Here is a 112,710-nt window from a genome sequence, read left to right on the forward strand (position 1 = left end):
CCAGGCGCCACCCACGGCGCGAAGGACGGCGAACTGGTCGAGGCCGAGCAGGCAGGCCACCGCGCCCGCCTCGGCCTGCCGCAGGCGCGCATCGTCACGCGTCTCGGCGATCCGTCCGAGCCGCGCGCGGTCTCGCTGATCGCGATCCACCAGCACGGGATCCCGGACGACTTTCCCGACGACGCCATAGCCGAGGCCGACCGGCAGAAGCCCGCGGGCCTCCAGGGCCGCGAGGACCTCCGCGACCTGCCGCTCGTCACCATCGACCCCTCCGACGCGCGCGACCACGACGACGCGGTCTGGGCGCATCCCGATGACGATCCGGCGAACGAGGGTGGCTACGTCCTCTGGGTCGCCATCGCCGACGTGGCCCACTACGTTCGCCCGGACAGCGCGCTCGACCGCGAGGCGCGGCGGCGCGGCAACTCGACCTACTTCCCCGATCGGGTGGTGCCGATGCTGCCCGACCGCCTCTCGGGAGACCTCTGCTCGCTGCACGAGGGCGTGCCGCGCCCGGTGATCGCCGTGCGCATGCAGATAGATGCCGGGGGCGACAAGATCGACCACAAGTTCGTGCGTGGCATGATGTGCTCCGCCGCCTCGCTCGCCTACGAGGAAGTGCAGGCGGCGATGGATGGCCAGCCGTCCGACCGCACCGGCCCTTTGATGGACGACGTGATCCGCCCGCTCTACGCCGCTTACCATGCTCTGCGCGCGGCGCGGGAACGGCGGGAGCCACTGGACCTCGACCTGCCCGAACGGCGCATTGAACTTTCGCCCGACGGCCGCGTCACTTCGGTCAACTTCAAGGACCGGCTCGACGCGCACCGGCTAATCGAGGAGTTCATGATCCTCGCCAACGTCGCCGCAGCGGAGGCGCTGGAAAAGCGACGGAGCCCGCTCCTCTACCGCGTCCACGAGGAGCCGTCTCCCGAGAAGCTCGACGCGCTCCGCGAGACGGCGCAGGCCAGCGGCCTGACGCTGGCCAAGGGCCAGGTGCTCCGCACGAGCCACCTCAACCGCCTGCTCGACCAGGCGGCAGGGACGGATCACGCCGAACTCATCAACCTCTCGACCCTGCGCTCGATGACGCAGGCCTACTACCACCCGGACAATTACGGCCATTTCGGCCTCGCCCTGCGCAGCTACGCGCACTTCACCTCGCCAATCCGCCGCTATGCGGACCTCATCGTGCACCGCGCCCTGATCTCGGGGCGCAAATGGGGTGACGACGGGCTCGATCCCGAGGAGATCGAGCGGCTGGAGCAGACTGCGCAGCACATCTCCGAAACCGAGCGCCGCTCGATGGTGGCGGAGCGAGACACGACGGACCGCTACCTCGCCGCATACCTCTCCGAGCGCGTCGGCACCGAGATGACCGGGCGGATCTCCGGCATCGCCCGCTTCGGCGCCTTCGTGAAGCTCGACGAGACCGGCGCCGATGGGCTGGTCCCGATCCGCTCGCTCGGCAACGAGTACTTCCACTTCGACCGCGAGGCGCAGACGCTGATGGGCGCCGACACGGGCATGACCATCGGCCTTGGCCAGCGCGTCGAGGTGCGCCTGACCGAGGCGGTGCCGGTGACCGGCGGCCTGATGCTGGAGCTGCTTTCGGTCGAGGGCGCGGATGTCGGCGGCGGAGGCCGCCCGCGCGGGCGCCCTGTGAGGCGCCAGGTGGGCAAGGAGCGCGCGCGCGCGGCCAAGGGCAAGCGCAAGGTCGTCCGCAAGCGGCGCTAGCGCAGCGGCGGCAACTGACGCGCGAGCATTCATGAAGGCTTTGAGTTGAGCCGGACCTCGGCTACCCTGCCCGCGAGCAGTCGAGAACAACAGGTGATCCCATGCGCGCGATCGGGACAACGCTTGCCTTCACCCTTACCCTTGGCACCGGCCTCGCCCATGCCGGCGCTCCGACACAGTCGCTCCGCCCAGAGGCGCGGACGACGCAGCTCCGCGCCGCTGCGGTGACCACATCCGGCGAGGATGCGCGGCTGCAGACGTGGCTGGCGGAATTCCGTGGTCGAGCGCTGGCCGAGGGTATTCGCCCGGACGTCTACGACGCGGCGCTCGCGGGCGTTCGCTACGATGCCGACATCATCCGGCGCGACTCGAATCAGGCAGAGTTCGTCAAGCCGATCTGGGAATATCTCGACAGCGCCGTCTCCGACGCACGCATCGCCAACGGGCGCATGGCGCTCGACCGCCACGCCGACGTTCTGGCGCGGATCGAGGCCCATTACGGCGTCGACAGGGAAGTGGTCGCGGCGATCTGGGGTCTGGAGAGCGCCTATGGCGCCTACCGCGGCTCGACGCCGATCCTCCAGGCGCTCGCGACGCTGGCCTATGACGGCCGCCGCGGCGCGTTCTTCGAGGAGCAGCTCATTGCTGCGCTCCGCATCATCCAGTCAGGCGACGTCAGGCCCAGCGGCATGACCGGCTCGTGGGCAGGGGCGATGGGGCACACGCAGTTCATGCCGACGAGCTACCTCGCCTATGCCGCCGATTTTCACGGCGACGGGCGGCGGGACATCTGGTCGGACGATCCAACCGACGCACTCGCCTCCACGGCCGCCTACCTCGCCCGCTTCGGCTGGGTGCAGGGGATGCCGTGGGGCGTGGAGGTGCGGCTGCCCAACGGCTTCGACTATGCGCTGGCGGGCCGCGATACCAAGGCGATGCCGTCGGACTGGGCACGACGCGGCGTCGTCGGATTGGACGGGCGGCCGGTGCGCGACTTCGGCTCGGCCTCGCTCCTGCTTCCCGCAGGGGCTCGGGGGCCCGCTTTCCTGATCTTCAAGAACTTCGAGGTCATCGAGCGCTACAACACTGCCGACGCCTACGTGATCGGCGTGGGGCATCTGGCCGACCGGCTGCGCGGCGGCGACCCGATCCAGGGTGACTGGCCCCGCGGCGACCGCGCCCTCGCTTACGCGGAGCGGCAGGAGTTGCAGCAGCGCCTGACCGCCCTCGGCTTCCCGACGCAGGGGGTCGACGGACGGATCGGGCCGAACACCATCGCGGCGATCCGCAGCTTTCAGCGGGCCGCCGGACTGGTGCCCGACGGCTATGCTTCGCTCGACCTCCTGACGCGACTGCGCTGACCGGCGGCGCCTTCGTACCAGTCGCCCATCAGCACCTCCGTCGCGCCGCCTTGGCGGGGACGAGGCTCGCGAAGCGCTACATGTTTAAGCCGCGGTAGTGGTACGGCTAGACGTACTGCGGCCGGAACTCATGTACTGCGTCCGCCGCCTGAGTGATCCCATGGTACAGGGCAGGTTCATAGGGCGATGGCTATGGAGACGGCCTCGAGATCCCGCATCTCCGGGAGGCCCTCGGTGTCGCCGGCGATGTAGACGCGGCGCCCGTCGATGGTCAGGACAGAGCCGTTGTCGCGCCCTGACGGTGTGGATGGTGATCTGGCAGGACAATGGCGGTGCCGGCCGCGGCGAAGCTGCGGCGTGTGGTCGGGTCTTTCCCTGAAACGACGGTCTTGCGGGTGAATGGAGCGCGTTCGCGGATCGTCATCCGTCACGAGCGGCGGGAGACGCACTTTGCGCCGCCGGCGGAGTCCCACCAGTCGTCGCGGGTGATGCCGTGGGCGTCGCCGAAGCTGCGGCCGCGGAACGGGTCGGCGTCGCGCGGATGGCGCGCCTGTGGGTTCATGACGGCGCCGGGGCCGCGCACTTCGCGCGGGACAGGTGTCCAGTCCGGGGCGTCGGAAGGATCGCCGTCGCCCGGCGGCTCGAGCGGCGGCGTGCCGGGGGTCAGCAGGTGGCGCAGCAGCGCCATCGGGTGGGCGCGCAGCGTCAGGCGGGTGGCGACGTAATCCTCCACCACCTCCTCGCCCAGGGTCATCCGTGGCAGGCGGGCGGGGTCCTCGAGGATGCCCTCGCCGTCCATGTCGCCGCCGAAGAGCGGCAGCGGCTTCTCGCTCGTGACGGCGCGGGCGTCCCAGAGCGCCTCGCGGCGCGTGAGGCCGATGTCGGCGAAGGCGTCGGCCTCGGAGAGCACGCGCAGCATCCGCGGGCTGGTGCCGGCGCGGCGCCAGACATCCTCGACGCTGCGGTAGCCGTTGCCGCGGGCGGCGGCGATCCAGTTCGCCTCCTCCTGGCGCATCGCGCGGATCTGGCGGAAGCCGAGGCGCAGCGCGAGGCCGCCGCGTCCGTCGGGCTCCATCGTGCAGTCCCAGTAGGAGCGGTTGATGCAGACCGGGCGCACCTCGACCCCGTGCTCGCGCGCGTCGCGGACGATCTGCGCCGGGGCGTAGAAGCCCATCGGCTGCGAGTTCAGCAGCGCGCAGGCGAAGATGCCGGGGTGATGGCGCTTGAGCCAGGACGAAGCGTAGACGAGGAGCGCGAAGGAGGCCGCGTGACTTTCGGGGAAGCCGTAGGAGCCGAAGCCCTCGATCTGAGCGAAGCAGCGCTCGGCAAAGTCCATGTCGTAGCCGCGCTCGCGCATGCCGCTCAGGAACCGGCCCTTCAGCGGCGTGACCTTGTCGACCTTCTTGAAGGTGGCGAGCGCGCGGCGCAGGCGATCGGCCTCCTCCGGGCTGAACCCCGCGCCGATGATGGCGATCTGCATCGCCTGCTCCTGGAAGAGCGGCACGCCGAGGGTCTTGCCGAGAACCGCCCCGAGTTCGTCCGACGGGAAATCCACCGCCTCCTCGCCGCAACGGCGGCGGAGATAGGGGTGGAGCATGTCGCCCTGGATCGGCCCCGGGCGGATGATCGCAACCTCGATCACGAGGTCGTAGAAGCAGCGCGGCTTCATCCGGGGCAGGAAGCTCATCTGCGCTCGGCTCTCGACCTGAAAGACGCCGACAGTATCGGCGCGGCAGAGCATGTCGTAGACGCGCCCGTCCTCGGGCGGGATCGTGGCGAGGTCGTAGTCGGTCTGGTGGTGGCGGGCGATGAGGTCGAACGCCTTGCGGATGCAGGTGAGCATCCCGAGGGCGAGGACGTCGACCTTGAGGATGCCGAGCGCGTCGATGTCGTCCTTGTCCCAACAGATGACCGTGCGATCCTCCATCGTGGCGTTCTCGACCGGCACCAGTTCGTCGAGCCGCCCCTCGGTGATGACGAAGCCGCCGACATGCTGGGAGAGGTGGCGGGGGAAGCCCTGGATCTCGTGCACGAGCTCCAGCGTCTGGCGCAGGCGGCGGTCGGAGGAGTCGAGGCCGATCTCGCGCAGGCGTTGTTCCTCCAGGCCCTCGGCGGAGAAGAAGCCCCAGAGCTGGGACGAGAGCGCGGCGATCGTGTCGTCGGTGAGGCCCATCGCCTTGCCGACCTCGCGGATGGCGCGCTTGCCGCGATAGTGGATCACGGTAGCGCAGATGCCGGCGCGGTGGCGGCCGTAGCGCTCGTAGATCCACTGGATCACCTCCTCGCGGCGTTCGTGCTCGAAGTCGACGTCGATGTCGGGCGGCTCGTTCCGGGCCTCGGAGACGAAGCGCTCGAACACCATGGTGCCGATCTCGGGCGAGACCGAGGTGACGCCGAGGCAGTAGCAGACGACGGAATTGGCGGCGGACCCCCGGCCCTGGCAGAGGATGTCGCGGGAGCGGGCGAAGGCGACGACGTCGTTGACCGTCAGGAAGTAGGGCTCGTAGCCCAGCCGGGCGATCAGCGCGAGCTCGTGATCAAGCGTGGCACGAACCTTCTCCGGCGCGCCCGAGGGATAGCGCCAGACGAGCCCCTCGTGCGCGAGGCGGCGGAGGCGGTCGGCGGGGGTCTCGCCGGCGCTGATCTCGGAGGGGTACTCGTAGCGCAGCTCGTCGAGCGAGAAGGTGCAGCGCCTGGCCACCTCCCACGCGCGGTCGACGGCGGCCTCGTGGCCGGCGAAGAGCCGGCGCATCTCGGCCTCGGAGCGCAGCCGCTGCTCGGCGTTGGCGAGCGCGGCGCGGCCGAGGTCGTCGACCCGCCCTCCGGTGCGGATGGCGGTGAGCACGTCGGCAAGCTTGCGGCGCGCGCCGTGGTGCATCAGCGGCGAGGCGGAGGCGACGGTGGGCACACCGAGGCGGCGGGCCAGCCGCGCGAGGGCGTCGAAGCGCGTCCGGTCCTGGCCATCGTAGCGGGGGGCGAGGAGTAGGGCGACCCGGCCGGGGAAGCGGCGCGTCAGCCGGCGCGCCAGTGGCCACCACGCGCCCGCGCCGCGCGGCACCGTGGCCGCCTGTGGCAGCGGGGCATCCGGAAGCGGGACTGCACCCGTCCCGGCGGGATCGCCTCCGAGCGGGTGGAGCAACAGCTCCATGCCCTCTGCCCAGTCGAGCAGGTCGGGGGTGGAGATCTCGCAGGCGCCCTTCTCGGCGCGTCGGCGGCCGATGGTGATCAGGCGGCAGAGCCGGCCCCAGGCGGCGCGGTCGCGCGGCAGGGCGGTGACGCGGAGCCCGTCGGTAGTGACGAGTCGCACGGCGGGGATGAGCCGCGGCACGCAGCGCACGTCGAGCGACGGGGCCGGCGCGGCGGGACGGAGGCGCGTCTCGAATGCCGCAACGGCAGGACGCCCGGCGTCACCCAGATAGCGCTCATCCGGGATCGCGGGGGGCACCCAGGGCGGCGGAGGGCCGATTGGTCCGGCGGCCTCGGCCGCTTCGCGCTCGCGTACGGTCCGCGCGATCTCCTCGATCTGGGCGTGGGCGCGGACAATGCCGGCGACGGAGTTCTCGTCGGCGATGGCGATCGCGCCGATGCCCAGCAGCGCCGCGCGCTCGACATGCTCCTCGGGGTGGGAAGCGCCCGTGAGGAAGGTGAAGTTGGAGGTGACATCGAGCTCGGCGAACATGGTCGAGCACGATATTCCCGTTTTGTTCCGGAGACGAGTCCGATGCCGGTGCGGCGTCAGGACGGCAGAAGACGGTTGGCGAAGGCGTCGAATACCGCGCGGTACACGTCGCGTTTGAACGGCACGATGTGCTCCATGAGGTCGGCGGGCGCCATCCAGCGCCAGCGGCCGAACTCGACCTCGTGCGCCGCCAGATCGACGGCCGAATCGGGACCGCCGTAGCGCATCAGGAACCACTTCTGGCGCTGGCCGCGGTAGCGCCCGCCCCAGACCCGGCCGATCAGGTCATCGGGCAGGTCATAGCTGATCCAGTCCGGCGTCTCGGCCTCGAGCGCGACGGCCTCAGGCGACAGACCCGTCTCTTCCCGCAGCTCGCGCAGGGCCGCATCGGATGGGGCCTCCCCGGCGTCGATGCCGCCCTGCGGCATCTGCCACGCGCCCGGCGTGTCCAGCCGCTCGCCGGCGAAGACGAGACCGGCGGGATTCGCCAGCACGACGCCGACGCAGGGACGGTAGGGGAGCGAAGCCATGCGGCGACCCTAGCGGCGCGGCCCGGCGAACGGAACGGCCGTCGGCGCGCTCAGGGGCCGAGAGCCTCGGCGGCGGCCTGAAAGGCCGGCAGCGCACGCTCGACCATCTCGTCGGTTGCGGTCAGGCAGAGACGGAAGTCGCTCGGACAGTCGAAGACCGTGCCAGGCATCACTCTGACTCCGTGCGGCTTGAGGAAGGCGGCGAAGCGCTCAGCGTCGCCGCCCGGCGCGCGACCCCAGAGGTAGAAGGTGCCCTCGGGCCGGACCATGCGGTACCCCCAATGCTCCATGGCGCCGAGCAGACGGTCGCGCCGGGACGCCAGCGCGTCGATGTCGATCGAGAGCGTCTCGAGCCGCGGGAGCGCGTGCTGCATCAGCGCGTCGGCGAAGCCCCAGCCGAGCGCCATCTGGCTGGTGACGAGAGCGCCGCGGAACTCCCCGCGATCGGCGGCGGGCATCGTGGGCGAAAGGGCGAGGTAGCCGAGACGCTGGCCGGGCGCGAGCAGGATCTTCCCGTAGCTGTAGTCGACGAGGGTCCAGGGGTAGACGGCGGCCGGGCTGACAAAGCCGGCACCATCGTAGCGGATGCGGCGGTATGGCTCGTCCGAGAGGATGAAGATGCGGCGCCCGAAGCGGTCGGATGCCGCGCTGACCGCGGCCGCGAGGTCGCCCAGGGCAGTGTGGCCGTAGATCCGTCCGGTCGGATTGGCGGGAGAGTTGACCACCACGATCCGCGTGCGCGGCGTCATGGCTTGCGCGATGGCGTCTACGTCGAGGTCGTAGGAGCCGGGCGCGAGCGGCGCGGCCGTGGCCCGGCAGCCGCGCCCCACGAGCAGCGGAGCGTAGCAGAACCAGCCGGGTTGCGGGATCACCACCTCGTCGCCGGGCTCGAGAAGGAGCGAGAATGCGAGGGCTATGGCGCCGAAGGCGCCTTGCGTCAGCGCGATGTCCTCGGGCTCGAACGGCAAGTCGAGCTCCGCCTCAAGCGAGCGGGCGAGCACTTCCCGCGGCTCGTCCTCGTTCGTCTTGTAGGCGAACCAGCTGGGGTCACGAGGGACCGCCGCGTCGCGCAGGGCATCGACCAGCCCGGCAAGCGGCATCTCGTTCGGGTTGCCGAAGGTGAAGTCGGCGGTCGCGCCACCAGCGGCCCGTTCGCGCGCATTGGCCTCAAAGAAGTCAAGGACGGGGCGGAAGCTGTCCGCCGCCGCGGCGGCGCTTCTCGATATGAAAGCCACGGGACCTTCCCTCGCGGGTCAACTTCGGTCCATCATCGCACGTTTGCCGACGTCGCAGAAGCCGGCGGCGGCGACGCCCGCCCCTGCGTGGGAGCGGGCGTCCTCGCCCTCATTGCTGACGCGAAGCTTCCTGCACGTAGAGATCGGTGTTGAGCGCCGAGAGGCCCTTCAGCAGGTCGATCGCATAGGACAGCTGGAAGTCCTCCTCGCGAAGGCGCGCGGCTGCGGCGGCCGCTTCCTGCTCCTCGATCGCCTGGTCGCGCTCTTCCTCGGTCATGGAATCGTTCTCGAGGCTGCCGCGCAGATCAGCTTCGGAGCGCAGCGGGCGCGCGATGCTGTCCTCTTCGTCCTCGGCCGTCTCGTCGGCGGGGCGGCTCGGCGGCTGTTCCACCACGATGTCGGGCGAGATGCCCAGTGCCTGGATCGAGCGGCCGGACGGCGTGTAGTACCGAGCGGTGGTGAGACGCATCGCCCCCTCGCCGCGCAGCGGCATGACTGTCTGGACCGATCCCTTGCCGAACGACTTGGTGCCAACGACGATCGCCCGCCGGTGGTCCTGCAGCGCGCCCGCGACGATCTCGGACGCCGAAGCCGATCCGCCGTTGATCAGCACGACGATCGGCTTGCCCTCGGTGAGGTCGCCCTCGGTTGCGTTGAAGCGCTCGCCGTCCTGCGGATTGCGGCCGCGGGTCGAGACGACCTCGCCTGCGTCGAGAAAGGCGTCCGAGACTTCGATGGCCTCGGTCAACAGCCCGCCGGGGTTGTTGCGAAGATCGAGAACAAAGCCGCTCACGTTGTCCATGCCGCCCAGCGCCTCGACCTGCTCCTTGAGCCCTTCCTCGAGGTTGGGAGAGGTCTGGTCGTTGAATGTGGTCACCCGCAGGATAACCGCATCGCCCTCGGTGCGGGTACGGACCGCCGCGATCTGGATCGTGTCGCGAACGATGGTGACGTCGAACGGCTCCTCCGGCCCCTCCTCGCCCTCGCGGACGATGGTGATGATGATTTCGGACCCGACCGGCCCGCGCATCAGGTCCACCGCCTCGTCCAGCGTCAGGCCGAGTACGCTTTCGCCGTCTACATGCGTGATGAAGTCGCCGGCCTCGATGCCGGCCTCGTCCGCCGGGGTTCCGTCGATCGGCGAGACGACCTTGACGAAGCCTTCCTCCTGCGTGACCTCGATCCCGAGTCCGCCGAACTCGCCGCGGGTCTGGACGCGCATGTCGGCGGCATCCTCGGCAGAGAGATAGCCGGAATGCGGGTCGAGCGAGGTGAGCATGCCGTTGATGGCGGCCTCGATCAGCTCCTTCTCGTCGACCGACTCGACGTACTGGATGCGAACCCGCTCAAAGATGTCGCCGAAGAGGTCGAGCTGCTCGTAGATCGAGCTGCGATCGTTCGATTCCTGCGCGATCAGCGGGCCGGCCACCTGCGTGGCGAGGAGCGCGCCGGCCATGGTTCCGCCCACGGCAGCCATCACGAATTGTCTCATCGTTGTCGTCGTCTCCTTGTCGAGCGTGGCGCGGGCGGCAGCGGGCGCCGCGTGCAGCTTACGCCTCTTCAGCGCCTGCAATAAAGCGCAGAGCCTTCGGCAGGAAGGCGCGGTGCATCACAATCCCGTCGTCCCGCCGCGCCGGATCAGGCTCCGCCCAGTCATCTCCGGCGGCTGCTCGAGCCCCATCAGTTCCAGCAGCGTCGGCGCGAGGTCTGCGAGCCTGCCGTTTACCAGCCGCGCCCCTTCCGGACCGCCGAACAGGATCACCGGCACCGGGTTCAGCGTGTGCGCGGTGTGCGGGCCGCCGGTCTGGGGGTCGACCATCAACTCGCAGTTGCCATGGTCGGCCGTCAGCACCATCGCCCCGCCCGCCTTTCCGAGCGCGGCCACCACTCGGGCGAGCCCCGCGTCGACCGCCTCGCAGGCGCGGACAGCGGCATCGATATCGCCGGTGTGGCCAACCATGTCGGGGTTCGCATAGTTGGTCACGATCAGGTCATAGCCGGCCTCGATCGCCGCCACGAACCTGTCGGTGACGGCGGGCGCGGACATCTCCGGCTGCAGGTCATAGGTCGCGACATCGGGCGAAGGCGGCATGAAGCGATCCTCCCCCTCCTCGGGCTCCTCCTTGCCGCCATTGAGGAAGAAGGTGACGTGGGGGTACTTCTCGGTCTCCGCCAGCCGGAACTGCCGCAGACCGTGCCGCGCCACCCAGGCGCCCAGCGTGTTGACGATCTCCCGCTTCGGGAAGACCGTGGTCATGTAGCGCTCGTGCCTGTCCGAATATTCGACCATCCCCAGGAGGCCAGCCAGACGCGGCCTTTCGCCGGCGTCGAAACGGTCGAAGCCGGGCTCGCCGATCGCGGCGAGAATCTCCCGCGCGCGGTCGGCGCGGAAGTTGAGGCAGAAGAATCCGTCGCCATCGCGGATGCCCTCGTGCCCGGGCAGGACGGTCGGCTGGATGAACTCATCAGTCTCGCCACGCCCATAGGCGGCGGCGACGGCCTCCGCGGCGTCCGGCGCCAGCTCGCCCTCGCCTCGCACCATAGCCCGCCAGGCGCGCTCCACGCGGCTCCAGCGGTTGTCGCGGTCCATCGCGAAGTAGCGGCCGATGACCGTGCCGATCCGCGCGTCTCGGGGCAGCCGCGCCTCGAGGTCCGGCACGAACGCCTCGGCAGACTTTGGCGCCACATCACGCCCGTCGGTAATCGCATGGACCACCACCGGCACGCCGGCCTCGGCGATCGTGCGGGCGGCGACGATCAAGTGGTCGACATGTCCGTGAACGCCACCATCCGAGGCCATCCCCATCAGGTGCGCGCTTCCGCCCGACCGCTTCAGCGCCGCGATGAAGTCCCTCAGGACAGCGTTCTCGAAGAACGAGCCATCCTCGATCGCCAGGTCGATCTGGCCGAGGTCCATGGCTACCACCCGGCCGGCGCCGATGTTGGTGTGGCCGACTTCCGAATTGCCCATCTGACCCTTCGGCAGACCCGAGTCCGGTCCGTGCGTGATCAGCGTCGCTTTCGGGCAGGTCGCCATGAGGCGGTCGAACGTCGGCGTCTCGGCCAACGCGACCGCGTTGGCCTCGCGCTCCTCGCGCAGGCCCCAGCCATCGAGAATGCAGAGAACGACGGGCTTTGGTATGCTCATGCGTCGCACATAACGCGCCCGTTGGCGAAGGTCACGCGCCCTTCGCCCGCGCCGACCGCAGGCGCGGCAGCGCCTGCGCGGCCCAACGGGAGGAGATCGTCGCCGCAGGCGGCGTCCGACGACGGGCGGGAGCCACTAGTCGCGGTGATAGGGAGTGCCCGCCAAGATCGACGCCGCACGATAGAGCTGCTCGCTGAGCATCGCCCGGACCAGCATGTGCGGCCAGACCATCGGGCCGAGCGAGAGCACCGCGTCCGCCGCCCGCCGCAGCGCCGGGTCGATCCCGTCCGCGCCGCCGATCAGAAGGGCCGCCTCCGGGCGGCCAGCGTCGCGCCAGCCGGCGAGCAGGTCGGCGAGCTGAGGGGAAGTGAGGCTGCGTCCCCGTTCGTCCAACACGCAGACGGCAGCCCCGTCCGGGACAACGCGGCGGAGCAGGTCCGCCTCTGCCGTCATTCCGCCGCCCTTGCGGGCCTCGACCTCGTGAACGGTCAGCGGTCCCAGACCCAGCTGCCGCCCCGTCCGGTCAAACCGCGCGACATAATCCTCGATCAGGTTCCGCTCGGGCCCGACGCGCAGCCGGCCGACGGCGCAGATGCGCAGGCGCACTCAGCCGCGGGCGGCAGCCTGCGCCGGGCTCAGCCACATCTTCTCGAGCTGGTAGAACTCACGGACCTCGGGCCGGAAGACATGGATGATCACGTCGCCTGCGTCGATCAGCACCCAGTCGCCGGCATCTTTGCCCTCAACCTTGGCGCCGCGGCCGGTGGCGTCCTTCAGCCGCTCGACGAGGTGGTCCGAGATCGCACCGACCTGTCGCGACGAGCGGCCCGACGCGATGACCATCCAGTCGGCCATCTCGGATTTGCCGCGCAGGTCGATCTCGACCACATCCTCGGCCTTGTCGTCGTCGAGTGATTTGAGGATAAGGGCCAGCAGTTCGTCGCTGGCGGGCTCGGTGGGAAGCCCGGTCATTACCGGCTTCGCGGCGGTCTGCTCACGGACCGCATCGTGGACTTGGGACAGGACATCGTCCTCCTACGCTGCGCGCCGAACTTCGCCCCGGCGCCGGGCGTGCCTTGAAGGTAACATCTCGCCACCGAATTCTCAATGCGCGCGCCCGATTCTTCGTGCCTCCAAGCGCCTGCTGCCGTCGCGCGAGCCGCAGCCGTTGCCTTGACTGCGAGGAGCAGCAAGTATCCGTGTGACGCCGCGGTCGCCGGGAGGTCTGGGACAGTTGGCAGACACGATCGAAGGCGAAAGCCCGCGGTGGCGCGACTTGTGGGTTGCGTTCGAGCGGGCGTTGATCGAGCTCAACCAGCGCAACATCGGGCTGATCGCGGCGGGCGTGGCCTTCTGGTCGATGCTCGCCATCTTCCCGGGGATGGCCGCACTCATCGCGCTCTGGGGCTTCTTCGCCGACCCGCTCGTAATCGACGACATGCTGGAACTTGGCGCCGACTTCCTGCCGCCCGAGGCGTTCCGGCTGATCGACCGCCAGGCGCTTCAGCTAGCAAATGCCAATGACAGCACGCTTGGCTGGACCACGCTCCTCTCCATCGTGCTCGCGCTCTGGTGGTCACGCACGGGTGTGGAGGCGCTGATCCGGGGTTTGAACGCGGTACACCGCCGCTCGAACCGCATGGGGATGCGCCAGATGGTGACGCCGATCGTCCTGACGCTGACGCTCGTCGCCGTCTCGCTGGTCGCGCTGGCAAGCGTCGTCATCACCCCGATCATCCTCGCCTTCCTGCCGGTCGACACGATGCAGGGTATTTTGCTTTCCTACTCGCGATGGGCCATCGCGGCGGTGGTCATCGTCTTCGGGCTGAGCCTGCTCTACCGCTACGGGCCCAACCGCGACGGTGAGCATCGACGCGGCCCGTGGCTGACCCCCGGCATCTTCGTCGCTCTGGCCGTGTGGGCGGCGGCGTCATGGCTGTTTTCGCTCTATATCCAGAACTTTGCGCGCTACAACGAGATCTACGGCACGCTCGGCGCCGCCGTGATCCTGCTTCTGTGGTTCTACATCGGCGCTTACGCGGTGCTGCTCGGCGCTTCGCTTAACGCCAAGCTTGACCGCAACCAGAAGCGACGGCGCGAGCGGGAGAGCCGCCCGGCGCCGCCGATCCCGGACGACATGTGAGCCGTCCGGGCGTGCCTCCTCAACCAGCCTGACGTAGCGTCTCGGTCGATGAGAAGAACATCGCCTGACCGACCGCGGTGCGAACCTCTTCCTCGGTGTAGGGCTTCGAGATCAGGAACGCCGGCTCCGGCCGGTCGCCGGTCAGCAGCCGCTCGGGGAACGCCGTGATGAAGATCACCGGGATCTCGCCGAAGTGCTTCAACAGGTCGTTGACAGCGTCAATCCCGGACGACTTGTCCGCGAGCTGGATGTCGGCGAGGATCAGGTCCGGCTGGTCCTTCAGCCCCATTTCCACCGCCGCGTCGCGCGTGCGTGCGATGCCGGTAATCTCATGACCCATCTCGGAGACAATCGAGTGGATGTCCATTGCGATGATCGCCTCGTCCTCGATGATCATCACCTTGCCGCGGACGCTCTGCTCCATCTCCCGCATCGCGATCTCCACCAGTTCCTCGGCTTCCGTGGGCTCGATCTGCATGATCGCCCCGACTTCCTCGGCGCTGAATGCTTCGATCGTGTTCAGCAGGAGCGCCTCGCGCGCGTTCGGCGTCAGCGCCGACATGTGATCCTGCGCCGCCGCCTCGAGGCGCGGCAGATCCTCGCCCAGGGTCTTTGTCGGCTGGCCGGCACTGGCCCAGATGACGTGGAACGCCTTGAAAAGCGCCACCCGCGGCGCCAGCGAGCCGTCAAATATGCTGCGATCCTGCAACACTGCTTCGAGCGTTGCCGCGGCAAAGCTGTCTCCGCTGGCCTGATTGCCCGTCAGTGCGCGAGCGTAGCGCCTCAGGTATGGCAAATGCGTGGCGATCGACCCTGACAGGTCGTCACGCCTCACTGCTCTTTCGGTCATTGATGTCCCCAAGAATTCGTACATTCCTCGGAACCAAAGCACGAAGGCGTCGTTTGTTCCACTGTGACCTACACATGCGCCGTCTTGGCGTCTCCGGCGGCTGCATAGAAATACCCGTATGAACAAAGACAAGAAAAGCGCCGTCTACATGCGCCAGATCGACGAGAACCTGCGCCGTGTCTATCAGGAGGCGGCGAACGAGGATGTTCCCGACAGGTTCCAACAGCTGCTCCAGCGCCTGAAGGAACAGGACCAGAAGGGATGAGCCAAGACGTCGCCGACCCGCGCGACGAGCTGGTCGAACACCTCCCTGCTCTCCGCGCCTTCGCGCTCTCGCTGACCCGCAACTCGGCGTCGGCGGACGATCTCGTGCAAGACACGATCGAAAAGGCATGGTCGAACTTGTCGAAGTTCCAGCCCGGGACCAACATGCGAGCGTGGCTCTTCACCATCCAGCGGAACACCTTCTACTCCGATCGACGCAAGGCCAAATTCGAGGTTCCCGACGTTGACGGCCACTTTGCGGCCGCGCTGTCGGAAAAGCCGGCGCATGACGGCCGTCTGGCCTTCAAGGACTTCCGCGCGGCATTCGACAAGCTTCCCGACGAACAACGTGAAGCGCTCATCCTGGTGGGCGCGTCCGGATTCTCCTACGAGGAGGCGGCCGAGACCTGCGGCTGTGCCGTCGGGACCATCAAGAGCCGCGCGAACCGCGGGCGCAAGCGCCTGGCCGAGCTGCTCGGCCTCGGAGAGGACGAAGACCTGTCCATGACCGACAACGCCACGGTGGCGGTCATTGCGACGGGCCGACAGTCGCATACCTGATGCCCGCTGCGGGCCTGAGGTGGGGGCGGATGGACTCGCTCGGAACGCGGCTTGCGTCGCTCCTGACATTGGCTCTCCTTCCGCTGGGCTTGATCGCGGTAGTGCAGACCTATCGCGTGATGGGTGAGACCTCGGCACGTGTCGAAAGCGCCCTCCTGGGCGAGACGCTGCTCGTCACCCGACCCGAAAGAAGCTCGATCCAGGCGGGAATCGGCCGTGCGGAGACCGCGGCAGCGGCAGTGGACACGCTGCTCGACGATGCCGCGGCATGCAGCGCCTACCTGCGCGACCTCGTCGAGGAGTCCGAGGCGATGTTCGCGGGTGTGATTCCGCAATCCGGGCTGGTGGAGTGCGCGTCCGAAGGCGCTCCCCTCAACATGGCGGATACCGTTCACTACAGGGAAGTCTTCGCAAGTCCCGGCGTCTCGGTCCGGGTGACGGATCGCGGCAGGGTGACCGGTCGGCCGGCGACCCTGATCAGCGCGCCGATCGAGGAGGAGGGCGAGCTGCTCGCCTACGTCACGCTCTCGTTCCCGCACAAGCGCTTCTATACTGACGTCCGCACCAATTCCGGCTTTCAGCCACTGGAGATCGTCACCTTCAACAGCGCTGGCGACCTACTGACGACCGCCTCGTCGCGCGAGGAGGCGCTGGAGCTGCTGCCGCAGAACCGGTCCCTGAAGGCGCTGACCGGCACGTCTTCGACCGTCTTCCGCGATACCGACAGCCGCGGCGAGGGGCAGATCTACGCCGTGGCGCCACTGGTGGAAGGGACCGTCTCGGCTATGGCGATCTGGCCTGAGGCGCAGGTGCCGTCGAACCACTGGCTGCGCTGGACCATCCCGACCGTGATCCTGCCCGCCCTGATGTGGATCACCAGCCTCTCGGTCGCCTACTTCGCCGTGCACCGCCTCGTCATCCGGCACATCCGGCGCCTGCGTCAGCGGATGCGGCTCTTCTCGCGCTTCCGCCGCGTCGAGGAACATCGCGAGGACGAGACCCTGCCGCTCGAGCTGCGCGAAGTGAGCGAGTCGTTCGTGACGATGGCGCACACGATTCAGCGCGAGGAGGCCGAGCTGGAAAACTCGCTCCGCGAAAAGGACGCTCTCCTGCGCGAGGTCTACCACCGGGTCCGCAACAACCTGCAGCTCATTGCCTCGATGAACAACATGCAGATGCGCGCCTCTCGCTCACCCGAGGCGCAGTACGCGCTGAAGCGGCTGCAGGACCGCATCATGGCGCTCTCGACCATCCACGCGACGCTTTACGAGGCCCCCGCGCTGGCCAAGGTGCGCGCGGACGAAATGGTCCTCAGCCTGGCGCGCCAGGTGGCCTCCAAGGCGGACACGAAGGCGCGCATCGAGCTGCGTGCTACGGCCGAGCCTCTTCTTCTCTACCCGGATCAGGCGGTGCCACTGTCGCTGCTGGTGGTGGAGGCCGTGACAAACGCGGTCAAGCACCTTGGCAGCCCCGAAGAGACGCAGCCGCCCTACATAGATGTCGCGCTGGAGGAGGCGGAGGGCGAGGTGCATCTGCGCGTGGACAATTCCGTTACGCAACGCGGCGATTTGATCGATGGCCAGATTCCCGAAGGCAAGCTGGGGATGCAGCTGATGAACGCCTTCGTCGTCCAGCTCGGGGCGACGATGGAGATCACCGAGCGTCCGGACCGCTATCGCCTCGACGTGCGCTTCTCGGTCAGCGACTACGGCGAGGAGACGAGCATCTTCTGAAGCACGCCTGGACGCCGCTTCGCGGATCCGGCCCGCAATGCCTCAGTAGTCGCGCTCGAAGAAGATGCCGAGGCTGGAGCCGCCCGCATTGTCGACGCCACCCTTGACCGTCACCGAGTCCGTGAGGTCGAGGTTGAGGTTGATCGACGTGTCACCCTCGCTGTCCACGGTCAGGTCGGTGTAGATGTTCTCGCTCAGATAGCGGCCGGCGCGAATGCCCGCAGCGCCATCCTCGGTCGTGGTCAGGTCTAGGTCGTCTAGCCCGAAATTCTGCCTCAGCCGTTCGATGACACCTGGTCCGCGACCTGCGAGCGTCGCGACCGCGGACGCGAGCTGTGCCGCCTGCAACGGCGAGATCTCCTCGATCCCGCGGCCGAAGAGCAGGCGCGCCAGCACCTCGTCCTCGGGCAGCTCCGGCTCGGACAGGAATGTGATCTCAGGCTCGTTGATCGGCCCCTCGATCACAACGAGCACGACGAACTCCCCCGTGTCGGTGCGCGCGACCAGCCGGATGTTGGGCAGGAAGTCGCCCTGCAGGCGGATCGCACCCTCGTCGAGCACGAGCCGCTCGCCCAGAATGTCGAGCCGCCCGCGGACCAGCTCGAACTGGCCCGATGGTATGAGATTCGCTGTCGTTCCGCCAATGCGGAGCGACCCGCCGAGTTCGGCGTCGAGACCCCGCCCGCGGACGAAGATCCGGTTCTCGGCCCGGATCAGGAGGTCGAGCGCGAGCGCGTTGCGCTGCCGCTCCTGCAGCGTCTCGGTCCCGTCCATGCTGCGGCGGAGGAGGCCGGCCCGCTGTCGCGTCGCGCGGACATCCGCCGGCTCGTTCACGTGTGTGACCTCCGGGATCGGCCCGCCGCCGCCGAGACCGGTCGAGGGAATGCGGATTTCGGTCTCGCCCAGAGCAAGCTCACCGCTGATCTGGCCGCCACCGCGCAGCGGCCCGTCGACGTCGATCCGACCGCTGACGGACGTCTGGTAGAGCTCGGGATCGCGCAGCACGGCGTCGTTCAACGTCACCGTCAGGTCGGTCGGCAGGTTTCCGGCCAGGCCCACGCTGCCTGAGGCGGCGACGCTTCCGCCCGCCTGCACCTGGCCCGTCGCGTCTATCTGGATCCGGCTGCCGGCAAGCCGGGCGTCGAGGTCGATGCCCTCGAGCACGATGCCGAATGTCGGCGCCACGATCCGCGCATCCGAGCTGCTGATCGTGCCGGAAAGCGCCTCGAGCCCCGGGGTGCCCTGAAGGGCGAGGTCGAAGCTGACCGTGCCGGCCAAGGTGCGCGGCTGCACGAAGCGGTTCGCGGCGGCAAGCGGGGCGCTGCCCTCGATCGAGAGGTCGACGGTGGGGCCGGCCGTGTCGATCGTCCCGGCGACGGTCGCGGAGATGTCGCCGGGCCCGCCCGCCGCGAGGTCGACGGTGAGAGTGCCGTTCGTCTGCGCCACCGTGCCATCGACCGTGGCGGGACCGGAAAACCCCGGCGCATAGGGTCCGATGTCGGCGAGGCGCAGGCTGACGTCGAGGTCCGCGCCCGCCTCGCCGAGGCGGCCCGAGGCCTCTGCGTCGAGCCCCGGCGCGTCAAGGCGCGCGATGTCGATGACGGTCACGCCATCCGCCCGCTCGGCCTCGACCTGGAGTGTCGTGGTGCCGGCAAGCAGCCGGTCCACATCCGCCTGCCCGACACGCAGCGACTGAGCCTGCGCCTCGAGCGTCACGTCGAAGCGCGAAAGATCGGCGGCTACGAGCCCCTCGGCCGTCGCCTCGACCGCGCCGCCCAGGGAGCGGTTCGCGAACGCGCCGAACGCCGCGATGCTGTCGGCCGAAATAGATGCGCGGCCCTCGAAGACCGGCGTCGTCTCCAGGTCCGTCAGCGTGCCCGCCGCCTCCGCCGTCAGGTTGCCGCTCTCCAGCGTCGCCCGTGACAGCGTCACGGTCTCGCCCTCGCGCACCGCCGTCACGACGAGGCTCGACTGCCCGGCCAGAAGCGACTCTCCGCCTGGCAGGCCCAGATCCACGTCCGTGCCCTCGGCCTCCAGCGCCAAGTCGAGCACGCTCAGGTTCAGCGCCGCCGCGCCGTCGAGCGAGACGTTCGCCGCACCGGACAGGGAACGGCCGGCGAGACCGGAGAAGGCCGCGAGGTTCGGAAGCGCGACCTCTGCTGCGCCGTCGAAGGCCGGCGCCTCCATCAGGCCGCTCACAGTGCCGGCTCCACTTGCAGTGACCTGCGGGTTCGCGAGGCGGATGGCCTCGACCGACACGGTGTCGCCCTCGCGCCGCGCCGTCGCCGCCAGTTCCGTCCGGCCCTCGAGCGCCGCCGCCGCCCCCGGCAACCCCGGATCGAGATCGGTCGCCACCGCATCAAGCGTCAGGTCGAAACTGCTCCCGTCAAACGCGAGGCGGCCCTCTGCCTCCGCCTCGAACGCGCCCGCGAGTTCGCGCCCGGCCAGCTCCGAAAGCGGCGCGAGGTCGTTCACCCGCACCTCGGCCCGGCCGTCGAATGAGGGAACCGCATCAAGGTCCGTCAGCTCACCTGCAAGCTCCGCGAAGATCCGCTCGCCGCTCACTCGCGCCAGGTCGATCGTGACACCCTCTGGCCCGCGCGCCGCGTCCAGCGTGACCGTCGTCGCGCCGGGGATCAGCTCCGCCACGCCCGGGAGGCCCGGGTCGAGGTCCGTCGCCACCGCCTCGACCGTCAGGTCGAAGGTCGCGAGATCGGCGGCGGCCTGCCCCGCCAGGCTCGCCGTCACCCCACCCGCCAGGTCCCGTCCGGCAAGCCGCGAGAAAGGCGCGATGTCCGCGGCGGCGAGGTCCACCGTCCCGTCGAAGACGGGCGTGCCGTCTAGGTCGACCACCTCTCCCTGCACCGAAGCCTGAAACTCCGGCGCCTCGATCCGGAACTGTCGGATCGTGGCGCCGTCCCCGGTGCGCGCGGCGTCCAGCGCCAGTTCGACCTGCCCGGCGAGCAGCGGGTCCACCTGCTGAAGTCCGAGCCGCAGGTCCCTGGCCGTCGCCTCCATACGCGCGTCCGCCACGCGCAGATCGAAACTTGCACGCCCCTCCGCCGTCACGTCCGCGCTGCCGCCGAGGTTCCGCCCGGCGAGCTCGGAGAACGGCGCGAGGTCGTCGATCGACGCGCTCAGCTCGGCGATCACCACCGGCGTCTCCGCCAGGTCCTCGACACGGCCGTCCGCCAGCAATTCTGCGCCGGCGCCGTCGGCGGCCAGGTCGAAGGTCCAGCCGGCCGCATCCTCCTGCGCCGTCAGCCGCAGCTCCGCCGGGCCGCTAAGGCTGTCGACAACAACCGACGTGTCCGCGATGGAGGCGGTGAGCGCGAGCTCGCTCGCGCCCGTCGCGAGAGTGCCGTCCGCCTGCGCCGTTACTTCCGGCGTCTGGATCCGGAACTCCTCGATCTCGGTGCCGGTAGCCGTCCGCTCGGTGCGCAGCGACAGGACCGTCTCGCCGTCCAGCAGCGGGTCGATCCGCGGATCTCCGATAGACAGATCCTGCGCCACCGCATCGAGCGCCAGGTCGAATGCGCCTTCCAGCACGGCACCTTCGCCCGCAAGCGTCATTTCGGCCGACCCGCCCAGCGGGCGGCCGGCGAGGCCGGAGAAGACGGAGAGGTCCTGCGCCGACGCCGTCGCCTCGCCCGCCACCGTCAGCCCGTCCGGCTGCACGCTGCCCTCGGCCGTCAGGCCGTAGCTCTCGCCCTCCAGTCGGAGAAGCTCCACCTCCACCGGCTCGCCCTCTGTCCAGGCGATCTCGGCGCGGCCTGTGACACGCTCGCCCAGCGCCTCGGCCGCGGCCGGATCGCCAAAATCGAGCGCGTCGGCCGCGAAGTCGAAGGCTGCCGTCACCACCCTCTGTGCCGTGCCCTCCGGCCCCGCCTCCGTCGCGATCCGCCCCGAGCCCTCCAAGGCGACCCGGTCGGCGGCGAAGCCCTCGCGGGCGAGGTCGTCGATGATGATGTCCGCGCGCCAGTCCTGGCCCTCGGACGCATTGAAGGCGATGTCGAGAGTGACCCCGCCAACCCGCGTCTCCGGCCCCGCGAGCGGCAGCAACACCGGCCCGTCGCCCGCGATACGGCCCTGCAGATCGACGAGCTCCGGCAGCCTGTCGGCACCGATCACGACCTCGCCGGCGAGCGACAGGGCCTGCGCCTGCAGCTGCAGCTCGCTCAGCACGGTGCGGCCGTCGGGCCCGATCTCGCCCGCGACGTCGAGCCGGATGTCCGGTCCGAAGAAGTCCTGGTACTGCGGCAGGAAGACCGGCGCGATGTCGCCGCCGATGTCGGCGCTGAATTGCCGCGCGGTCCCACCCTCCACCGGCTGCTGCGAGAAGGTCACCTCGCCCGCCAGCCGCTCCTCCCCCGCCGTTTCCAGCGCGATTTCGGCGGCGAAGTCCGACAGCGGGGCGTCGCCCGTGACTGTCAGGCGCAGCGACGGGCGGTCGGGCAGGTCGATCAGGTTTGCGACGATTCCGTCCGGTCCCTCGACGAGGTCAAGGTCGATGGCGACAACCTCCGTGGAGTTGTCGTAGGCCGCCTCCAGCGTCAGCGCGCCCTCCTCCTCGTCGATCCGCTCGATCGCGACGTCGGCCTCGCCCGCGCCATCGGCGAGCTGCACAGCGCCCTCCACGCTGACCTCGGCCTGCACGCCGAGAAGCGGCTCACCCAGCAGCATCCGCTCGACGTCGAGCGCGTCGATCCTGATAGAAACCGGCAGCTCGGGCAGCGAGAAGCCCTGCGCCTCGGGTGAAGGCACCTCGACCGCCGGCGCGTCGGATCGCGGCAGGCGCGGCAGCAGGATCTCGCTCGCCGCCAGCTCGTCGATCTCGATACGGCCGCCGAGCAGCGCGGAGCGGTTCCAGTCCAGTACGGCATTGCGGATCGTGAGCCACACACCCTGGTCGTCGGCGATCGTCAGCTCCTCGATCGTCGCGCGCGAGCTGAGCGCACCCTCGAAGCCCCTCACCTGCACGACACGGCCGGCGCCGGAGAGGCTGTCCTCGATCAAGCCCTCGAGAAACCCTGGCCCGTCGCCGCCGCCGAGCAGCCGTCCGAAGAAGCCGCGCTCCTCCTCCTGCGCGAGTGCCGCAGTGGGGAGGAGGAGCGTCAGGAACGCAAGCAGACGGATCAAAACGCTTGTCCTATGCCGACATAGACCTGGATGGAGCCGCCGGCGTCGTCGCCGGTGACGGGAGTCGCGACGTCGAGGCGGATTGGGCCGATCGGGGTGATGTAGCGCAGGCCGAGGCCCGCCCCGACATGGTCGTCGCCCTCGCCTCCGAGAAACGACTCGTCGCTGACAAAGCCATAGTCGGCGAACGTAACGAGCTGCAGGTTCTCGCGCACCCCGATCCGGGCCTCGGCCGAGAGGCCGAGGAAGCTCGCGCCACCGGTCTCGGTTCCGTCGTCGAGCGTCACGCCGAGCGACTGGTAATCAAGGCCGCGCACCGTCCCGCCGCCGCCGGAGTAGAAGCGAAAGGCGTTGGGCACGTCCGTCAGCTCGGCTCCGACGATCGAGCCGAACTGGAAACGCCCCGCGAGGATCAGCCGATCTTCTTCGCCGAAGCCGCGATAGACCCGCCCGTCGAAGGTCAGCCGCGCGCCGCTGCCCGCGGCGTCGTTGAGGCCCAGGAACGGCGTCACCTCGGCCTCGGCGTACCAGCCCGTCGTGGGGTTCAGCTGCACGTCGCGCCGATCGGCCATCGCCTCGATCGGAAAGGTCAGCAGGCTGTACTCGGTGGTCTCGCCGCTCTCGTCCTCATCATGGTCGAAGCGGTAGCCGACGCCGGCGCTGAGGGTGAAGGTGTCGCCGATCCGCCTGTTGATGCCGGCGCCGAAGGTCACGTTGTTCGAGATGAAGGATGGCTCCTCCAGCCGCTCGACCTGCGCGCGGACGTAGAGGTCGTTATTGACGTTGAACGTGGCTGGCCGGTTGAAGTTTGCCGAGAAGGTGTAGTCGACGCCGCCGGTGCCGCCACCGAGGCCGCTGACCTCGCCGTCGACCCTGAACCGCTCGGCGCCGCCGAAGAGGTTGCGGTGCAGCCAGAAGGCCGTCAGCGTCACGCCCTCGGTGGTGCTCACCTCGGCGCCGAAGCCGAAGCGCCGCGGCCGCTCCTCGACCAGTCGGACGGTGATGTCGAGCGTGTCGTCGGGGTCGAGCGTATCGGCCTCGACCAGCGCGACCGAACGAAATGCACCAGACCGGCGCAGCCGCTCCGCCGAGCGCTCCAGCCGCTCGGGCGAGAAGGTGTCGCCGTCAGGAAAGCCGGCGATGCGGCGGATCGCTCGCTCGCGCACGTTCTCGTTGCCCGCGATGATGAAGTCTCCGAACCGCGCCTGAGGTCCGGGACGTATGCCGATCCGCGCCTCGACCCGCTCCTGCGCATGGCGCGCAACGATGTCCTGATCGCCCGCCTCGGCCTTTGGATGGCCCTCCTCGCGCCAGCCCTCCACAGCAGCGTCCACCGCGTCGCGGATCACGGGCGTCCGCGCCGGCTCGCCCACGGCAAACTCGGAAGGCAGCTCGGTGCCCGGCGCCAGCGGCACGACCCGCGCGTCCGAGAAGAGATAGGTCGGCCCCGGCTGGACGCGGACCTCGATCTGGCCGATCTCTCTCGGCGGGCTCAGCGGCGAGATCGCGGCCGCCTCTTGGCCGTCCACCAGCACGTTGATGACGCCGCCGAAATGTCCCTGCGAGTAGAGCACCCCGAGGAGGCGGCCATATTCGGCCCGCGCCGCCGCGAGGACTTCCTGCGGATCGTCGACCTCGTCCTCGATCTCGAGCAGGAGCGACGCGCTCTCCAGCCGCCGCTCAAGCTCCTCGGATGCGCCGGGCGTCCGGAAACGCACGTCCCTCAGCGCGTCGACCGGCGCTGCCGCCAGCACCGCGCCGGCTGCCAGGATCACCCCGGCGCCTCGCACCCTCAAACCGCTCAACCGGCTGCCCTCTGCTCTGCCTTCGGTATTATGCTTAACGGGTCAATCTGAGGCGCGCCAGCGGCGTGTAAAGGGTTGCCTGCTTATCCGCGCCGACCGTTGACTTCGTTCATCACCTGCGCCCACGCCATCATGGTGAAGACCATGGTGCCGCCCACGATGTTGCCCAGCAGGACCGGCAGGAAGAAGCCGACGAAGCCGCGCATCACGCCGATGTCACCGCCGAGCATCAGGTAGGCCATCTCCACCGAGCCGGCGATGATGTGGGCGAAGTCGCCGGCCGCGATCAGCCAGGTGAAGATGACAACGACTAAGGTGATGTTCGGGGTAGTTGGCAGGATCCAGACGAGCGCCGCGATCAGCACGCCGGCCGGCATCGCGTGGAAGAAGCCCTCCACGATGCTCATATCGAGCGCATGGAGCGAGATATCGCGCATCGCGACCTGAAGTTGGTCCGGGAATGCGCCGGTCCAGAGCATGAAACCCGCCGCGACAAAGGCACCGACGACGTTGGCCGCGAGCACCGTCGTCCAGAGCCTGATCGTCGCGCGGATCCGCTCCCGGCAGAACCGCGCCATGAGCGGCAGCACGGTGGTGATCGTGTTCTCGGTGAAGAGCTGCATCCGGCCGTGGATCACCAGAAGGAAACCCAGCGTGTACCCGAGATTGTCAACCAGCGGTCGCCAGTTCGTGGGTGGCAGATGGGCACGGAACACCGCCTCGCCGATCAGGGAGAAGCTGATGAGCACGCCGGCGGTGAAGCCGGACCAGACGAGCGACGAGATGGGCCGCGACAGCTCTTCCTTGCCGTCGCGGCGGATCACCTCGTAGATCAGCCGCGCCGAGAGCCGGGCGGCCTTCTCCACGGACTGCTCCTCGGCCTCCTGCTCGACCCCGGACCCCTCGTCGCGCCTCGGGTCGTCGGTTGCCAGATCCTCGGCGAATGGTGCATCGGCCTTCGTCACGCTGAAGTGGTCCTCGGGGTGGCGTGGGTAGGCATTCGGAACGTGCCCTGCACGACCAACGTTCCGATCGAGGCGAAACACCCGAGGAAGGAGCGCTGCCATGGCCAAGAACCACGGCAACCAGATCAAGGACGACGAGACCTACGAGGCGCTGCGCGACCAGGGCGCGAGCAAGGAGAAGGCGGCGCGCATTGCGAACGCCAAGGCGAACCCGGACCAACACCCGTCGAAGAAGGGCGGCAAGTCGCCTGCCTACGAGGACTGGAGCAAGGACGACCTCTACGGAAGGGCGCAGGAGCTCGAGATCGAGGGCCGGTCGGAGATGACGAAGGACGAGCTGATCGACGCGCTCAGGAACCATTGAGCCGCCGCTGACGCCGGGCATGGTCGCCAGGACCGTGCGCGCCCACGTCACTCTGCCGCTTCGCCGCGCAGGCTGTCGGCCCGCAGGGTCTCGAGGCGGCTGCCGTCCAGCACCCTCACCTCGCGCTGCGGGAACGGGATTTGGATGCCGTTTTCCTTGAACGCGTCCCACAGCGCCAGAAAGACGTTGCCGCGAATGTTGGTGAGCCCGCCGGTCGGGTCGTCGATCCAGAATCGCAGGATGTAGTTCACCGAGGAGTCCCCGAACTCGACGATGTGGCAGACCGGCGCCCGGTGCGTCAGCACGCGGTCTACGCCCTTGGCCGCCTCGACCGCGACGCGCCGGACGAGGTGCGGGTCGTCGCCGTAGGAGGTGCCGAAGTAGATGTCGAGCCGCACGAAGCGGTTCGAGTGCGACCAGTTCACCACCTGTCCGGTGATCAGGTCCTCGTTCGGGATCAGGTATTCCTTGCCGTCGCGCGTGACGACGCCGACGTAGCGGGCGCGGAGCTCGGTGATCCAGCCGAAGGTGTCGCCGAGCGAGATCACGTCCCCCGGCTTGATCGACTTGTCGAAGAGCAGGATCAGGCCCGAGACGAGGTTCGAGACCACCTTCTGCAGACCAAATCCGAGGCCGAGGCCGATGGCGCCCGACATGAAGGCGAAGGCCGTGAGGTCCACGCCCACGACCCGCAGCCCCACGAGGATGGCGATCGAGTAGAAGGCGAGCTGCAGCAGCTGCACCGACAGCACCTGCATCGTGGGCGAGATGCCCTCGTTGCGGTGGATCCGGTCGGCGGCGACCTGGATGACGAAGCGCGCCAGGGCGAACAGCAGGCCCACGACCACCAGCGCCTCGATCAGCGTCAGCGCCGAGAGCCGGAACTCCCCGAATTCCAGCGCCGCACGGTCGAGCAGGCGCGAGACCTCGCCCGTCAGGCCGAGGAAGTAGAGCGTCATCCAGATGCCTAGGCTCCAGACCACCACGCGGCGGAGCGCCCGATTGCGGATGATGCGCGCGGCGAAGGTGATCGCCAGCCAGACCGACGCGATCGTCGCGACCAGTTCCAGGATGTAGCTGCGCGAGGTCCAGATCGTGGTCTGCTGCATCGCCAGCGTCGCCGCCCAGCTCAAGAGGACGAAGAGCATGAGCTGCAGCCGGCGCTCGAAGATCACCAGCAGCCGCAGCCGCCAGCGCGGCCATCCCTCCCGCGTATGCGCCCAGTTGCGAAGCCTGCGGCGACCGATGACGGCGAGCAAGACCGAAACCGCGAAGCAGCCGACAAGAATGCCGATCTGCCAGAGCCGCGACGGAAGGGTCAGCAGCCAGAACTGCGTCTCGAGATAGGACCAGAGGCCGACGAGCCCCTGCCAGATGCCTTCCAGCGCGGTCTCCATGTCGTTTTGTGGCAGGGCGGGTCAGGCGCCGCAAGTTCCGGCGCCGGAGGCGCGGCTCCGGCACTTGTCGTGCCGCTTGTCCGGACGCTGCGTTCGCGTTAGGAACTTGCGCGATGCAACGCGTCTTCGACATAGCCGACCGCAGCCGCCTGCCGTGGCGCTTCTTCGGCGCGCGCCGCACCGTGCTCGCCCGACTCTGAGGCGACCGTGACTGCCGCCGGCGCTGCGCGCCGGACCCGCCTTTGTTCGCACATCACATTCGGGAGAGGACCATGACCGCCCCCCGCACGCTCTACGACAAGATCTGGGACGCCCACCTCGTGCACGAGGCCGAGGACGGCACCAGCCTGCTCTACATCGACCGCCACCTGGTCCACGAAGTCACCAGCCCGCAGGCCTTCGAGGGCCTGCGCATGGCCGGCCGGAAGGTCCGCGCGCCAGAGAAGACGATCGCGGTGCCTGACCACAACGTGCCCACGACCGACGACCGCGAGACCGGCATCAGCAACGAGGAGAGCCGAATCCAGGTCGAGGCGCTCGACCGCAACGCGCGCGAGACCGGGATCCACTACTACCCGGTCAACGACGTCCGCCAAGGCATCGTCCACATCATCGGCCCCGAGCAGGGCTGGACGCTGCCCGGCATGACCATCGTCTGCGGCGACAGCCACACCGCCACCCACGGCGCCTTCGGCGCGCTGGCGCACGGCATCGGCACCTCCGAGGTCGAGCACGTGCTGGCGACGCAGACGCTGATCCAGAAGAAGTCCAGGAACATGAAGGTCGAGATCACCGGGCAGCTCCGCCCCGGCGTCACGGCCAAGGACATCACGCTCTCCGTCATCGGCAAGACCGGCACCGCCGGCGGCACCGGCCACGTCATCGAATATTGCGGCGAGGCGATCCGCGCGCTCTCGATGGAGGGCCGGATGACGGTCTGCAACATGGCCATCGAGGGCGGCGCCCGCGCCGGCCTGATCGCGCCGGACGAGACGACCTTCGAGTATGTCAGGGGCCGGCCCCACGCGCCGAAGGGCGCCCAGTGGGAGGCCGCGATGGAATGGTGGAAGACCCTCTACTCCGACGACGACGCGCACTGGGACAAGGTTGTGACGATTGCGGGCGAGGACATCGCGCCCGTCGTCACCTGGGGCACCTCGCCCGAGGACGTGCTGCCGATCGACGGCGTCGTCCCCGACCCGGCGAGCTTCTCCGGCGGCAAGGTCGCCGCGGCCAAACGGTCGCTCGAATACATGGGCCTCACCCCGGGCACCCGGCTTCAGGACATCGCCATCGACACCGTCTTCATCGGCTCCTGCACCAACGGCCGGATCGAGGATCTGCGCGCCGCCGCCGCCGTGATGCGCGGCCGCAAGGTCAAGGAGGGGCTGCGCGCGATGGTGGTCCCCGGCTCGGGCCTCGTACGCGAGCAGGCCGAGGCCGAGGGGCTGGCCGATGTCTTCCGCAGCGCGGGCTTCGAATGGCGCCGCGCGGGCTGCTCCATGTGCCTCGCCATGAACCCCGACCAGCTCTCGCCGGGCGAGCGCTGCGCCGCCACCTCGAACCGCAACTTCGAGGGCCGCCAGGGTCGCGGCGGCCGCACCCACCTGATGAGTCCCGCGATGGCCGCCGCCGCCGCAATCACCGGCCGCCTGACGGACGTGCGCGAGTTCCTCGACCCGACCGGCGCGCGGACCGAGGCCGCCTGATCCCGCCGCGCGCCGCGCCAGCGGCGCGCCCGGCCCAACGGGAAGAGCCGCCGGCAGGCGGCGATGACGGGCGGGAGACCCCCGTCGACGAAAGGACCACAGATGGAAAAGTTCACCCAGCTCACCGGCATCGCGGCCCCCCTGCCGATGATGAACGTCGACACCGACATGATCATCCCCAAGCAGTTTCTGAAGACGATCAGGCGCGAGGGGCTCGGACGCAACCTCTTCGACGAGATGCGCTACGAAGACGACGGGAAGGAGAACCCCGACTTCGTGCTCAACAGGCCGGCGTACCGCGAGGCGAAGATCCTCGTCTCGGGCGAGAACTTCGGCTGCGGCTCGAGCCGCGAGCACGCGCCCTGGGCGCTCCTCGATTTCGGCATCCGCTGCGTCATCGCGCCGAGCTACGCCGACATCTTCTACAACAACTGCTTCAAGAACGGCATCCTGCCCATCGTCCTGCCGCAGGAGGACGTGGACAAGCTGATGGAGGACGCCGAGCGGGGCGCCAACGCCACCGTCACCGTCGACCTCGAGAAGCAGGAGATCACCGGCCCCGACGGCGGCAGCATCCACTTTGACATCGACCCGTTCCGCAAGCACTGCCTGCTGAATGGCCTCGACGACATCGGCCTGACCCTCGAGCGTGCCGCCACCATCGACACGTTCGAGGCCGAGGCGGCGCAGGCGCGGCCTTGGGTCTGACGTTAACCGCGCCTTAACCACGCGCGCCGAGGAGTGCGGCGCATGTTCCGCGCCGCGCTCCTCTCTCTCGCCCTTCTCTCACCCCTCCCGGCTGCGGCCGACAGCCTCCGCGTCGCGACGTGGAACGTGGAGCTTGCCCGGCGCGGCCCCGGCCTCCTCCTCCGCGACATCCTGGGCGGCGATCCACAGGTCGAGGCGGTCGCGCAGGTCGTGGCCAAGGTCGCGCCCGACATCCTGCTGCTGACCGGCGTCGACTGGGATTTTCACGGCGCTGCCCTCGCCGCGCTCGCCCAACGTTTCGCCGAGGCCGGCATCGATTACCCACACCGCTACGCGCCGAGGCCTAACACCGGCCTCGCGACCGGCCTCGACATGGACGGCGACGGCTACCTCGGCGACGGCAGCGATGCGCAGGGCTTCGGCCGCTTCGCGGGCGACGGCGGCATGGCCCTCCTCTCGCGCTTCCCGATCGGCGCGGACCCCCGCGACTTCTCCGACCTGCTCTGGCGCGACCTGCCCGGCGCCACCCTGCCGCACCAGGACGGCGCCCCCTTCCCTTCGGAGGAGGCACAGGCGGTCCAGCGCCTCTCCTCCAGCGGCCACTGGGACGTGCCCGTCATCCTGCCCTCCGGGCGGGAGATCCGGACCTGGGCCTTCCATGCCACGCCGCCGGTCTTCGACGGCCCGGAGGATCGCAACGGCCTGCGCAACCGCGACGAGGCGGCCTTCTGGCTCCGCTACCTCGACGGAGCGCTCGGCGACCGCCCCGAGGCGCCCTTCGTCCTCATGGGCGACGCGAACCTCGACCCGCTCGACGGCGACGGCCTGCCGGACGCAATGGAGGCGCTGCTCTCCCATCCCCGACTGCAGGACCCGCGCCCGGCAAGCGAAGGCGGCGCGGTGGCCGCCGAGGCGCAGGGCGGCGTCAATGCCGGCCATCGCGGCGATCCCGCACTCGACACTGCCGACTGGGACGATGACGGGCCAGGCAACCTGCGGGTCGACTACATCCTGCCGTCGTCCGAGTGGCAGGTCCTCGACGCCGGCGTGTTCTGGCCGGCGCCCGGCGCCCGGGACGCCGACCTGCTCTCGTCCGAGGGGACGGCGGCCTCGCGCCACCGCCTCGTCTGGGCGGACCTGGCCCTGCCGGACTGAACTCAGGCGCCGTGCCGCTGCGCCATCACCACCGAGTTGCCGTCAGGGTCGTCCAGCCGCACGATCGCGGTGTTGTCCGCCTCCTCGACCGCACCGGGCGCAAGACCGGCGCGCTCCAGCCGTTCATGCTCGTGACGGATATTGCCGACGATCAGGGTCAGCGCACAACGGCCGGCGCGTGCCGGATCCTCTAAGAGCTGCAGCCCCACCGCCCGACCATGATGCCATTCGACCAGCCCGGCCATTGGCGCGGCATCCGGAGCGGGCCCCAGCAGCCGCCCGAACCAGGCCGCACTCAGTTGGAGCTTCGAGCACCCCACGTTCGCGTAGATCTCGATCAGGTCCATGCCGGCGCCACCTATTCGCCCCTCTTTGCCAGCGCCTGCCGACCTCGCCAGTTCCCGTCGCTGGCGCGCTTCTTGACCGCATCCGGAGTGCGGGCTACGCCCCCGGCGGATCCAAGGAGGTTTTTCGACATGGCGCACTCGCTTCTCATTCTGCCGGGCGACGGCATCGGGCCCGAGGTGATGGCCGAGGTGCGCAAGGTCATCGCCTGGTTCAATCGGAACGGCATGAGCTTCGAGGTCAGCGAGGACCTGATCGGCGGCGCCGCCTACGACGTCCATGGCACGCCGCTGACGGACGAGACAATGGCCAGCGCGCAGGCGGTCGACGCGGTCCTGCTCGGCGCGGTGGGCGGCCCCGCCTACGACTCCCTCGACTTCAGCGTGAAGCCCGAGCGCGGGCTGCTCCGGATCCGCAAGGAGATGGACCTCTACGCCAACCTGCGCCCCGCCCAGTGCTTCGAGGCGCTGGCGGACTTCTCGTCGCTGAAGCGCGAGGTGGTCTCCGGCCTCGACATCATGATCATCCGCGAGCTGACCTCGGGCGTCTATTTCGGCGAGCCGCGCGGCATCTTCCCCGACAACGAGGGCGGCCGCGTCGGGATCAACACGCAGCGCTACACCACCGATGAGATCCGCCGCGTCGCCCGCTCGGCCTTCGAGCTGGCGCGGCGTCGGTCGAACAGGGTCTGCTCGATGGAGAAGGCCAACGTCATGGAATCCGGCGTCCTCTGGCGTGAGGAGGTCCAGACGGTCCACGACGAGGAGTACCCCGACGTCGAGCTCAGCCACATGTACGCCGACGCGGGCGCGATGCAGCTCGTCCGCTGGCCGCGCCAGTTCGATGTCATTGTTACCGACAACCTCTTCGGCGACATCCTCTCCGACGCGGCGGCGATGCTGACCGGCAGCCTCGGGATGCTGCCCTCGGCCAGCCTCGGCGCGCCGGGGCCGAACGGCCGGCCGAAGGCGCTCTACGAGCCGGTGCACGGCAGCGCACCCGACATCGCCGGCCAGGGTAAGGCCAATCCGATCGCCTGCATCCTGAGCTTCGCAATGGCGCTGCGCTATTCCTTCGACGCCGGTGATCAGGCCGACCGTCTCGAGCGCGCGGTGAGCGACGTGCTGGCGAGCGGGTTGCGCACCGCCGACCTGATGGGGCCGGAGGGCGGCACGCCGGTGTCGACCGCCGAAATGGGCGACGCCATCGTGGCTCGGCTGGAGTCCTGACCACCGCCGCAGGCTCGCGCGAAGGGGGGAGTTGACCGCGCCGCCGGATCGGCTTGAGTTGCGCACGAAGCAGTCCCGAGGTTCCGAAAGATGGCGGCCGGCCACAGCTCCAACGCCCGCGGCGCGGTCCTCGCGCTCGCCGCCTACGGCGTCTTCGCCACACACGACGTCTTCGTGAAGGCGCTTGGCGCGCACTACGCCCCGTTCCAGATCATCTTCTTCAGCGTGCTCTTCAGCTTCCCCCTGGTGACCTTCATGCTGATGCGCGACCCGACCTCAGGCAACCTCAGGCCACGGCACCCGTGGTGGACGGCGCTCCGGACGCTCGCGGGCGTCGTGACCGGCGTCACCGCCTTCTACGCGTTTTCGGTCCTGCCGCTGGCGCAGGTCTACGCGATCCTGTTCGCCGCGCCCCTCCTCATCACCGTGCTCGCCATCCCGATCTTGGGCGAGCGGGTGGGCGCGTGGCGCAGCGGCGCCGTGATCGTGGGCCTCTTCGGCGTGCTCGTGGTGCTGCGGCCGGGCGCCACCGATCTCTCCCTCGGGCATCTCGCGGCCCTGGCCGCGGCCGTCTGCGGCGCGCTCGGCTCGGTCGTCGTGCGCAAGATCGGCCGGGACGAACGCGACGCTGTGCTCCTGCTCTACCCGATGGTGGCGAACTTCGTGCTGATGTCGTTCCTGCTTCCCTTCGTCTACGAACCGATGCCCTTCGCTCATGTCGGAATGCTGGGTATCATTGCGGCTCTGGGCTTCGCCGGCGGTCTCCTGGTGATCGGCGCCTACCGCGCGGGCGACGCGGCAATCGTCGCACCGATGCAGTACTCCCAGATCATCTGGGCCGCCGCCTACGGCATGCTCCTGTTCAGCGAGCAGCCGGACGCGATGACCGTGCTCGGCGCGCTGATCATCATCGGCAGCGGCGTCTTCATCGTCATGCGCGAGAGCCGCGGCGCCTCATCGACCTCGCCTGTTCTGCAGAGCCGCCTGCGCCCCGAGACCGCCACCGGCCCGCGGTTCACGCAGTTGCGCGGCCTGCCTGGACGAGCTCACGCGCCTCTTGCAAAGGACGGGGCTTCCCGATAGATCGCGCGTCACGGTCGGAGTGTAGCTCAGCCTGGTAGAGCACTGTCTTCGGGAGGCAGGGGTCGTAGGTTCGAATCCTGCCACTCCGACCAATAAAGCAAGGGCCCTGCGGGGCCCTTCTTCATGTCCCGGCGGAGGCGCGGGCATCCGGCGGGCGCTCGCTCACGTAGCGGGGGCGGACCGCCGCAGCGGTCACCGCAGACAAGGCAGCCGCGCCCAGAAACATCGGCCCGCCTCCGGCCGCGCCCGAGACGATTCCGGCCCCGAGCGGCCCGAGCACGCTGCCCGCGGCGACGGCCAAGAGCGTGATCGTGAAGCTGAGCGACGGAAGCTCGGGGAACAGGCGCTCGGACCAGAAGGCGAGGACCGCGCTCGTCATCATCACATAGACGCCCTGCAGGCCGGCCGAAAGCACGAAACCCGGCCACGATCGCGGCGCCAGCGCGACGAGGAGCAGCGAGAGCGTCGAGGCGATCAGCAGCAGCCGGATCAGCGAAGGCAGCCCCGCTGCCGCCTTGGCGCGCCCTGTCGCAAGACCCGCGAGCCCGAGCGTCCCGAAGCTGAGGAACATCACCGCCGGCGACAGGCCCTCGGGCAACCCCGGCAGGCCGCCTGCCTGCTGGACCCGGTCCGCGGCGAACGAGATGTAGACGGCCGTGGTCACCCCGAACGACAGCGCGATGCCGTAGAGCGGGATCGCTCGCGCCCTGAGGAGCACCCGCCACGGCTCGTCCGATGCCGGGCCGCCGCTGCCCGCCACGTCACGAAGAGCCATCCAGTTCGCCAGCAGCGCGAGGGCGCTGGCAACCGCGAAGGCGGCCCATCCCACGCGCCACGACATGCCGCCGAGACCCAAGACGAGCGCGATCGCCCCGGCCGCCGCGATGCCGAGGCTCGTGCCGGTGCTGACGATCGAGAGGGCACTCGGCCTCCGTTCGTCCGCCACCACGCGATGGACGGCATTGTTGAACGGCGCCCACGCGAATCCTGCGCTCGACATTGCAAGGAAGACGCCGGCACTGAGCAACGCGAGGCTCGGCGCCAGCGCCACGAGAGCGGTGCCAAGCGTTGCGGCGCAGAGGCCGATCACCACCGGCAGCCTCGGCCCCCGCCGCGCGATCATCGCGTAGGCCGCCAGCAGGCCGAGGAAGCCCAGGGCCGAGACGAGCCCCGCCTGCCCCGAAGACATCGAAAAGGCCGACCGAAACTCGGGCAAGAACAGCCCGAATTCCATCCGGGCGGGCCCGTAGGTGATTGCGGTCGCGGCAAAGCCGGCGGCGGAGAACTTTACGAACGGCGTCATGTCGATGCCCGACGGAAACCGCGCCGAGGCGTCAGCGATCCGTCGCTCGAACGAAAAATGATGCTTGGGCCGCGACCGGCTCGGGCGCATCCTGCCGCCCGATCGCTGGGGGGCGCGGTTCCACGTTGCCCGCCGGCCTGCAACGGGTGGAGGAACTCGCATGGCCATCGCCAAGAACACGGTTTGCATCTGGTACGACAAGGACGCCGAGGATGCGGCTCGCTTCTACGCCAAGACGTTCCCCGACAGCTCGGTCGATGCCGTCCATCGCGCGCCGAGCGACTATCCGGCCGGTAAGGCGGGCGTTGTCCTGCTCGTCCAATTCACAGTCGCCGGCGTCCCCTGCATCGGCCTGAACGGCGGGCCGGACGTCACGCACGGCATCGCCTTCTCGTTCCAGATCGCCACCGACGACCAGGAGGAGACCGACCGCTACTGGAACGCCATCGTCGGCAACGGCGGACGGGAAAGCGAGTGCGGCTGGTGTCAGGACAGGTGGGGCATCTCGTGGCAGATCACGCCGCGCGTCCTGACCGAGGCGCTTGCGGCCGGCGGCGCCGAGGCGAAGCGCGCCTTCGAGGCGATGATGACGATGAAGAAGATCGACGTGGCCGCGATCGAGGCGGCCCGGCGCGGCGGAGGCCCCGCCTAGGGTTCAGTAGTCCGAGACCAGCAGATGCGTCGGCGCCGCGTCCTCATCGATCTGGGAGAACCGGCCGACCGGGTCGGCGAAGATGTTGTCGGTCTTGTCGTCGTTGACCGTCGAAACCTCGCCGATCAAGCAGTCGCCCCCTTCGGCCCAGAACGAGTGCCAGACCCCCGGCATCAGCGTCACGCTCTCGCCCGGCGCGATGCGGAGATGGGCGCCCGGCGTGAGCGTACGCTCGACGCCGTCGCAGGGCACGGTCACGTCGGCCTGTCGATCAATGCCCCCTTGCGCGTCCGACGCGAAGAGTTCGATGACGAGATCGCCGCCGCCCCGATTTATGATGTCCTCCGCCTTCAGGTCGTGGCGGTGCATGGGCGTCATCTGCCGCTCGCGCGAGATCATGATCTTTTCGGCATAGAGCATCCCCCGCCCTGACGAGAGGTCGGCAAGGCTGCCATTGCGCGTGGTGAAGAGGATGAGGCCTAGCTCGTCGAAGCGCCCCTTCCCGAAGTCAGTGATGTCCCAGCCCATGCCGCGCTCGCGGATCGTCGCGGCCTCAGCCCCCCCGATTCGCTCGGGCGACCAGTAGGCGAAGGGCGGCAGGGCGTAGCCGAAGCTGCGCATGAAGGCCTCGCTGGCGGCGATGATGTCGTTGACGTCCGAGCGTTTCACGTCTGGCACCCTCCGGTCTGCGGGCCCGTGCACGGGATCCCGGTACGGGTCTATGCCTTAGGCGGAAGGTCCTGCAAGGCCGTGCATCCCGGTCACGGCGCACGGCAGGCGGCGCGGGGGGCTGCAATCGCGACATCGGCTGGCTGCGGCGACAGCTCACGCGGTGAGCTTGCACTTCGCGTGAGCGCGGGTGGCGTCGCCTTCGGCGAGGCGGTGCGGTTCAGGGCGTGGGTGGCGCACCTGTCGTTCGGCGGACCGGCGGGGCAGATCGCGGTGACGCACCGCATCCTCCTCGACAATAGGCGCTTCCTGCGCGCCCTCAACTTCTGCATCCTGCTGCCTTGGGCTCGAGCCGCAGCAGCTCGCCGTTTATCTCGGCTGCCTGATGCACCGGACTTGGGGCGGCTTCCTGCCGTTCCCAGCCGTCATCCTCGGCGCGGCGGTTGTCACCTGCGTCGCGTCACGTTCGGGTTCGACCGACTTCGCGACGACGCGTCATGACTCCGGCGCCACAGAGGCGGAAGCGTCAGAACCGCCCACCCGCGGCGAACGCCGTCCGCTCGCCTTTCTCGTCCTCTGGCTCGGGCCGGTGGCGGCGCTCCTGCTGGTTCTCCGGCCGGACGAGGTCGTTGCGCAACTTACCGTCCTCTCCAGCAGATGGCGGTTGTCACGTTCGGCGGCGCCTACCTCGCGCAGGCCGCGATCGAGATCCGTCGCTGGCTCGCGCCCGAGGAGATGCTGGACGGCCTCGGCTTGGCCGAGACGACGCCCTTCCGCTGATCCATGTGGTGCAGTTCGCCGCCTACCGCACCCCCGGACCGCTCGAGCCCTAACCAGCGGCGCTCCTCGCCGCGTTACCGATGAGGTGCGCGACTTTCTGCCCCTCGTTCCTCTGGATTTCCCTCGGCTCCCCTTGATCCAGGGGCTGCGCGGCGGCCGGTGCCGAGCCTCGGCCTAGAGGTGCCGATATGGTCGAGCATCAAGCCCGCCGCCGCCCTTTCGGTGGCGCTGGCGATTGCGCGTGTCCGGCTTAAGTCAGAGGGCACCGGTCCGGAAAAGCTGCACCCGTAGCCCGCCGTGCGCGATGGGCGCCGCTGGCGGAGCGAACGGCAGCCGCGTCGCGGCGGCGAGGCCCGCCTCGCTGGTGACGAGCCCCACGCGCCAGCCGCCGAAGCGCGCGCGCAGGACATCGCCCAGCGCGGCGTAGAGCCCGTAGAGTGGCTTCTTGTTGCCGACCCGCCCGCCATAGGGCGGGTTGACAATGACGAGGCCCGGCGGCCCCTCCGGCGGCATCGCGTCGCTCACCGCATGGCAGGCGAAGTCGCAGAGCTGCGCCACCCCCGCTCGCTCGGCGTTCGCGCTGCTCATCCGCACCGCCCCCGCGTCCCGGTCGGAGCCGACGAATCGATGCGCGACCTCGGCCGGCTCCGCCTCCCGCCGCATCCCGGCCCAGGCGGCCGGATCGAACGTCGCCAGCCGCTCGAAGGCGAAGCTCCGCGCGCGGCCCGGCGCCAGGCCCGCCGCGATCTCCGCCGCCTCGATCACGAAGGTGCCCGAGCCGCACATCGGATCGACCACCGGCTCGTCCCCGCGATAGCCGCAGCGCCAGAGCATCAGCGCCGCCAGCGTCTCGCGCATCGGCGCCTTGCCCACCGCCTCCTTGAAGCCGCGCCGGTGCAGCGGCGCGCCGGAGGTGTCGACGCTCAGCGTCACCTCGTTCGCCTCGATCCGCACCCGGACCACCAGCTCCGCCTCCGCCAAGACCGGCGCGCCCAGCTTCTCGCGGATCGCCGTCTCGACCCGCTGCGCCGCCGCCCCGGCATGGTAGATCTTCGAGCGCTTGCAGGTCGCCTCGACCCGGACCGGCACGTCCGGCCGCAGCACCTCCGCCCACGGGAACCGCCGCGCGCGCTTGTCGAGCTGCGCCAGGTGAAAGGCCATGAACGAGCCCAGCCGCGCCAGCACCCGCCCCGCCCCGCGCAGCTCCAGGTTCGCGCGCCAGACCTCGGGCCAGCCGCCCTGCACCGTCACGCCGCCCGGCACGGCCACGGGGGCGTCGAACCCCCGCGCGCCCGCCTCCTCGGTCAGAACCGCCTCCAGCCCCGGCGGCGCGACCAGAAATATCTCGAACCTCTCCACCGCGCCTGCCTAGCGGCACTCGCCCGCGGCGACGAGCGCTTTCGCCTCAGCCGGGCAACTGCACGTCCTCAAACGTCGGTGCATGGTGGCAGCGCACCCCTGCCGCCTCGATCTCGGCGATGGCGGCGCGGCTCGACGGCGGCGACCCAACCGCCGGCTCCCGCAGCGCGACGAGTCGAATACGCCCCGGATCCCGCAGGACCGCGTCACGGTAGACGAAGGCGTCCTTCTGGCCCGTGTCGCCCAGCAGCACGAAGTCCAGTTCCGGGTTCGCTTCCAGTATGGCCGCGATCGCCTCGGTCTTGTGGTCCTGGTGCCCCGCCGTCCCGCCGAGACCGAAGTCGCGCAGGAACATCGGCCCTGAACCCAGGCCCGCCTGCGCGAAGAGGTGGTCGAGAAAGTGGTGCAGGTTCCACGGCGACGAGCTGACGTAGTAGGCAGGGTTGCGCCCGCCCTCTGTGAGCGCCGCCATCAACCGCACGCTGTCGTCGAAGACCCGGCGCGTCAGCGCGCTGCCGGTGAAGGTGGTCCAGAGGTTCCGCGCCAGCGAATAGGAGCCGGTCTCAATCATCGTGTCGTCGATGTCGCTGATGATGCCGAGCCGCGCGTCGAGCCGCGGGATCAGCACCGGGAATGCCGTCCGCGTCTCCGGCTGCCCCGCGATTTCCACTGCGACCTGGTGCCAGCCGGGCGCTTGATCGCCGCGCGGCATTTCGAGGCGGACGTAGCCCTCGGGATCGCTGCGGCCCCTCACGCCGCTCTTGGGCGCCACCACCTCCACGCCCGCCACTTCGGCGGTGAAGAAGAGCGACATCATCTGCTTGAGGTTCGTCCACCTGCTCTGCTCGGGTTCCGGCTCGCTCCGCCTGAGCGCGCTCAGGACCCGGCCACGCACCACCAGCCGGTCCGGCGTCGCAAAGCCGCGGTAGGGCTCGAGCAGCGGGTCGTCGCCATGCCCCGGCATCCGCCGCTCCAGCCGCCGCTCGACCAGTCGCCCCACCCGTCTTAGCGGACTCACACCAGACGTTCCGCCGCCCAGCGTGCTGCGTCGGCGACGGTAGTGTCGGCGTCGTCGCAAAGTCGCTGCGCCACGGGGCGCAGCGCCGGGTCGTCCGAGTTGCCGATCGCGTAGGCCACGTTCCGCACGAACCGGTCGCGGCCGATCCGCTTGACCGGGCTGCCCGAGAACGTCTCGCGAAATCCGGCATTGTCGAGTGCCGCGAGATCCGCGAGCCGCGGCGCCAACAGGTCGGGCCGCGCCGCGTACTTCGCCTCGCGCGCCGCCACCGCGAACTTGTTCCACGGACAGACCGCGAGGCAGTCGTCGCAGCCATAGATCCGGTTGCCAAGCCCCGGCCTCAGCTCCGGGTCGACCGGCCCGTGATGCTCGATCGTCAGATAGCTGATGCAGCGCCGGGCATCGAGCTGGAACGGCGCCGGAAACGCGTCGGTCGGGCAGATGTCGAGGCACCGCGTGCAGGTGCCGCAGTGCTCCTCCCCCGGCGGATCGGGCGGCAGCTCCGCCGTTGTGAAGATCGCCCCGAGAAAGAACCAGTTGCCAAGATCCCGCGCCAGCAGGTTGGTGTGCTTGCCCTGCCATCCCAGCCCCGCCGCCTCGGCCAGCGGCTTCTCCATCACCGGCGCGGTGTCGACGAAGACCTTGATCGCCTCTCCCGCCTCCTGCTCCAGCAGCCAGCGTCCGACCCGCTTCAGCCGCTTCTTCAGCACATCATGGTAGTCGCGGTTCTGCGCATAGACGCTGATCGCCCCCCGGTCCCGCCGCGCCAGCACGTCCGTCGGATCGTGCGCGGGCGTGTAGGGCTCGACCAGCATCACCACCGAGCGCGCCTCGGGCCAGAGCGCGCCCGGCTCGCTCCGCCAGCCGCTCCGCCGCTCCATCCAGCCCATCTGGCCGTGGCGTCCCTTCGACAAGAACGCCGCCAGCCGTTCCGCCGCCTGCGGGATCGCGTCGGGTCGGCAGACACCCATCTTGGCGAAGCCCTCATCGAGCGCCGCCTGCCGCAGAGCCTCCTTCAGCTCCCGCCCGCCCATTCTCTTCTCCTCGAACATCTGGCCTTTTTCGCGCGCGCACCTAGGCGACGATGGCGTTGTCTGACCTGTACCTAACTGGTGCCGCCCCGCCGCCTAGCGTTCTGCAGGCGGGAGTTCCAGATTCGCGTTCCTGAAAAGGCGCGCTACTCATGGGACAGGTCAACCTGCACGGGGCACATTCTCATCGGACAATGTCTTGTCGCCTCAAGGGTGCCGCTGCGTCGCCATCCGCTACGACAGGAGCCGACACTGTCCTGTCGTCTATGCCCATCGGGGTGACCGTCGCCAGATGGCTAAATAGAGGCCCGGCCCTAATCGCCGCCGAGCCTGCGACAAAGCTCGTCGAGCTGTTCCAGGGTGCGGTAGCGCAGGGTCAGGCGACCCCCATCATGCCCATCGTGTTCGATCGTGACCTTTAGACGGAGCGCGGCCGAAAGGTCCGCCTCGAGCGCCTTCGTGTCGGCGTCCTTGTCGGTCGCCTTCGCTTGCGGCGCCGACTTCCGCTCCATCGCGCCCTTCGCCAGCCGCTCCGTCTCGCGGACCGAGAGCCCCTTCGCAACCACCACTCGCGCCAGCGCGTCGGCGTCCGGTGAGGTGATCAGTGCGCGCGCGTGCCCGGCACTCAGTTCGCCATCACGAAGCAGCACTTGCACGCCTTCCGGCAACTGCAACAGCCGCAGGAGGTTGGCAATATGGCTGCGGCTCTTGCCGAGAGCCTCGGCCAGCCGCTCCTGGGTGTGGCCGAAGCTGTCCATCAGCTGACGGTAACCTGCCGCCTCCTCCACCGGGTTGAGGTCGGCGCGCTGGACGTTCTCGATGATCGCCACCTCCAGCACCTCGGTGTCGTCTAAGTCCCGGATGATTGCGGGCACGTCGTGCTGGCGCGCGAGCTGCGCAGCCCGCCACCGGCGCTCGCCCGCGACGATCTGGAAGCTGCCGCGCCGCTCCGGGTGGGGCCGCAGGATCAGCGGCTGGACGACTCCCTTCTGGCGGATCGACGCCGCGAGATCGGCAAGCGCCTCCTCGGCGAAGTGGCGACGGGGCTGCCGCGGGTTCGGTTCGATCTGCTCGACCGGCACCCGGCGCACATCACGAGCATCCGTCGCATCGCTCTCGGGAGCGAGCGCGACGTCGGCCATCAGGGCGGACAAGCCGCGCCCGAGGCCACGCTGTTTCGGCTGTTCTGTCATGCTCTTCTCATGAGGTTACGGGAACTTCTCGATGGACCAGTTCGCGCGCCAGCTCCCGATAGGCCGCGCTGCCTTTCGAGGCCGAGTCGTAGGTCAGGATAGGCATGGCAAAGGACGGCGCTTCGCTGAGGCGGACGGTGCGGGGCACGACGGTGCGGAACACGAGCTCACCCAGATTCTCCCGCGCATCGCGTTCGACCTGCTGCGAAAGATTGTTGCGGCCGTCGAACATCGTCAGCAGCACCCCCTCGATCCGAAGGTCTGGATTGGCCCCTTGCCGCACCTCGCGCACCGTCAACATGAGCTGCGACAGCCCCTCAAGTGCGAAGAACTCGCTCTGGAGCGGGACGAGCACGGAATGTGCGGCTACGAGGGCGTTGATGGTGAGAAGGCTCAGCGATGGCGGGCAGTCGATCAGGATGTAGTCGAGCCGGTAGCGCTCCATCGAGGACTGGCGCAGGGCGCGCTGGAGCAGAAACGATCGTTTCGCGTCCGCTGCCATATCGATGTCGGCGGAGCTGAGGTCGGTTGTGGACGGCGCGATAAGCAGGCCCTCCACCGATGATTCGACCACTATATTTTGTAGCGCTACTTGCCCAAACAACAATTCGTAGGTCGTCTGCGCCCGCTGGCCCAGCTCAATCCCAAGTCCGGTGGAAGCGTTACCTTGGGGATCGAGGTCCACGAGAAGGACGCGTCGACCGCTCTCGGCAAGCGCGGCACCGAGATTTATTGCAGTCGTCGTCTTCCCGACGCCGCCCTTTTGATTGGCGATCGCGATGATCCTCGGCCCGGGGCGCAAGCCCTCAGCGTCGGCGTAGCTCTCCGATCTCGAGAATGACGGCATCTGTGTTTGTTCTGCTCGGTACTGCCTCGATTAAAAGGTGCCACTCTTTGCGGGCGACCTCAACCTCTTCCCGCCATCCCGCTCCCTTCATCAGCAACGCTGTGCCGTTTTGCGCCAAGTGTCGCGATACGAGACCCAGAAGCCGCGGCAGGGGCGCCAGTGCGCGTGCCGATACGATGTCCGCCCCCTGGGGCGGCGCGGCCTCGATGCGATTGCAGATGATTTGGATCGGCAGATCTATTGCGCGCTGGACCGAACGCAGAAATTCTGCCTTCCGTCCGTCGCTCTCGATGCAGGTGACCTCGCGTGGCAATCCGTGTTCCTTCGCTAGGATTGCAACGACGATGCCAGGAAGGCCGCCGCCCGAGCCTAGATCAGTCCATCGACTCGCCTGCGGCAACCACGGTGCGAGCTGCACGCAGTCGGCCACGTGCCTCGTCCAGACCTGGCTAGACGTGATCGGCCGACCAACGAGGTTTATCGCTGCATTCCACTTCAGGAGGTGGCGGACGTACAGGTCAAGGCGCTCAGATGTTTCACGTGAAACACCAAGCTCGTCAGGCCGCATCGCGCCTCGACCGACGCAGGTGTCCCAAGATCAGCGTGAGCGCCGCGGGAGTGACACCTTCGATCCGCGCGGCTTGGGCGATGCTTGCTGGCCGGTGCGCGAGGAGCTTGTTGCGGATCTCGTTCGACAAGCCACCAAGCGCGGCGAAATCGAAGCCTTTCGGGATCAACATGGCTTCGTCGCGGCGAAGTATCTCCGCGTCCCGCGCCTGACGCTCGACATAGTTGCTGTAGATCGCTTCTCGCTTGAGCTGCTGTCGCGTTTCGGGATCGACCTCATTGAGCGACTGCTCCGCCTCTACGAGTACTTCCCACTGGCATCCTGGTAGTGACAGGACCTGCAAGCCATTGCGCCGACTCCCGTCACTCGACATCATCAGTCCGGCTTCGGAGAGTTGGTTTGAGGTCAGACTCATCGCCTCTAGGCGTTCGCGCGCCCTCACCAACCGCTCCGACTTCGTGTCGAACGCGCGACGGCGGCTGTCAGACACGCAACCCAGTTCCACGGCAAGCGGTGTGAGGCGCTGATCGGCGTTGTCCGCTCGCAGCGAGAGACGGAATTCGGCGCGGGAAGTAAACATGCGATACGGCTCGGTCACGCCTCGCGCCGTCAGGTCGTCAATCATGACGCCGATGTAGCTGGTTGTCCTGCTGAAGCGCTGCTCCTCTCGACCCTGAGCGAAGAGCGCCGCATTCAGCCCGGCAACCAGACCTTGCGCGGCGGCCTCCTCATATCCCGTGGTCCCGTTGATCTGCCCCGCCAGATAAAGGCCGTTGACGCCTTTCAGCGACAACGTCAGGTCGAGACACCGAGGATCGACGTAATCGTACTCGATAGCGTAGCCGGGCCGCAGCACCTCCACCGTCTCAAGTCCGCAGATGGTCCTTAGGAACTCCAGCTGCACATCCTGCGGCAGTGAAGTGGAAATGCCGTTCGGATACACCGTATCATCATCAAGACCTTCTGGCTCCAAGAATATCTGGTGGGAGTCCTTGTCCGCGAAGCGGACGACCTTGTCCTCGATCGACGGACAGTATCGGGGTCCGGTGCCGCTGATGCGGCCGGCGTACATCGCCGATCTCGCCAGATTTTCTTGGATGATCTGGTGCGTTAGAGCGTTGGTACTCGTGATCCCGCAGGACACCTGCCGGCACGATGTCGCCCGTGTCGCAAATGAGAGGAACTCCGGCTCCGCATCGCCTTCCTGCTCCACCACAGCCATCCAATCAATTGTCCGTCCGTCGAGGCGCGGAGGGGTCCCCGTCTTCAGTCGCCCGATTGCGCCGGCGACTTCACGGACCTGCTGCGAAAGGCGGTTGGAAGCGGCCTCGCCCATGCGACCTCCGGCGATCGTCCTGTCGCCAATATGGATGACGCCTCCGAGGAAGGTGCCGGTCGTCAAGACGCAGCTCCGCCCGAACAGCTCGCGGCCGTCGGCGAGGCGAACCCCTCTGATTGCCGCATCGGTCAGCAGGAACTCCGTAACTTCGCCCTCGATGACATCAATGTTTTGTCGGTTCGCGATCGCCTCCTGAATGGCCCTGGCATAGCGCTTGCGGTCCGACTGCGCTCGCGGACCCTGCACGGCGGGACCCTTGGAACGGTTCAACAGGCGAAAGTGGATCCCGGCATGGTCGGCGGCTCGCGCCATCACTCCATCCAGTGCGTCGATCTCTCGGACCAAGTGGCCCTTGCCCAGCCCGCCGATGGCAGGATTGCAGGACATCGCACCAAGCGCGCCGCGCTTCATCGTTACGAGAGCAACGGAGGCCCCAAGGCGCGCAGCCGCGTCCGCCGCCTCAACGCCCGCATGGCCGCCACCCACCACAATCGTGTCGTACGAGTGTTTCACGTGAAACATCACTTCCCGATGCAGAAACTTGCGAAAATATGGCCGAGGATGTCCTCCACGTCCACCCTCCCCACCAAAACGTCCAAGCGATGGACCGCCGCGCGAAGATCAGCGGCAGCGATATCCAGCGCGTCTGCAGCGAGGTTGTTCTCCGCGGACCGAAGATCCGCCGCTGCTCCGCGTAGCGCGTCGGCGTGACGCGCACGGGTTGCCGTCGCACTCGCGGGCATGCGGCGCGCCAACTCCATCTCGATCGCCCCCAGCATCTCCGGCACACCGGCACCCGTCAGTCCCGAAACCCCGGCTTGAGGCTGGCCGCGAAGATCTGCTTTTCCTTCCAGCCGGAGATCGCCCTCGACATATAGCGCCTCCAGTTCCTCTTCCGTCGCCGAAAGGAAAACCCGCAGGTCCGCCGCCGCTGCCCGCTTTCGACTACGCTCGACCCCGATGACCTCGATGGCATCGCGGCCTTGGCGAAGACCTGCCGTGTCGAGGAGCGTGACCGGCAGGCCACCCAGATCCATGCGCACCTCGAGAATGTCTCGCGTCGTACCGGCCAACTCGGACGTTATTGCCACATCCCTGCCGGCGATCCGGTTGAGCAACGTCGACTTCCCGGCATTCGGCGGGCCTATGATCGCGACTTCGAAACCGTCACGAATCATCTCGGCGGCGCCAACGCCGGCGATCTCGCGCTCCCAGTCGTCTCGCAGCACACTAATGCCGCGAAGTACCGCAGATGACAGGTCGTCCGGGATCTCCTCATCCGAGAAGTCTATGCTCGCCTCTAGCAACGCCGACGCTTCGAGAAGCCGCTGACGCCATTCCTCCACACGCCGCGCGAGCGCCCCTGACATCATACGCTGTGCCAGGCGCCTCTGAGCCTCGGTCTCGGCATCTATTAGGTCGGCCAAGCCTTCCACGCGGGTCAAGTCGAGACGCCCGTTCAGCAGAGCGCGCCGCGTGAACTCACCTGCGTCCGCCTGTCGCAAGCCTTCCATGCCCGCAATTTCGGCCAGGACCACGCGAACAACCGCGACACTGCCATGCAAATGCAATTCCGAGACCTGCTCGCCGGTGAAACTCGCGCCCTCGGCGAATGTCAGGACCAAGGCCTCGTCAAGGATGTCGCCTGACGCGCCTCGCAGCACGCGAAGGCCAGCTTGCCTCGGCTGCGGAAGCGAACCGCACAGGCGAGACGCGGCTTCGTGTGCGAGCGGTCCCGATAGGCGCACGACGGAAACGCCCGCCTTGCCGCGCGCGGTAGCGAGGGCGAAGATCGTATCGTTCAAACCAGCACGCCAGCCCGTCAGGCGTTCATCGACTCAAAGAAATCCGCGTTCGTCTTCGTCTGCTTGAGCTTCGAGATCAGGAATTCGATCGCGTCCGTCGTGCCCATCGGGTTCAGGATACGCCGTAGGACGTAGGTCTTCTGAAGATCGGCCTTGTCAACGAGCAGTTCTTCCTTCCTGGTGCCGGACTTCAGGATGTCCATAGCCGGAAAGACACGCTTGTCGGCCACCTTCCGGTCGAGAACGAGCTCGGAGTTGCCAGTCCCCTTGAACTCCTCGAAGATTACCTCGTCCATCCGGCTACCAGTGTCGATCAGCGCCGTCGCAATGATCGTAAGGCTGCCGCCCTCCTCGATGTTGCGAGCCGCACCGAAAAAGCGCTTCGGCCGCTGCAGCGCATTCGCATCGACGCCGCCGGTAAGCACCTTGCCCGACGACGGCACGACCGTGTTAAACGCTCTACCAAGTCTAGTAATGGAATCAAGAAGTATCACAACATCTCGCTTGTGCTCAACGAGGCGCTTCGCCTTCTCGATTACCATCTCACTCACCGCAACGTGCCGCGTCGCCGGCTCATCAAAGGTCGAGGAAATGACCTCGCCCTTCACCGATCGCTGCATGTCCGTGACTTCCTCCGGCCGCTCGTCTATGAGCAGCACGATCAGATAAGCGTCGGGGTGGTTCACCTCGATCGAATGGGCGATGTTCTGCAGCAGAACCGTCTTTCCGGTGCGTGGCGGCGCCACAATCAGGCTCCGCTGACCCTTCCCGATCGGCGCCACCAGGTCGATGATGCGCGCCGAGCGATCCCGGATTGTCGGATCCTCGATCTCCATTTTCAGCCGCTCGTCCGGGTAGAGCGGCGTGAGGTTGTCGAACGCCACCTTGTGACGCGCCCTCTCCGGCTCCTCGAAGTTGATCCGCTCGACCTTCGTCAATGCGAAGTACCGTTCGTTCTCCCCCGGCTCCCGGATTACGCCCTCGACGGTATCGCCTGTCCTGAGCGAGTGCTGCCGGATCATGTCCGGTGAGACGTAGATGTCATCAGGCCCCGGCAGGTAGTTCGCTTCGGGGCTTCGTAGAAAGCCGAAACCGTCCTGCAGGACCTCCAGCACGCCATCGCCGCCGATGTCCCACCCTTCATCGGCCCGCTCCTTGAGGATGGAGAACATCATGTCGCCCTTGCGCATGGTCGAGGCGTTCTCGATCTCGAGCTCCTCGGCCAGGGCAAGCAGGTCCTTGGGGCTCTGGGCCTTCAGCTCGGCCAGGTTCAGTCGGTCAGCGTTCATGAAAATGTCCCGAGGCGGAAACCGCCGGCTGGATTTGATATAGCAGGAGAACTTCGATCGGACGATCGACCTCAAAGCGCATAATCGATCGGCCGCCGTGGGTCAACGCCTCAGAACTTCACGATAACCGACACCACGATGACCACGAGGAAGACCGTGGGGACCTCGTTCATGATACGATACCCCCGACCGCTCACCTTGTTCGCGCCCTGGGCCAAGTCACGGCGCCGCCAACCAAGCCAATGGTGAAACCAGGTCAGCGACAGCACGCCAGTCGCCTTCGTCCACGGCCAGAGCGAGCCCCAGTCGACGACTCCCGGCGTCAGGACCAGCATCAGCCCGAAGAACCAGGTCGCGATCATGGCGGGGTTCATGATCAGGCGGAGCAGTTTCCGCTCCATCGTCTCGAATAGATCCGCAGTCGGACCGGACTGCCCGGCCGCCTCTACGTGATAAACGAAGAGCCGTGGCAGATAGAACAGCCCCGCCATCCAGGTCACCATCGAGATCACGTGCAGGGCCTTGGTCCACGGATAGAGCCAAGAGAGAAGATCGTACACGCGGCTGCCTCCAGACGGGTTCTCTGTTACAAGACAATGAGAGAGAAGGAGATGATGATGTTTAAGAACGGTGGACGATGTGGATCATTGTCTTGTCCCGCGTCTCGTCCACAAGAGGCGCGGCGTTGAGAAGTTGGGCGTTCCGTCCCGCGGAAAATAGGATTATCAAGTATCCTCAGAGCGTTGCAAGGCAAAGTGCTGTGGATAATCATGTGGACAGTAACGGCCTCAGCCGAGAGTGCCGCACTGTCCACATGATCCGGTGCGACATTGCACACGGTGGAGATCACCAGTGCGCGACACGGTCGGCTGCTCGGTTTTTCCCGCTGGTCCCGGCGGGGCTCGCGTTTCGGCAAGTGCTGCAGCGCCTGTTCGACTGGTTGTCCACAGAACCATGCAGATGAGCCCCGTGATCCTTGCCTCGGGTTCCGTCGCACGCGCTCGCCTGCTGCGGGATGCAGGGGTACAATTCGAGGTTGAGCGGCCGCGCGTGGATGAGGAGGCAATCCGTCGCTCGCTCTCGGCCGGCGGCACCTCGCCGCGCGACATCGCCGATGCCCTTGCCGAGGCGAAGGCCCTGAAGGTCACGTCGCGGCGGCCCGACGCCTTGGTCGTCGGATCGGATCAGCTCCTTGAGTTCAATGGCGCGCTTCTCTCGAAGCCGCGCCATCCGAAAGACGCGCTGGCGCAGCTGCACGCGCTGGCGGGCGGGCGACACACGCTCTACACCGCCGCTGTCGTCTGCGAGGCGGGGACGCCGGTCTGGCGATACGTCTCGGAAGTCCGCCTGCAGATGCGACCGGCGTCGGAGGCGTATCTCGCCTCTTACGTCGAGCGCCTGTGGGACGAAATCCGCGACTGCGTCGGCTGCTACCGCATCGAGGGCGAGGGAGTGCGGCTTTTCGACCGCATCGACGGAGATCTTTTTGCGGTTCAGGGGCTTCCGCTGATCCAGCTGTTGTCGTGGCTGTCGCTTCGCGGCAGCCTTCCGGCATGACATCCGATCGAATACCACTGGCCGGCGTCATCGGGTCGCCGGTCGCCCACTCCCGCTCGCCCGCGCTGCACAATCATTGGCTGCGAAGGCTCGGTCTTCCGGGCCACTACGTTCCGCTCGATGTCAACCAGGCCAACCTCCGGCAGGTCCTAGCAGCGATGCCCAAGATGGGGTTCGTCGGTTGCAATGTCACGATTCCGCACAAGGAGACGGTGCTGGGCCTCGCGGATCTCGTGACGGATCGCGCGGCGCTCATAGGAGCGGCGAACACCCTGATCTTCCGGACGGACGGCCGGATTCACGCGGACAACACAGACGGTTACGGCTTCGTTGAGAACCTGCGGCACGGCGCGCCGGACTGGGATCCTTCGGCAGGCCCGGCGGCAGTCATCGGCGCCGGCGGCGCGGCCCGCGCCGTGATCGCATCGCTGATCAACCTGAGGGTGCCCGAGCTCAGGATTGCGAACCGTACCCGTGCCCGCGCGGACGCGCTGAGGTCGGAATTCGGCTCGCGCCTCACCATCTACGACTGGAACGAGGCAGGCGCCATGCTATCCGGCGCTTCGACGGTGGTGAACGCCTCGTCGCTCGGGATGGCGGGCAAAACCGAGATGCGCATCCCGCTCGATCAGCTACGCTCCGGCATGGTGGTTACCGACCTCGTCTACACCCCCCTGAGAACCCGCTTCCTCGAGATTGCGCGCGCCGCAGGCTGCACCACGGTCGACGGTCTCGGCATGCTGATCTGGCAGGCGGCTCCCGGCTTCGAGCGCTGGTTTGGGATGCGACCGCCCATCGACGAACAGGCGCGGCTGGTCGTCGGCGGATGACCTTCAAGCTGGGCCTGACCGGCTCGATCGGGATGGGCAAGACGACCACTGCGCGCATCTTCGCGGACCAGGGGGTGCCGGTGTGGGATGCCGACGCTGCCGTCCACCGGCTCTACGAACGCGGGGGCGCTGCGGTCCTCCCGATCCGGGAGATCCGGGCCGATGCCGTTGTCGATGGCGCCGTGGATCGGGGTGCGCTCAGGCAATGGATCGCCGAGGATCCTGACGCGCTTGCTCGGATCGAGGCGGTGGTGCATCCATTGGTCGGCGCCGACCGCGCCGCCTTCCTCGCCACCAGCGAAAGCGATGTTGTGGTGCTCGACATCCCGCTCCTCTATGAAACGGGCGCCGAGGTGGGTCTCGACGGCGTCGCTGTGGTGTCGGCGCCCGCCGATATCCAACGCGAACGCGTGCTGCAGCGACCCGGAATGACCGCAGAGGCTCTGGAGGCGCTGCTGTCCAAGCAGATGCCTGATGACGATAAGCGCAAGCGGGCGGACTGGATCATCGACACCACTACCCTTGATGCCGCGCAAGAAGCCGTGCACAAGATATTGACGGAGGTGCGGAACCAAGACCATGCGTGAGATCGTCATGGATACCGAGACGACAGGCTTCGACCCAGACTCCGGCGATCGCATCGTCGAGATCGGGGCGGTTGAGCTCCTCAACCACGTGCCAACCGGTCAGACCTACCACCAGTATATAAACCCCGAGCGCGCGATGCCGCAGGAGGCGTTCGAGGTTCATGGGCTCGGCGATGACTTCCTTCGCGACAAGCCCTGTTTCCGCGACTGCTGCCACGCATTTGTCGAGTTCGTGGGCGATGCGCGGCTGGTCATCCACAATGCCGCCTTTGACATGCGCTTCCTCAACGCCGAGTTCGGGTGGGTCAAGCTTCCGCTCCTGCCGCTCGACCGTGCCATCGATACGGTGGCGATTGCGCGCAAGAAATATCCCGGAGCGCCCGCGTCGCTCGATGCGTTATGTCGGCGGTTCGGCATCGACAACTCGGCGCGGACGCTGCACGGCGCCCTGCTCGACGCGGAGATCCTGGCGGAAGTCTATCTGGAGCTGATCGGCGGCCGTCAGCCGGATTTCCAGCTCGGCGTCGAGACCAGCGGGACACAGGCAGACAGTGCGTGGCGACCATTTCCGCGGCCCCGACGTCTTGCGCCGCGACTGACGGAAGAAGAGGCGGCCGCCCATTCCGCCTTCGTGGGCGAGCTGGGCGACGGCGCTCTCTGGGCGCGATTCAGCTGACGCGCGTCTCGTCGGGCTTCTCCGCGGCAGCCGCCTGGCGCTGCGCCAGCGTCTGCCGGTAGAGCTGGATGAAGTCGATATTGTCGAGATTCAGCGGCGGGAAGCCCCCGTCGCGGGTCATGTCGCTAACGATCCGCCGTACGAAGGGGAACAGCATCCGCGGACACTCGATCAGCAGGAAAGGATGCAGCTGCTCGGCAGGAACGCCTTCAATCGAGAAGACCCCGCCATAGTCGAGCTCCATCAGGAAGAGCGTCTCGCCGCCTTCCTTGTTCTTCGACGTGATCTTGAACTTCGTCACCACCTCGTACTGAGGCTCGGTGCGCTTCTTCGCGTCGATGCTTACCTGGACTTGGATATCCGGCTGGACCTGGCCCTGCACCGGCTTCTGCGACAGGATGTTCTCGAAGGACATGTCCCTGATGAACTGCCCGAGGATCTGCATCTTGACCTGAGGCGTCGGATTTGGCGTGCCGGTATCGGCGCCGTTTTCTGTGTCGGCCATCTGGCTCTCCCTTGTCTGAATTCGCCGCGTGTCTAGCAGAGCGCTGAGCAGCTTCTCAATGCCGCGTCCAGCCTGAAGGACGGTGCGTCGGCCGCTTTTCGTCCGTCACGTCGATATAGTCGCCGTCGATCACGTCCGGCCGGTGCGGGCGCCGAGGCTCGCCGTAGCGGAAGGTCTCGACCTTAACACGGGACCGCACCCAGCGCAGCGCGGCGTCGCGGAAAGCTGGCACCAGCAGCGCGAAACCTACCGCATCGGTGAAGAATCCCGGCGTGAGGAGGAGCGCTCCCGCGATCAGGATCATCGCGCCGTGCGCCAGAGGCTCAGTCGGATCCCGCAGCTCGTTGATCGTCCCGCGCAGCCTTCTTATCGCTTGCGCGCCTTGTTGCCGCACCAGCCAAGTTCCCAGGAGCGCCGTAAGGACCACGATCCCCAGCGTCGGCCACAGACCGATCAGGCCGCCTACCTGAATGAAAAGCGCGATCTCGACCAGCGGGACCAGGACGAACGGCACGAACAGCCACATGAGGCAACCTCCCGACGTGCCCGTGGTGCGGTGGACTTGGCCCCGGGCCGGCCTTACATAGGGGTCCGACAAGTGCTCCATCAACCGGAGTCACTCGACACCAGAGGATTTCATGAGTTCAGCCGTCATCCAACTCCTCGTTCTGGCTGGAATCGCCGTATTCCTCATCCTGCGCCTGCGCAGTGTTCTTGGGACGCGCGAGGGGTTCGAGAAGCCGCCGGTATCCGTGCAGAGCGACCGCCGGCGTAACGATCGGCCGGAGTTCGAAGTCATCGAGGGTGGCCCCGATCGCGATATCGTCGATCACGTGCCAGACGGCAGCGAAAGCGCGCGGGATCTCGCCGCGATGAAGCTGGCGGAGCCCGGCTTTGGTGTGGGCGAGTTCCTGGAAGGCGCGCGCGGGGCCTACGAGATGATCCTGATGGCGTTCGAGAACGGCGATCTGAGCGACGTTCGCCAGTTCCTCGCGCCGGACGTCGCCGAGGCCTTTCAGGAGGTCATCGATGCGAGGCGCGAGCAGGGTCTGACGGTCCATGCGAGCTTCGTCGGCCTGCGGGAGCTGGACCTAGCCGAGGCGCGGTACGACCGCGAGAGCAGCCGGGGCGAAATGACGGTCCGCTACGTCAGCGAGCTCACCTCGGTGGTCAAGGACAGCGAGGGCCGGATCGTCGAAGGCGATCCCAACGAGATCAGGCGCCAGAAGGATGTCTGGACCTTCAGCCGGATCATGGGCTCGGATGACCCCAACTGGCAGCTGGCCGCCACCGGCGGCTAGCCGTCGGTGGCCCGTCGCCTGAGACCCGACGAGGAAGCCCTCTGGCGCCTCGTTGCGCAGCGCACGAAGCCGCTGCATCCGCCCTCGCAGCCGGGCAAGCGTTCAGTCACGTCCCGCACCTCTGCACCTCCCGTGACCGAGCCGCCTATCGCGCCATTCAGCGTCGGCGCGTCGGCCGCCTCGACCGCGACGCGCCTTCCGGCATCACAGGACCTTGCCGAGGAACTGCGGCGCTCTCCGCTCCGGATGGACCGCAAGACCCACACGCGGATGACCCGCGGCCGGATCGAGCCGCAGTCGCGGATCGACCTGCACGGGATGACTCTTGCGCGCGCTCACCCGGTCCTCGTGCGATTCATCCTCTCTGCGCAAGCGAAGGGACACCGCCTGGTTCTGGTCATCACGGGCAAGGGTCGCGACTCCCGCGACAACGGCCCGATTCCGGAGCGGCGGGGCCTCCTCAGGCATCAGGTGCCGGAGTGGCTCTGGGCACCGCCACTCGACTCTGCGGTTCAGCAGATAGCGCCGGCGCATCGCCGTCACGGCGGGTCGGGTGCGTACTACGTCTGGCTCCGTCGGCGCTGACCGACGTGGCACGTCGGCGCGGGATTATGCTCGCAGCGTCTGGCCAACCAGCGGCGAGGCTGATCTTACTGGCGCGGGGCGCCGGTCGAGAGAGGGAAGATGGCGGACAGGACGGCACTGGTGATCAGCGCGCATTCGGCGGACTTCGTGTGGCGCTGCGGCGGGGCGATCGCACTGCATCAGGAAAAGGGCTACGACGTGACGGTCGTCTGCCTCAGCTACGGCGAGCGCGGCGAGAGCGCCAAGCTCTGGAAGCAGGAGGGTATGACGCTCGACAAGGTGAAGTCGGCCCGCCGGCAGGAGGCCGAGAACGCCGCCGCGGCCCTCGGGGTTCACGATATTCAGTTCTTCGACTTCGGCGACTACCCGCTCGAGCTTGACCGCGAGGCAAAGTACCGGCTGGTCGACGTGATCCGCAAGGTGCGGCCGGCGTTCATGCTGAGCCACTCCAAGTACGACCCTTACAATACCGATCACATGTACGCGACGCAGGTGGCGCTGGAGTGCCGGATGATCGCCCAGGCGTGGGGTCACAATCCGGGCGAAAAGATACTGGGCGCGCCACAACTCTACCTCTTCGAGCCGCACCAGACCGAACAGATGGGTTGGAAGCCCGACGTCTTCCTCGACATCTCATCGGTCTGGGAGAAGAAGCGCGCCGCAATCGAGTGCATGGAGGGGCAGGAGCATCTCTGGCACTACTACGAGAACGTGGCAGAGAATCGCGGCAACCACTTCCGTCGCAATTCCGGCGGCCAGGCGGGCGGACGCGCCGCGACCCACGCCGAGGGTTTCCAGTCAGTCTTTCCGCGGACGGTGGACGAGCTTTGATCGGTGCCGTGGTGCACGTATCCGTCTCGCGAGCCGAAGGAAGAGCGCAGAGTCATGAGTGACGGTGTACCCTGCATGTGGATGCGCGGCGGCACGTCCAAGGGCGGCTACTTCCTCGCCGAGGACCTGCCGCCGGACCGCGATGCATTCCTGCTGAGGATGATGGGGTCGCCCGACCCGCGACAGATCGACGGAATGGGCGGTGCCGACCCCCTGACCTCAAAGGTCGCGGTGGTGCGCCGCTCGCAAAGGCCGAAGGCGGACGTCGACTACCTGTTCCTGCAGGTCTTCGTCGACCAGCCGGTGGTGACCGACGCGCAAAACTGCGGCAACATCCTTGCCGGCGTGGGGCCCTTCGCGATCGAGCGGGGGCTGGTCGCGCCGACGGGGGACAGGACCGACGTTCGCATCTTCATGGAAAACACCGGGCAACTCGCCGTCGCTTCCGTCGAGACGCCTAACGGGCGGGTGAATTACAAGGGCGAGGCGCGGATCGACGGCGTGCCGGGAGGCTCGGCCCCGATTCCGATCGCCTTCAGCGATACCGCTGGCTCGTCGTGCGGTGCCCTTCTGCCGACCGGCAATGGGGCTGATCGGATCGACGGCATAGCCTGCACGTTGATCGACAATGGAATGCCCTCTGTAGTGCTCCGGGCTTCTGACCTGGGGATAGGCGGCGACGAGAGTCCCGCGGACTTGGAGCGGAACCAGGAGCTTCGCGCGCGGCTCGAGGCAATCCGCCTCCAGGCCGGCCCGTTGATGAACCTCGGCGACGTCGAACGGAAGTCCGTGCCCAAGATGGCGATGGTTTCGCTCCCACGCGCGGGCGGCGCGATCTCGACCCGGACCTTCATCCCGCATCGCTGCCATTCGTCGATCGGCGTGCTGGGCGCCGTCACCGTCGCGACAGCCTGTCTGCTGAAGGAAGGAGCCGCCGCCGGCCTCGCCCAAGTGCCGGCTGGTGAGGAGAAGCGCCTCTCGATCGAACATCCGACCGGCGAAGTCACGGTGATCGCCAGCGTCGAGTTCGAGGAGGTGAAGCGCACCGCCGTTCTGCGAACCGCCCGCAAGCTCTTCGACGGTCTGGTCTACGCCTGACCAGATCCGGCGCGGTCCAGCACGTCGAGGATGTAGCCTTCGTTCCTCTCCCGCCGGAGCCGCCAGTGCGGCAGGCCACAGCAAAGAAGGTCCGCCGCCTCGACACCGGAGATCGCGTGTCCCGTGGGGCCGGTCCAGTTCACTGAGACGACGCGGCAAGCGGGGAGCGCGGCGTTCTCGACCCAACGCGCCACCGCCTCTACCTCGTCCGCAGTGAGGAAGTAGAGCACCTCCGAAAGGACGATCAGGTCGAAGCATCCGTCTGGCAGACCTTGCGGCGCGGCCGCCTCCACGAATCGCACGGTCTCGCCCGGAACCCGCGCGCGCGCCCGGTCGATTGCGGCCGGAACGCAATCGAGCGCAACTACCCGCTCGCAGACATCTACAAGCCCGGCGGTCAGCGGCCCGGTGCCGCACCCGATCTCGGCGGCGGACCGATAGGGACCACGTCCAATCGCGGCGAGCGTGCGGCGGTGCTTCGCGCGCTCGTAAAGGCTGCTGTCGTGCCGCCAAGGGTCACGTTCGGCTGCGTAAAGGGCGGTGAGATGCGCCAGTGTCTCCTCATTCGGCAATGAAGATCTCCGGGTGATCGAGGAAGTGCGCCTGATGCTCGGCCTGCATCACGAATCCGCCGGGATCGTCGGAGATGAGGTCGGCCATCTGTGTGCGGTGACAGGCGAGCGCCCGCCGCTTCGCCTGCCGCGCCGCCTCGCTCGCCGCCAGCCTTACCGCGGGACCGGGCGTCGCCTCGGAGAAGCGCCCCCAGATCGGATACCAGAGGAGAGCCAGGTCAGCACGCCTAGCCAACGCGCGCCGGACCAGCGCGGCACAACGTTGATGGTCCACATGCGGATCGCGTTCCCATGCCGCCAGGACGAGCGCACCGGGCGGCAGCGTCGCGCGCAGCCGTGCCACCGCCTCATCCGCCTCCGGTGGGCGCGTTGGCGTCTCGCAGTCGCGGTAGCCGAGGTGCCTCACGCTGGCATCAGGCGCGAGGATTTCCACCGCCGCCTCAATCTCGCGCCGCCGGGTATCGGCCAGCCGCTCTTGGCTCCAGGTCGGCGAGTTCGGGTGCGAACGCGAGCCGTCAGTGACGCAGACGACCGTGCAGTCGATTCCGGCTACCCAGGCGTCGTGCAGCAGCGAACCGCACCCAAGGGTCTCGTCGTCCGGGTGCGGCGCCACGACGGCAAGGGCCAAGCGGTCGGCGAGGAGCGTCCGTGCGTCCACGAAAGGCGCTTGCGCGGCGGCTTGCAATAGCGGTGTCAGGCGAGCCTCCAGCGCCGTGCAAGGCAGTCATCCCCCAGCAGCGTCGCCATCGCGGCGCTCTCCAACGCGTCCGGATTGGCTTGGCGCAGATAGACGAGGAGGTCGCGCCGCACCCGCTCGACCGGATGCGACGTCGAGAACGAGGCCGCGCCCAGAGCCGCGTCGGCCGCGGCAAGCAGCGCCGTCGCCTCGTCCGCCACGACGAGACGCGCCAGGATCGACGCCGCGGCGGCTGACGGCGGCGCGCCGGGCTGCTCCACCTCCCGCGCGGCCGAAGTCAGCCAGAGCCGGGCCGTCTCGCACGCCACTGTCATCCGCCGCAGCCGTGCCACTTGGAGCGGCGCTGCCTCGTGTCCGCGACGGCGAAGCTGGTCCACGGCCGCGCCGAGGATTGTCCGCATAGCGCCCAGCTGCACCGCTGCATAGCGCCACACGCCGCCTTGGAAATGAGGCTCCCGCAGGTAGTCGCCCGGCGCCCCGAGCCGGTCGCACGCATTCACTTCGACCCCCTCGAGATCGCAGCGGCCTGATGCGGTGGCCTGCATTCCGGTCATTGACCATTCGCCCGGATGCAGCCGTCCCTGCAGTCGCTCTGCCGGCAGGACAATCAGCACCACCTCGCCCGCCGGGTCACGCGCCGTAACGACGGCGCGGTCGAGCAGGTCTGCGCCCGAGGCGTAGAGCTTCTGGCCCCGAAGCCGCTCCCCTTCCAGCGTGACCGGAACGGGACCGTCGGCACCCCAGACCCCGAAGAGCCGTCCGTTCGCCGCGTCCGTCAACCAGCGCCGACGCGCCGGACCGGTGGCGAGAAGCGCAACGAGCTTCACGGCGTTGACGTGACCTTCGAAGAGCCGACCCACTGAAAGATTAGCGCCCCCCACGGCCGCCAGTGCCTCGAGCAGCACGTGCGGTTCGTCCGGGTGATGAGCGAGTCCCTGCCCACCCGCGTCGGATGGTGCACAGGACTGCAGCAGCCCCTCGCCCCGCAGAACCGCAATGAGCGGCGCCATCGGCGGCTCGTCCTCGCCTGGCGGAGAGAGTTCGGCAACGCGAGCGGCCGCGCTCTCTATCACGCGCTGCACGACACGCTCCCGCGTTCGATAACCGCGAGGTCGGGCCGGACCACCTCTTCGACGAACCTGCGGAGCGACGGCAGATCCCGCTCGAGGTCGCTGGCCCGAAGTTGAGGTTCGGCCTCGCGGACCACGGGCCTCCGGTCGTTGCCGAGCGCCGCGATCGCGTCCGCCCAGTCGCGCTGGATATCTTCGCAGCTTAGCAGTGCCTCGTCCGCAAGCGGGTCTGGGTCCCGCAGACGGCTCCGAATCGCGTCGGCCATCCCGCCGACCGCGCGTCCGACGAGACGAGGCGAAACCAGTGCGCCGGCGCGGTCGGCATAGACGACCCGGCCGTTGAACATCTCGGCGCGGCGCAGCAGTGCCCGATCCTCGCCGTGCGGCACGTCCGGAATGCCCCCAATGCGCCGCAGGAAGTCGGTCCGCACCGCGACGCAGGCGCCGGCCTCGACGTAGTGCGGGCAAGGGCCGGGCGGTTGCAGTCCGAAGATGCGGTCGATGGCGTGGCGCACCTCGAACGCGCTGCGCCTGTAGTCGGACGTGATTCCGTCGATGCGGCGGATGGAGGGAGCGAAGCTGATATCCGGCGGAAGCTCGGTGTCGATCGTGCCGCAGACTAGATCGGCACCCTGCGCCATGGCGCACTCGACTTCGCCCAGCGTGCCCTCATTAAGCGTGGCGTCGGCATCCGTGCTCAGGATCAGCCCCCCGGCCCGGGTCAAGGCCGCCGCCGCTTCCATCGCCAAAAGTCGCGCCCTTCCCGCGTCAGACCGCTCGGCTGGAAGATCGCACTCGATCAGACCGACATGGGTAGGCGCGCGTCGTGCGAAGCGGCCGACGAAGTCGGCGGTACCGTCGGTGCAGCAGTTCGCAAGGACGACGATGCCGATTGACCCTTGCGTTTCACCCGCTCCGGCGACGATGGCGGTCAGCGCCGCCTCGATCGTCTCCGCCTCGTCTTGCGCCGGAATGGCGACCGTAATGTCGAACACCTGCCAATCACCGCTCGTACCGTTGAACCGCCTTTTAACGCACGCCGAGCGGCATCAGGTCCGCCGGTCCAGCCGAAAGCGGGCGCATGGTATTGGGATCAGGGAAAGCTGACCGCCGGCAGGATCCGCCCGGAACAGGCGCCGAACCCGACGCGAAAGCCGTCGCCCTGCGCATGGCCCCTCAGCGTCAGCACGTCGCCATCCTCTATGAAGGTGCGCTTGACGCCGTTGGTGAACTGCAGCGGCCGCTCGCCGCCCCAGGTGAGTTCCATCAGGGAGCCGAAATTCTCCGGCTCCGGCCCAGAGATCGTGCCGGAGCCCAGCAGGTCGCCCGTCCGCATCGCGCAGCCTGAGCTGGCATGGTGCGCAAGTTGCTGCGCTGCCGAGTAGTAGAGCTCGCGGTGGTTCGTGCGGCTGATGATCCGCGCCGCCGCGCCCTCGGGATGCATCTCGACGCTGAGGTCTATGTCGTAGAGGCCCGGCGCCTCCTCCTGCAGGTAGGGCAGTAGCGGCACCTCAGGCGGCGGCGCATCGACCGCGAACTCCGCCAGCGCGGCGGCGGTGACGATCCACGAGCCGATGGTTGTGGCGAACGCCTTTGACTGGAACGGGCCGAGCGGCTGGTACTCCCACGCCTGAATGTCACGCGCCGACCAGTCATTGAGGAGTACATAGCCGAAGATCATCCGCTGCGCCTCGGCCACGCTCAGTGGCCGGCCCATCTCGGAGGGCGTGCCAACGACGGCACCCACCTCGAGCTCGATGTCGAGCCGCCGACTAGGTCCGAATACCGGCTTGTCGGCGTCCTTCGCCCTGGTCTGGCCGAGCGGGCGGCGGATCTCGGTGCCGGAGACCACCACGGTCGAGGCCCGCCCGTTGTAGCCGATGGGGATGTGCAGCCAGTTCGGCGGCAGCGCGTTCTCCGGCCCGCGAAGCATGGTGCCGACGTTGAAGGCGTGCTGTCGCCCGGCGTAGAAATCAGTGTACTCGGCAACCTGCAACGGCAAGTGGAGACGCGCCTCCGCCATGGGGATGAGCAGCGGTTCGACGTGATCCCGCTCGGCCGCACCCTCGGCGAGAAGCGCCGTAAGCCGCGCGCGAAGCGCGGACCAGACCTCCGGACCAGCCGCCATCAACCTGTTCCACGACAGCTCTGCAAATAGCGGCCCCGCTGGCAGGAAAAGCAGCCCCGCCTCCTCGGCGCGCCGGCAGTCGAGGATCATCTCGCCGATGGCGACGCCGCAGCGTGCGTCCTGCCGGTGGGTCGAGAAGACGCCGCATGGCAGGTTGTTCAGGGGAAAGTCGGTCTCGGCCGAGTTGGCCGAGGCGACCCAGCTCCGCTTCAGGGGCATGAGACTCCTGCGGATCGTTACGCTGCGATCATGCGACGTGCCCTACTTGAGGCCGGGCGTGCCGTCGAACTTCTTCTCGATGCCGTCCCAGCAATGGACGTAATCGTCCTGCAGCGGGGCCTCGCGCGCGGCGAATTCGGTCAGGTGCTGTGGAAAGCGAGTCTCGAACATGAACGACATCGTGTCCTCCAGCTTGTGCGGCGCAAGTTTCGCGTTCGACGCGCCCTCGAACGCCTCACGGTCGGGGCCGTGCGGCAGCATCATGTTGTGCAGGCTCATTCCGCCCGGAACGAAGCCCTGCGGCTTGGCGTCGTACTGGCCCATGATGTTGCCCATCAGCTCTGACATGACGTTCTTGTGGTACCATGGCGGGCGGAAGGTGTCCTCCGCCACCATCCAGCGGTCGCGAAAGAGCACGAAGTCGATGTTCGCTGTCCCCTCCACACCCGACGGCGCGGTCAGCACCGTGAAGATCGATGGGTCCGGATGGTCGAAGAGGATCGCGCCGACGGGGCAGTAGGTGTTGAGGTCGTACTTCACCGGCGCGTAGTTGCCGTGCCAGGCCACCACGTCGAGCGGGCTGTGTCCGATCTCGGTCACATGGAACTGGCCGCACCACTTGATGGTCAGTGTCGAGAGCACCTCGCGGTCCTCGTAGGCCGCAACCGGCGTCTTGAAGTCGCGGCGGTTGGCCATGCAGTTCGCCCCGATCGGACCCCGGCCCGGCAGCATGAACTTCTGCCCGTAATTCTCGCAGACGAAGCCGCGCGCCGGCCCTTCCAGAACCTCGACGCGGTAGACCATGCCGCGCGGAATGATCGCGATCTCCTGCGGGGCGAGGTCGATGATGCCGAGCTCGGTCGCGAAGCGCAGCCGCCCCTCCTGCGGTACGACGAGGATCTCGCTGTCGGCGGAATAGAAGTAGGCGTCCCGCATGGACTCGGTGACGAGGTAGATGTGGCTTGCCATGCCCACCTGCGTGTTCACGTCGCCCGCCGTGGTCATCGTGCGCATTCCGGTCAGCCAGGTCAGCCGCTCGTCGGTGTGCGGCACCGGGTCCCAGCGGTACTGGCCGAGGCTGGTGACGTTCTCCACGACGTGTGGCGCGGTCTTCCAGTAAGGCAGCTCGATCCGATCATAGCGGCCCGAGTGCTTCACTGACGGGCGGATCCGGTAGCACCAGGTCCGCTCGTTCTGGTGGCTGGGCGCGGTGAACGCGGTGCCGGAGAGCTGCTCGCCGTAGAGGCCGTAGTTCACCTTCTGCGGGCTGTTCATCCCCTGCGGCAGCGCGCCCGGCAGCGCCTCGGTCTCGAAGTCGTTGCCGAAGCCCGGCATGTAGCCCTCGACCGTGCCGACCGGCGTCGCCGCGCTCCGCAGTCCCGAAGAGGAAGCCTGTTCATTCATCGCGATATCCTCCTTGAGCTGGCGCAGGCATATTGGTTGTATTTGTAACCAACAAGGAGAAAGCGGCGTGACTGAGGCGGATTTCGAGCTGAGGGACTTCCTGCCGTTCCTGCTGAACCAGGCGGCCGAGGAGGTAAGCCTCGGCTTTGCGCAGGTCTACAAGGCGCGGTACGGGATGCTCCGGACGGAATGGCGGGTGCTCGCCCACCTTGGCAGTCGTGGCCCAATGACCGCCAGCGATATCGCCGCCTCGGCAAAGGTGCACAAGACCAAGATCTCCCGCGCTGTGAGCGCCCTCGAGACACGGCGGTTCCTCAGCCGCACCACGGTCGAGACCGATCGGCGCCGCGAGCTGCTGCGGCTGACCGACATGGGAAAGGCGGCATTCGACGATCTGGTGGCGACGGCGCGGGCCTACGACCGAGATGTGGCGAGGCAATTCACCACGGAAGAGCAGGCGGTCCTGCGCCGCTGCCTCGCCCGCTTGGCGGGACTCTGACGAGCGCCGATTGTCGCGGGTGCAGAAACAACTGCTGCGTTGGCGCGTTGCCATCTCCGCGACCTCAACAACAGGCACCCGATGAACGCCGTGATCCAGCATCCGAACACCGACGCCGGCGCCGCGAGGCCGCACCCGGACATCTGCGTCATTCTCAACCGGTCCTCGGGCAAGAAGAAGGACAAGACGCTGGAGAACCGCCTGAAAGATGCCTTCGCACGGCATCCCGGGCGCTTCGAGCTGCGCACGGTGCAGAAGGGCGGCGATCTCGCGGAGGCGGCGCGGCGGGCGGTTGGCGAGGGTTTTCCCGTGATCGTCGCGGCCGGCGGCGACGGCACGATCTGCGCTGTCGCGGCGCATCTGGTGAACAGCGACAGTGCGCTCGCCGTGCTGCCGCTCGGCACCTTCAATTTCTTCGCCCGCGGCCTCGGCCTGCCGGAGGACGTCGAGGAGGCAGTCGAACTCGCTGCCACCGGCCGTCCGCAAGCGGTCTCGGTCGGCGAAGTCAACGGACAGATCTTCCTCAACAACGCGAGCCTCGGAATTTATCCCGCGATCCTGCAGCAGCGCGAGGGCACCTATCGCCGCTGGGGCCGCTCGCGCCTCGCGGCACACTGGTCGGTGCTCGTAACGTTCTTTCGATTCCACCAGTCGCTCTGGCTTCGGGTCAGCATCGACGGCGTGCCGCAGCGCAAGAAGACGCCGCTCGCCTTTCTCGCGCGCAGCGCCTACCAGCTGGAGCAGTACGGGCTGGACGGTGGCGACTGCATCCGCGATGGCAGGTTTGCGCTGTTCCTGGCCAAGGACAGCAACCGCTGGCACCTCCTTCTCTACGCGATCCGACTGCTCTGGGGCCGTATGGTGCCGGGGCGCGACTTCGACATGTTTTGCGGCGAGGACATCGTGATCGAGACGCGCCGTCATCGCAGGCTCGTCGCGCGCGATGGCGAGCGGGAGCGGATGCGGTCGCCATTCCACTTCCGCATCCTGAGGGAATCGCTGCGGGTGATCGCTCCGGAGCCAAGGGATCCGGGTTGATGCGGCGTATCCTGCACGTCTCCGACCTCCATTTCGGCCGCGACCGGGCCGAGCTCCTGCGGCCGCTGATCGACACGATCAACCGCCTCTCGCCGGATCTCGTCGCGATCTCCGGCGACTTCACCCAACGCGCCCGGCTCGGCCAGTACCGGGCGGCGCGCACGTTCCTGAGCCATCTCGAGCCGCCGACGATCTCTGTGCCGGGCAACCACGACACGCCGCTCGACAACCTCTTCGAGCGGCTCGTCCGGCCCTGGCACCGCTACCGCCGGTACATCGACCGCAACCTCGAGCCGAGCTTCGAGGACGAGGAGATCTCGCTGGCAGGCGTCAACACCGTGAACCAGTATTCATGGCAGCGCGGCTTGTTCCGCAGCCGGGCCATACGGCGGGTCTGCGCCGCCTTCGGCCGCAAGCATGAGCGGCGACGGATGCACATCGTGATGGTGCACCACCCGCTGGAGCACACACCGGGGGTGGACAAGCGCCTGATGCGCGGCGCGCGCGATGCACTCGACGAGCTGCACGAGTGCGGCGCGGACATCGTGCTTTCGGGCCACCTGCACACCTGGCGCGCCGAGCCCTTCGCCGACCGCAGTGGCCTGCTCCTCGTACAGGCCGGGACCAGCCTCTCCACCCGTGTCCGGGGAGAGCCGAACGACTTCAACCTGCTCAGCATCGAGGGCCGCCGGGTCACGGTGGAGCGATACTGCGCCGCATCGGACGCGACGCATTTCGACCTCGGCCATGCGGCGACCTTCGAGAAGGTCGGCGACGGCTGGGCTCAGAGCACGTAGCGGCTGGTGTCGGCGCTTCGGGTGAGTTCGCCGAGGTTCGCCTCCACGAAATCCGCGTCGACCGTGACGTTCTCGCCTCCGCGATCAGGCGCGTTGAAGCTTAGTTCCTCGAATACGCGCTCCATCACCGTATATAGCCGCCGTGCGCCGATGTTCTCGACCGACTGGTTCACGTCGGCCGCGATCTTTGCAAGTGCCGCGATGCCCTCGTCGGTGAAGGTGACGGAGACGCCCTCGGTCTGCATCAGCGCCGCGTACTGACGGGTCAGCGCATTGTCCGTCTCGGTCAGGATGCGCACGAAGTCCCCCTCGGTCAGTGCGCGCAGCGTCACCCGGATCGGAAGCCGGCCCTGCAGCTCGGGCAGGAGGTCCGAGGGCTTGGCAACGTGGAACGCGCCCGAAGCGATGAAGAGGATATGGTCGGTCCGCACCGGCCCGTACTTGGTCGAGACCGTCGTCCCCTCGATCAGCGGGAGCAGGTCGCGCTGCACCCCCTCGCGGCTGACGTCGGCGCCCTTGGCGTCGGATCGGGCGGTAACCTTGTCGATCTCGTCGAGGAACACGATCCCGTTCTGCTCGACCGCGTCCACGGCCGCCTTCTGCACCGTCTCGTCGTCGAGCAGTTTGTCCGCCTCCTCGCCGAGCAGCACGTCGTAGCTTTCGGCCACGGTCATCCGCTTGCGCACGGTCCGGCCCGAGAACGCCTTGCCGAAGAGGTCTCCGAGGTTCATGCCCTGCATCGCGCCGCCGCCCGGAAGCTCGATCTGCGGGAAAGGCGACGACGTGTCGGCGACATCGAGCTCGATCACCTTGTCGTCGAGTTCGCCGCGCTTGAGCTTGTCGCGGAACATGTCGAGCGTCTGGCCACGCGCGTTCTCGCCCGCGATGGCATGCAGCACGCGGTCCTCGGCGTTCTTTTGAGCACGGGTCTTCACGTCCTCGCGCATGTGCTCGCGGGTCATCGTGATCGATTGCTCGACGAGGTCGCGGACGATGCTCTCCACGTCGCGGCCGACATAGCCCACCTCGGTAAACTTCGTCGCCTCCACCTTGAGAAACGGCGCCCGCGCGAGGCGCGCCAGCCGCCGGCTGATCTCGGTCTTGCCGACGCCGGTGGGGCCGATCATCAGGATGTTCTTGGGGAACACCTCCTCGCGCATCTCCGGGTCGAGCTGCTTGCGGCGCCAGCGGTTGCGCAGCGCCACGGCCACGGCGCGCTTGGCGTCCTTCTGGCCGATGATGAAGCGGTCGAGCTCGCTGACGATCTCGCGCGGTGTCAGGTCGGTCATCGCGGTTTCCTCTCCGGGCGCCGAAGCCCGCCTTCTTTGCTCTTCAAGTATCCCCGCCGGAGGCACCGCGCGTCAGCGCGGCCCGATCCGCTCGACGGTGAGCGAGCCGTTCGTGTAGACGCATATGTCAGCGGCGATGGCCATGGCGCGGCGGGCGATGTCCTCGGCCGACAGATCCTGGTCGATGAGGGCGCGCGCGGCCGCGAGCGCATAGTTGCCGCCCGAGCCGATGGCCGTGACGTCGTGCTCGGGCTCCAGAACGTCGCCTGCGCCGGTCACGACGTAGAGCTCCGCGCCATCGGTCACGATCAGCATCGCCTCGAGTTTCTGCAGGTACTTGTCGGTGCGCCAGTCCTTGGCCAACTCGACGCAGGCGCGTTGGAGCTGTCCCGGCGTCGCCTCCAGCTTCGCCTCCAGCCGCTCAAGCAGGGTGAACGCATCAGCGGTAGAACCGGCGAACCCCGCGACAATCTCGGCGCCGCCGGGCTGGAGCCTGCGCACCTTGCGCGCAGTGCCCTTGATGACGGTCTGGCCGAGACTGACCTGTCCGTCGCCCGCCACGACGACCTCGCCGCCCTTTCGGACCGCAACGATGGTGGTGCCGTGCCAGCCGGGAAACTCGCTCATCCTACGCCTCCTCGCTTCCGGGGCGATATGCACCCGCGAACGCGCGGCGACAACCGCTGCTGACCAAGCGTCACCTCGATACGTCTCCCGGTTTCGGACCCGACATGCTATCGTGCATAGGTATCCGTTGGAGCGCGGGAGTCACGCCATGCCCGATCCCACCGCGTCGCTGAAGAACATCGTCGATGCCGCCGATGTCGCGCTACGTATCGTGGATGAGCTTGTCGGGCGGGCATCTCGCCTGAAGCTGCTCTTTGCCGGCGTCGTCTCGATGCCCGCCGAAGCGGAAAGCGCCATCGAGGAGATCCTTGAGGAGGTCGAGAAGTCGCTGAAAGCGGTCGATGCCGCGACGCGGGAGTTTCTGGCGGCGGTGCAGAGCCCCGGCACGCTCCTCGACAACGAGGACAGGCTTCACGAACTTTCCGGCTCGTTCCTGCCCAAGCTGGTCGAGGACAAGCGCGGCCATTGCGACCGTATCAGGGAGCTCGACTGGCGCTATCTGAACGGCGCGCTCAACCGTTTCTTCTCGGGCAGCAAGCGCGGCGAGGACGAGGCGCGTCAGATCCTCAATGAACTGTCGGAAGCGGACAACGACATGTTTCGGGGTCTGGCAGAAGCGGCCGTGACCATGCGGAACGTCGCGCGCGAAGGATATCGCCTCAAGCTGTCCGACCAGCGGAAGGACGCGGAGACGTTGCTGCGCGAGGCGGGTCTGCGGTTGCTGAACCTGCGCGACGGATTCAATGACGCTTTGGTCCGGATGGCGGAACTGAAGCGCGAGTTCGTGAAGGAGAGGATGTCGCGGAGGAAGTGAGGCCGCCAGTGCCGGGCCGCCTCACCCGCTGCGACCGGCGACACAAAAGGGCCGCCGCGTGCGCGACGGCCCTCGAGAAACGCTCATCGCCAGAGGGTCAGAGCGCTTCCTTGATCCAGTTCTCGAGTGCGGCTTTGGGCGCGGCGCCAACCTTGTTCGAGACGACCTCGCCGTCCTTGAACATGAAGAGCGCCGGGATGCCGCGGACGCCGAGTTGCGCCGGAGCATTCGGGCTCTCGTCCACGTTGACCTTCACGATCTTGACTTGGCCGTCATACTGCTCGCTCAGTTCCTCGAGCGCCGGGCCGATCTGGCGGCAGGGCCCGCACCACTCGGCCCAGAAGTCGACGATGACCGGGATGTCGGCCTGCTTCACTTCCTGATCGAAGGTGGTGTCCGTGACGGCGACGGTAGCCATGATGGTCTCCTGACTGTGCTGAGGCGCAACACCTATGGAGCGGCACTGAGGGCGTCAAGCAGCGCCGCCGTCGTCAGCTCCGGCGGCAGGGGCATCAGGGTGGCAGTGCGCGTCCAGAGGATCGCGGTATCGATCCGGCGGTCCGGGTAGATCTGCGTCAGCGCCGCGGCATAGGCGCCCATCTGCCGCAGAAGCCCGTTCGGTGTGTTCTCGGCCCGGTTCGGCACCGTTCGATTTGTCTTGAAGTCGATGCAGAGCACGGCGTCGGGGCCAACGATCAGCCGGTCGATCACACCGCGCAACGTTCGCGCGCCGAAGTTGGGCGGTGCCGCCGCGAACGGCACCTCGGCCAGAGCGTCTGGCGCGAAGACGAACGCCAGCGCCGGCGACTCCAGTACCGCCGCCGCCTCGGCCAGCAGATCCGGGTCCGGTCCGTCGAGGAGCGTGGCGGCGGTCTCTGGCCACGCCGCGCGCGGAGCGTTCGGCAGATGCTCGAGCAGGAGATGAAGCCGCGTGCCGCGCAGCAGGGCCGCCGCCTCGTCCAGCCCCTCGCCCGGCAGCGCCTTCGCGCCGCCGAGGTTCGAGGCGACGAGCGGCTGTGGTCGCGCCGGCGGGGGCGGCGCCGCGACGTCGGGCACTTGCGGCGGCGGCGGTCGCGCGGCTTCCGGTTCGCGTGCCTGCGGCGCGGCGCTCCAGTCGCCGTGCTCGTCGCGCAGCCCCTGCCCCGTCGGATGGTCGCACGCAACCGCGCCGCAGCGGGCGAGGCCGGCCGCGACCAGGTCGTACCAGGTGTCTCCGCCCGGCTTGTGCTGCCCAGCGCCGCAGACGATGAGCCAGGTGCGGGCCCGCGTCGCGGCGACGTAGAGGAGGCGCCGGCGCTCCGCCGCCTCGGCGGCCTCGCTCGCCGCACGGGCGGCGGCGAGCAGTGGCGGCTCCTCACCGCTGCGCATCTTCCACAGCGGCAGGCCATCCTCGCCCGGCAGGATCTCGTTGCGGTGCTGTGCCTTGCCCCGCAGCGTGTCTGGCAGGATCACCAGCGGCGACTCGAGCCCCTTGGCGCCGTGCACCGTCATCACGCGGATGCGGTTGCCGGCGCTGCCGGCGTCGCGCCGCACCTCGATGTCCTCGGCCTCGATCCACGACAGGAAGCCGGTGAGGCTCGGCGTGTCCGTCCGCTCGTAGGCGATCGCCTGATTCAAGAGCTCGTCGATGCCGTCCTCCGCCTCCTCGCCGAGCCGCGCGAGCAGACGTCCGCGGCCGTCGTGCCGGATCAGGATGCGCTCGATCAGCTCGTAGGGACGCAGGAAGTCGGCCGCGTCGAGCAGGTCGCGCAGCACGGCGAGCGTCTCCGCCTCGCCGCTGCCGCGAAGCGCCTGCCAGATATGCCCGGATCGGCCGTGCGCCAGGTCGTAGAAACGGCCTTCGCTCCAGCCGAAGAGCGGCGAGCGCAGCGCCTCGGCCAGCGACAGGTCGTCCTCCGGCAGCGCCAGGAACTTGCAGAGCGACAGGATGTCCCGCACCGCCAGTTCCGAGGTGAGGCGCATCCGGTCGGCGCCCGCCACCTCCAGCCGCTGCTCCTTGAGCGCGCGGATCAGACCGTGAAAGAGCTCGTTGCGCCGCTGCATCAGGATCAGCACATCGCCTGGACGGATCGGGCGCAGGACGCCCTGCTCGTCCGGGATCGCGACGCCTGCGTCGATCATGCGCCGCAACTCGGCCGCGATCTGCCGCGCAAGGGTGGTGTGGGCGGCATTCGGTGTCGGCTTGTCGACCGGATCGTACCACGCACCCTCCTCCTCCTCGTCCGGCGGCGGCACCACCGGCCAGAGGTCTACGCGGCCCGGCAGATGTTCGTGGAAGGCGTTGTGGCGCACATCGGGCTCGAGGCCAGTGCCGTCCTCGAAGCAGGCATCGACCGTTTGCAGGATCGCGCGCGACGAACGGAACGAGTGCAGCAGTTCCAGCCGCTGGATGCCCGCCGCAAGGCGGCTGCGGAAATGTCCGTACATCCTGTCGAAGCCCGCCGGATCGGCACCTTGAAACGAATAGATCGACTGCTTCTTGTCCCCCACGACGAAGAGCGTTCGCTCGACCTCGCGCGCGCCGCGGCCGGAAGCGAACTCCCGCGCCAGTCGCTCGATCACCTCCCACTGGAGCGGGCTCGTGTCCTGCGCCTCGTCGATCAGGATGTGATCGATGCCGCCGTCGAGGCGGAAGAGCACCCAGTCCGCGACCGACGGGTCGTCGAGCAGGCGCCGTGCCTTGAGGATCAGGTCGTCGTAGTCGAGCCGCCCCGTCCGCGCCTTGCGCCCCTCGTAGAGCGGCAGGAAGGCGGCCGCGAAGCCATGCAATGCCGCCGTCCGCTCGGCCGCCTCGATGGCGCAGCGGGTGCGCCGCGCGTCCGCCACCCGCTCCATCAGGTCGTCGAGTGCGGCGGCGTCTATGATCGCCCGCGTCGGCTTGGTCGGGAACCGGCTGCTTGGCGAGAACGGAGTTGCGCCTGATTTCGTCAGGAGGACGTCCTCCAGGATCAGGAGGTCCGCCAGCGCCGGCGCGTCGAGGTCGAGGCGGCGCAGCTTCTGACACGCGTCGACGTCAAGCGTGGAGCCACGGCTGCAGGCCTCCGTGACCTCGCGGAGAAGCGGCGCGGCACCGTCGAAGACGTCGGCGACGAGGCGCTCCATGCTGAGGCCGGGCGGCAGGCCGAGCAGGCCCCGCGCGCCCGCCAAGTCGAGCGGTGTGCCGAAGCCGTCGCGGTGCCGCGCGATCTCCGCCGTCAGCGCGTCGAAGTCGGCGCCGGTGAAGTGCCGCGCCAGCGCGTCCACTACCCCCGCCTGCGAACCGTCCGCCATCTCGTCCACGATGGCGGTCCGCAGCGCGGCGGCCGCGTTATCGTCCATTTCGGCGAAATGCGGCGTGACGCCCGCCTCCAGCGGGAAACGCCGCAGGATCGCGGCGCAAAAGGCGTGGATCGTCTGGATCCTGAGCCCGCCCGGCGTCTCGATCGCGCGCGCGAAGAGCGTGCGCGCCCGCGCCAGCGCCTCGGGCGGCAGCGCCTCGGTGACGCCCAGGCTGCGCAGCCGCTCGGTCAGGTCCGCGTCGTCCCGCATCGCCCAATCTCCGAGCGTCCGGAAGAGGCGGTTCTGCATCTCGCTCGCCGCCGCGCGCGTGTAGGTCAGGCAGAGCACATGCGCCGGCGGCACCCGCTCCAGCAGGAGCCGCGCCACCCGGTCGGTCAGCACCCGCGTCTTGCCGGACCCCGCGTTGGCGGAGAGCCAGGTCGAGATGCGCGGCTCGGCGGCCTGGTGCTGGCGCAGGGTCGCCTCGTCGAAGCTCATCGTGGCGTCTCCGGCGCGTCGCTGTCCTCCCACTCGCCGAAGCGGGCGAGGTGGTCGTAGTCGCCAGCGTAGTCGCGGCGCTCGACCGCGCGGCGCGAGGTATAGCCGCGGCCGGGTTCGTCCCACGATCCGATCAGTCGCCGGAACTCGGCCGCGATACCGGCGCTCTCGCCGGGTTCGAGCGGGATCGGCTTGTAGCTCCCGCTGCCGCCGACGGCGATGTAGCCGACCTCTGCCACCCTCGCGGCCGGTACACCGGGAAAGGCTCCGGCCTCGGCCATGACCGCCTCCAGCAGGAGCTGCTTGTCGTACTTGCGCACCTGCTTCGGCGTCGGTGGCGCTCCGGTCTTGTAGTCGTAGATGGCCAGCGTGCCGTCCGACAGGCGGTCGATCCGATCGGCGACGCCGGTCAGCGTGAAGTCAGGAGCGGTCATGGACCACTCGCCCCGCTCCTCGGTGATGAGCGGCGTCCCGCGGGCGCGCCGGTCCCGCTCAGTCGCGGCGAACCAAGGCGCGACACGGTCGAGGCGGGCGCGCCAGAGGCGCCGGGCGAGCGGCCAGGGCACCTCGGCCGCCAGCACCTCGTCGGCGATGCGGCCCAGCCGCGCCACCGCCGCCGCCACGTCCGCGTCCGGCCCCTCCCGCACGAAGCGGTCGAAGACGAGGTGCAGGACCGAACCCCTCAGCGGGGCGTCGGCCTCGTGCCGGAGCGGGTCGAGCGGGCGGAGCCGCAGGACGTGGCGCGCGTAGATTTCGTAGGGGTCGCGGATCAGCCGCGAGATCTGCGTGACCGACAGCCGGCGCGGACGCGCCGCGACCGGCGGTCGCGGAGACGGACGCGCGACGCGGGGCACCTTCGGCATCCGCCCGTGCGCCTCGGCCGCGGCGACCCAGGCGTCGCCGCGGGCGCGCATCGCCGCCAGCGCCTCCGGCCCGCCCTGCCCCGGAAGCCCGTCGAGCAGGTTCGTCAGCCGGTTCAGCCAGCGCGACGGCACCGTCTCGGCTTCGGTGTCGCGCAGGGTGCGGGCCAGCACGACCTCGGGCGCAGCGGCGGCCTGCTGGAAGTCGTGCGCCGCAAGGCCGATCTGCCGCTCGGGTGAGGTCAGGCCTGTAGCGGCCCGCATCGCGCGGTTGAGCCACGGGTCGGGTGCCGGAATCGCGGGCCAGACGCCCTCGTCGAGCCCGGCGAGGATCGTCAGGCCGGCGCCGCCCGATCGGGCCTCGAGCGTACCCCAGAACATGACGTCGGGATGCGGACCGGTGGCCTCGCGCACCTCGCCGGTCAGGTGCATAGCGATGAGCTGCTCGTAGTCTGCGGCGTCCATTTCGCCGCCATGCGTGGCCTCGCTGGCCAACTCGGCCATTGCCTCTGCCGCCTTCCTGCCCGGCTCCTCGTCCCAAAGACCGCCGGATCCGGCGTCGTTCGGCCCCGCGGCCAATGCCTCGGCCATCGCAAGGTGGCGCTCCACGTGGCGGCTGAGCAGCGCAGTTCCACCCGCATGCGGCGCAAAAACCGTCTTGGCGATCCACCGGGTCCAGTCGTCGTCGCGCCAGCCGGCGAGATCCGCAGCCGTCGGGAAAGCTGGCCCGTGGCGTCGCAGGTGCAGCTCGAGCTCGCGGGTGGCGAGAAGGTGCGCGCCTCGGTCCCCGCCGCTGGCCACGAGCGGGTGCTTGAGGAGGACGAGCAGCGCCTCGACCGTCAGCCTCCGGCCCATGAACGCCGCGACGTGGCGCAGCAGGCGACCCGGCGCCGACTGCGCCAGCGGGCGCCCGGCACTGTCGTCGGGCTCGATTCCCCAGCGGTCGAGCGCGGCGGCGACCCGCCGGGACAGCGTTCGATCGGGCGTGATCAGGGCCGCAGTCGCCCCGTCCTCGACTGCACGCCTTAGCCGCAGCGCGAGGGAGAGCGCGAGCAGGCGCGGCGACGGCGCCTCGATCAGCGTCACCGCTTGCGTGGCCTCGGCGATGTCGTGGAGCGCCGACCCCTCGCTGCGCCACTGGTCCGTCACCGGCGCTGGACGCAAGGCAAGCGAGATCAGGCGGTTGCGGGAGGGCACCGGCGCATCGCCCCACCGCTGCACCTGGCTCGGCGCAAGGTGCAGCCGCTCGAGAAGTGCCGCGATGCGGAACTGCGGGTGGTCTTCGGCGGTCGCGGTCTCCTTGAGGCGCTCCCAGACACCCTTGGGCATGTCGAAGTCGAAGCCCGGCAGCACAATCGCACCCTGCGGCAGTCGGGCGATGGCGGCGAGAAGCTCTGCCGAAGCGCCACGCGAGCCGGTCGAGCCGACGGCGAGCACGGGCGCGGCCGGGGGCGCGGCCTGCCACGCCGCGATCAGCCGCTCGATCCCATGCCGCCGCAGCCGTGCCGCGTCGGGCTCGGCGGCGTCCGCGACATAGTCGAGGGCGATGCGCAGGAAGCGGGCGCTCCGCGACCAGTGCGCGGCGTGATCGCCGAGCTCCAGCGTCTCCAGTGCCTCGGGCAGAACGCCCTCCGTCGTGATCTCGTCCATCAACTGCGCAAGGCTGTCGGCGAGGTCGAACGCTGCCGAGCGCGGCGCCAGCTCCGGCTGCCGGTCGAGCAACGCCGCAATCAGCCGCGCGAGTTCCAGCCGCCGGCGGAGCGGCGGCGATGCCACCCCCGCCTCGAGCCCGATCCCGTCGATCAGGCGGAGGCGCGGCATCAGGCGCGGGCCGGCGGCCTCGAGCGCCTCCTGAAGGCGGCGGCGCATCCGGCCCGAATTCGCGTAGAGGGTCGTCCGCGCCAGCGCCTCGGGCGTTGTGCCGAACGTCCGGTCCAGCCCGCGCGCGACGACGGCCGCGAAATCCGCGCCGGGCGGCACGCCGATTACGCGGGGCAGGTCCGAAGGCTCAAACATCGTGGCGGGCCAGCACGGCCTCGGCGGCGGCGATGCCCGCCGGGTGCCCGACGTCGCACCAGCCGCCGCGGTGGATCAGGCCGTAGAGCCGCCCTTCGTCCGCAAGCCGGTCCCAGACGCGGTTAAGCGAGAAGACGCGGTCCTCGATCCCGTCGAGGGCGTCAGCGCGGATGATCTGCGCCCCGGTGTAGGTGAGCGGCCCGCCGCGCTGCAGCCGCCTGTCCTCCAGCCGGAAGTCGCCCCGCCCCGGCACCTCGGTGCAGAGCAGGAGCGCGCCCATCTGCTCACCGTCCCAGTCCGCCGCCAGCGATTCGAAGGGGTTCGCGCCGGTCCAGATGGCGTCAGAGTTCGCGGTGAAGACGGTGCCGGCGCCGAGCATCGGCAGCGCCTGCCTGAGGCCGCCGCCGGTGTCGAGGATCTCCGGCGCCTCGTGGGAGACGGCGACGTCGAGCGGCGCGAGATGCCGCGCAAGCATTTCCGCCCGGTAGTGAGCGTTGGCGGCGATCCGGCCGATCCCCGCGTCGCCGGCGAGCCGCAGGACGTGGTCGATCAGCGGCCGGCCGGCCACCTCAATCAAGGGTTTCGGCCGGTCGGCGGTGAGCGCGCCCATGCGCGTCCCGAACCCCGCGGCGAAGATCATCAGCGCGTCGGGGCGGTCAGACATGCACTCCTCAGGCGGTCCAGGACGGGCGAGTCGGGCGGCGGCAGGTCCCGCCGCACGCGGCGCGCGAGCGACGTCAGCGCGGGGTGGTCGAGGTCCGCCTGCAAAAGGTTCCAGACCCGTGGCAGCAGGTCCAGATACCGCGGCTTACCGTCGCGCAGGCAGAGCCGGGCGAAGGTCCCGAGGATGCGCAGGTTGCGCTGAACGCCGAGCAGGGCCGCGGCGAGGTCGACATGCGCGCGCTCCATTCCGCATGACTCGGAATAGCGCGCCAGCATCGCCCTATGGACGGACAGCGACACGTCGCGCCGCACGTCGGCCACGAGCGACACGAGGTCGTAGATCGGGTGCCCCGCGGCGGCGTCCTGAAAGTCGAGCAGGCCGACCCGCGCCACGCCCACCCGCTGCGGCAGCCAGATCAGGTTCTCGGCGTGGAAGTCCCGCAGGACGAGGACCGACGTATCCGGTACGTGCAGGCGCAGGAGCGCCCGGATCTCTTGGTGAAACGCGTCCTCGCCTTCTGCATCGCCGATTGCGCCGTTGCGGTACCAGGTCCAGGCGAGCCGTGCGGCCGCTGCCATCTCCTCCGGCCCATAGCGCGGATCTTCGGGCGGCGGGTGGGCGTGGAGATGAGCCAGAACGTCTACTGCGGCCGAGTAGAGCTGCTTCTCCGCCCCCCGATCCCGCGCGATGACGCGGGCGAAGAGATCGTCGCCCAGATCCTCGAGCAGCAGGAAGCCGTTCTCCGGGTCCGCAGCGATGATCTCCGGCGCCGAGAGGCCGATGCTGGTGAGGTGGCGCGCGACACGGATGAAGGGTGCCACGCTCTCGCCCCGCTCGGGCGGTGCATCCATCAGCACCGCCTGATGCGGTCCCGAGAGGCGCAGGTAATGGCGGTTTGACGCGTCTCCAGCCAGCGCCGTCCGCACCGCCGCGCCCCACCCGGCGCGGTCGAGGAAGGCGGTCATCCGCTCGGTCCGGTCAGTCATGCGCGGCTGTCGCCAGCGGAACGCGCTTTGCCCAGCGGCCATCCTCGGCGTGCACCCTCAGCCGGCGGCCCGGCCGGTCGAGCATGGCGAAGTCGAGGCGGAGCGCGTCCGCCGGGACGTGTGTCCCGAGACGGTCCGGCCACTCGACGAGGCAGATCGCCGTGGCGAAGGCTTCGTCGAGGCCGAGCTCGAACGCTTCGTCGGGACCGCTCAGGCGGTAGAGGTCTGCATGCCAGATCTCGGCCCGCCCGTCGTCGTAGGTCTGCACCAGCGTGTAGGTTGGCGACGGCACGTCCTCGTCGCGGCCGAGGCGGGCGCGGATCAGCGCGCGGGCGAAATGCGTCTTTCCCGCGCCGATTTCGCCGCCGAGCAGCAGCACGTCGCCCGGCCGGAGCTCAGGCGCCAGCCGTCTAGCGAGCGCGGCGCTGGCGTCGGCGTCGGAAAGGTGAAGCGTCGCGTCCATGGCCGCCGATCTTGGCCGCGGCGCCGCCCGGCCGCAAGCGGCTGCAGGCAGGTCTGCCGGAGGGTCAGGCTCCTGCGAGGGCCGTGCGCCCGGCCGGCGCGAAGCGCTCTTGCGTCCGGCGGAAGCCGATCAGGGTCGCGCCTGCCGCGAGCGGTACGACGCGGCAGGCGAGCGCGCCGCCATCCTGCAGCCTGACCTGCGCCTGCCAGGTCGTGCGGTCCCTCACCCTGTCGGCGAAGTCGCGGATGTCGCCCCAGACTGGCGAGGGCACCGAGCGGTCGAGCCAGGTGCGCATCGCCTCGGTGATGCCGATGTCCTTGAGCGACGTACCCGGGTCGACACCCCAGAGCGCGATGTAGGCCTTGTTGGTCATTGTTAGCACGCCGTCGGCGGAGAAGACGGCGATCGCCTCGTCCAGGCTGTCGAGCACCGCCTGCCCCATCTCGAGCTCCGAGCGGAACTGCCGTGTGAGCGAGATTTCGGCGGAGATGTTCTCGAAGAGGAACGCCACCGCGCCGTCCGGGTGCGGGCGCCCCATGACCCGGTAGGTCTGGCCCGAGGGCAGCGACCAGGTCTCGGCGTAGGTGCCGTGCTCGGCCGCGGCCTCGAGCTCCAGAAGCTTCTTGCGCCAGCCGGAATAGTCGCGTGGTTCCGGGATCATCTTCTTCTCGCGCAGGCGGTCGAGAAAGCCGAAGAGCGTGGGCCGGCTCGCCAGGAACTCGAACGGCAGCTGCGTGAGGTCGGTGAGCGCGGGGTTGAAGAGCGCGAGGTGCCGCGACCGGTCGAAGATCGCGAGCCCGATCGTCAGCTGCGCGAATGTCTGCGTCAGGGTCTGCATGAACTCGCGCAGCTGGCCCTCGGCGTGGACGGTCGCGTCGACGCTGACGGCGACGAAGATCGCCTCGTCGCCCGCCGGCGTGCTGGTGCAGTCGAACCAGCGCTTGCGCCCCTTGCCGCCGGAGTCGAGCGCGAGCCTGCGGACGCCGGCCTCTCCGACCGGTGCCATCAGCTCGGCCGCCTCGAAGAGCGGCGGTGGCGGCCAGAGAGCGGTGTCAGCATCGCCCCTTATCCGCGCCACCATGTCGAGATAGGCGCGATTCGCCCAGGTGATCTGGCCCCGCGCCGTCTGCCGCCAGATCAGCGCCGGCGTCACCTCGTTCACCTGGCGCAGCGTCTCGAGCTCCCGCTCCATCGCGGTCAGGCTGTAGCGGTCGATCTCCCGGCCGGCATCCGCCGTTTCCACGTCGAGCAGCGTCAGGCGCGTCAGGGCGCCGCGCCATTCGGCGAGGAGGCGGCTGGTCTGATCGCGCGACCTGTATTCCTGCTCCCTGTCGTCGCCGAGTGCGCCGATCCTGCTCTCGAGATCGGGAAAGCGCGGCAGCAGGAGCATCATCAGGCGGGCCCAGTCGGTGCCGGCGGCGTCGGGCGCCGCGGCGACGAGCTGTCGCGCGCCGGCCGTTGCGTCGACCAGCGCCTCACCGTCGAAGAGGAAGACCAGATCCGTCGCGGCGCCATCCAGCAGCGCCCGCCGCTGCCGGCGCGCCTCGGGCGCGATTGCGGCAAGAACCCACACGGAGCAAAAGGCCGCTGCCAGCGCCGTCGTCCCCAGGCCGAGCACGAGCCAGATGTCGACCGCGTTGAGCAGCGTGTTCCAGACGGCCATCGTCGATCCCTCCACGGTCATGGAGGGAATCGTTCATCTTCGTTAATTCGAGGTTAAGATCCGGTCAAACCTCGATCGGGACATTGTGCCCGAGGGCGGCGCGCGGGCCGGAAACCTGCGCGTCGATGACGTTGCGACGCCAGCTGACGACGACGATGGCGCCGGTCTGCGGGGCCAGGGCGCCGCTGCCGTTGGCGAAGCTCAGTTCCGCGCCGGAGCGTTCGAGCAAGGTCTTGGCGATGAAGAGGCCGAGACCCATCCCCTCATACTCGGGGCGGGCGCGGCGGTCGTCCTCGACCCGCCGGCGGCGCACGAAGGGGTCGCCGATCCGGCCGAGGACGGAGGTCGGAAAGCCGGGACCGTCATCCGCAATGCGGACGAAGATGCGGTCCTCGGTCCAGCCGCCCTCGATCCAGACCGTGCTGCGGGCGAAGTCCACTGCGTTCTGCACCAGGTTTCGCAGTCCGTGAATGATTTCCGGCCGCCGCTGAATGGTCAGCGCCGAGCCTTCGCCCACGATGGCGTGGCGCACCTCCTTGCCGCGCCCGGCATGGGGCTCGGCCGCCTCGCGCAGCACGGCCTCGAGCGGCGCAAAGCGCAGGTGCAGGTCATCCTTGCCGATCCGGCCCATCGACTGGAGGATGTCGCGGCAGCGGTCGGCCTGCTCGCGGATCAGGCGCGCATCCTCACGCTGGTCGCCCTCGAGGTCCTCCATCAGCTCGGCGCTGACCAGCTTGATCGTGGCGAGCGGCGTTCCGAGTTCATGCGCCGCGGCCGCCACGACTCCGCCGAGGTCCGTCAGCTTCTGCTCGCGTGCCAGCGCCATCTGCGTCGCCACGAGCGCGTCGGACATCGTGGCGATCTCGCTCGTGATGCGCTGGGCGAAGGCGCCGAGAAAGCCCGCGCCGATGACGATGGCAAGCCAGAACCCGATGACGAACATCTCGGGCATCCGCATGATGGCGCCTTCGGGCGTGTGCAGCGGGACGTGCCAGAAGGTCACGGCCGTCACCAGCGTCACCGCGGTCCCGCCGAGGAGCGCCGTCGTTTGCCACCTGAGCGCGGTGGCCGAGATTGTGACAGGCACGAGGATGAGGAGCGCGAAGGGATTGTTGAGACCGCCGGTCAGGAACAGCAGGAAGGAGAGCTGCAGGATGTCGAAGAGCAGCATTCCCGTGACCTCGCCCTCTGTCAGGCGCTTGTTCTCGGGATAGATCGCCAGCGCCACGAGGTTCATCACCACCGAGATGCCGACCGCCAGGAAGCACAGGCCCAGCGCCAGCTCGAGCTCGAAGAGGCGCCGCGCCACCACGATCGCGGTGAGCTGGCCGCCGATGGCGATCCAGCGCAGGACCACCAGCGTCCTGAGCCGGATCCAGTTCGCGCGGCGGTGCTGCGTGAATAGGGAGGAATAGCTTGGATCGGTCACGGGATGCGCCTACCTCTGGCCGCATGAGGACGAGGAAGTTCTATGCCGGGGCGGCCGTGATGGCCATCGTCGCGCTGGTCGCAGGGCCGGTGGTCTGGACGATGATGCGCGACACGCCCGATTGCGGCGGCGGCGTGACCGGCGGCGACGTTGGCGGGCCGTTCGACCTCGTCTCCGAGACCGGCGCCACGGTCACGGACGCCGAGGTGATCGACCGGCCAGCGCTGGTCTATTTCGGCTACACCTTCTGCCCCGACATCTGCCCGTTCGACGCCGCCAGGAACGCGGAGGCGGTCGACCTGCTGGCGGAGGCGGGACACGACGTGAAGCCGGTCTTCATAACCGTGGACCCTGAGCGCGACACGCCCGAGGTGCTTGCGGAGTTCACCGACTACATGCACCCGGAGATGGTCGGCCTCACCGGGAGCGCCGAGCAGATCGCCGAGGCGGCGCGGGCTTACCGCGTCTACCACGCCATCCCGGAGCAGGAGGACGAGTACTACCTCGTCGACCACACCACCTTCACGTACCTGATGATGCCGGGCAAAGGCTTCGTCGACTTCTTCAGCCGCGAGGACACGGCCGAGGAGATGGCGGCGCGGACCGCCTGCTACCTCGACTCCGCGTGAATTGACGTGAAGGAGCCCTCGCCTACCTGCTCGGAACCCGCAACCGAAGAGGCTCGTATGGTGGAGGGGGACATGGCAGACACCGCCGACGACATGAGCCTGCTCATCGTCGACGATGATGAGCCGTTCCTGCGCCGCCTCGCCAAGGCGATGGAGCGCCGGGGTTTCACCGTCGAGACGGCAGACTGCGTCGCCGCGGGCCGGCAAGTCGCCGCGTCGCGACCGCCTGCCTTCGCCGTCGTTGACCTCAGGCTCGAGGACGGCAACGGGCTCGATGTCGTCGAGGCGCTGCGCGAACGCCGACCCGACAGCCGGATCGTGGTGCTGACGGGATACGGCGCGATCGCAACCGCGGTCGCGGCGGTGAAGATCGGTGCGACGGATTACCTTTCCAAGCCCGCCGACGCCGACGAGGTGGTCGCCGCGCTTCTCGCGCCCGCGGACGAGCTGCCGCCTCCGCCAGAGAACCCGATGTCTGCGGATCGGGTGCGGTGGGAGCATATCCAGCGGGTCTACGAGCTCTGCGACCGGAATGTCTCGGAGACGGCGCGGCGGCTCAACATGCACCGGCGCACCCTGCAGCGCATCCTCGCCAAGCGCTCGCCGCGCTGACGGCTCAGGGCTCGGGGGCCTCGGTCGCACTTTCCGCTGCGACTTCCGCAGTGTCGGGCGGCGCCATCGAGAAGAGGCGCGTGTCCGGTCGCTCGTCCGGCTCGTCCTCCGGCATCAGCATCGAGAAGCGTCCGCCGGGCGTGACCTGGGCGAGCAGGATCGCCTCGGGGCGCTTCTCGCGCCATTCCGCGAGCGTGAACTTCTCCGTCAGTCGCGTCGTGCGAAAGCTCCACCCCTCGGCGATGCGGCGGTTGAGCTGGTGGATCGTCTCGTCGCGTCCGAACGGCCGTCCGCCGAGCGTCGCCGGCAGCGTGTGACGGGCACCCGGAGGTCTGACGCGGGAGACCTGGTAGACGTTCTCGCGACCGTACTCGGGCCCGAGGTTCGTGGCGACGAGGGTGTTGTAGGCGTCGTTGTCGGTCGCGGCGACGATCGATTCATAGGCCACCAGCTCGAGCCCGTGCTCCGCCGCCTCCGACAGGATGTCGCCGTAGAAGGTGGGAAGCCCCGTCTCGCGTGCCTCGCGGAGGCGCGAGCGGTTCGGGTCGGTCAGCAGCACCGGCACCTCGGCCTGCTTCAGCGCCTCGGCGAAGCCCGTGGTCCAGGGAGAGGCGCCTACGAGCATCACGCCCGGCGTCTCGCTGCCCGTCAGGCCGAGCAGGCGCGCGAACGGGCCGAGGGTGAAGCCGTGCACGACCACGGTCGCCGCCACCAGCACGAAGGCGAGCGGCGCGACCAACGCGGCATCTTCGATCCCCAGCGCCACCAGCCGCTCGCCGAAGAGGCCCGCGACCGCGACCAAGACGACGCCGCGCGGCCCGGTGAAGGCGACAAGCACCCGTTCGCGCCATGGCAGCCGGGTGGTGATGAGCGAGATCAGCACCGTCAGCGGCCGCGCCAGCAGGACCAGCGCGATCACCACCAGCGCCGAGCGCCAGTCGAGCCGCGCCAGCGTCTCGAAGTCGAGCTGCGCGGCGAGCAGGATGAACACGCCGGAGACGAGCAGTACCGTCGCGTGTTCCTTGAAGCGGCGCAGCTCGGCGTAGGACGGCAGGTCGGCATTGGCGATGACGATGCCCATCACCGTGACCGCGAGCAGCCCGCTCTCGTGCAGGACGTGGTCGCAGAGGGCAAAGACCGCGAGCAGGATCACGAAGAGCGCCGAGACCTTCATGTATTCGGGTACGTAGCCGCGATGGAATGCCCGCGCGATACCGCGGCCCGCCAGCGCGCCCACTCCGGCCGCGACGACGATGCCGACCAGGAGATCGAGCGCCGCGCTGCCGAACTCGGTGGCGGTTCGCAGCACGACGACGACCTCGAAGGCGAGGACGGCGGCAAGTGCGCCGATCGGGTCGTTGACGATCGCCTCCCATTGCAGCAGCAGCGCCGGCCGGCGGGCGAGGCGCGCCTGCCGCAGCAGCGGCGCGATGACGGTGGGACCAGTGACGATAAGGATGCCGCCGAAGACGGCTGAGGACTCCCAGCTGAGGCCGCCGGCGTAGCGGAGCGCCAGCGCCGACAGGAGCCAGCCGAGCGGCGCGCCGATCAGCGTGAGCCGCCGCACGCCCTCGGCCGCGTCGCGCAGGTCGCGCAGGTTGAGCGTCAGGCCACCCTCGAAGAGGATCACGGCGACCGCGATGGAGACAAGCGGCATGACGAGGGCGCCGAGATCCCGCGCGGGCACGAAGGCGCCGATGACCGGGCCGACGAGGACGCCGGCGAGCAGCATCAGCACGATGGCCGGCATCCTGAGCCGCCAGGCGATCCACTGCGACCCGACGCCCAGAGCACCGACAAGCGCCACCGCGGTGACGGGATCGACCCCTCCCAACGCCACTTCCGTCACCAGGGCCCCCGCCGTTCCCGCACGCCGGGCACCTTAGCGCCAGCCGCTCCGGCGGCAACGCCGGTCAGAGCCGGGCGAGCAGTTCTGCGAGGCGCTCGGTGTAGGCGGCGCGGGTCTCGGCCGGCGGCCGCAGGTGGAGCGTCAGGGGCAGGCACTCCTCCGGCGGCCGGCGGAAGAAGCGCGTGGCCTCGGCCTCGGTGAAGCCGGCGATGCGCACGGCCTCGAGCCATGCCGAGATACGATCGGCCCGCTTGATCTGCCGCTTGACCGCCGCGGGCAGCGTGGCCGGGAGGCCGAAGCGGATGTGGATCGCGGCCGAGAGGCGTGCGTCGAGTTCGCCGTAGGCCGGCCCGACGGCGGCCTTCACCGGAGAGATCATGTCGCCGATCACATATTCCGGCGCGTCGTGGAGCAGAGCGGCCAGCCGCCAACGCGGCTCGGCCGAGGGCGCCACTTGCCCGTAGATCGACTCGACGAGGAGCGAGTGCTCCGCCACTGTGTACGGCCAGTCGCCCAGGGTCTGGCCGTTCCAGCGTGCCACGAAGGCGAGGCCGTGGGCGATGTCCTCGACCTCGATGTCGACGGGCGTGGGGTCGAGCAGGTCGAGCCTGCGCCCCGAGAGCATCCGCTGCCACGCCCGCTTCGCCATCGGCCCTCTCCGTCGAACCGGCCTGTTGCTGCACCGCAGGCGGCTGGATGGCAAGCTGCCCGGCCCCGGCGATTGTGGACAACGCCGCCCGATGCTATGCGGCGCCGAAATCGCACAGGACGATCAGGAGGGTTCCGAGTGCCGAAGGACTACATAGTCAAGGACATCTCGCTCGCGGGATGGGGCCGCACCGAGCTCGACATCGCCGAGACCGAGATGCCGGGACTGATGGCGCTGCGCGAAGAGTATGCGGGCAGCCAGCCGCTCGCCGGTGCGCGCGTCGCCGGCAGCCTGCACATGACGGTGCAGACGGCCGTCCTCATCGAGACGCTGACCGCACTGGGCGCCGAGGTGCGCTGGGCGTCGTGCAACATCTTCTCGACCCAGGACCACGCCGCGGCGGCCATCGCCGAATCGGGCGTGCCGGTCTTCGCCATCAAGGGCGAAACGCTCGAGGAGTACTGGGACTACGCCGACCGGATCTTCGACTTCGGGTCCGAGCCGGCGAACATGATCCTCGACGACGGCGGCGACGCCACGCTCTATATCCTGCTCGGCGCGCGGGTCGAGGCGGGCGAGGAAGATCTCATCGCGGTGCCGAAGTCGGAGGAGGAAGAGGCGCTCTTCGCGCAGATTCGCCGCCGCCTCGGCAGCAGCCCCGGCTGGTTCGCCAAGCAGCGCGAGGCGATCCGCGGCGTCAGCGAGGAGACGACGACCGGCGTCAACCGCCTCTACCAGCTCCACAAGGAGGGGCGCCTGCCCTTCCCCGCGATCAACGTCAACGACAGCGTGACGAAGTCCAAGTTCGACAACAAGTACGGCTGCCGCGAGAGCCTGGTTGACGGCATCCGCCGCGCGACCGACACGATGATGGCCGGCAAGGTCGCCGTGGTCTGCGGCTATGGTGACGTCGGCAAGGGCTCGGCCGCCTCGCTCCGCGGCGCCGGCGCGCGGGTGAAGGTGACGGAGGTCGACCCGATTTGCGCGCTGCAGGCGGCGATGGACGGCTACGAGGTCGTGCTGCTTGAGGACGTGGTTTCGAGCGCGGACATCTTCGTCACGACGACCGGCAACAAGGACGTCATCCGCCTCGAGCACATGCGCGAGATGAAGGACATGGCGATCGTCGGCAACATCGGGCACTTCGACAATGAGATCCAGGTTGCGGCGCTGAAGAACCACAAGTGGACGCGGGTCAAGGACCAAGTCGACCTTATCGAGATGCCGGGCGGCAATCGGATTATCCTGCTGTCGGAGGGCCGTCTTTTGAACCTGGGGAACGCCACCGGCCACCCGAGCTTCGTCATGTCGGCGAGCTTCACCAATCAGGTGCTGGCGCAGATCGAACTCTGGACCAAGGCCGACCAGTACGCGCCGGGCGTCCATGTGCTGCCCAAGCACCTCGACGAGAAGGTCGCGCGGCTGCACCTCGGCAAGATCGGCGCGAGGCTGACCGAGCTGGCGCCCGACCAGGCGGCCTACATCGGCGTGAGCCCCAAGGGGCCATTCAAGCCCGACCATTATCGCTACTGAGACGCGGCCGGGGCGGGCATTCCGCTCCGGCTGCCTGCCCCGAATTGCCGTGGCGGCAATTCTTCGTTAGCCTGCAAGTGGGCCTGCGGAGATTGGCATGGGCTTCGGTGCATTCGAGCAAGGATTGATCATCTGGGCGGTGGTCGTCCTCGTGTCGCTCGTCCCGGCCTGGATTCTCTACCGGATCCTTCCCTCGACCTCGGTCGTGACGGGGCCGTTCAAGGGCTTCGACCTGAACCTGACGGGTGCTTTCGCCGGCTACTTCATCATCATGATCTTCGGCGCGAGCATCCTGATGTTCTACGTCAAGCCGCGCACCGTCGACCTCGGGACGCGGTACTGGGTGCGCGGCGAGGCGACGCTCGGCGACGGTACCCGGCTTGCCGACGGGGATCAGCTCCGGCTGGGCCTGATCCTGATACCCCTGCGCAGGACGCGGCAGCTGATGCCCGACAACGTGATCAACTGGGAGCTGGAGGTGGCTGCGCCGACCGATGACAGCGGCGCGCCGGTCTGGCCCTTCGAGGGCGTGAACATCGCCTTTCCGAACTACTGGCCCGAAGACGTGCGCTTCAATGATCTGGAGCGTGAGCAAGGGAGTGCGAACTTTGTTCTCAAGGAGAGGATCGTGCTGGAGCCGAAATAGCGCGGCGCTGGCGATAGCGGGGCTGGTCGCGTTCGGAACCGGTGCGGCCGGCGCAGGGGACATCGCCGGGACGTTGCGCTATTCCGACACGCGCGCGCCGATCCCGCTGACGTCGGTGCAGGCCTGTCCGACTTCGGGCGGGTGCCGCGAGACGACGACGGACACGCAGGGGGCGTTCATGTTCCGCGACCTGCCGCCCGGCACCTACGAGGTGCGTGCGCCGGAGAGCAGCGTGGCGCGGGCAGAGCGCGTGACAGTCGGCGCCGGCCGCAGCACGGTGACGATCTTCGGAAACTGAGGCTCACGGGAGGAGGGTCAGGATGCGGGCACTCATGTCCGAAGTGTCGAGTCGGGCGAGCGTGACGGGCAGGCGGAAGCGGCGGGGACCGGCGCTGCCGGGGTTGAGGTAGAGGACGCCGTTCCGCACTTCCGCGGACGGCCGGTGCGAGTGCCCCGCCACGACGGCGTCGAACCCTTCGGCGCGTGGATCGAAGTCCAGCTCCTTGACGTCGTGCAGCATGTGGATGCGGCGCCCGCCGACCGCGAGGGTGGCGGTCTCGGGCAGTCCCTGCGCCCACGGCGCGGTATCCACGTTGCCCCGGATGAAACGCGAAGGTGCGATCTGCTCGAGCTCGGACATGACCTCAGGTCGGCCAAAGTCGCCTGCGTGCAGGATCAGGTCGACGCCCGACAGTGCCGCCCTCGCCTCCGGGCGAAGGTGCCCGTGAGTGTCGGAGATGACGCCGAGGATCATCGGCGAGCGGCGAGTGGGCAACCCATCGCCTCAATCCTAGCGGTTCCAGGCGGTATGGCCAGCGCATGAGCGGTCCTCTAGAGGCGGGCGCGGCGAAGGCGGAGGACGACGTGCAGACCGAGGAGACGGACGCGCTGGTGGTTGGCGGGGGGCCGGCCGGCCTGATGGCGGCCGAGGCGCTCTCGGCGGCGGGGCGCGCGGCCACCGTCGTCGAGGCGATGCCGTCGGTGGGGCGCAAGTTTCTGATGGCCGGAAAGTCCGGCCTGAATCTGACGCGCGAGGAGGCGCCGGATAAGTTCGTCGCGCGCTACGGCGCAGCGGCCGAACGACTGCGGCCGATGCTGGAGTCGTTGGGCCAGGCAGAGGTGCAGGAGTGGGCGTGGTCGCTGGGGCAGGAGCTCTTCACCGGCTCGACCGGCCGCGTGTTTCCCAGCACGATGAAGGCCTCGCCGCTGCTCCGCGCATGGCTGGGCCGGCTGGCAGAGCGCGGCGTGGAGATCCGCACCCGTTGGCGCTGGACTGGCGGCGATCTGTTCCTGACGCCGGACGGACCGCGCCTGCTGCGGCCTCGCGTGACCGTGCTCGCGCTCGGAGGCGCCAGCTGGCGGCGCCTCGGTTCGGACGGAGCCTGGACCGGCCCGCTCGGCGCGGCGGGAGTGCCGCTCGCACCGTTCCGGCCGGCGAACGTGGGGCTGGCAGTCGACTGGAGCCCGCACATGGCGCTCCACTTCGGCGCACCTGTCAAGGGCGTGGCACTCTCGGTCGGGGCCACGAGGAGCCGGGGCGAGATCGCGATCTCGCGACGGGGGCTGGAGGGCGGCGGCATCTATCCCCTGATCCCCGCGATCCGGGACGGCGCGCCGCTGACGCTGGACCTCTGCCCCGACGTTCCGCCTGCCGTGGTCGCGCAGCGGCTAGACCGGCCGCGTGGGAAGGCGACGCTGAGCACGCATCTGCGCAAGGCGCTGCGGCTCGATCCCGCGCAGCTGGCGCTGCTGCGTGAATTCGGGCGGCCGCTGCCGGAGGGTGCGGCGTTGGCGACACTGGTGAAAGCGCTGCCGGTGCGTTACGCCGGACCGCGACCACTCGATGAAGCGATCTCGGTTGCGGGCGGCGTGATGTGGGAGGGGGTCGATCCGGCGCTGATGCTCGGGGCACTGCCGGGCGTCTTCGTCGCGGGGGAGATGCTGGACTGGGAAGCACCGACCGGCGGCTACCTGCTGACGGCCTGCCTCGCCACCGGCCTCTGGGCCGGCGTTCACGCCGCGCGGTGGACCGGCTGAGCGCTCAGCGGCGGGCCATCATCGCGAGGCGGATCAGCGCCCGCTCCAGCACCGCCATCTGCGGCGCGCGGGCGGACGAGCGCAAGGCCAGGTCGGTGTCGACGAGGATCTGCAGCGCCGCGTCGAGGCGGGCCGCGCCCCAGTCCTGGGCCTGCCGTCGCATCCGGTCGCGGCGCGGGCCGAAGACAGGCGGCCTCATCCGCCCGAGCGCGGCTGCGGGACCGGCCGGGTCCGCGGCGGCGGCGAGAAGCATGCGGAAGTGGCGGCTGGCGGCGATGCAGAGCGTCACCGGCGCCGTTCCCTGCGCCTCGAGCCGGCGCATCAGTGGACCGATCCGCTCCACCTCCGCACCTGCCGCGGCGTCGACGATGTCATCCACCGCCGCCTCGGCCGTGGCAGGTGCGCAGGCGGCGACGTCGGCGGCCGTGAGTGGCGCCGGATCGCCGAGCTTGTAGAGCGCGACCTTCTCGACCGTCTGCCGGAAGTCGCCCGGATTGAGCGAGCGTCCGAGTTCGTTCAGCGCGTCGAGCGCTTCGCGGTCCCTGCCCGTGTCGATGCCGGCGGTCTGCAGCACGCGCTCGATCTCGTCGCGGCCGGGCGGGTCGTCATAGATGCCGATCGCTGCCGCTAGGGGATGCGTTTCGATGGCCCTGCGCAGCGTTGATCGCGCCGTGAGCGAACCGGCTGTCACGACGAGCTGCGCGTCACCTTCCCGCCAGTCCTCCAGCGCTGCCGACACCGCCTTTGCCTGTGCGTCGGCGGCGCCCTCAAGATGCACGACGCGCGGGCCGGGGTAGAAGCCGCGGGCGCGGACCTCGTCGGCGAGACGAGAAGGCTCGTCTCGCAGGTCGCTAGGCGCGAGGCGGATGAGCCGCATCTCGGCCTCGCCCTCGGGCCCGATGAGCGCATCGATCAGGTCCTTCCGACGCAGCGCCACGCGCATCGCGTCACCGCCATAGAGCAGGACTGCAGGGCATGCAGAATCTGGCTTGGCGAAGAAGGCGGCGGCGTCCCGGGCGCCGAGCTTCATCGGCGCCACTCGGACGCGGTTGCGACGAGCTCGTAGTAGATCCGGTCCGCCAGCAGGGTCATCAGCCGCTCCTGCGCATCCTCGGCGCCGATCTGCGTTGCCACAGTCGTCGATGTGGCCGAGTAGCCGGTGAAGTTCTGCACCCGGCCGCGGCGGACCACCGTCCCGCTGGCCGTGTCGCTGAGGACGTAAGCGACGTCGGCGACGACGCTGCGGCGGGTGGTGACCTCGTCGGCTGTCACGCCTGTGGCGATCGTTTCCTGCTCCACCTCGTAGTCGAGGCGGTAGTTCGGCGCGGCCGGCTGGCCGAGGCGCTGCTCAAGCCGGTCGACCAGATGGTACTCCACCCGAGTCTCCGGCGGCTCCACCGCCACGTCGTCGAGGACGCCACGACCGGCAGACCCCGGCGCAAGGGCCGGCTCGAAGCCGCAGGCCGCGAGCGTGGCCGCTGCGGCGGCGAGGACGGTGCGCCTAGACCACGACATTGACGATGCGCCCCGGCACCACGATCAGCTTCTTCGGCGCGCTGCCCGCCAGCGCCTTCTGCACTGCGTCGTCGGCCAGCGTCATAGCCTCGACCTCCGCGCGGTCGGCGTCGCGGGCGACGACGATCTCGGAGCGGCGCTTGCCGTTGACCTGGATCGGCAGCGTCACCGTTTCTTCCACCAGCAGCGCCTCGTCGGCCACTGGCCATGGCGCATCGGCCACCAGGCCCCTGCCCCCGAGCATCGACCAGACCTCCTCCGCCAGATGCGGCGTCATGGGCGACATGAGCTGCGCCAGCACCTTGAGCGCGCACCGCTTCGCCCCCGGCGCCGCGTCCGCACGCGAGATGGTCGCGGTGAACTCGTAGAGTCGGGCGATGGCAGCGTTGAAGCCGAAGCTGTCGATGCCGAGCGTGACGTCGCGGATCGCTTTGTGCGTCGCCCGCTCCAGCGCGTCGTCGGGCGCGGCGTCGGGCGCGGCGGCCAGCTCCGCCGCCATCCGGTGCACGCGGGCGAGGTGCCGATGCGCGGCCTCCGCCCCGGCGGCGGTCCACTCCACATCGCGCTCCGGCGGGCTGTCCGACAGGACGAACCATCGCGCGGTGTCGGCGCCGTGCTCGCGGATGATGTCGGCCGGATCGACGACGTTCTTCTTGGACTTCGACATCTTGGCGGAGGGGATGACTTCCACGGTTTCCCCCGACGCCTTCAGCCGGCCGTCCTCGACATCCTCTGGCAGGTGATAGACCGGCCGGCCCTGCGCGTCGCGCGTCTGGTAGATCTCGTGCGTGACCATGCCTTGGGTGAAGAGCGCGTCGAAGGGCTCGATCGCGCTCGCGGGCAGGTGGCCGGTCGCGTGCATCGCGCGGGCGAAGAAGCGCGAGTAGAGCAGGTGCAGGATCGCGTGCTCGATCCCGCCGATATACTGGTCGACGTTCATCCAGTAGCCGGCGTCCTCGGCCTCGGTCGGCGTCTCGGCGCGCGGCGAGGTGAAGCGGGCGTAGTACCACGACGAATCGACGAAGGTGTCCATCGTGTCGGTCTCGCGCCGCGCCTCGGCGCCGCACTTCGGGCAGGCGGTGCGGGACCAGGTAGGGTGCCGGTCGAGCGGGTTGCCCGGCTGGTCGAAGCTTACGTCGTAGGGCAGTTCCACGGGCAGGTTCTCGCGCCGCTCCGGCACCACGCCGCAGGTCTCGCAATGCACCACCGGGATCGGGCAGCCCCAGTAGCGCTGGCGGCTGAGGCCCCAGTCGCGCAGGCGGAAGCGGGTAACCCCCTGCCCCACGCCATGCTCCTCGCAGAAGGCGATAGCCGCCTCGATCGCCTCGTTCGCCGTCTGTATCTCGGGCCCCGACAGCGCGCGGGTGTAGCGCACCGTCTGGTCCTTTGGCGGCACGAACGCAACGTCGGCGACGGGCGCGGGGTCATCCACGGCCTCGAATGTCTCGATGACCGGCAGCTCGTACTTGCGGGCGAAGTCGAGGTCGCGCTGGTCGTGGGCAGGGACGCCGAAGATCGCTCCGGTGCCGTAGTCCATCAGCACGAAGTTCGCGATGTACACCGGCAGCTCGAAGTTCGTGTCGAACGGATAGCGGGCGCGCAGGCCGGTGTCGTGGCCGAGCTTCGGCGCCGTCTCCAGCGCTTCCTCGGAGGTGCCGAGGCGCCGGCACTCGGCGCAGAAGGCCTTCACCTCCTCCGACTCGCGCTCCAGTGCCTTGGCGATGGGGTGGTCGGGCGAGATGGCGACAAAGGTTGCGCCGCGGATCGTGTCGGGCCGGGTCGAGAACACCTCGATCCGGTCGTGGCCGTGCACCTCCTCCGTCAGCGAGAAGTTCAGCTGCAGTCCACGCGAGCGACCGATCCAGTTGCGCTGCATCAGCTTGACCTTATCGGGCCAGCCGTCGAGGCCGTCGATCGCCTCCAGGAGCTCGTCGGAGAAGTCCGAGATGCGGAAGAACCACTGCGTCAGTTCGCGCCGCTCGACCGGTGCGCCGGAGCGCCAGCCCTTGCCCTCGATCACCTGCTCGTTGGCGAGCACCGTCATGTCGACCGGGTCCCAGTTCACCGTCGCCGCCTTGCGGTAGACGAGGCCCGCGTCGAGCATGTCGAGGAAGAGGCGCTGCTGCTGGCCGTAATACTCGACGTCGCAGGTGGCGAACTCGCGGCTCCAGTCAATCGAGAAGCCGAGCGGCTTCATCTGCTCGCGCATGTCGGCGATGTTGCCGTAGGTCCAGTCGGCCGGATGGCCGCCGCGCTCGATCGCGGCGTTCTCGGCGGGCATCCCGAAGGCGTCCCAGCCCATTGGGTGCAGCACGGCGTGGCCGGTGGCGCGGCGGTAGCGCGCGATCACGTCGCCCATCGTGTAGTTGCGGACGTGACCGATGTGGATGCGCCCCGACGGATACGGGAACATCTCGAGCACGTAGTACTTCGGACGCGATGTATCGCGGGTCGCGCGGAAGGTACCCGCCGCGTCCCAAGCGGCCTGCCAGCGGGGCTCGGTAGCGGCGGGATCGTAGCGGGACATCTTGCGAAACCTCTGGACGTGGCGCTGACGTTGGCCGCGCCAGCCTTAGTCAGGGGGCCGCCAAAGGTCTAGAGCCGCGAATCGCGGATCCTGAGCTGGCGCGCCCGGGTGAGGATCGCGTCCTCGACCGCGCGGACCGTCTCCAGGCTCGCGGGCCCGCTGCGGGTCTGGAGCGCGACGTTGAGAGCGCGCGCGTCAAGCGCCGGGTCGCGGACGTAGACGGTGGCGCGATAGGCCTGCCCCGAGCCGGGCGGCGTGCCGTACCCCATGACGATGACGCCCGAGAACGGGTCGGCCGCCTCGACCGGCAAGAAGTCCAGCACCTCGAGCGCGGCATTCCAGATGTGCCGGTTCACCGCCACGGTGACGTTGGCGTCCGGTCCGCCGCCGAACAGGTCGAAGATCGTCTGGCGGCGCTCGATCTGGGCGTAGGGCGTCGCCTGCCGCTGGCGCAGCGTGCCCTCGCTGACCGTCGAATCGGTGGTGGACGGCGAGCGGTCGAACGGGGAGCCGGTGCCGCAGGCCGAGAGGCTCGCCATCGCCGCGATGAGGCAGAGTGCCCGTCGGGCCGCCGGCATCGTCATCTGTCGTTCCTCGAGAACCATATGTCGCCATTGACTATCCCCCACCTGGAAACCCGACAAGACGTTTCTCGGTCCGCGACCTGAGGGACGCTGTGGCATTGCTGCACCAACGAGCGACCATTCCGCCGGGCTTCGGGGGGCCGTTCTTGCGCCGAAGCCAGTCCGCCGCGCATACGCTTGTTCATCCAATTCGGTTTTCCCCGGATTGGCGTGCATCTGTAATGAAAGAGGGAAAACCAATGAAAACGGTTCTCTTCGCCACGACGGCGCTGGTCGCTTCGACCACCTTCGCCCTGGCCGACGTGACCCTGACCGGCGCGGCCGAAATGGGCGTCGCGGGCGGCGATCTGGGTCTGGACGCCGACGGCGACGACTCTGCTCTCGTCTTCCACACCGACATCGACGTCACCTTCACGCTGGTCGGCGAGACCGATACCGGCCTGAGCTTCGGCGCCAGCGTCGACCTGGACGAAGAGATCGGGGACAACAACGCCGTTGACGGTGGCGGCGAGTCGGGCGCCACGCGTGATGACGATGATGACGGCGGCGCCACCATCTTCATCTCGGGCGCCTTCGGCACCCTGACGATGGGCGACACCGACGGCGCGTTCGACTGGGCGATGACCGAAGCGATCATCGGCTCGTCGCTGCGCGACGATCACGAGCACGCGGGCTACAGCGGCAACGCCGGCCTCGACAACACGTACGACAACCAGGTTGCGCGCTACGAATACGCCTTCACCGACTTCTCGGTCGCGATCTCGGGCGAGATCGACGACGAAGGCGAAGGTGAGCCGGTCCTCGGCCTCGGTGGTCGTTACGCCACCTCGTTCGCCGGTGTGGACGTCGCGTTCGGCGCTGGTGTTCAGACCGTGAACGGCCTCGACGATGTCGCCGGTGACGCGCTGGACGACGATGTTGACAACCTGACCATCTGGGGCCTCAGCGCCGACATGACCTTCGCTGGTGGCTTCCAGGTGATCGCGAACTACTCGGACCTCGACGATGCGGGTTCGCACTACGGCATCGCCGTGGGCTACACCATGGACGCGCTGACGGTCGCCGCCAACTACGGCCGGTTCCATGACGTTCCATTCGACACTGGCGAGGACGATGCCGCTGGTGATCCGATCATCGACGAAGACGATGCGTCGGGCTGGGGCCTCGTCGCGAACTACGACCTCGGCGGCGGTGCCGAGCTGCAGGCCGGCTACGGCCACGGCGAAGACGTGGATGGTGACAACGTGAGCACCTACTCCTTCGGCGTCGCGATGGCGTTCTGATCGAGACACATATGTCTCCGGAGAGAGAGCGGGCCTCGGCCCGCTCTTTTCTTTTTTGGCCCCGCGTGGTGACGTGCGGCCATGTTGCTTGCCGAAATCAAGACCCGCATTCGAGAGGCCGAAGAGCGCGCCGGTCGCACCGAGGGCTCCGTCCGGCTGATCGCGATTTCCAAGAAGCAGCCGGTCGATCGGATAGAGGCGGTCTTGGAAGCAGGCCATCGCGTCTTCGGCGAAAACCGGGTGCAGGAGGCCGCCGGCCGCTGGCCCGAGCTGGCGGAGCGCTACCCCGGGCTCGAGCTGCACCTCGTCGGACCGTTGCAGACGAACAAGGCGCGGCAGGCGATTGAACTCTTCGACACGATCCATTCGCTCGACCGGCCGAAGCTCGCCACCACGCTGGCGCGGCTCGCCCAGGAGGAAGGGCATTGCCCGGACCTCTTCGTGCAGGTCAACACCGGCGAGGAGCCGCAGAAGGCCGGGATCGTGCCGGACGAGGCCGACGCCGTCGTCGCCGAGTGCCGCCGGATGGACCTGCCGGTGCGCGGCCTGATGTGCATCCCCCCGGTCCATGAGGAGCCCACGCTGCACTTCGCCCTCCTGGCGAAGATTGCGGAGCGGAACGACCTCGCCGAACTCTCCATGGGGATGAGCGGTGACTTCGAGCGGGCGATCATGCAGGGCGCGACCTGCGTCCGGATTGGCTCCGCCATCTTCGGCGAACGTCCGGGCTAGACGATCAGCCGGCTCCCCGGCGCCAGACGGGCGGCGATCCAGCGCAGGTGGTCCGGACGCAGCGCGACGCAGCCTTCGGTCGACCGCCCAGGACGGCGCCAGCGGTGGATGAAGATCGCCGAACCGCGGCCAGGAACCGGTGCGCGCCAGTTCCAGTCCGTCACCAGGACGAGATCGTAGAGCGGGTCCGGCCGCCGCAGGCGCTCGTGTCCGAACCGGTGCGGCGCGCGGACCTGTCGGTTGTAGTCCGTGTCGGCCGGATCGTCGGACCAGAGGTCGCCGGGGCGAATCGGCCGGGCCCACGCGGCAGGCTGAGCCATCCGATCGGGCCGGTAGAGCATGGCGACGATCCCGTGGGCTCCCGCGGGCGTCCCGCCATCGCCCTCCCGCTTGTCTGCGGTTACGCCGCCGCGCCCGATCGTGCAGGGGAAGGTTCGGCCGGCAAAGCGCAGGCCGCGCGGCGTCAGAAACACGTCCGACGGTATCACAGCAGGTGACCCGACTTGCGCGCCTTGGTCGCGAGATAGCGCGCGTTGAGCGGGTTCTGCCCGACCGCCAGCGGCACGCGCTCCACGACCTCGATGCCGCGCTCGCGCATCATCGCCACCTTGGCGGGGTTGTTCGTCATCAGGCGGATCCGGCCGATCCCCATCTGCCGCAGGATTTCGGTGCCGATGCGGAAGTCGCGTTCGTCGTCCTCGAAGCCCAGTCGGTGGTTCGCCTCGACCGTATCGAACCCCTCGTCCTGCAGGGCGTAGGCGCGCATCTTGTTGGCGAGGCCGATCCCGCGCCCCTCCTGATTGAGATAGAGAAGCACGCCCTCGCCGGCCTCTCCCATCGCGGTCAGCGCCGCGTCGAGCTGCGGGCCGCAGTCGCACTTGAGCGATCCGAGGACGTCGCCGGTGAAGCAGGCCGAATGCAACCGCACAAGCGGCGCGCCTCGGCGGTCGGGCCGGCCGATCTCGACGGCGTAATGTTCTATGCCCCCGTCGGCCGGCCGGAAGACCTGCACCCGGCCGGCGCCCGAGACCCGGAGCGGCACGCGGCCGCCCACGACGCGCCTGAGAGTCGGGATCTGGTCACGCTCCGGGGCCACTTCATCGGCGCCGACGCGCGTCAGGCCGTCCGCCGCCTCGACCGCCGGCTGGAGCAGCACGGCGGGCAGAAGCTGCGCTGCCTTGGTGAGGCGCAATGCCGCCCGGTGCGGCGCCGCACCGCCGCCGCGCACGGTCGGATACGGACCCTTGAGCGGCGAGGCGAGGTCGGCGCTCGGATCGGCAACAGAACGCAGCCACTCCACCGTGGCCGCGGCAGGCACGCGGAGGCGCACGAGGTCGCCGTCATAGACCGGAACGTGCAGCGTCTCGGCCCGCCAGCCGGTGATGGCCAGCACCGCCTCGCCGCCCCCCGCGAGGATCGCGGCCCGCTCGGGCGGCAGCGTCTCGACCGCGGCCGCCAGCCACCAAGCGCCGTCGCTCTCGATCAGGATCGGAAGCCCGATCCTGAGATCGGACCGCGCCCGCGCCAGCCGCTCGTTGGGTGTGGGACCGATCTGCACCTGACCTCCGCCTCGCGTCCGTCTCGTAGCCCTGAAGCGACGGAGTTTGAAACAAAACCGCTCGCCGGCACACGAGCGCGTGACCGCCCTGCAGCATTTCTTGAGCCAGACCAGTCGTCGGCACATCTGCGGGGCGAGAAGCAGATGACAAGGGGCAGGCGCAATGGCGAACTTGAAGAAGATACTTCTGGTCGACGACGATGACGACCTTCGCGAGGCGCTGAGCGAGCAGCTGGTGATGACCGAGGACTTCGACGTCTTCGAGGCCGGCGACGGCGCGGGCGCGATGGAGAAGGCGCGGGCAGGGCACTACGACCTCGTCATCCTCGACGTCGGTCTGCCCGATACCGACGGGCGCGAGCTCTGCCGCATCATGCGCAAGCAGGGGGTCAAATGCCCCATCGTCATGCTCACCGGACAGGACAGCGACGCGGACACGATCCTCGGGCTCGACGCGGGCGCCAACGACTACGTAACCAAGCCGTTCAAGTTTCCGGTTCTTCTGGCGCGGATCCGGGCGCAGTTGAGGCAGCACGAGCAGTCCGAGGACGCGGTCTTCCAGCTGGGGCCCTACACGTTCAAGCCGGCGCAGAAGATGCTGATCACCGAGGATGAGAAGAAGATTCGCCTGACCGAGAAGGAGACGAATATCCTGAAGTTCCTTTACAGGTCGACCGAAGGCGTGGTGCCGCGGGACGTCCTGCTGCACGAGGTCTGGGGCTACAATGCCGGCGTCACGACGCACACGCTCGAGACGCACATCTACCGGCTGCGCCAGAAGATCGAGCCGGACCCGTCGAACGCGCGCCTGCTCGTCACCGAAAGCGGCGGCTACCGGCTGGTCGCCTGAGCGGCGGTTAGCGCGGAGAGGCCGGGCACCGGCCCGGCCCGCCCTTCAGTTGGACTGGCGCAGGGAAGCCTGGAAGTCTCCTTCGATCGCTAGGTCGGCCAGCGCCTCGCTCTGCTCGTCCATGAGCTGTGACGCAAAATTTCCGGCGAGGCTGAGTGTCCCGTCGGTCATGCCGAAGGCAGTCAGCGACACCTCCGAGCTGCCTTCGCCAGTCAGCAGCGGCGCCTCGCCCTCGGCGACATAGGTCACGCGGCTGGCGGCCGGCTCGGCCGTGGGCCCCATCCCGGTGACGGCGAACTGCAGCCGCAGCATCGGCCCATCTTCACGCGGGGTGCGGTCCGGGTGCGCCACGATGTCCACGAGAACCTCGCCGCCGTCCCGTCGCCACGAGCTGGTCGGTTCGGCCCCGCCCTGCGTAATGACGTAGGTGCGCTCCTCGCCGCCGACCGTGGCCGTCACGGTGCCCACGGACTCCTGCGCCAGGACGGGAAGCGCGGTCAGCAGGGCGCTCGTCAGGATAAGTGTCTTCGCCATGTGCTCCTTCCTTTCGTCGTTCCTCCACACCTAATCCGCTCGTCCCAGACCGCCACGACTTGAGCGCCGGGCCATCGTTCGGTAGCGTCCGCGGCCTTGGAGGGGACATGGCACTGACAATCGCGACTTGGAACATCAACTCGGTGCGGCTGAGGGCGGACCTCGTGACGCGCCTGCTTGCGGAGCGGGGCCCTGACGTGCTCTGCCTGCAGGAGTGCAAGTCGCCGGTGGAGAAGCTGCCGGACTTCGCCGAAGCCGGCTATCGCTGGTGCGTGGCGCGCGGGCAGAAGGGTTACAACGGCGTCGCGATCCTGAGCCGGCTGCCGATCGAGGATGCGGGACAGGTCGAGGTGTGCAGCCGCGGCGACGCGCGTCATGTGGCGGCACGGCTGGAGAATGGGGTGGTCGTCCACAACCTCTACGTGCCGGCGGGCGGCGATGTGCCGGACCCGGACCTCAACCCGAAGTTCGCCCACAAGCTCGACTTCGTCGCCCGGATGCAGGACTGGTTCCGCGCCAACACCCCGCGGCGCAGCATCTTGGTCGGCGACCTGAACATCGCGCCGCGCGAGGATGACGTCTGGAGCCACCGGCAGCTGCTGAAGGTCGTCAGCCACACGCCGGTCGAGACCGAGGCGCTGCTCGACGCGCAGGGCGTGGGCGGCTGGACCGACGTCACGCGGACGCACCATCCGGAGGGGCCGCTCTTCTCCTGGTGGTCCTACCGCTCGCCGAACTGGGAGAAGGCGGACCGGGGCAGGCGGCTGGATCATGTCTGGGCATCTTCCGACATCGCGGCTGCGGCGGTGGAGTCGCATGTGCTGAAGGATGCGCGCCGGTGGGAGCGGCCGTCGGACCACGTGCCGGTCTTCGCGACCTTCGACCTCTAGCGCTTGAACGGAGCCATGCCCGCGCGCGCCAGCTCGTCGGCGCGTTCGTTTTCCGGGTGGCCGGCGTGGCCCTTGATCCACTCCCACCGCACCTGATGCGGAGCCTGCGCCGCGTCGAGGCGGCGCCAGAGATCCTCGTTCTTGACCGGCTTGCGGGTGGAGGTCTTCCAGCCGTTGCGCTTCCAGCCATGTAGCCAGCTGGTGATGCCGTTCTTCAGGTAGGCGCTGTCGGTGACGATGGTGATGAGCGACGGTCGGCGCAGGCTCTCCAGCGCACCGATCGCCGCCATCAGCTCCATCCGGTTGTTGGTGGTCAGCGCCTCGCCGCCCGACAGGGCACGCTCGCGGACCACCCGCTCGCCGTCGCGGGCGACCAGCAGGGCGCCCCAGCCGCCGGGGCCGGGGTTGCCGCTGCAGGCGCCGTCGGTGAAGGCGAAGAGCTCAGCCAAGGTCGTCGCCCCCGCTCATAGCGCCACCGGCGCGAGCGACAGGACCACGACGGCAGTCAGGAGTAGGCGCAGGCGCATCCACCAGCGCGGCGCGAGGCCCCGCCACCAGAACATCCAGTCGATGCCGAGGATTCCGACGAAGCCAGCGATGAGGTAGATCGCCGCCGAGACGGGTCCCCCGCCGACGAAGAGGAACGCCCAGAGCGCCGGCAGGACGCTGAGCACGTAGCCGCTGGCAGCCACCGCACCCCTGGCTCGCGTCGCGAAGCCCCAGAGCACGCCCGACATGAAAGACAGGATCACGACGCCATAGGACAGCTGGACATAGGGTCCGATGAAACGCGGCCCCAGCACCCGCGCACCCTCCGCCGCGAGCCAGTCCGACTGCATCGTGAGCGCGCCCCAGACGAAGGGGATCAGCCCAGCGAGGCCGAGCGCAAGCGGGACCCTTGGCACTGACTTCACCGTGCGTGCCGGGCGCGACTCATGCCGGCTCGCGCAGGACGCGCGGCACCTTGAATTCCACCCGCTCCACCGCGGTTTCGACCAGCTCGATCGTGACGTCCCAGCGAGCACGGAATGCCTCCACCACCTCGTCGACCAGCACTTCAGGCGCCGACGCGCCGGCGGTGATGCCGACCGAGCGGATGCCGTCGATCGCCCGCCAGTCGATGTCGGCGGCCCGCTGCACGAGCTGTGCGTAACCGCAGCCGGCGCGGGCGCCTACTTCCACCAGCCGCTTCGAATTGGACGAGTTCGGCGCGCCAATCACCAGCAGCGCGTCGATCTCCGGTGCCATCGCCTTGACCGCCTCCTGACGGTTGGTCGTGGCGTAGCAGATGTCCTCCTTGCGCGGCCCGGCGATGGCCGGAAAGCGCGCACGCAGCGCCTCGACGATTGCGGCGGTGTCGTCGACGCTGAGGGTGGTCTGGGTGATGTAGGCCAGCCGCTCGGGGTCGCGCACCTCCAAGGTTGCCACGTCGCCCGCCGTCTCGACGAGCAGGACCTCGCCCGGAGGGAGCTGGCCCATAGTCCCCTCGGTCTCCGGGTGGCCGGCGTGACCGATCATCACGATTTGCAGTCCGTTCTGGTGGTGACGCTCCGCCTCGTTATGGACTTTGGTGACCAAAGGGCATGTGGCGTCGATATGGATCATCTCTCGCCGCCGCGCCTCGGCCGGCACCGCCTTGGGCACGCCGTGGGCGGAAAATATCACCGGCCGGTCGTCCGGTGCCTCCTCCAGCTCCTCGACGAAGACGGCGCCCTGCTCGCGCAGGCTGTCCACGACGTAGCGGTTGTGCACGATCTCGTGCCGCACGTAGACGGGTGCGCCCCACTTCTCGAGCGCCATCTCGACGATCTTGATCGCCCGGTCGACGCCGGCGCAGAAGCCGCGCGGCGCGGCGAGGTAGAGCTTCAAGGGCGGTTTCGGCATCACGGTCATAACGTCTCGGAGGCGTACGTGTTGGGCGGCGGCGCGTCTAGCCCCCGACGGTTCGCTCGGTGAGCCAGGCCAGCGCGACATAGCGTCCCGTCTTGGCTGCGGCCACCAAGACCAGGAACAACGGGAGCGGCGTGCGCATTACCCCGGCGGCCACGGTGATCGCGTCGCCGAGCGGCGCCCAGCTGAGCAGCAGGGTCCAGACGCCCCAGCGTGCATACCACCTCTGCGCCCGGTCCATCTGCGCCTCGCCGGCTGGAAACCACCGGCGATGGCGGAAGCGCTCGATCCAGAAGCCGAGGGCGTAGTTTACGACCGAGCCCAGCGTATTGCCGAGGCTGGCGACTGCCACCAGCAGGGCGATGGGAATGTCCGCATGCAGTTGCAGCGCAGCGAACACGATCTCGGACTGGAACGGCAGGATCGTGGCGGCGCCGAACGCCGTGGCAAACATAGTGGCGAGAGCGGCCAGGTCGGTCACGCAGAGGGCCGGCTCCCACGCCTCAGCCGGCAGGATCGGCGATCCGGTCGTCGTTCTCGCGCGGGTCGCGGGGCTCGCGCGGTTCGCGCGGCGTGCGGCCGATGACCTCTTTCAGCTCGTCGAGCTCGATAAAGTTGTCCGCCTGCCGCCGCAACTCGTCAGCGATCATCGGCGGAGTGCTGCGGATCGTCGAGACGACCGACACCCGCACGCCCTGCCGCTGCAGGCTCTCGACCAGCGGCCTGTAGTCCCCGTCGCCCGAGAACAGCACGATGTGGTCGATCCGCGGCGCCAGCTCCATCGCATCGACCGTCAGCTCGATGTCCATGTTGCCCTTGATTTTGCGCCGGCCTTGGCTGTCGATGAACTCCTTCGCGGGCTTCGTCACCATGGTGAAGCCGTTGTAGTGGAGCCAGTCGACGAGAGGCCTGATCGGAGAGTAGTCCTCGCTTTCGATCAAGGCCGTGTAGTAGAACGCCCTGAGCAGCTTGCCGCGCCGCATGAATTCCTGCCGCAGGAGCTTGTAGTCGATGTCGAACCCGAGCGCCTTGGCGGCCGCATAGAGGTTCGCACCGTCAATGAACAGCGCCAGCCGCTCATCCCTGTAGAACATTTCCTGATCCCTTGTCTGGGGCTCTGCGGCCTAAAAAAAACGGGTCAACCCTTGGCACCCAGGGCACGATGAAAGGCTTCACTAATGGAGCAACGCACCAGACCGCAAGCGATCCTCGTGGCTGCCGGCTCAAATCTCGAGACCGGCGGTATATTGCCGGCCGAACAACTGGAAAAGGCAAGAACGGCACTCGGGATCCGCGGATGGCGACTCATCCGTGCGTCCCGATATTATCACACTCCCGCGTGGCCCGAGGGTGCCGGTCCCGATTTCGTCAACGCGGTCTTTCTGCTTGAGGCGCGCGAGGAGGGACCCACCGAACTTTTACGCGATCTGCATGTGATCGAGGCGCTGGCGGGACGCGAACGGTCACTGCGGTGGGCGCCGCGCAGCCTCGACCTCGACCTCGTCGCTTGGGGGGAACGGACGGAACCGGACCGGGCCACGTTCAAGGCCTGGCGCGACATGTCGCCCGAGCGACAGGCGCGAGAGGCGCCGGATTGTCTGATCCTGCCACATCCCAGAATGCACGAACGCGCCTTCGTCCTCGTGCCGCTGGTCGAGATCGCGCCGGATTGGCGGCATCCGGTGCTGGACCGCAGCGCGCAGGAGTTGCTCGCTGCCTTGCCGGCGAAAGCGCGTGCGGCCATCAAACCTCTGACGGGATGAAGGCTTTGGCGCTTGTCAAGCAGCGGTCGCCTGAGTATGTAAGGCGCTTGACTTTTCCGAACGACGATTGGAGCTGCCAATGGCCCGCGTGACGGTCGAAGATTGCGTCGACAAGGTTCCGAACCGGTTCGATCTGGTGATGCTCGCCGCCCATCGCGCACGTGAGATTGCGTCGGGCGCGCCGATCACGGTCGATCGCGACAACGACAAGAACCCGGTCGTCAGCCTGCGCGAGATCGCCGAGGAGACGCAGAGCGCCGAGGAGCTGCGCGAGCGGATGATCGAGAGCAACCAGACGCAGATCGAGGTCGACGAGCCGGAAGAGGACGCGATGGCCCTCCTGATGGGGGCGCAGCCTGACCGGCCTGCCCAGGACGACATGTCCGAAGAGAAGCTGCTGCGCGCGCTCATGGAAGCGCAGAAGCCGCAGTAGACGGCCCTGCTCGCCGAGGCCGGACAGCGTGGAATCGATGCGGACGACCTCGTCGATCTCGTCCGCAACTACAACCCGCGCAGCGACGCGGAACTGATCCGACGGGCGTTCGCCTACGGCGAGCGCATGCATGACGGACAGATGCGTCATTCCGGCGAGCCTTACTTCACGCACCCGGTCGCCGTCGCCGCCATTCTCACCGAGATGCGGCTCGACGACGCGACCATCGTCACCGCGTTGCTCCACGATGTCATCGAGGACACACGCTCGACCTACGCCGATCTCGTCAAGCAGTTCGGCAAGGAGGTGGCCGAGCTGGTCGACGGGGTGACCAAGCTCACCAACCTCCAGCTCAGCTCGACCGAGACCAAGCAGGCCGAGAACTTCCGCAAGCTCTTCATGGCGATGGCCAAGGATCTGCGGGTGATCCTGGTCAAGCTGGCCGACCGGCTGCACAACATGCGCACGATCAAGTCGATGCGCGCCGACAAGCAGGTGCAGAAGTCGCGCGAGACGATGGAGATCTATGCGCCGCTTGCCGGTCGCATGGGCATGCAGTGGATGCGCGAGGAGCTCGAGGACCTAGCCTTCCGCGTGCTGAACCCCGAGGGACGCTCGTCGATCATCCGCCGCTTCATCACGCTCCAGCGCGAGAGCGGCGACGTCATCTATCGCATCTCCGCAGACATCCGGCACGAACTGGAGAAGGCGGGGATCGAGGCCGACGTCTTCGGCCGCGCCAAGAAGCCCTACTCGATCTGGCGGAAGATGCAGGAGAAGGAGCAGGGCTTCTCGCGCCTCTCCGACATCTACGGCTTTCGCGTCATCACGCAGAGCGACGAGGACTGCTACCGCGTGCTGGGCGCCATCCACCAGCGCTGGCGGGCGGTGCCGGGCCGGTTCAAGGACTACATCAGCCAGCCGAAGTCGAACGGCTACCGATCGATCCATACCACCGTCTCGGGACGCGACGGAAAGCGGGTCGAGGTTCAGATCCGTTCGCGCAGGATGCACGAGGTGGCGGAGGCGGGCGTGGCCGCCCACTGGGCCTATCGCGACGGCGTTCGGGCCGAGAATCCGTTCGCCGTCGATCCGGCGAAGTGGATCGCGACCCTTACGGCGCAGTTCGACAGCGCCGACGATCACGACGAGTTCCTCGAGGCCGTGAAGCTCGAGATGTATCAGGATCAGGTCTTCTGCTTCACGCCCAAGGGCGAAGTGGTCAAGCTGCCGCGCGGGGCGACGCCGATCGACTTCGCCTACGCCATTCATACCCGGATCGGGGACGCCTGCGTGGGCGCCAAGGTCGACGGACTGCGCGTGCCGCTCTGGACGCGGCTGAAGAATGGTCAGTCGGTCGAGATCATGACCGCCGAGGGCCAGCGGCCGCAGGTCACCTGGATGGACATCGCCGCCACAGGGCGCGCCAAGACCGCGATCCGCCGCAGCCTGCGGGAGGAGGATCGCGAGCGCTTCGTGAAGCTGGGCCGCGAGCTCGTCCGAGTCGCCTTCGAGCACATCGGCCGGCGCGCGACGGAGAAGGCGCTCACCACCGCGGCGCGCCAGCTCGGGCTGGCGGGACCGGAGGACCTGCTGGCGCATCTCGGCTCGGCCGAGATCACCGCGCGGCAGGTGATCGAGACGCTCTACCCCGAACTTGCCGCCAAGACGGGCGACGAGATCGACGAGGCGCGCGCGGTCATCGGCCTGTCACCGGGGCAGACGTTCAAGCGCGCCGACTGCTGCCAGCCGGTCCCCGGTGAGCGCATCGTGGGTATCACCTATCGCGGCCGCGGGGTGGTCGTGCATGCGATCGACTGCGAGGTACTGGCCGAGCTCCAGGACCAGACGAATCGGTGGGTCGACCTGCAATGGCATTCGGGCCGCCATCCTCCGGTCCACGTGGTCAGCCTCGACCTCACGCTGTCGAACGACGCGGGCGTGCTCGGCCGGGTCTGCACGTTGATCGGTGAGCAGAAGGCCAATATCTCCGACCTCAGGGTGCTGGACCGAAAGCCGGACTTTTACCGGATGATCATCGATGTCGAGCTAAGGGACGTTGAGCACCTGCACGCGGTGCGGCTCGCGCTGGAGGCCGATACCGACGTCGCGGAGGTGAAGCGGCTGAGGGATCCGTCCCGCCGCCCTTGACGGAGGGGAGATGTTCAAGCGGCGCACCAAGCGAACCTGGCCGGCCGCCGTCGGCAGGTGGATCTATCCGCGCGGCGGATGGACTCGTGCCGCACGCTACGTGTCACACCGTCTGCGCCGCCTGCCGGATCCGGCCGACAAGATCGCGCGCGGGATCGCCGCCGGCGTCTTCATCAGCTTCACACCCTTCTTCGGCGCGCATTTCCTGTTCTCGGCGGGTCTGGCCTGGGCGATCAGGGGCAACATCGTCGCCTCGCTGCTGGCAACGTTCTTCGGCAACCCGATCACGTTCCCGATCATCGCGGCGACTTCCGTTGAACTGGGGTCGTGGCTGCTGGGGCAGCCGCCGGTGCCGCTGCCGCGGATCGTGGCATCCTTCTCCTACGCGTCGCTCGAGCTCTGGAGCAACCTCGGCGCGGTCCTCAGCGGCGCGGAGACCGACTGGTCGCGGCTCGACATCTTCTTCCGGCAGGTCTTCTGGCCATACCTCGTCGGTGGGATTGGACCCGGTCTGGCGGCGGCGCTGGTCGCGTATGGCGCAGCGCGGCCGCTCATCAGCGCGTATCAGCGCAGGCGGATCAAGCGGCAGGAGAAGCGGCTGGGCCTGACGCGCAGACCTGCGAAACCGGCGGCTGACAGCATGTTCAACGCCGAGTAGGGTCGCCCGAAGAGCGGCGGAGGTCTCACGATGGGTACGGCAAGGCGATTGCGGCTGGGGGTCAACATCGATCACGTGGCGACGGTGCGCAACGCACGCGGCGGCTCGTACCCGGACCCGCTGCGGGCGGCGCAGATGGCCGAGGAGGCTGGCGCCGATGGTATCACTGCCCATCTGCGTGAGGATCGCCGCCACATCTCGGACGCCGATATTGACCTGCTGGTGCAAAGCCTCGACGTCCCGCTCAACCTCGAGATGGCGGCCACCGACGACATGCAGGCGATTGGGCTGCGTCACGTCCCGCACGCCGTCTGCATCGTGCCCGAGCGCCGCGAGGAACGTACCACCGAGGGCGGGCTGGAGGTCGCGAGGGACGAGAACCGCCTCGCCCATTTCATCGCGCCGTTGCGGGAGGCGGGCTGCCGTGTCTCGATCTTCATCGCGGCGGACGCGGCACAGATCGAGGCCGCCGCGCGCATCGGCGCGGCCGTCGTCGAGCTCCACACTGGCGCCTACTGCGATGCCCATGCCGAGGGCCGCTTCAGCGAGCGCGACGAGGAACTTGCGCGGCTGCGCGAGATGGCAACGTTCGCCCACGGGCTGGGGCTGGAGGTCCACGCTGGCCACGGGCTGACCTACGACACGGTCAAGCCGGTCGCCGCCCTTCCGGAGGTGCGCGAGCTCAACATCGGCCACTTCTTGATCGGCGAGGCGATCTTCCGCGGCCTGCCTGCCGCCATCGCCGAGATGCGTCGGCTGATGGACGAGGCGCGTGCCGGGGTCGCGGCGTGAGCCGGGTGCGGATTTCGGCGTGATCCTCGGCATCGGCACGGATCTCTGCAACATCGAGCGCATTCAAGGCACGCTCGATCGCTTCGGCGAGAGGTTCGTGAATCGCGTCTTCACCGAGACGGAGCGGCGCAAGGCGGAGCGGCGGCGCGACACCGCAGGCACCTACGCCAAGCGCTGGGCAGCCAAGGAAGCCTGCTCCAAGGCGCTCGGCACCGGTCTCCGCATGGGGATCGCCTGGCGCGACATGGCCGTCAGCAACCTGCGAACAGGTCAGCCGGTGATGCACGTCACCGGCTGGGCTGCGGACCGGCTGGGTCAGATGACGCCCGATGGGCATGAGGCGATCATCCACGTCACGCTGACCGACGACCACCCCTGGGCGCAGGCGTTCGTGGTGATCGAGGCGCGCCCGAGAGGCTCAGCTTGACTCTGGTCGCTGCGCCGCCGCATCAAGCGCCGGCATCGCGGCGAGACGGGACATGATGGCGGAAAAGGTCGAGAAGAAGGAAGGCGTGCTGGAGACGGTGAAAACCGTGGTCTATGCGCTCCTCATCGCCGGCGTGTTCCGTACGCTCTTCTTTCAGCCGTTCTGGATCCCGTCGGGCAGCATGAAGGACACGCTGCTGATCGGCGACTTTCTCTTCGTCAACAAGATGGCCTACGGCTACTCACAGTACTCCTGCCCGTTCAGCATCTGCACCTTCATCGACGGCCGCTGGTTCGGCGACGAGCCAGAGCGTGGCGACGTTGTCGTGTTTCGTCATCCGGTGGCGGGAACCGACTTCATCAAGCGGCTGGTCGGCCTGCCCGGAGATCGGATCCAGGTGCGGGACGGCATCCTCTACATCAATGGCGAGCCGGCGCCGCAGGAGCCGGCTGGCAACTTCGTCGAGACCTTCGAGCGTCAGGGTCCTGCCGGAAACCTTCCGCAGTGCGCCAACGCGGGCGTGCCGCTGGGTGGCGAGTGCATCAAGCCGCGCGCGATCGAGACCCTGCCGAACGGGACCAGTCACAATGTGCTCGACATCAGGCAGACGCGCCTCGACGACACGCCGGTCTTCGACGTGCCCGAGGGACACTTCTTCTTCATGGGCGACAACCGCGACAACTCGACCGACAGCCGCGTCAGCCAGAATGCGCTGGGCGTGGGCTTCGTGCCGTTCGAGAACCTCATCGGCCGGGCCGACCGGGTGATGTTCTCGTCGGCGGGTCGGTCGATGCTGTTCTTCTGGACGTGGCGCGCGGACCGCTTCTTCGAGAAGATCGTGTGAAGCTGTCGGCGGACCTTCGGGACTTCTGTGACCGGCTCGGCCACACCTTCTCCGAGCCTGAACTGCTGATCAACGCCCTGACCCACGCCTCGATCTCGAGCCCGCAGCGGCCCGACAACCAGCGCCTCGAGTTCCTCGGCGACCGTGTCCTCGGCCTCGTCATGGCCGAGGCCGTCCTCGCGCACGACCGCACGGCCTCCGAGGGCGTACTCGCGCCCCGCTTCAACGTGCTGGTCCGCAAGGAGACCTGCGCCGAAGTCGCAGCCGAGATCGACCTTGGTGCGGTACTGCGCCTCGGGCGGTCCGAGATGATGTCCGGCGGTCGCCGCAAGGCCGCGCTCCTCGCCGACGCACTGGAGGCAATCATCGCCGCGGTCTACGTGGATGCGGGCTTCGCCGCCGCCGAGAAGGTTATCCTGCGACTCTGGGGCGACCGGATCGGGAACGTCGCCAGCGACGCCCGAGACGCCAAGACGTCGCTTCAGGAGTGGGCGCAGGCGCGGGGCCAGCAGCCGCCGCGCTACGTTGAACTCGGGCGCACCGGACCGGACCACGCGCCGATCTTCACGATCGAGGTCCGGACGGAGGACGGACGCCGCGCCCGCGCCGAGGCCAGCGCGAAGCGTCCCGCCGAGCAGGCCGCGGCCGCCGCGCTGCTCGCGCAACTCGAGGGCGAGCAATGACCCGCGCGGGGTTTGTTGCACTGATCGGCGAGCCGAACGCTGGGAAGTCGACGCTGCTGAACCGGATGGTCGGGGTGAAGGTCTCGATCGTGACGCACAAGGTGCAGACGACGCGGGCGCGGATCCGCGGCGTCGCGATCGAAGGCGAGAGCCAGATCGTGTTCGTCGACACGCCGGGCCTCTTCCGCCCGCGCCGCCGGCTGGACCGCGCCATGGTCGCCGCGGCCTGGGGCGGGGCGGCGGATGCCGACCTGGTGGTCCTGCTGGTCGAGGCGCACCGCGGCCTCACAAATGGCGTCGAGGCCATCCTCGACGCACTGGCCGAGCGGGCCGAGGGAAGGCGCGTCGCCCTCGCCATCAACAAGATCGACCGGGTCGAGGCGCCGGTTCTCCTGGGCCTGACGGAGAAGCTCAACCAGCGCTTCCCGTTCGAGCGGACGTTCCTGATCTCGGCCGAGAAGGGACACGGCGTCGACCACCTGCGGCGCTGGCTCGCGGGCGAGCTGCCGGAGGGGCCGTGGCTCTATCCCGAGGATCAGATCGCCGACCTGCCGGAGCGCATGATCGCGGCGGAGATCACGCGTGAGAAGCTGACCCTGCGCCTGCACCAGGAACTACCGTACCAGCTGACGGTCGAGACCGAGGCATGGGAGGACCGCAAGGACGGCTCCACCCGGATCGACCAAGTGGTCTACGTCGCGCGCGACGGCCACAAGGGCATCGTGCTGGGCGAACGCGGGCAGACGATCAAGGCCGTGGGGCAGGCGGCGCGGGCGGAGCTCGAGATCTTCCTCGACCGCAAGGTGCATCTCTTCCTGCAGGTCAAGGTGCGGCCCGGCTGGCAGGACGAGGCGGAGCGTTACTCGCAGATGGGCCTCGACTTCTCCGACGGCGAGTGATGGCGCGGCTGACGGCCGACTTCTGGGTCCGCGCCTACCTCAACAGGCTGCGGCTCGCCGCCATACCGGCATTCGTGACGGCGCACGGTGACGCGACGGCGGGCGCGGTGATCGTCAAGGTGGCGACGCTCGACGGCCGCGCGCGGGCCTTCCAGCGCTCGTTCGACCTGACCACCGGCGAGCGCCGCTGGCTGCCGCTCGTCGAGGGCGGGGACGCGGAGGTCGACGCCGCGCTGGCGCGGCAGCGCCGTTACGACCCGGACCTCTGGCTGATCGAGGTCGAGGACCGCGAGGGGCGGCACCTGCTCGACGAGGAGGGGCTCGCCGACTGATGCTGGAGTGGCGGGATCGCGGCTTTGTCCTCGCCGTGCGGCGGCACGGGGAGAACGCCGCGATCGTTGAACTCTTCACACCGGCGCACGGCCGGCACGCCGGCGTCGTCCGCGGTGGGTCCAGCAGGCGGCTGCGGCCGATTCTCCAGCCGGGCGCCGAGCTCGAGGCGACATGGCGTGCGCGCCTCGACGAGCATATCGGCGCGTTCACCGTCGAGCCGCTGCGCAGCCGGGCGGACCTGATGGAGGATCGCCGCGCCCTGGCCGCGCTCAACGCGGTGACGTCGCTCCTTTCCTTCTGCCTGCCCGAGCGGGAGCCGCACCCCGCGCTGCATGCTCGGTCGGAGGCGCTGCTGGACGCGCTTGCCGCGCCGGACTGGCTGGTCGCCTACTTGCGATGGGAGCTGCACCTGCTCGACGAGACCGGCTTCGGGCTCGACCTCACCCGCTGCGCGGTGACCGGTGGGCGCGAGGACCTCGCGTACGTTTCTCCGCGCTCCGGGCGGGCGGTCTCGCGAGAGGGGGCCGCCGAGTGGGCCGACCGGCTGCTGCCATTGCCGCCGTGCCTGTTGGGGCAGGGGCCGGCGACCGAGGCGGAGATCGCGGCGGGGCTGCGGCTGACAGGCCATTTCCTGCAGACGCGGCTGGCCCCTGCACTCGGCGAGCGGCCATTGCCGCCGGCGCGGGATCGATTGGTGGCGCTGCTTGCACAGCGGCGCTGATGGCATTCCTGCCTGCAAGGAGCTCCTTCAGGCGAGAAGCCGCCGCGCGATCACCTGCGCCTGGATCTCGGCCGCGCCCTCGAAGATGTTGAGGATCCGCGCGTCGCAGAGCACGCGACTGATCGGATACTCCACCGCAAACCCGTTGCCGCCGTGGATCTGCAGCGCGTTGTCAGCTGCCGCCCATGCCACGCGGGCTGCGAGGAGCTTGGCCATTCCCGCTTCGAGGTCACAACGCCGGCTCGCGTCTTTTTCCTGCGCGGCGTGATAGGTGAGCTGGCGCGCCACAGCGATCTCGACCGCCATCAGGGCCAGCTTGGATGCGACGCGGGGGAACTCGATCAGTGGCTTGCCGAACTGCTGCCGGTCCTCTGCATAGCGCAGCCCGAGGTCCAGCGCCGACTGCGCCACGCCAACGGCGCGCGCGGCGGTCTGAATGCGGGCGCTCTCGAAGGTGCGCATGAGCTGCTTGAAGCCCTGCCCCTCGACCCCGCCGAGAAGCCCCACACCCTCGACGTGGAAGCCATCGAAGCCGAGCTCGTATTCTTTCATCCCACGGTAGCCCAGGACCTCGATCTCGCCGCCCGAGAGGCCGGGGTCGGGGAACGGGTCGGCGTCGCTGCCCGGTGTCTTCTCGGCGAGAAACATCGAAAGGCCGCGATAGTCGTCGGTGGCGGGATCGGTCCGCGCGAGGACCATCATCAGGTGTGCCCGCGCAGCGTGCGTGATCCACGTCTTGTTGCCGGTGATCCGCCAGCCGTCGCCGTCGGGTACGGCGCGGGTGCGCAGGCTGCCGAGGTCGGAGCCGGTATTGGGCTCGGTGAAAACGGCGGTCTGCAGGATCTGTCCGCTGGCGATCAGCGGCAGCCAGTGGGCCTTCTGCGCCTCGGTGCCGCCGCCGAGGATCAACTCGGCCGCGATCTCCGACCGGGTGCCGAGTGAGCCGACGCCGATATAACCGCGGCTCAATTCTTCCGAAACGACGCACATCGTCGACTTAGGCAGGCCGAGACCCCCATGCTCCTCCGGAATGGTTAGGCCGAAGACGCCGAGGTTCGCCATCTCGTTGACGACTTCCATCGGGATGAGCGCGTCCTGAAGATGCCAGGCGTGGGCGTGCGGCTCGATCCGCTCGCGTGCGAAGCGGCGGAACTGCTCGCGGATCATCTCGAGCTCGTCGTCCAGACCGCTGCGGCCGAACATCGTCTCGGCGCCGCGCTCCCGCATCAGGGCGACGAGGCGCAGCCGCGCCTCCTGGCTGTTGCCGCGCTCTATGAGCGCACGCGGCGCCGGCCGGTTGAGCGCATCCAGATCCTCTGGCCTCAGCCAGAGGTCCGTGGGCCTGATGATCTCGCCCTGGTTCATCGGGATGCCGCCCGCTATCTGCGCGAGGTACTCGCCGAAAGCGATTTGCAGGATCAGCGCTTCCATCTCGCCAAACGCGCCGTCGGCGTCGAGCGCCGTGGCCCAGCGGTGCATCTGCCTCAGCGATTGCACATACGTCGCGAGCCAGGCGAGCCCGTGCGCCGCCCCCTGATTCGCCTCGAGCGTGGCCGGGTCCAGAGCGCCCAGCTTGCCCCCGACCCGCGCGACCGCCTTCTCCAGCAGGTTTTCCACAGCGGCGACAGCGTCTACGGTGGCGTCCTCCAGCCCTTCGAGGAGAGAAGTCGGCGCAGCGAAATCGGGAGGGCCGTCGTGAGGCATGTGCGTCTCCTTCAGGTCTGTCGCTGCACTTGCTAACAATCTCGCACTTGCGGCGCAACAAGATTGCTACACATCATCAGGCCCAGCACGATAATGAGGCATTCATTTTGCTGCGGCAGCCGCGCGGCGCTCGCGCTATCAGAGCGCGAAGCAAGGCGAGGGCGGTATGGCAGGACTGGACTGGGTGACGCTGGCGCTGGCGGCGGCGATCACGCTGGCGGCGGGTTTCGTCAAAGGCGCGGTCGGCTTCGCGATGCCGATGATCATGATCTCGGGACTGGGCTCGATCCTGCCGGCCGAGCTTGCGCTGGCAGCGCTGATCCTGCCGACGCTTGCCAGCAACCTCTTTCAGGCGGCGCGCGACGGCGTGCGAGAAGCCGCGGCCTCGGCCCGACGCTTCTGGCGCTACATCCTCGTGGTCCTGATCTTCATCGTGCTCAGCGCGCAGATGGTTCGGATCTTGCCGCAAGAGGTGATGCTGCTCATCCTCGGGGTGATCGTGACGGTCTTCTGCGTGCTGCAGCTCGCCGGCTGGCGGCTCTACGTACCGCAGCGGTCGAGGGCGCGGGCCGAAGTGGCGATCGGCGCGCTCGCCGGCGGGATGGGCGGCGTTTCCGGCGTCTGGGGGCCGCCGACGGTGATGTACCTTACGGCGATCGATACGCCGAAGCGCGAGCACCTGCGCGTTCAGGGCGTCGTCTACGCGTTGGGAGCGGTGGCGCTGACGCTGGCGCACCTGCGCTCGGGGGTTCTGGACGGCCCGGGCGCGATGCTGTCGGCAGCAATGCTGGTTCCCGCCGCGCTCGGGATGGCGGTCGGGGTGCGGCTGCAGGATGCGCTCGATCCCGGAAGGTTCCGCCGCGCCACCCTAATCGTGCTGATCGTGGCGGGGCTGAACCTGATCCGGCGAGCGGTGATGTGACGGCCCAAGCTCCGAACGGAGTTCACCCCAAAGCGATGGCGCGGACGTCCTCGTCGATATGACTCTCGTACTGGGCGAAGTTTTCCGAGAACATCTGCACCAGCTTCTGCGCTTGCCGATCATAGGCCGCGGGATCGCTCCACGTGCTGCGCGGGTCGAGCAGGGCATCGTCGACGCCCTCGACGCTGACCGGCACCTCGAAGCCGAAGTTCGGGTCCTTGCGGAGTTCGGCATCGCTGAGCCTGCCCTCCAGCGCGGCGGATAAAAGCGCGCGGGTCGCCTTGATCGGCATGCGGCGACCTTCGCCATAGGCGCCGCCCGTCCAGCCCGTGTTGACGAGCCAGCAGGTGGTGCCGTGCCGCGCGATCTTGGCTCGCAGAAGCTCGCCATAGACCTCGGGTCGGCGGGGCATGAATGGCGCGCCGAAACAGGTTGAGAAGGTCGGCTGCGGCTCGGTCACGCCGCGCTCGGTCCCCGCGACCTTGGACGTGAAGCCCGACAGGAAGTGGTATTCTGCCTGCGCCGGCGTCAGCCGGGCGATCGGCGGCAATACCCCGAACGCGTCGCAGGTCAGCATGATGACGTGCTTCGGATGTCCGCCCAGCGCCGTCTCCGACGCGTTGGAGATGTAGTCGAGCGGGTAAGCGCAGCGCATGTTCGGCGTCAGATGGTCGGCATCGAAGTCGAGCTCCAGCGTCTCCGGATCGCGCACCATGTTCTCGATCACGGTCCCGAACTTGCGCGTCGTCGCGTAGATCTCCGGCTCGGCCTCTGCGCTCAGGTTGATCGTCTTGGCGTAGCAGCCGCCTTCGAAGTTGAAGGTGCCGCGGTCCGACCAGCCATGCTCGTCGTCGCCGATCAGGACGCGGTTCGGGTCGGCCGAGAGCGTCGTCTTGCCGGTGCCGGACAAGCCGAAGAAGACGGCCGTGTCGATCGGGTTGCCCGGCGCGTGGTTGGCCGAGCAGTGCATCGGCATCACGCCCTTACCCGCCAGCAGGTAGTTAAGGAGCGTGAAAACCGACTTCTTGTTCTCGCCCGCGTACTCAGTGCCGCCGATCAGGATGATCTTCCGATCGAAGTTGAGCGCGATGACCGTCTCGCTCCGGCATTCGTGGCGGGCGGTGTCCGCCTTGAAGCTCGGGCAGTTGATGATGGTGAAATCGGGCTCAAACGTGGCGAGACCCTCGCGGTCAGGCCGGCGGAGCAGGTGGCGGATGAAGAGGCCATGCCACGCAAGCTCGGTAACGACGCGGACGTCGAGCCGGTGCGCCGGATCGGCCCCGGCAAACAGGTCCTGCACGAAGAGGTCGCGGCCCTTCATGTGCGCGGCCATGTCGTCATAGAGGCGATCGAAGGCTTCGGGTGTCATGGGCGCGTTGTTCTCCCACCAGATCGTGTCCTCGACCGAGGGGGTGCGGACGACATACTTGTCCTTGGGCGAGCGACCCGTGTGCTTGCCGGTCGTGACGAGCAGCGTGCCGCCGAGGCCGAGCTTGCCTTCGCCGCGCCGGATTGCCGCCTCCATCAGCGCCGGTTCGAGCAAGTTGTAATGCACCGCTCCCAGCCCCTCCAGTCCCTGGTCCTCGAGCCGCTTGCTGGGATTGACGTAGCCGGTCTGGGTCATCTCGCTCCTCCTCCGCCTCCCGGCGAAAAACACACTCCGCGCAGCATTGGCTGCGACGCCAGGTCAAAAGCCATACGACGATGTGGCCGCTTGGTGGTAGCTGCACAACGCCATGTTATCGCCACCAGGTCCGGGTTTAGCGCAACCACCTCCGGCCGCCCGCCACTAGACCGGGACGCCGGCGGAGAGGCGGCAACAGTTAGGCCTTCCTTTGGCCTTTTCATGGCATGTCCTGCTCGCGAGAGGTCGCCGACGCGAATCGCGGCGACGCATCGAAAGGTAGGCGTCATGTCAAGAATTGCGCTGGTCGACGACGATCGAAACATCCTCACCTCGGTCTCGATGCTGCTCGAGTCCGAGGGCTTCGAGGTCGAGATCCATTCCGACGGGCAGTCGGCGCTCGACGCCTTCCATCGCCGCTCGCCCGACCTCGCGATCCTCGACGTCAAGATGCCGAGGATGGACGGCATGGACCTGCTGCAGA

At 68.5% G+C, this 112,710-nt stretch carries 110 protein-coding genes and 1 tRNA gene (2 of these 111 only partly in view); 51 read left to right on the forward strand and 60 right to left on the reverse strand.

Annotated features, from left to right (window positions below):
• Positions 1-1,737, forward strand: the 3' portion of a protein-coding gene (rnr, locus tag JM664_RS17150; RefSeq protein ID WP_227421144.1) for a ribonuclease R. The gene continues 516 nt to the left of window position 1, outside the view; only the last 1,737 of its 2,253 coding nucleotides appear in the window; its start codon lies beyond the left edge, outside the window; it ends in the stop codon at positions 1,735-1,737.
• A gap of 101 nt (positions 1,738-1,838) precedes the next feature.
• Positions 1,839-3,098: a lytic murein transglycosylase gene (locus JM664_RS17155; RefSeq protein ID WP_227421145.1), complete on the forward strand. Its 1,260-nt coding sequence runs from the start codon at positions 1,839-1,841 to the stop codon at positions 3,096-3,098.
• Positions 3,099-3,525: 427 nt separating this feature from the next.
• Here the strand turns inward: JM664_RS17155 and JM664_RS17160 are convergent, their stop codons facing one another.
• The 7 genes from JM664_RS17160 to rsfS all read right to left on the reverse strand — a co-directional run bounded on the left by JM664_RS17160 (position 3,526) and on the right by rsfS (position 12,662).
• Positions 3,526-6,777: an error-prone DNA polymerase gene (locus tag JM664_RS17160; protein WP_227421146.1), complete on the reverse strand. Its 3,252-nt coding sequence runs from the start codon at positions 6,775-6,777 to the stop codon at positions 3,526-3,528.
• Positions 6,778-6,833: 56 nt separating this feature from the next.
• Complete coding sequence (locus JM664_RS17165; RefSeq protein WP_227421147.1) at positions 6,834-7,307, reverse strand: RNA pyrophosphohydrolase; 474 nt, start codon at positions 7,305-7,307, stop codon at positions 6,834-6,836.
• A 50-nt stretch (positions 7,308-7,357) separates the two neighbouring features.
• Positions 7,358-8,542 carry an aminotransferase class I/II-fold pyridoxal phosphate-dependent enzyme gene (locus tag JM664_RS17170; RefSeq protein ID WP_227421148.1) on the reverse strand — a complete coding sequence of 395 codons (1,185 nt, stop codon included), beginning with the start codon at positions 8,540-8,542 and terminating at the stop codon, positions 7,358-7,360.
• 109 nt (positions 8,543-8,651) lie between these two features.
• Positions 8,652-10,034 carry a S41 family peptidase gene (locus JM664_RS17175; RefSeq protein WP_227421149.1) on the reverse strand — a complete coding sequence of 461 codons (1,383 nt, stop codon included), beginning with the start codon at positions 10,032-10,034 and terminating at the stop codon, positions 8,652-8,654.
• A 117-nt stretch (positions 10,035-10,151) separates the two neighbouring features.
• On the reverse strand, positions 10,152-11,690 hold the full coding sequence (gpmI, locus tag JM664_RS17180) for a 2,3-bisphosphoglycerate-independent phosphoglycerate mutase (RefSeq protein ID WP_227421150.1): 1,539 nt from the start codon (positions 11,688-11,690) through the stop codon (positions 10,152-10,154).
• A gap of 135 nt (positions 11,691-11,825) precedes the next feature.
• Positions 11,826-12,296: a 23S rRNA (pseudouridine(1915)-N(3))-methyltransferase RlmH gene (rlmH, locus tag JM664_RS17185; protein ID WP_227421151.1), complete on the reverse strand. Its 471-nt coding sequence runs from the start codon at positions 12,294-12,296 to the stop codon at positions 11,826-11,828.
• Positions 12,297-12,662 (reverse strand): ribosome silencing factor, encoded by a 366-nt coding sequence (rsfS, locus tag JM664_RS17190; RefSeq protein ID WP_227421152.1) that lies wholly within the window; start codon positions 12,660-12,662, stop codon positions 12,297-12,299.
• Positions 12,663-12,924: 262 nt separating this feature from the next.
• On the opposite strand from rsfS, the gene JM664_RS17195 reads away from it, so the two are divergent.
• Positions 12,925-13,833, forward strand: coding sequence for a YihY/virulence factor BrkB family protein (locus tag JM664_RS17195; protein WP_227421153.1), 909 nt, complete (start codon positions 12,925-12,927; stop codon positions 13,831-13,833).
• 19 nt (positions 13,834-13,852) lie between these two features.
• On the opposite strand, the gene JM664_RS17200 is transcribed toward JM664_RS17195, so the two are convergent.
• Positions 13,853-14,683: a response regulator gene (locus JM664_RS17200; RefSeq protein ID WP_227421154.1), complete on the reverse strand. Its 831-nt coding sequence runs from the start codon at positions 14,681-14,683 to the stop codon at positions 13,853-13,855.
• A 118-nt stretch (positions 14,684-14,801) separates the two neighbouring features.
• On the opposite strand from JM664_RS17200, the gene JM664_RS17205 reads away from it, so the two are divergent.
• The 3 genes from JM664_RS17205 to JM664_RS17215 are packed head-to-tail and all read left to right on the forward strand — an operon-like array spanning position 14,802 to position 17,241.
• Complete coding sequence (locus JM664_RS17205; protein ID WP_227421155.1) at positions 14,802-14,948, forward strand: NepR family anti-sigma factor; 147 nt, start codon at positions 14,802-14,804, stop codon at positions 14,946-14,948.
• The gene (locus tag JM664_RS17210; RefSeq protein ID WP_227421156.1) at positions 14,945-15,508 is read left to right on the forward strand and encodes an RNA polymerase sigma factor; all 564 of its coding nucleotides are present in this window, start codon (positions 14,945-14,947) and stop codon (positions 15,506-15,508) included. The genes JM664_RS17205 and JM664_RS17210 overlap by 4 nt, the downstream gene beginning before the upstream one ends.
• Before the next feature lie 29 nt (positions 15,509-15,537).
• Complete coding sequence (locus JM664_RS17215; protein WP_227421157.1) at positions 15,538-17,241, forward strand: sensor histidine kinase; 1,704 nt, start codon at positions 15,538-15,540, stop codon at positions 17,239-17,241.
• A 42-nt stretch (positions 17,242-17,283) separates the two neighbouring features.
• Here JM664_RS17215 and JM664_RS17220 read toward each other — a convergent pair whose 3' ends face one another.
• The 3 genes from JM664_RS17220 to JM664_RS17230 form a co-directional block, all read right to left on the reverse strand.
• Positions 17,284-22,380, reverse strand: coding sequence for a translocation/assembly module TamB domain-containing protein (locus JM664_RS17220; RefSeq protein WP_227421158.1), 5,097 nt, complete (start codon positions 22,378-22,380; stop codon positions 17,284-17,286).
• Positions 22,377-24,155: an autotransporter assembly complex protein TamA gene (locus JM664_RS17225; protein ID WP_227421159.1), complete on the reverse strand. Its 1,779-nt coding sequence runs from the start codon at positions 24,153-24,155 to the stop codon at positions 22,377-22,379. The genes JM664_RS17220 and JM664_RS17225 overlap by 4 nt, the downstream gene beginning before the upstream one ends.
• Before the next feature lie 113 nt (positions 24,156-24,268).
• Positions 24,269-25,117 carry a formate/nitrite transporter family protein gene (locus JM664_RS17230; protein ID WP_227421275.1) on the reverse strand — a complete coding sequence of 283 codons (849 nt, stop codon included), beginning with the start codon at positions 25,115-25,117 and terminating at the stop codon, positions 24,269-24,271.
• A 133-nt stretch (positions 25,118-25,250) separates the two neighbouring features.
• Here JM664_RS17230 and JM664_RS17235 point away from each other — a divergent pair, with 133 nt between their 5' ends.
• Positions 25,251-25,514: a DUF7218 family protein gene (locus tag JM664_RS17235; protein WP_227421160.1), complete on the forward strand. Its 264-nt coding sequence runs from the start codon at positions 25,251-25,253 to the stop codon at positions 25,512-25,514.
• A 47-nt stretch (positions 25,515-25,561) separates the two neighbouring features.
• Here the strand turns inward: JM664_RS17235 and JM664_RS17240 are convergent, their stop codons facing one another.
• Entirely contained in the window at positions 25,562-26,911 is a 1,350-nt protein-coding gene (locus JM664_RS17240; RefSeq protein WP_227421161.1) for a mechanosensitive ion channel family protein, read from the reverse strand.
• A gap of 272 nt (positions 26,912-27,183) precedes the next feature.
• On the opposite strand from JM664_RS17240, the gene leuC reads away from it, so the two are divergent.
• The 3 genes from leuC (at position 27,184) to JM664_RS17255 (ending at position 30,483) form a co-directional block, all read left to right on the forward strand.
• Positions 27,184-28,620 (forward strand): 3-isopropylmalate dehydratase large subunit, encoded by a 1,437-nt coding sequence (gene leuC, locus JM664_RS17245; RefSeq protein WP_227421162.1) that lies wholly within the window; start codon positions 27,184-27,186, stop codon positions 28,618-28,620.
• 102 nt (positions 28,621-28,722) lie between these two features.
• Complete coding sequence (gene leuD / locus JM664_RS17250; RefSeq protein WP_227421163.1) at positions 28,723-29,328, forward strand: 3-isopropylmalate dehydratase small subunit; 606 nt, start codon at positions 28,723-28,725, stop codon at positions 29,326-29,328.
• A gap of 42 nt (positions 29,329-29,370) precedes the next feature.
• Complete coding sequence (locus JM664_RS17255; protein ID WP_227421164.1) at positions 29,371-30,483, forward strand: endonuclease/exonuclease/phosphatase family protein; 1,113 nt, start codon at positions 29,371-29,373, stop codon at positions 30,481-30,483.
• A gap of 2 nt (positions 30,484-30,485) precedes the next feature.
• Here JM664_RS17255 and JM664_RS17260 read toward each other — a convergent pair whose 3' ends face one another.
• Complete coding sequence (locus JM664_RS17260; RefSeq protein WP_227421165.1) at positions 30,486-30,830, reverse strand: VOC family protein; 345 nt, start codon at positions 30,828-30,830, stop codon at positions 30,486-30,488.
• A 129-nt stretch (positions 30,831-30,959) separates the two neighbouring features.
• Here JM664_RS17260 and leuB point away from each other — a divergent pair, with 129 nt between their 5' ends.
• From leuB to JM664_RS17275, 3 genes are all read left to right on the forward strand, one after another.
• The gene (leuB, locus tag JM664_RS17265; protein WP_227421166.1) at positions 30,960-32,057 is read left to right on the forward strand and encodes a 3-isopropylmalate dehydrogenase; all 1,098 of its coding nucleotides are present in this window, start codon (positions 30,960-30,962) and stop codon (positions 32,055-32,057) included.
• A 90-nt stretch (positions 32,058-32,147) separates the two neighbouring features.
• Positions 32,148-33,140: a DMT family transporter gene (locus JM664_RS17270; RefSeq protein WP_227421167.1), complete on the forward strand. Its 993-nt coding sequence runs from the start codon at positions 32,148-32,150 to the stop codon at positions 33,138-33,140.
• A gap of 15 nt (positions 33,141-33,155) precedes the next feature.
• A tRNA-Pro gene (locus JM664_RS17275) sits at positions 33,156-33,232 on the forward strand.
• Between the two features lie 29 nt (positions 33,233-33,261).
• On the opposite strand, the gene JM664_RS17280 is transcribed toward JM664_RS17275, so the two are convergent.
• Positions 33,262-34,443: an MFS transporter gene (locus JM664_RS17280; RefSeq protein ID WP_227421168.1), complete on the reverse strand. Its 1,182-nt coding sequence runs from the start codon at positions 34,441-34,443 to the stop codon at positions 33,262-33,264.
• Positions 34,444-34,603: 160 nt separating this feature from the next.
• Between JM664_RS17280 and JM664_RS17285 the strand changes: the two genes are divergently transcribed.
• Entirely contained in the window at positions 34,604-35,095 is a 492-nt protein-coding gene (locus JM664_RS17285) for a VOC family protein (protein ID WP_227421169.1), read from the forward strand.
• Between the two features lie 3 nt (positions 35,096-35,098).
• Here the strand turns inward: JM664_RS17285 and JM664_RS17290 are convergent, their stop codons facing one another.
• Positions 35,099-35,764: a D-lyxose/D-mannose family sugar isomerase gene (locus JM664_RS17290; protein WP_227421170.1), complete on the reverse strand. Its 666-nt coding sequence runs from the start codon at positions 35,762-35,764 to the stop codon at positions 35,099-35,101.
• Between the two features lie 180 nt (positions 35,765-35,944).
• On the opposite strand from JM664_RS17290, the gene JM664_RS17295 reads away from it, so the two are divergent.
• Both JM664_RS17295 and JM664_RS18790 read left to right on the forward strand, forming a co-directional pair.
• Complete coding sequence (locus JM664_RS17295) at positions 35,945-36,265, forward strand: hypothetical protein (RefSeq protein WP_406675828.1); 321 nt, start codon at positions 35,945-35,947, stop codon at positions 36,263-36,265.
• Between the two features lie 156 nt (positions 36,266-36,421).
• On the forward strand, positions 36,422-36,544 hold the full coding sequence (locus tag JM664_RS18790) for a hypothetical protein (protein WP_264465801.1): 123 nt from the start codon (positions 36,422-36,424) through the stop codon (positions 36,542-36,544).
• Positions 36,545-36,799: 255 nt separating this feature from the next.
• Here JM664_RS18790 and JM664_RS17300 read toward each other — a convergent pair whose 3' ends face one another.
• The 10 genes from JM664_RS17300 to hemJ form a co-directional block, all read right to left on the reverse strand.
• Positions 36,800-37,903, reverse strand: a complete 1,104-nt coding sequence (locus tag JM664_RS17300; RefSeq protein WP_227421171.1) for a THUMP domain-containing class I SAM-dependent RNA methyltransferase — start codon at positions 37,901-37,903, stop codon at positions 36,800-36,802.
• 46 nt (positions 37,904-37,949) lie between these two features.
• Entirely contained in the window at positions 37,950-38,921 is a 972-nt protein-coding gene (locus JM664_RS18920) for a phosphatase domain-containing protein (protein WP_227421172.1), read from the reverse strand.
• Positions 38,918-39,955: a tRNA epoxyqueuosine(34) reductase QueG gene (gene queG / locus JM664_RS17310; RefSeq protein WP_227421173.1), complete on the reverse strand. Its 1,038-nt coding sequence runs from the start codon at positions 39,953-39,955 to the stop codon at positions 38,918-38,920. Before queG ends, JM664_RS18920 begins: the two co-directional genes overlap by 4 nt.
• 311 nt (positions 39,956-40,266) lie before the next feature.
• Entirely contained in the window at positions 40,267-41,145 is an 879-nt protein-coding gene (locus tag JM664_RS17315) for a ParB/RepB/Spo0J family partition protein (RefSeq protein WP_227421174.1), read from the reverse strand.
• 7 nt (positions 41,146-41,152) lie between these two features.
• On the reverse strand, positions 41,153-41,992 hold the full coding sequence (locus JM664_RS17320; RefSeq protein WP_227421175.1) for a ParA family protein: 840 nt from the start codon (positions 41,990-41,992) through the stop codon (positions 41,153-41,155).
• On the reverse strand, positions 41,952-42,560 hold the full coding sequence (rsmG, locus tag JM664_RS17325) for a 16S rRNA (guanine(527)-N(7))-methyltransferase RsmG (protein WP_227421176.1): 609 nt from the start codon (positions 42,558-42,560) through the stop codon (positions 41,952-41,954). The genes JM664_RS17320 and rsmG overlap by 41 nt, the downstream gene beginning before the upstream one ends.
• Complete coding sequence (mnmG, locus tag JM664_RS17330) at positions 42,550-44,421, reverse strand: tRNA uridine-5-carboxymethylaminomethyl(34) synthesis enzyme MnmG (RefSeq protein WP_227421177.1); 1,872 nt, start codon at positions 44,419-44,421, stop codon at positions 42,550-42,552. The genes rsmG and mnmG overlap by 11 nt, the downstream gene beginning before the upstream one ends.
• Positions 44,421-45,704: a tRNA uridine-5-carboxymethylaminomethyl(34) synthesis GTPase MnmE gene (gene mnmE, locus JM664_RS17335; RefSeq protein ID WP_227421178.1), complete on the reverse strand. Its 1,284-nt coding sequence runs from the start codon at positions 45,702-45,704 to the stop codon at positions 44,421-44,423. Before mnmE ends, mnmG begins: the two co-directional genes overlap by 1 nt.
• Before the next feature lie 17 nt (positions 45,705-45,721).
• The gene (rho, locus tag JM664_RS17340) at positions 45,722-46,993 is read right to left on the reverse strand and encodes a transcription termination factor Rho (RefSeq protein WP_227421179.1); all 1,272 of its coding nucleotides are present in this window, start codon (positions 46,991-46,993) and stop codon (positions 45,722-45,724) included.
• Between the two features lie 110 nt (positions 46,994-47,103).
• A complete protein-coding gene (hemJ, locus tag JM664_RS17345; protein WP_227421180.1) occupies positions 47,104-47,553 on the reverse strand; it encodes a protoporphyrinogen oxidase HemJ in 450 nt (149 codons plus the stop codon).
• A 394-nt stretch (positions 47,554-47,947) separates the two neighbouring features.
• Here hemJ and JM664_RS17350 point away from each other — a divergent pair, with 394 nt between their 5' ends.
• Genes JM664_RS17350 through dnaQ form a run of 4 tightly spaced genes read left to right on the forward strand, consistent with a single transcriptional unit; the run spans position 47,948 to position 50,643 of the window.
• Complete coding sequence (locus JM664_RS17350; RefSeq protein WP_227421181.1) at positions 47,948-48,550, forward strand: Maf family protein; 603 nt, start codon at positions 47,948-47,950, stop codon at positions 48,548-48,550.
• Positions 48,547-49,380 carry a shikimate dehydrogenase gene (locus tag JM664_RS17355; RefSeq protein WP_227421182.1) on the forward strand — a complete coding sequence of 278 codons (834 nt, stop codon included), beginning with the start codon at positions 48,547-48,549 and terminating at the stop codon, positions 49,378-49,380. The genes JM664_RS17350 and JM664_RS17355 overlap by 4 nt, the downstream gene beginning before the upstream one ends.
• A complete protein-coding gene (gene coaE / locus JM664_RS17360) occupies positions 49,377-49,967 on the forward strand; it encodes a dephospho-CoA kinase (RefSeq protein WP_227421183.1) in 591 nt (196 codons plus the stop codon). Before JM664_RS17355 ends, coaE begins: the two co-directional genes overlap by 4 nt.
• Positions 49,960-50,643, forward strand: coding sequence for a DNA polymerase III subunit epsilon (gene dnaQ / locus JM664_RS17365; RefSeq protein WP_227421184.1), 684 nt, complete (start codon positions 49,960-49,962; stop codon positions 50,641-50,643). The genes coaE and dnaQ overlap by 8 nt, the downstream gene beginning before the upstream one ends.
• Here the strand turns inward: dnaQ and secB are convergent.
• The gene (gene secB, locus JM664_RS17370; RefSeq protein WP_227421185.1) at positions 50,636-51,148 is read right to left on the reverse strand and encodes a protein-export chaperone SecB; all 513 of its coding nucleotides are present in this window, start codon (positions 51,146-51,148) and stop codon (positions 50,636-50,638) included. The genes dnaQ and secB overlap by 8 nt on opposite strands.
• 55 nt (positions 51,149-51,203) lie before the next feature.
• A complete protein-coding gene (locus tag JM664_RS17375; RefSeq protein ID WP_227421186.1) occupies positions 51,204-51,674 on the reverse strand; it encodes an FxsA family protein in 471 nt (156 codons plus the stop codon).
• Positions 51,675-51,786: 112 nt separating this feature from the next.
• On the opposite strand from JM664_RS17375, the gene JM664_RS17380 reads away from it, so the two are divergent.
• The 4 genes from JM664_RS17380 to JM664_RS17395 all read left to right on the forward strand — a co-directional run bounded on the left by JM664_RS17380 (position 51,787) and on the right by JM664_RS17395 (position 54,963).
• Positions 51,787-52,449: a Tim44/TimA family putative adaptor protein gene (locus tag JM664_RS17380; protein ID WP_227421187.1), complete on the forward strand. Its 663-nt coding sequence runs from the start codon at positions 51,787-51,789 to the stop codon at positions 52,447-52,449.
• A gap of 132 nt (positions 52,450-52,581) precedes the next feature.
• Positions 52,582-53,034 (forward strand): Smr/MutS family protein, encoded by a 453-nt coding sequence (locus JM664_RS17385; RefSeq protein WP_319637554.1) that lies wholly within the window; start codon positions 52,582-52,584, stop codon positions 53,032-53,034.
• A gap of 99 nt (positions 53,035-53,133) precedes the next feature.
• Positions 53,134-53,865 (forward strand): PIG-L deacetylase family protein, encoded by a 732-nt coding sequence (locus tag JM664_RS17390; RefSeq protein ID WP_227421189.1) that lies wholly within the window; start codon positions 53,134-53,136, stop codon positions 53,863-53,865.
• A 54-nt stretch (positions 53,866-53,919) separates the two neighbouring features.
• Positions 53,920-54,963, forward strand: coding sequence for a 4-oxalomesaconate tautomerase (locus tag JM664_RS17395; protein ID WP_227421190.1), 1,044 nt, complete (start codon positions 53,920-53,922; stop codon positions 54,961-54,963).
• On the opposite strand, the gene JM664_RS17400 is transcribed toward JM664_RS17395, so the two are convergent.
• The 6 genes from JM664_RS17400 to hmgA form a co-directional block, all read right to left on the reverse strand.
• Complete coding sequence (locus JM664_RS17400; RefSeq protein ID WP_227421191.1) at positions 54,954-55,535, reverse strand: SAM-dependent methyltransferase; 582 nt, start codon at positions 55,533-55,535, stop codon at positions 54,954-54,956. The genes JM664_RS17395 and JM664_RS17400 overlap by 10 nt on opposite strands.
• Entirely contained in the window at positions 55,525-56,193 is a 669-nt protein-coding gene (locus JM664_RS17405; protein ID WP_227421192.1) for a PIG-L deacetylase family protein, read from the reverse strand. The genes JM664_RS17400 and JM664_RS17405 overlap by 11 nt, the downstream gene beginning before the upstream one ends.
• 35 nt (positions 56,194-56,228) lie before the next feature.
• Positions 56,229-57,314, reverse strand: a complete 1,086-nt coding sequence (locus JM664_RS18925) for an acyl-CoA dehydrogenase family protein (protein ID WP_227421193.1) — start codon at positions 57,312-57,314, stop codon at positions 56,229-56,231.
• Positions 57,302-58,297, reverse strand: coding sequence for a glycosyltransferase (locus JM664_RS17415; RefSeq protein WP_227421194.1), 996 nt, complete (start codon positions 58,295-58,297; stop codon positions 57,302-57,304). Before JM664_RS17415 ends, JM664_RS18925 begins: the two co-directional genes overlap by 13 nt.
• Before the next feature lie 98 nt (positions 58,298-58,395).
• Positions 58,396-59,649, reverse strand: coding sequence for a fumarylacetoacetase (fahA, locus tag JM664_RS17420; RefSeq protein WP_227421195.1), 1,254 nt, complete (start codon positions 59,647-59,649; stop codon positions 58,396-58,398).
• A 42-nt stretch (positions 59,650-59,691) separates the two neighbouring features.
• Entirely contained in the window at positions 59,692-61,053 is a 1,362-nt protein-coding gene (gene hmgA / locus JM664_RS17425; RefSeq protein ID WP_227421196.1) for a homogentisate 1,2-dioxygenase, read from the reverse strand.
• A 67-nt stretch (positions 61,054-61,120) separates the two neighbouring features.
• Between hmgA and JM664_RS17430 the strand changes: the two genes are divergently transcribed.
• From JM664_RS17430 to JM664_RS17440, 3 genes are all read left to right on the forward strand, one after another.
• Positions 61,121-61,552, forward strand: a complete 432-nt coding sequence (locus tag JM664_RS17430) for a MarR family winged helix-turn-helix transcriptional regulator (RefSeq protein ID WP_227421197.1) — start codon at positions 61,121-61,123, stop codon at positions 61,550-61,552.
• Between the two features lie 81 nt (positions 61,553-61,633).
• Positions 61,634-62,590, forward strand: a complete 957-nt coding sequence (locus tag JM664_RS17435; RefSeq protein ID WP_227421198.1) for a diacylglycerol/lipid kinase family protein — start codon at positions 61,634-61,636, stop codon at positions 62,588-62,590.
• Positions 62,590-63,387, forward strand: a complete 798-nt coding sequence (locus JM664_RS17440) for a metallophosphoesterase family protein (RefSeq protein WP_227421199.1) — start codon at positions 62,590-62,592, stop codon at positions 63,385-63,387. The genes JM664_RS17435 and JM664_RS17440 overlap by 1 nt, the downstream gene beginning before the upstream one ends.
• Here JM664_RS17440 and hslU read toward each other — a convergent pair.
• The gene (gene hslU / locus JM664_RS17445) at positions 63,375-64,676 is read right to left on the reverse strand and encodes an ATP-dependent protease ATPase subunit HslU (protein ID WP_227421200.1); all 1,302 of its coding nucleotides are present in this window, start codon (positions 64,674-64,676) and stop codon (positions 63,375-63,377) included. The two genes, JM664_RS17440 and hslU, sit on opposite strands and share 13 nt — an antisense overlap.
• A 72-nt stretch (positions 64,677-64,748) precedes the next feature.
• Entirely contained in the window at positions 64,749-65,303 is a 555-nt protein-coding gene (gene hslV / locus JM664_RS17450) for an ATP-dependent protease subunit HslV (RefSeq protein ID WP_227421201.1), read from the reverse strand.
• Positions 65,304-65,451: 148 nt separating this feature from the next.
• On the opposite strand from hslV, the gene JM664_RS17455 reads away from it, so the two are divergent.
• The gene (locus tag JM664_RS17455) at positions 65,452-66,117 is read left to right on the forward strand and encodes a hypothetical protein (protein ID WP_227421202.1); all 666 of its coding nucleotides are present in this window, start codon (positions 65,452-65,454) and stop codon (positions 66,115-66,117) included.
• Between the two features lie 97 nt (positions 66,118-66,214).
• Here JM664_RS17455 and trxA read toward each other — a convergent pair whose 3' ends face one another.
• The 8 genes from trxA to regB all read right to left on the reverse strand — a co-directional run bounded on the left by trxA (position 66,215) and on the right by regB (position 77,954).
• Positions 66,215-66,535, reverse strand: a complete 321-nt coding sequence (gene trxA / locus JM664_RS17460) for a thioredoxin (RefSeq protein WP_227421203.1) — start codon at positions 66,533-66,535, stop codon at positions 66,215-66,217.
• A gap of 32 nt (positions 66,536-66,567) precedes the next feature.
• Positions 66,568-69,873 (reverse strand): double-strand break repair helicase AddA, encoded by a 3,306-nt coding sequence (gene addA, locus JM664_RS17465; protein WP_227421204.1) that lies wholly within the window; start codon positions 69,871-69,873, stop codon positions 66,568-66,570.
• Positions 69,870-72,749, reverse strand: a complete 2,880-nt coding sequence (locus JM664_RS17470; RefSeq protein ID WP_227421205.1) for a PD-(D/E)XK nuclease family protein — start codon at positions 72,747-72,749, stop codon at positions 69,870-69,872. Before JM664_RS17470 ends, addA begins: the two co-directional genes overlap by 4 nt.
• Positions 72,742-73,413 carry a nucleotidyltransferase family protein gene (locus tag JM664_RS17475; RefSeq protein ID WP_227421206.1) on the reverse strand — a complete coding sequence of 224 codons (672 nt, stop codon included), beginning with the start codon at positions 73,411-73,413 and terminating at the stop codon, positions 72,742-72,744. The genes JM664_RS17470 and JM664_RS17475 overlap by 8 nt, the downstream gene beginning before the upstream one ends.
• On the reverse strand, positions 73,389-74,399 hold the full coding sequence (locus JM664_RS17480; RefSeq protein ID WP_227421207.1) for an aminoglycoside phosphotransferase family protein: 1,011 nt from the start codon (positions 74,397-74,399) through the stop codon (positions 73,389-73,391). Before JM664_RS17480 ends, JM664_RS17475 begins: the two co-directional genes overlap by 25 nt.
• The gene (gene tsaE / locus JM664_RS17485) at positions 74,392-74,862 is read right to left on the reverse strand and encodes a tRNA (adenosine(37)-N6)-threonylcarbamoyltransferase complex ATPase subunit type 1 TsaE (RefSeq protein WP_227421208.1); all 471 of its coding nucleotides are present in this window, start codon (positions 74,860-74,862) and stop codon (positions 74,392-74,394) included. The genes JM664_RS17480 and tsaE overlap by 8 nt, the downstream gene beginning before the upstream one ends.
• A 64-nt stretch (positions 74,863-74,926) precedes the next feature.
• Positions 74,927-76,546, reverse strand: a complete 1,620-nt coding sequence (locus JM664_RS17490) for a PAS-domain containing protein (RefSeq protein WP_227421209.1) — start codon at positions 76,544-76,546, stop codon at positions 74,927-74,929.
• Between the two features lie 43 nt (positions 76,547-76,589).
• Positions 76,590-77,954, reverse strand: coding sequence for a sensor histidine kinase RegB (gene regB / locus JM664_RS17495; RefSeq protein WP_227421210.1), 1,365 nt, complete (start codon positions 77,952-77,954; stop codon positions 76,590-76,592).
• Positions 77,955-77,977: 23 nt separating this feature from the next.
• Between regB and JM664_RS17500 the strand changes: the two genes are divergently transcribed.
• Positions 77,978-78,583: an SCO family protein gene (locus JM664_RS17500; protein ID WP_227421211.1), complete on the forward strand. Its 606-nt coding sequence runs from the start codon at positions 77,978-77,980 to the stop codon at positions 78,581-78,583.
• Positions 78,584-78,655: 72 nt separating this feature from the next.
• Positions 78,656-79,195 (forward strand): ActR/PrrA/RegA family redox response regulator transcription factor, encoded by a 540-nt coding sequence (locus JM664_RS17505; RefSeq protein WP_319637555.1) that lies wholly within the window; start codon positions 78,656-78,658, stop codon positions 79,193-79,195.
• Between the two features lie 4 nt (positions 79,196-79,199).
• Here JM664_RS17505 and JM664_RS17510 read toward each other — a convergent pair whose 3' ends face one another.
• Positions 79,200-81,044, reverse strand: a complete 1,845-nt coding sequence (locus tag JM664_RS17510) for a cation:proton antiporter (protein WP_406675829.1) — start codon at positions 81,042-81,044, stop codon at positions 79,200-79,202.
• A 64-nt stretch (positions 81,045-81,108) separates the two neighbouring features.
• On the reverse strand, positions 81,109-81,693 hold the full coding sequence (locus tag JM664_RS17515) for an HD domain-containing protein (RefSeq protein WP_227421213.1): 585 nt from the start codon (positions 81,691-81,693) through the stop codon (positions 81,109-81,111).
• Between the two features lie 96 nt (positions 81,694-81,789).
• On the opposite strand from JM664_RS17515, the gene ahcY reads away from it, so the two are divergent.
• From ahcY to JM664_RS18805, 3 genes are all read left to right on the forward strand, one after another.
• Positions 81,790-83,226 (forward strand): adenosylhomocysteinase, encoded by a 1,437-nt coding sequence (gene ahcY, locus JM664_RS17520; protein ID WP_227421214.1) that lies wholly within the window; start codon positions 81,790-81,792, stop codon positions 83,224-83,226.
• A 97-nt stretch (positions 83,227-83,323) separates the two neighbouring features.
• Positions 83,324-83,872, forward strand: coding sequence for a hypothetical protein (locus tag JM664_RS17525; RefSeq protein ID WP_227421215.1), 549 nt, complete (start codon positions 83,324-83,326; stop codon positions 83,870-83,872).
• Positions 83,873-83,945: 73 nt separating this feature from the next.
• Entirely contained in the window at positions 83,946-84,170 is a 225-nt protein-coding gene (locus JM664_RS18805) for a carboxypeptidase-like regulatory domain-containing protein (protein WP_264465769.1), read from the forward strand.
• Positions 84,171-84,173: 3 nt separating this feature from the next.
• Here the strand turns inward: JM664_RS18805 and JM664_RS17535 are convergent, their stop codons facing one another.
• On the reverse strand, positions 84,174-84,626 hold the full coding sequence (locus JM664_RS17535) for a metallophosphoesterase family protein (RefSeq protein ID WP_227421217.1): 453 nt from the start codon (positions 84,624-84,626) through the stop codon (positions 84,174-84,176).
• A gap of 65 nt (positions 84,627-84,691) precedes the next feature.
• On the opposite strand from JM664_RS17535, the gene JM664_RS17540 reads away from it, so the two are divergent.
• Entirely contained in the window at positions 84,692-85,909 is a 1,218-nt protein-coding gene (locus JM664_RS17540; RefSeq protein ID WP_227421218.1) for a TIGR03862 family flavoprotein, read from the forward strand.
• A gap of 4 nt (positions 85,910-85,913) precedes the next feature.
• Here the strand turns inward: JM664_RS17540 and holA are convergent, their stop codons facing one another.
• From holA to JM664_RS17560, 4 genes are all read right to left on the reverse strand, one after another.
• Entirely contained in the window at positions 85,914-86,939 is a 1,026-nt protein-coding gene (gene holA / locus JM664_RS17545) for a DNA polymerase III subunit delta (protein ID WP_227421219.1), read from the reverse strand.
• Positions 86,936-87,424, reverse strand: coding sequence for a hypothetical protein (locus tag JM664_RS17550; RefSeq protein ID WP_227421220.1), 489 nt, complete (start codon positions 87,422-87,424; stop codon positions 86,936-86,938). The genes holA and JM664_RS17550 overlap by 4 nt, the downstream gene beginning before the upstream one ends.
• Positions 87,411-89,951 carry a leucine--tRNA ligase gene (gene leuS, locus JM664_RS17555; RefSeq protein WP_227421221.1) on the reverse strand — a complete coding sequence of 847 codons (2,541 nt, stop codon included), beginning with the start codon at positions 89,949-89,951 and terminating at the stop codon, positions 87,411-87,413. The genes JM664_RS17550 and leuS overlap by 14 nt, the downstream gene beginning before the upstream one ends.
• A gap of 68 nt (positions 89,952-90,019) precedes the next feature.
• Positions 90,020-90,535, reverse strand: coding sequence for a DUF3576 domain-containing protein (locus JM664_RS17560; protein WP_227421222.1), 516 nt, complete (start codon positions 90,533-90,535; stop codon positions 90,020-90,022).
• A gap of 239 nt (positions 90,536-90,774) precedes the next feature.
• Between JM664_RS17560 and JM664_RS17565 the strand changes: the two genes are divergently transcribed.
• Both JM664_RS17565 and JM664_RS17570 read left to right on the forward strand, forming a co-directional pair.
• Positions 90,775-91,818, forward strand: coding sequence for a porin (locus JM664_RS17565; protein ID WP_227421223.1), 1,044 nt, complete (start codon positions 90,775-90,777; stop codon positions 91,816-91,818).
• Between the two features lie 81 nt (positions 91,819-91,899).
• Positions 91,900-92,550, forward strand: coding sequence for a YggS family pyridoxal phosphate-dependent enzyme (locus tag JM664_RS17570; RefSeq protein ID WP_227421224.1), 651 nt, complete (start codon positions 91,900-91,902; stop codon positions 92,548-92,550).
• Here the strand turns inward: JM664_RS17570 and JM664_RS17575 are convergent.
• Together JM664_RS17575 and ribA are read right to left on the reverse strand one after the other, a co-directional pair.
• The gene (locus JM664_RS17575; protein WP_227421225.1) at positions 92,547-93,038 is read right to left on the reverse strand and encodes a L,D-transpeptidase family protein; all 492 of its coding nucleotides are present in this window, start codon (positions 93,036-93,038) and stop codon (positions 92,547-92,549) included. The genes JM664_RS17570 and JM664_RS17575 overlap by 4 nt on opposite strands.
• Positions 93,035-94,108: a GTP cyclohydrolase II gene (gene ribA / locus JM664_RS17580; protein WP_227421226.1), complete on the reverse strand. Its 1,074-nt coding sequence runs from the start codon at positions 94,106-94,108 to the stop codon at positions 93,035-93,037. The genes JM664_RS17575 and ribA overlap by 4 nt, the downstream gene beginning before the upstream one ends.
• A gap of 163 nt (positions 94,109-94,271) precedes the next feature.
• Between ribA and JM664_RS17585 the strand changes: the two genes are divergently transcribed.
• Positions 94,272-94,958 (forward strand): response regulator transcription factor, encoded by a 687-nt coding sequence (locus JM664_RS17585; RefSeq protein ID WP_227421227.1) that lies wholly within the window; start codon positions 94,272-94,274, stop codon positions 94,956-94,958.
• 45 nt (positions 94,959-95,003) lie between these two features.
• On the opposite strand, the gene JM664_RS17590 is transcribed toward JM664_RS17585, so the two are convergent.
• Positions 95,004-95,492, reverse strand: a complete 489-nt coding sequence (locus JM664_RS17590; RefSeq protein WP_227421228.1) for a hypothetical protein — start codon at positions 95,490-95,492, stop codon at positions 95,004-95,006.
• Positions 95,493-95,599: 107 nt separating this feature from the next.
• Between JM664_RS17590 and JM664_RS17595 the strand changes: the two genes are divergently transcribed.
• Positions 95,600-96,382, forward strand: coding sequence for an exodeoxyribonuclease III (locus tag JM664_RS17595; protein WP_227421229.1), 783 nt, complete (start codon positions 95,600-95,602; stop codon positions 96,380-96,382).
• Here JM664_RS17595 and rnhA read toward each other — a convergent pair.
• Genes rnhA through JM664_RS17620 form a run of 5 tightly spaced genes read right to left on the reverse strand, consistent with a single transcriptional unit; the run spans position 96,379 to position 99,366 of the window.
• The gene (gene rnhA, locus JM664_RS17600) at positions 96,379-96,831 is read right to left on the reverse strand and encodes a ribonuclease HI (protein WP_227421230.1); all 453 of its coding nucleotides are present in this window, start codon (positions 96,829-96,831) and stop codon (positions 96,379-96,381) included. The two genes, JM664_RS17595 and rnhA, sit on opposite strands and share 4 nt — an antisense overlap.
• A 15-nt stretch (positions 96,832-96,846) precedes the next feature.
• Positions 96,847-97,296, reverse strand: coding sequence for a DUF3429 domain-containing protein (locus tag JM664_RS17605; protein ID WP_227421231.1), 450 nt, complete (start codon positions 97,294-97,296; stop codon positions 96,847-96,849).
• A 19-nt stretch (positions 97,297-97,315) separates the two neighbouring features.
• On the reverse strand, positions 97,316-98,266 hold the full coding sequence (gene ispH / locus JM664_RS17610) for a 4-hydroxy-3-methylbut-2-enyl diphosphate reductase (RefSeq protein WP_227421232.1): 951 nt from the start codon (positions 98,264-98,266) through the stop codon (positions 97,316-97,318).
• A 46-nt stretch (positions 98,267-98,312) separates the two neighbouring features.
• On the reverse strand, positions 98,313-98,726 hold the full coding sequence (locus JM664_RS17615) for a YqaA family protein (protein ID WP_227421277.1): 414 nt from the start codon (positions 98,724-98,726) through the stop codon (positions 98,313-98,315).
• Between the two features lie 49 nt (positions 98,727-98,775).
• Positions 98,776-99,366 carry a LabA-like NYN domain-containing protein gene (locus JM664_RS17620; protein WP_227421233.1) on the reverse strand — a complete coding sequence of 197 codons (591 nt, stop codon included), beginning with the start codon at positions 99,364-99,366 and terminating at the stop codon, positions 98,776-98,778.
• An 84-nt stretch (positions 99,367-99,450) separates the two neighbouring features.
• On the opposite strand from JM664_RS17620, the gene folK reads away from it, so the two are divergent.
• From folK to recO, 11 genes are all read left to right on the forward strand, one after another.
• Positions 99,451-100,035, forward strand: coding sequence for a 2-amino-4-hydroxy-6-hydroxymethyldihydropteridine diphosphokinase (folK, locus tag JM664_RS17625; protein WP_227421234.1), 585 nt, complete (start codon positions 99,451-99,453; stop codon positions 100,033-100,035).
• A 79-nt stretch (positions 100,036-100,114) separates the two neighbouring features.
• Positions 100,115-100,468 (forward strand): DNA-directed RNA polymerase subunit omega, encoded by a 354-nt coding sequence (gene rpoZ, locus JM664_RS17630; protein WP_227421235.1) that lies wholly within the window; start codon positions 100,115-100,117, stop codon positions 100,466-100,468.
• 33 nt (positions 100,469-100,501) lie between these two features.
• Complete coding sequence (locus JM664_RS17635; protein WP_319637557.1) at positions 100,502-102,619, forward strand: RelA/SpoT family protein; 2,118 nt, start codon at positions 100,502-100,504, stop codon at positions 102,617-102,619.
• A gap of 10 nt (positions 102,620-102,629) precedes the next feature.
• Positions 102,630-103,277 (forward strand): DUF2062 domain-containing protein, encoded by a 648-nt coding sequence (locus JM664_RS17640; RefSeq protein WP_227421236.1) that lies wholly within the window; start codon positions 102,630-102,632, stop codon positions 103,275-103,277.
• A gap of 30 nt (positions 103,278-103,307) precedes the next feature.
• Positions 103,308-104,069 (forward strand): pyridoxine 5'-phosphate synthase, encoded by a 762-nt coding sequence (locus JM664_RS17645; protein ID WP_227421237.1) that lies wholly within the window; start codon positions 103,308-103,310, stop codon positions 104,067-104,069.
• A 19-nt stretch (positions 104,070-104,088) separates the two neighbouring features.
• Complete coding sequence (gene acpS, locus JM664_RS17650; protein ID WP_227421279.1) at positions 104,089-104,496, forward strand: holo-ACP synthase; 408 nt, start codon at positions 104,089-104,091, stop codon at positions 104,494-104,496.
• Positions 104,497-104,551: 55 nt separating this feature from the next.
• Positions 104,552-105,340 carry a signal peptidase I gene (lepB, locus tag JM664_RS17655; RefSeq protein ID WP_227421280.1) on the forward strand — a complete coding sequence of 263 codons (789 nt, stop codon included), beginning with the start codon at positions 104,552-104,554 and terminating at the stop codon, positions 105,338-105,340.
• Positions 105,337-106,023 carry a ribonuclease III gene (gene rnc / locus JM664_RS17660; RefSeq protein ID WP_227421238.1) on the forward strand — a complete coding sequence of 229 codons (687 nt, stop codon included), beginning with the start codon at positions 105,337-105,339 and terminating at the stop codon, positions 106,021-106,023. The genes lepB and rnc overlap by 4 nt, the downstream gene beginning before the upstream one ends.
• Complete coding sequence (era, locus tag JM664_RS17665; RefSeq protein WP_227421239.1) at positions 106,020-106,922, forward strand: GTPase Era; 903 nt, start codon at positions 106,020-106,022, stop codon at positions 106,920-106,922. Before rnc ends, era begins: the two co-directional genes overlap by 4 nt.
• Positions 106,922-107,254 (forward strand): DUF1491 family protein, encoded by a 333-nt coding sequence (locus tag JM664_RS17670; RefSeq protein ID WP_227421240.1) that lies wholly within the window; start codon positions 106,922-106,924, stop codon positions 107,252-107,254. The genes era and JM664_RS17670 overlap by 1 nt, the downstream gene beginning before the upstream one ends.
• Complete coding sequence (recO, locus tag JM664_RS17675) at positions 107,254-107,976, forward strand: DNA repair protein RecO (protein ID WP_227421241.1); 723 nt, start codon at positions 107,254-107,256, stop codon at positions 107,974-107,976. The genes JM664_RS17670 and recO overlap by 1 nt, the downstream gene beginning before the upstream one ends.
• Before the next feature lie 27 nt (positions 107,977-108,003).
• On the opposite strand, the gene JM664_RS17680 is transcribed toward recO, so the two are convergent.
• The gene (locus JM664_RS17680; RefSeq protein WP_227421242.1) at positions 108,004-109,680 is read right to left on the reverse strand and encodes an acyl-CoA dehydrogenase family protein; all 1,677 of its coding nucleotides are present in this window, start codon (positions 109,678-109,680) and stop codon (positions 108,004-108,006) included.
• A 166-nt stretch (positions 109,681-109,846) separates the two neighbouring features.
• Here JM664_RS17680 and JM664_RS17685 point away from each other — a divergent pair, with 166 nt between their 5' ends.
• On the forward strand, positions 109,847-110,602 hold the full coding sequence (locus JM664_RS17685) for a sulfite exporter TauE/SafE family protein (protein WP_227421243.1): 756 nt from the start codon (positions 109,847-109,849) through the stop codon (positions 110,600-110,602).
• Positions 110,603-110,624: 22 nt separating this feature from the next.
• Here the strand turns inward: JM664_RS17685 and JM664_RS17690 are convergent, their stop codons facing one another.
• Positions 110,625-112,226, reverse strand: a complete 1,602-nt coding sequence (locus JM664_RS17690; protein WP_227421244.1) for a phosphoenolpyruvate carboxykinase — start codon at positions 112,224-112,226, stop codon at positions 110,625-110,627.
• A 288-nt stretch (positions 112,227-112,514) separates the two neighbouring features.
• Here JM664_RS17690 and JM664_RS17695 point away from each other — a divergent pair, with 288 nt between their 5' ends.
• Positions 112,515-112,710, forward strand: partial view of a response regulator transcription factor gene (locus JM664_RS17695; RefSeq protein ID WP_227421245.1) — the 5' portion only. Its footprint extends 506 nt past the window's final position; only the first 196 of its 702 coding nucleotides appear in the window; it begins with the start codon at positions 112,515-112,517; its stop codon lies beyond the right edge, outside the window.

It is taken from the genome of Roseitranquillus sediminis (genome assembly GCF_016918935.1).
Taxonomy (GTDB): domain Bacteria; phylum Pseudomonadota; class Alphaproteobacteria; order Rhodobacterales; family Rhodobacteraceae; genus Roseitranquillus; species Roseitranquillus sediminis.

Coding starts and splice junctions, on each gene's coding strand:
- JM664_RS17550 (WP_227421220.1), bottom strand. CDS start 87,424: ATGTCGTGGTCTAGGCGCACCGTCCTCGCCGCCGCAGCGGCCACGCTC.
- rsmG (WP_227421176.1), bottom strand. CDS start 42,560: ATGCGGCCTGACGAGCTTGGTGTTTCACGTGAAACATCTGAGCGCCTT.
- JM664_RS17260 (WP_227421165.1), bottom strand. CDS start 30,830: ATGGACCTGATCGAGATCTACGCGAACGTGGGGTGCTCGAAGCTCCAA.
- lepB (WP_227421280.1), top strand. CDS start 104,552: ATGGCGGAAAAGGTCGAGAAGAAGGAAGGCGTGCTGGAGACGGTGAAA.
- JM664_RS17515 (WP_227421213.1), bottom strand. CDS start 81,693: ATGGCGAAGCGGGCGTGGCAGCGGATGCTCTCGGGGCGCAGGCTCGAC.
- JM664_RS17645 (WP_227421237.1), top strand. CDS start 103,308: ATGGGTACGGCAAGGCGATTGCGGCTGGGGGTCAACATCGATCACGTG.
- era (WP_227421239.1), top strand. CDS start 106,020: ATGACCCGCGCGGGGTTTGTTGCACTGATCGGCGAGCCGAACGCTGGG.
- JM664_RS17380 (WP_227421187.1), top strand. CDS start 51,787: ATGAGTTCAGCCGTCATCCAACTCCTCGTTCTGGCTGGAATCGCCGTA.
- JM664_RS17500 (WP_227421211.1), top strand. CDS start 77,978: ATGAGGACGAGGAAGTTCTATGCCGGGGCGGCCGTGATGGCCATCGTC.
- JM664_RS17395 (WP_227421190.1), top strand. CDS start 53,920: ATGAGTGACGGTGTACCCTGCATGTGGATGCGCGGCGGCACGTCCAAG.
- JM664_RS17475 (WP_227421206.1), bottom strand. CDS start 73,413: ATGTCTGACCGCCCCGACGCGCTGATGATCTTCGCCGCGGGGTTCGGG.
- JM664_RS17280 (WP_227421168.1), bottom strand. CDS start 34,443: ATGACGCCGTTCGTAAAGTTCTCCGCCGCCGGCTTTGCCGCGACCGCA.
- JM664_RS17585 (WP_227421227.1), top strand. CDS start 94,272: ATGGCGAACTTGAAGAAGATACTTCTGGTCGACGACGATGACGACCTT.
- recO (WP_227421241.1), top strand. CDS start 107,254: ATGCTGGAGTGGCGGGATCGCGGCTTTGTCCTCGCCGTGCGGCGGCAC.
- leuC (WP_227421162.1), top strand. CDS start 27,184: ATGACCGCCCCCCGCACGCTCTACGACAAGATCTGGGACGCCCACCTC.
- JM664_RS17285 (WP_227421169.1), top strand. CDS start 34,604: ATGGCCATCGCCAAGAACACGGTTTGCATCTGGTACGACAAGGACGCC.
- JM664_RS17240 (WP_227421161.1), bottom strand. CDS start 26,911: ATGGAGACCGCGCTGGAAGGCATCTGGCAGGGGCTCGTCGGCCTCTGG.
- ahcY (WP_227421214.1), top strand. CDS start 81,790: ATGCGGCGCCGAAATCGCACAGGACGATCAGGAGGGTTCCGAGTGCCG.
- JM664_RS17640 (WP_227421236.1), top strand. CDS start 102,630: ATGTTCAAGCGGCGCACCAAGCGAACCTGGCCGGCCGCCGTCGGCAGG.
- JM664_RS17205 (WP_227421155.1), top strand. CDS start 14,802: ATGAACAAAGACAAGAAAAGCGCCGTCTACATGCGCCAGATCGACGAG.
- fahA (WP_227421195.1), bottom strand. CDS start 59,649: ATGCCCCTGAAGCGGAGCTGGGTCGCCTCGGCCAACTCGGCCGAGACC.
- hmgA (WP_227421196.1), bottom strand. CDS start 61,053: ATGAATGAACAGGCTTCCTCTTCGGGACTGCGGAGCGCGGCGACGCCG.
- JM664_RS17155 (WP_227421145.1), top strand. CDS start 1,839: ATGCGCGCGATCGGGACAACGCTTGCCTTCACCCTTACCCTTGGCACC.
- JM664_RS17175 (WP_227421149.1), bottom strand. CDS start 10,034: ATGAGACAATTCGTGATGGCTGCCGTGGGCGGAACCATGGCCGGCGCG.
- JM664_RS17160 (WP_227421146.1), bottom strand. CDS start 6,777: ATGTTCGCCGAGCTCGATGTCACCTCCAACTTCACCTTCCTCACGGGC.
- JM664_RS17270 (WP_227421167.1), top strand. CDS start 32,148: ATGGCGGCCGGCCACAGCTCCAACGCCCGCGGCGCGGTCCTCGCGCTC.
- JM664_RS17255 (WP_227421164.1), top strand. CDS start 29,371: ATGTTCCGCGCCGCGCTCCTCTCTCTCGCCCTTCTCTCACCCCTCCCG.
- folK (WP_227421234.1), top strand. CDS start 99,451: ATGGAGCAACGCACCAGACCGCAAGCGATCCTCGTGGCTGCCGGCTCA.
- trxA (WP_227421203.1), bottom strand. CDS start 66,535: ATGGCTACCGTCGCCGTCACGGACACCACCTTCGATCAGGAAGTGAAG.
- holA (WP_227421219.1), bottom strand. CDS start 86,939: ATGAAGCTCGGCGCCCGGGACGCCGCCGCCTTCTTCGCCAAGCCAGAT.
- JM664_RS17215 (WP_227421157.1), top strand. CDS start 15,538: ATGGACTCGCTCGGAACGCGGCTTGCGTCGCTCCTGACATTGGCTCTC.
- addA (WP_227421204.1), bottom strand. CDS start 69,873: ATGAGCTTCGACGAGGCGACCCTGCGCCAGCACCAGGCCGCCGAGCCG.
- JM664_RS17165 (WP_227421147.1), bottom strand. CDS start 7,307: ATGGCTTCGCTCCCCTACCGTCCCTGCGTCGGCGTCGTGCTGGCGAAT.
- JM664_RS17505 (WP_319637555.1), top strand. CDS start 78,656: ATGGCAGACACCGCCGACGACATGAGCCTGCTCATCGTCGACGATGAT.
- JM664_RS17685 (WP_227421243.1), top strand. CDS start 109,847: ATGGCAGGACTGGACTGGGTGACGCTGGCGCTGGCGGCGGCGATCACG.
- JM664_RS17560 (WP_227421222.1), bottom strand. CDS start 90,535: ATGACGATGCCGGCGGCCCGACGGGCACTCTGCCTCATCGCGGCGATG.
- JM664_RS17235 (WP_227421160.1), top strand. CDS start 25,251: ATGGCCAAGAACCACGGCAACCAGATCAAGGACGACGAGACCTACGAG.
- JM664_RS17375 (WP_227421186.1), bottom strand. CDS start 51,674: ATGTGGCTGTTCGTGCCGTTCGTCCTGGTCCCGCTGGTCGAGATCGCG.
- JM664_RS17470 (WP_227421205.1), bottom strand. CDS start 72,749: ATGTTTGAGCCTTCGGACCTGCCCCGCGTAATCGGCGTGCCGCCCGGC.
- dnaQ (WP_227421184.1), top strand. CDS start 49,960: ATGCGTGAGATCGTCATGGATACCGAGACGACAGGCTTCGACCCAGAC.
- rpoZ (WP_227421235.1), top strand. CDS start 100,115: ATGGCCCGCGTGACGGTCGAAGATTGCGTCGACAAGGTTCCGAACCGG.
- JM664_RS17595 (WP_227421229.1), top strand. CDS start 95,600: ATGGCACTGACAATCGCGACTTGGAACATCAACTCGGTGCGGCTGAGG.
- leuS (WP_227421221.1), bottom strand. CDS start 89,951: ATGTCCCGCTACGATCCCGCCGCTACCGAGCCCCGCTGGCAGGCCGCT.
- JM664_RS17535 (WP_227421217.1), bottom strand. CDS start 84,626: ATGATCCTCGGCGTCATCTCCGACACTCACGGGCACCTTCGCCCGGAG.
- coaE (WP_227421183.1), top strand. CDS start 49,377: ATGACCTTCAAGCTGGGCCTGACCGGCTCGATCGGGATGGGCAAGACG.
- JM664_RS17670 (WP_227421240.1), top strand. CDS start 106,922: ATGGCGCGGCTGACGGCCGACTTCTGGGTCCGCGCCTACCTCAACAGG.
- gpmI (WP_227421150.1), bottom strand. CDS start 11,690: ATGAGCATACCAAAGCCCGTCGTTCTCTGCATTCTCGATGGCTGGGGC.
- JM664_RS18790 (WP_264465801.1), top strand. CDS start 36,422: ATGGCGGTTGTCACGTTCGGCGGCGCCTACCTCGCGCAGGCCGCGATC.
- JM664_RS17480 (WP_227421207.1), bottom strand. CDS start 74,399: ATGACTGACCGGACCGAGCGGATGACCGCCTTCCTCGACCGCGCCGGG.
- JM664_RS17620 (WP_227421233.1), bottom strand. CDS start 99,366: ATGTTCTACAGGGATGAGCGGCTGGCGCTGTTCATTGACGGTGCGAAC.
- JM664_RS17355 (WP_227421182.1), top strand. CDS start 48,547: ATGACATCCGATCGAATACCACTGGCCGGCGTCATCGGGTCGCCGGTC.
- JM664_RS17350 (WP_227421181.1), top strand. CDS start 47,948: ATGCAGATGAGCCCCGTGATCCTTGCCTCGGGTTCCGTCGCACGCGCT.
- JM664_RS17435 (WP_227421198.1), top strand. CDS start 61,634: ATGAACGCCGTGATCCAGCATCCGAACACCGACGCCGGCGCCGCGAGG.
- JM664_RS17210 (WP_227421156.1), top strand. CDS start 14,945: ATGAGCCAAGACGTCGCCGACCCGCGCGACGAGCTGGTCGAACACCTC.
- ispH (WP_227421232.1), bottom strand. CDS start 98,266: ATGCCGAAACCGCCCTTGAAGCTCTACCTCGCCGCGCCGCGCGGCTTC.
- leuB (WP_227421166.1), top strand. CDS start 30,960: ATGGCGCACTCGCTTCTCATTCTGCCGGGCGACGGCATCGGGCCCGAG.
- JM664_RS17440 (WP_227421199.1), top strand. CDS start 62,590: ATGCGGCGTATCCTGCACGTCTCCGACCTCCATTTCGGCCGCGACCGG.
- JM664_RS17315 (WP_227421174.1), bottom strand. CDS start 41,145: ATGACAGAACAGCCGAAACAGCGTGGCCTCGGGCGCGGCTTGTCCGCC.
- JM664_RS17615 (WP_227421277.1), bottom strand. CDS start 98,726: ATGTTTGCCACGGCGTTCGGCGCCGCCACGATCCTGCCGTTCCAGTCC.
- rho (WP_227421179.1), bottom strand. CDS start 46,993: ATGAACGCTGACCGACTGAACCTGGCCGAGCTGAAGGCCCAGAGCCCC.
- JM664_RS17570 (WP_227421224.1), top strand. CDS start 91,900: ATGTTGCTTGCCGAAATCAAGACCCGCATTCGAGAGGCCGAAGAGCGC.
- hslV (WP_227421201.1), bottom strand. CDS start 65,303: ATGAGCGAGTTTCCCGGCTGGCACGGCACCACCATCGTTGCGGTCCGA.
- JM664_RS17565 (WP_227421223.1), top strand. CDS start 90,775: ATGAAAACGGTTCTCTTCGCCACGACGGCGCTGGTCGCTTCGACCACC.
- JM664_RS17320 (WP_227421175.1), bottom strand. CDS start 41,992: ATGCCGTCATTCTCGAGATCGGAGAGCTACGCCGACGCTGAGGGCTTG.
- JM664_RS17590 (WP_227421228.1), bottom strand. CDS start 95,492: ATGGCGAAGACACTTATCCTGACGAGCGCCCTGCTGACCGCGCTTCCC.
- JM664_RS17455 (WP_227421202.1), top strand. CDS start 65,452: ATGCCCGATCCCACCGCGTCGCTGAAGAACATCGTCGATGCCGCCGAT.
- JM664_RS17200 (WP_227421154.1), bottom strand. CDS start 14,683: ATGACCGAAAGAGCAGTGAGGCGTGACGACCTGTCAGGGTCGATCGCC.
- JM664_RS17525 (WP_227421215.1), top strand. CDS start 83,324: ATGGGCTTCGGTGCATTCGAGCAAGGATTGATCATCTGGGCGGTGGTC.
- rsfS (WP_227421152.1), bottom strand. CDS start 12,662: ATGACCGGGCTTCCCACCGAGCCCGCCAGCGACGAACTGCTGGCCCTT.
- JM664_RS17490 (WP_227421209.1), bottom strand. CDS start 76,546: ATGACCGTGGAGGGATCGACGATGGCCGTCTGGAACACGCTGCTCAAC.
- hslU (WP_227421200.1), bottom strand. CDS start 64,676: ATGACCGACCTGACACCGCGCGAGATCGTCAGCGAGCTCGACCGCTTC.
- tsaE (WP_227421208.1), bottom strand. CDS start 74,862: ATGGACGCGACGCTTCACCTTTCCGACGCCGACGCCAGCGCCGCGCTC.
- secB (WP_227421185.1), bottom strand. CDS start 51,148: ATGGCCGACACAGAAAACGGCGCCGATACCGGCACGCCAAATCCGACG.
- JM664_RS17680 (WP_227421242.1), bottom strand. CDS start 109,680: ATGCCTCACGACGGCCCTCCCGATTTCGCTGCGCCGACTTCTCTCCTC.
- JM664_RS17540 (WP_227421218.1), top strand. CDS start 84,692: ATGAGCGGTCCTCTAGAGGCGGGCGCGGCGAAGGCGGAGGACGACGTG.
- JM664_RS17390 (WP_227421189.1), top strand. CDS start 53,134: ATGGCGGACAGGACGGCACTGGTGATCAGCGCGCATTCGGCGGACTTC.
- leuD (WP_227421163.1), top strand. CDS start 28,723: ATGGAAAAGTTCACCCAGCTCACCGGCATCGCGGCCCCCCTGCCGATG.
- JM664_RS17690 (WP_227421244.1), bottom strand. CDS start 112,226: ATGACCCAGACCGGCTACGTCAATCCCAGCAAGCGGCTCGAGGACCAG.
- mnmG (WP_227421177.1), bottom strand. CDS start 44,421: ATGTTTCACGTGAAACACTCGTACGACACGATTGTGGTGGGTGGCGGC.
- queG (WP_227421173.1), bottom strand. CDS start 39,955: ATGGGCGGGCGGGAGCTGAAGGAGGCTCTGCGGCAGGCGGCGCTCGAT.